Annotated in this window: 109 protein-coding genes and 2 tRNA genes (2 of these 111 only partly in view); 87 read left to right on the top strand and 24 right to left on the bottom strand. The window is 68.9% G+C overall.

Annotation, left to right across the window (positions count from 1 at the left end; genetic code table 11):
* From AC07VM_RS13745 to def, 3 genes are all read left to right on the top strand, one after another.
* Positions 1 to 314, top strand: partial view of a pyruvate carboxylase gene (locus AC07VM_RS13745; RefSeq protein ID WP_494911776.1) — the 3' portion only. The gene continues 3094 nt to the left of window position 1, outside the view; 314 of the gene's 3408 nt are visible here — the last part of the coding sequence; its start codon lies off the left edge, out of view; its stop codon occupies positions 312 to 314.
* Positions 315 to 380: 66 nt separating this feature from the next.
* The gene (locus AC07VM_RS13750; protein WP_494911778.1) at positions 381 to 2135 is read left to right on the top strand and encodes a MinD/ParA family ATP-binding protein; all 1755 of its coding nucleotides are present in this window, start codon (positions 381 to 383) and stop codon (positions 2133 to 2135) included.
* Positions 2135 to 2626: a peptide deformylase gene (def, locus tag AC07VM_RS13755; protein ID WP_494911779.1), complete on the top strand. Its 492-nt coding sequence runs from the start codon at positions 2135 to 2137 to the stop codon at positions 2624 to 2626. The genes AC07VM_RS13750 and def overlap by 1 nt, the downstream gene beginning before the upstream one ends.
* A 70-nt stretch (positions 2627 to 2696) precedes the next feature.
* Here the strand turns inward: def and AC07VM_RS13760 are convergent, their stop codons facing one another.
* The gene (locus AC07VM_RS13760) at positions 2697 to 4529 is read right to left on the bottom strand and encodes an AMP-dependent synthetase/ligase (protein WP_494911780.1); all 1833 of its coding nucleotides are present in this window, start codon (positions 4527 to 4529) and stop codon (positions 2697 to 2699) included.
* Between the two features lie 151 nt (positions 4530 to 4680).
* Here AC07VM_RS13760 and AC07VM_RS13765 point away from each other — a divergent pair, with 151 nt between their 5' ends.
* Positions 4681 to 5370, top strand: coding sequence for a lysophospholipid acyltransferase family protein (locus AC07VM_RS13765; RefSeq protein ID WP_267418561.1), 690 nt, complete (start codon positions 4681 to 4683; stop codon positions 5368 to 5370).
* Positions 5371 to 5418: 48 nt separating this feature from the next.
* On the top strand, positions 5419 to 6759 hold the full coding sequence (locus AC07VM_RS13770; RefSeq protein ID WP_267415090.1) for a class II 3-deoxy-7-phosphoheptulonate synthase: 1341 nt from the start codon (positions 5419 to 5421) through the stop codon (positions 6757 to 6759).
* Positions 6760 to 6849: 90 nt separating this feature from the next.
* Here the strand turns inward: AC07VM_RS13770 and pknB are convergent, their stop codons facing one another.
* Together pknB and AC07VM_RS13780 are read right to left on the bottom strand one after the other, a co-directional pair.
* A complete protein-coding gene (gene pknB, locus AC07VM_RS13775) occupies positions 6850 to 8805 on the bottom strand; it encodes a Stk1 family PASTA domain-containing Ser/Thr kinase (RefSeq protein ID WP_267415089.1) in 1956 nt (651 codons plus the stop codon).
* Between the two features lie 78 nt (positions 8806 to 8883).
* Positions 8884 to 10065 carry a LysM peptidoglycan-binding domain-containing protein gene (locus AC07VM_RS13780; protein WP_494911782.1) on the bottom strand — a complete coding sequence of 394 codons (1182 nt, stop codon included), beginning with the start codon at positions 10063 to 10065 and terminating at the stop codon, positions 8884 to 8886.
* 122 nt (positions 10066 to 10187) lie between these two features.
* Between AC07VM_RS13780 and AC07VM_RS13785 the strand changes: the two genes are divergently transcribed.
* Complete coding sequence (locus AC07VM_RS13785) at positions 10188 to 10556, top strand: Rv2175c family DNA-binding protein (RefSeq protein ID WP_324170109.1); 369 nt, start codon at positions 10188 to 10190, stop codon at positions 10554 to 10556.
* A gap of 13 nt (positions 10557 to 10569) precedes the next feature.
* On the opposite strand, the gene AC07VM_RS13790 is transcribed toward AC07VM_RS13785, so the two are convergent.
* Positions 10570 to 11658, bottom strand: coding sequence for a polyprenyl synthetase family protein (locus AC07VM_RS13790; protein WP_494911784.1), 1089 nt, complete (start codon positions 11656 to 11658; stop codon positions 10570 to 10572).
* A 97-nt stretch (positions 11659 to 11755) separates the two neighbouring features.
* Between AC07VM_RS13790 and AC07VM_RS13795 the strand changes: the two genes are divergently transcribed.
* From AC07VM_RS13795 to AC07VM_RS13925, 27 genes are all read left to right on the top strand, one after another.
* Positions 11756 to 12130, top strand: coding sequence for an SCO2097 family morphological protein (locus AC07VM_RS13795; protein WP_267415086.1), 375 nt, complete (start codon positions 11756 to 11758; stop codon positions 12128 to 12130).
* A gap of 243 nt (positions 12131 to 12373) precedes the next feature.
* Positions 12374 to 12805 (top strand): division/cell wall cluster transcriptional repressor MraZ, encoded by a 432-nt coding sequence (mraZ, locus tag AC07VM_RS13800; RefSeq protein WP_017830220.1) that lies wholly within the window; start codon positions 12374 to 12376, stop codon positions 12803 to 12805.
* 102 nt (positions 12806 to 12907) lie between these two features.
* Positions 12908 to 13846, top strand: a complete 939-nt coding sequence (rsmH, locus tag AC07VM_RS13805) for a 16S rRNA (cytosine(1402)-N(4))-methyltransferase RsmH (protein WP_267415085.1) — start codon at positions 12908 to 12910, stop codon at positions 13844 to 13846.
* Positions 13843 to 14403: a cell division protein FtsL gene (ftsL, locus tag AC07VM_RS13810; protein WP_267415084.1), complete on the top strand. Its 561-nt coding sequence runs from the start codon at positions 13843 to 13845 to the stop codon at positions 14401 to 14403. Before rsmH ends, ftsL begins: the two co-directional genes overlap by 4 nt.
* Positions 14404 to 14429: 26 nt before the next feature.
* The gene (locus AC07VM_RS13815; protein WP_267415083.1) at positions 14430 to 16208 is read left to right on the top strand and encodes a peptidoglycan D,D-transpeptidase FtsI family protein; all 1779 of its coding nucleotides are present in this window, start codon (positions 14430 to 14432) and stop codon (positions 16206 to 16208) included.
* Between the two features lie 27 nt (positions 16209 to 16235).
* A complete protein-coding gene (locus AC07VM_RS13820; RefSeq protein WP_494911787.1) occupies positions 16236 to 17648 on the top strand; it encodes a UDP-N-acetylmuramoyl-tripeptide--D-alanyl-D-alanine ligase in 1413 nt (470 codons plus the stop codon).
* Positions 17645 to 18751: a phospho-N-acetylmuramoyl-pentapeptide-transferase gene (gene mraY / locus AC07VM_RS13825; RefSeq protein ID WP_267415081.1), complete on the top strand. Its 1107-nt coding sequence runs from the start codon at positions 17645 to 17647 to the stop codon at positions 18749 to 18751. The genes AC07VM_RS13820 and mraY overlap by 4 nt, the downstream gene beginning before the upstream one ends.
* Complete coding sequence (gene murD, locus AC07VM_RS13830; protein WP_494911789.1) at positions 18741 to 20276, top strand: UDP-N-acetylmuramoyl-L-alanine--D-glutamate ligase; 1536 nt, start codon at positions 18741 to 18743, stop codon at positions 20274 to 20276. Before mraY ends, murD begins: the two co-directional genes overlap by 11 nt.
* A complete protein-coding gene (ftsW, locus tag AC07VM_RS13835) occupies positions 20245 to 21450 on the top strand; it encodes a putative lipid II flippase FtsW (protein ID WP_494911791.1) in 1206 nt (401 codons plus the stop codon). The genes murD and ftsW overlap by 32 nt, the downstream gene beginning before the upstream one ends.
* Positions 21447 to 22523: a UDP-N-acetylglucosamine--N-acetylmuramyl-(pentapeptide) pyrophosphoryl-undecaprenol N-acetylglucosamine transferase gene (locus tag AC07VM_RS13840; RefSeq protein ID WP_267415078.1), complete on the top strand. Its 1077-nt coding sequence runs from the start codon at positions 21447 to 21449 to the stop codon at positions 22521 to 22523. The genes ftsW and AC07VM_RS13840 overlap by 4 nt, the downstream gene beginning before the upstream one ends.
* A gap of 40 nt (positions 22524 to 22563) precedes the next feature.
* Positions 22564 to 23964 carry a UDP-N-acetylmuramate--L-alanine ligase gene (murC, locus tag AC07VM_RS13845; protein ID WP_267415077.1) on the top strand — a complete coding sequence of 467 codons (1401 nt, stop codon included), beginning with the start codon at positions 22564 to 22566 and terminating at the stop codon, positions 23962 to 23964.
* 3 nt (positions 23965 to 23967) lie between these two features.
* On the top strand, positions 23968 to 24912 hold the full coding sequence (locus tag AC07VM_RS13850) for a cell division protein FtsQ/DivIB (RefSeq protein ID WP_494911792.1): 945 nt from the start codon (positions 23968 to 23970) through the stop codon (positions 24910 to 24912).
* Positions 24913 to 25078: 166 nt separating this feature from the next.
* Positions 25079 to 26221 carry a cell division protein FtsZ gene (gene ftsZ, locus AC07VM_RS13855; RefSeq protein ID WP_494911793.1) on the top strand — a complete coding sequence of 381 codons (1143 nt, stop codon included), beginning with the start codon at positions 25079 to 25081 and terminating at the stop codon, positions 26219 to 26221.
* A complete protein-coding gene (locus AC07VM_RS13860) occupies positions 26218 to 26925 on the top strand; it encodes a YggS family pyridoxal phosphate-dependent enzyme (protein WP_267415074.1) in 708 nt (235 codons plus the stop codon). Before ftsZ ends, AC07VM_RS13860 begins: the two co-directional genes overlap by 4 nt.
* Before the next feature lie 43 nt (positions 26926 to 26968).
* Positions 26969 to 27442 carry a cell division protein SepF gene (locus AC07VM_RS13865; RefSeq protein WP_267415073.1) on the top strand — a complete coding sequence of 158 codons (474 nt, stop codon included), beginning with the start codon at positions 26969 to 26971 and terminating at the stop codon, positions 27440 to 27442.
* Between the two features lie 3 nt (positions 27443 to 27445).
* Positions 27446 to 27745: a YggT family protein gene (locus AC07VM_RS13870; RefSeq protein ID WP_267415072.1), complete on the top strand. Its 300-nt coding sequence runs from the start codon at positions 27446 to 27448 to the stop codon at positions 27743 to 27745.
* A 181-nt stretch (positions 27746 to 27926) separates the two neighbouring features.
* Entirely contained in the window at positions 27927 to 28523 is a 597-nt protein-coding gene (locus AC07VM_RS13875) for a DivIVA domain-containing protein (RefSeq protein ID WP_267415071.1), read from the top strand.
* A gap of 9 nt (positions 28524 to 28532) precedes the next feature.
* The gene (gene lspA, locus AC07VM_RS13880) at positions 28533 to 29216 is read left to right on the top strand and encodes a signal peptidase II (protein WP_494911795.1); all 684 of its coding nucleotides are present in this window, start codon (positions 28533 to 28535) and stop codon (positions 29214 to 29216) included.
* A gap of 2 nt (positions 29217 to 29218) precedes the next feature.
* Entirely contained in the window at positions 29219 to 30139 is a 921-nt protein-coding gene (locus AC07VM_RS13885; protein WP_267415069.1) for an RluA family pseudouridine synthase, read from the top strand.
* A 48-nt stretch (positions 30140 to 30187) separates the two neighbouring features.
* Entirely contained in the window at positions 30188 to 30787 is a 600-nt protein-coding gene (locus tag AC07VM_RS13890) for a GNAT family N-acetyltransferase (protein WP_494911796.1), read from the top strand.
* Between the two features lie 31 nt (positions 30788 to 30818).
* On the top strand, positions 30819 to 31424 hold the full coding sequence (locus tag AC07VM_RS13895) for an RNA polymerase sigma factor (protein WP_494911798.1): 606 nt from the start codon (positions 30819 to 30821) through the stop codon (positions 31422 to 31424).
* A 22-nt stretch (positions 31425 to 31446) separates the two neighbouring features.
* Positions 31447 to 32475, top strand: a complete 1029-nt coding sequence (locus tag AC07VM_RS13900) for a hypothetical protein (RefSeq protein ID WP_494911800.1) — start codon at positions 31447 to 31449, stop codon at positions 32473 to 32475.
* Positions 32476 to 32539: 64 nt separating this feature from the next.
* Positions 32540 to 36058, top strand: coding sequence for a DNA polymerase III subunit alpha (dnaE, locus tag AC07VM_RS13905; protein WP_494911801.1), 3519 nt, complete (start codon positions 32540 to 32542; stop codon positions 36056 to 36058).
* Positions 36059 to 36129: 71 nt separating this feature from the next.
* A complete protein-coding gene (locus AC07VM_RS13910) occupies positions 36130 to 37323 on the top strand; it encodes a hypothetical protein (RefSeq protein ID WP_494911802.1) in 1194 nt (397 codons plus the stop codon).
* Position 37324: 1 nt separating this feature from the next.
* On the top strand, positions 37325 to 38629 hold the full coding sequence (hisD, locus tag AC07VM_RS13915) for a histidinol dehydrogenase (RefSeq protein ID WP_494911804.1): 1305 nt from the start codon (positions 37325 to 37327) through the stop codon (positions 38627 to 38629).
* A gap of 10 nt (positions 38630 to 38639) precedes the next feature.
* Complete coding sequence (gene nrdR / locus AC07VM_RS13920; protein ID WP_267415062.1) at positions 38640 to 39110, top strand: transcriptional regulator NrdR; 471 nt, start codon at positions 38640 to 38642, stop codon at positions 39108 to 39110.
* Between the two features lie 10 nt (positions 39111 to 39120).
* Positions 39121 to 40158, top strand: coding sequence for a quinone-dependent dihydroorotate dehydrogenase (locus tag AC07VM_RS13925; RefSeq protein ID WP_494911806.1), 1038 nt, complete (start codon positions 39121 to 39123; stop codon positions 40156 to 40158).
* Here the strand turns inward: AC07VM_RS13925 and AC07VM_RS13930 are convergent.
* Positions 40133 to 40705, bottom strand: a complete 573-nt coding sequence (locus tag AC07VM_RS13930; protein WP_494911807.1) for a DUF3043 domain-containing protein — start codon at positions 40703 to 40705, stop codon at positions 40133 to 40135. The two genes, AC07VM_RS13925 and AC07VM_RS13930, sit on opposite strands and share 26 nt — an antisense overlap.
* A gap of 46 nt (positions 40706 to 40751) precedes the next feature.
* Here AC07VM_RS13930 and AC07VM_RS13935 point away from each other — a divergent pair, with 46 nt between their 5' ends.
* The 5 genes from AC07VM_RS13935 to ctaF all read left to right on the top strand — a co-directional run bounded on the left by AC07VM_RS13935 (position 40752) and on the right by ctaF (position 45805).
* Complete coding sequence (locus AC07VM_RS13935) at positions 40752 to 42155, top strand: dipeptidase (RefSeq protein WP_494911808.1); 1404 nt, start codon at positions 40752 to 40754, stop codon at positions 42153 to 42155.
* Between the two features lie 70 nt (positions 42156 to 42225).
* Positions 42226 to 42588, top strand: a complete 363-nt coding sequence (gene erpA / locus AC07VM_RS13940; protein WP_017830247.1) for an iron-sulfur cluster insertion protein ErpA — start codon at positions 42226 to 42228, stop codon at positions 42586 to 42588.
* Positions 42589 to 42727: 139 nt separating this feature from the next.
* Positions 42728 to 43630 (top strand): aa3-type cytochrome oxidase subunit II, encoded by a 903-nt coding sequence (ctaC, locus tag AC07VM_RS13945; protein WP_267415058.1) that lies wholly within the window; start codon positions 42728 to 42730, stop codon positions 43628 to 43630.
* Between the two features lie 84 nt (positions 43631 to 43714).
* Positions 43715 to 45367 (top strand): aa3-type cytochrome oxidase subunit I, encoded by a 1653-nt coding sequence (gene ctaD / locus AC07VM_RS13950; RefSeq protein ID WP_267415057.1) that lies wholly within the window; start codon positions 43715 to 43717, stop codon positions 45365 to 45367.
* A gap of 3 nt (positions 45368 to 45370) precedes the next feature.
* Positions 45371 to 45805: an aa3-type cytochrome oxidase subunit IV gene (ctaF, locus tag AC07VM_RS13955; RefSeq protein WP_494911810.1), complete on the top strand. Its 435-nt coding sequence runs from the start codon at positions 45371 to 45373 to the stop codon at positions 45803 to 45805.
* Positions 45806 to 45881: 76 nt separating this feature from the next.
* Here ctaF and AC07VM_RS13960 read toward each other — a convergent pair whose 3' ends face one another.
* From AC07VM_RS13960 to ctaE, 7 genes are all read right to left on the bottom strand, one after another.
* On the bottom strand, positions 45882 to 46301 hold the full coding sequence (locus tag AC07VM_RS13960) for a rhodanese-like domain-containing protein (protein ID WP_494911811.1): 420 nt from the start codon (positions 46299 to 46301) through the stop codon (positions 45882 to 45884).
* 83 nt (positions 46302 to 46384) lie between these two features.
* Positions 46385 to 46963, bottom strand: a complete 579-nt coding sequence (locus AC07VM_RS13965; RefSeq protein WP_494911812.1) for a GNAT family N-acetyltransferase — start codon at positions 46961 to 46963, stop codon at positions 46385 to 46387.
* Entirely contained in the window at positions 46960 to 47370 is a 411-nt protein-coding gene (locus AC07VM_RS13970; RefSeq protein ID WP_494911813.1) for a RidA family protein, read from the bottom strand. Before AC07VM_RS13970 ends, AC07VM_RS13965 begins: the two co-directional genes overlap by 4 nt.
* A gap of 80 nt (positions 47371 to 47450) precedes the next feature.
* On the bottom strand, positions 47451 to 49265 hold the full coding sequence (gene qcrB / locus AC07VM_RS13975; RefSeq protein WP_494911814.1) for a cytochrome bc1 complex cytochrome b subunit: 1815 nt from the start codon (positions 49263 to 49265) through the stop codon (positions 47451 to 47453).
* Positions 49262 to 50338 (bottom strand): cytochrome bc1 complex Rieske iron-sulfur subunit, encoded by a 1077-nt coding sequence (gene qcrA / locus AC07VM_RS13980; protein ID WP_267415051.1) that lies wholly within the window; start codon positions 50336 to 50338, stop codon positions 49262 to 49264. The genes qcrB and qcrA overlap by 4 nt, the downstream gene beginning before the upstream one ends.
* Positions 50339 to 50374: 36 nt before the next feature.
* Positions 50375 to 51175: a cytochrome bc1 complex diheme cytochrome c subunit gene (qcrC, locus tag AC07VM_RS13985; RefSeq protein WP_267415050.1), complete on the bottom strand. Its 801-nt coding sequence runs from the start codon at positions 51173 to 51175 to the stop codon at positions 50375 to 50377.
* Between the two features lie 20 nt (positions 51176 to 51195).
* On the bottom strand, positions 51196 to 51849 hold the full coding sequence (gene ctaE, locus AC07VM_RS13990) for an aa3-type cytochrome oxidase subunit III (RefSeq protein WP_494911816.1): 654 nt from the start codon (positions 51847 to 51849) through the stop codon (positions 51196 to 51198).
* Between the two features lie 192 nt (positions 51850 to 52041).
* Here ctaE and trpD point away from each other — a divergent pair, with 192 nt between their 5' ends.
* Entirely contained in the window at positions 52042 to 53112 is a 1071-nt protein-coding gene (trpD, locus tag AC07VM_RS13995) for an anthranilate phosphoribosyltransferase (protein WP_267415049.1), read from the top strand.
* Positions 53113 to 53114: 2 nt separating this feature from the next.
* Positions 53115 to 54101, top strand: coding sequence for a PHP domain-containing protein (locus tag AC07VM_RS14000; protein ID WP_494911817.1), 987 nt, complete (start codon positions 53115 to 53117; stop codon positions 54099 to 54101).
* Positions 54102 to 54118: 17 nt separating this feature from the next.
* Here the strand turns inward: AC07VM_RS14000 and AC07VM_RS14005 are convergent, their stop codons facing one another.
* The 3 genes from AC07VM_RS14005 to AC07VM_RS14015 form a co-directional block, all read right to left on the bottom strand.
* A complete protein-coding gene (locus AC07VM_RS14005) occupies positions 54119 to 55063 on the bottom strand; it encodes a 5'-3' exonuclease (protein ID WP_494911818.1) in 945 nt (314 codons plus the stop codon).
* Between the two features lie 32 nt (positions 55064 to 55095).
* A complete protein-coding gene (locus AC07VM_RS14010) occupies positions 55096 to 55596 on the bottom strand; it encodes a PKD domain-containing protein (protein WP_494911820.1) in 501 nt (166 codons plus the stop codon).
* Between the two features lie 251 nt (positions 55597 to 55847).
* Entirely contained in the window at positions 55848 to 56351 is a 504-nt protein-coding gene (locus AC07VM_RS14015; protein ID WP_494911822.1) for a hypothetical protein, read from the bottom strand.
* Positions 56352 to 56637: 286 nt separating this feature from the next.
* Between AC07VM_RS14015 and rpsA the strand changes: the two genes are divergently transcribed.
* From rpsA to AC07VM_RS14075, 12 genes are all read left to right on the top strand, one after another.
* Entirely contained in the window at positions 56638 to 58092 is a 1455-nt protein-coding gene (gene rpsA, locus AC07VM_RS14020; protein ID WP_267415044.1) for a 30S ribosomal protein S1, read from the top strand.
* Between the two features lie 143 nt (positions 58093 to 58235).
* The gene (locus tag AC07VM_RS14025) at positions 58236 to 59078 is read left to right on the top strand and encodes an ABC transporter ATP-binding protein (protein WP_494911823.1); all 843 of its coding nucleotides are present in this window, start codon (positions 58236 to 58238) and stop codon (positions 59076 to 59078) included.
* Complete coding sequence (locus AC07VM_RS14030; protein ID WP_494911824.1) at positions 59075 to 60115, top strand: aliphatic sulfonate ABC transporter substrate-binding protein; 1041 nt, start codon at positions 59075 to 59077, stop codon at positions 60113 to 60115. The genes AC07VM_RS14025 and AC07VM_RS14030 overlap by 4 nt, the downstream gene beginning before the upstream one ends.
* An 83-nt stretch (positions 60116 to 60198) precedes the next feature.
* Positions 60199 to 60969: an ABC transporter permease gene (locus AC07VM_RS14035; protein ID WP_494912396.1), complete on the top strand. Its 771-nt coding sequence runs from the start codon at positions 60199 to 60201 to the stop codon at positions 60967 to 60969.
* Between the two features lie 2 nt (positions 60970 to 60971).
* Positions 60972 to 62957 (top strand): acetate--CoA ligase, encoded by a 1986-nt coding sequence (gene acs, locus AC07VM_RS14040; protein WP_494911826.1) that lies wholly within the window; start codon positions 60972 to 60974, stop codon positions 62955 to 62957.
* 7 nt (positions 62958 to 62964) lie between these two features.
* Positions 62965 to 64269: an O-acetylhomoserine aminocarboxypropyltransferase/cysteine synthase family protein gene (locus AC07VM_RS14045; RefSeq protein WP_494911828.1), complete on the top strand. Its 1305-nt coding sequence runs from the start codon at positions 62965 to 62967 to the stop codon at positions 64267 to 64269.
* The gene (locus AC07VM_RS14050; RefSeq protein WP_494911830.1) at positions 64266 to 64847 is read left to right on the top strand and encodes a CoA-binding protein; all 582 of its coding nucleotides are present in this window, start codon (positions 64266 to 64268) and stop codon (positions 64845 to 64847) included. Before AC07VM_RS14045 ends, AC07VM_RS14050 begins: the two co-directional genes overlap by 4 nt.
* A 33-nt stretch (positions 64848 to 64880) precedes the next feature.
* Positions 64881 to 65480 (top strand): dephospho-CoA kinase, encoded by a 600-nt coding sequence (coaE, locus tag AC07VM_RS14055; RefSeq protein ID WP_494911832.1) that lies wholly within the window; start codon positions 64881 to 64883, stop codon positions 65478 to 65480.
* Positions 65477 to 66688 carry an MFS transporter gene (locus AC07VM_RS14060; RefSeq protein WP_494911833.1) on the top strand — a complete coding sequence of 404 codons (1212 nt, stop codon included), beginning with the start codon at positions 65477 to 65479 and terminating at the stop codon, positions 66686 to 66688. The genes coaE and AC07VM_RS14060 overlap by 4 nt, the downstream gene beginning before the upstream one ends.
* Positions 66689 to 66828: 140 nt before the next feature.
* Positions 66829 to 67368 carry a hypothetical protein gene (locus AC07VM_RS14065; protein WP_267415035.1) on the top strand — a complete coding sequence of 180 codons (540 nt, stop codon included), beginning with the start codon at positions 66829 to 66831 and terminating at the stop codon, positions 67366 to 67368.
* Positions 67369 to 67405: 37 nt separating this feature from the next.
* The gene (gene uvrB, locus AC07VM_RS14070) at positions 67406 to 69478 is read left to right on the top strand and encodes an excinuclease ABC subunit UvrB (protein WP_267415034.1); all 2073 of its coding nucleotides are present in this window, start codon (positions 67406 to 67408) and stop codon (positions 69476 to 69478) included.
* 11 nt (positions 69479 to 69489) lie between these two features.
* Positions 69490 to 69846: a TfoX/Sxy family protein gene (locus AC07VM_RS14075; protein WP_494911834.1), complete on the top strand. Its 357-nt coding sequence runs from the start codon at positions 69490 to 69492 to the stop codon at positions 69844 to 69846.
* 9 nt (positions 69847 to 69855) lie between these two features.
* Here the strand turns inward: AC07VM_RS14075 and AC07VM_RS14080 are convergent, their stop codons facing one another.
* Entirely contained in the window at positions 69856 to 70098 is a 243-nt protein-coding gene (locus AC07VM_RS14080) for a hypothetical protein (protein ID WP_267415032.1), read from the bottom strand.
* A gap of 45 nt (positions 70099 to 70143) precedes the next feature.
* Here AC07VM_RS14080 and AC07VM_RS14085 point away from each other — a divergent pair, with 45 nt between their 5' ends.
* From AC07VM_RS14085 to AC07VM_RS14165, 17 genes are all read left to right on the top strand, one after another.
* The gene (locus AC07VM_RS14085; protein WP_494911836.1) at positions 70144 to 70587 is read left to right on the top strand and encodes a MarR family winged helix-turn-helix transcriptional regulator; all 444 of its coding nucleotides are present in this window, start codon (positions 70144 to 70146) and stop codon (positions 70585 to 70587) included.
* Between the two features lie 71 nt (positions 70588 to 70658).
* Positions 70659 to 71411 (top strand): DUF4129 domain-containing protein, encoded by a 753-nt coding sequence (locus AC07VM_RS14090; protein WP_494911838.1) that lies wholly within the window; start codon positions 70659 to 70661, stop codon positions 71409 to 71411.
* On the top strand, positions 71408 to 71881 hold the full coding sequence (locus tag AC07VM_RS14095) for a hypothetical protein (protein ID WP_494911839.1): 474 nt from the start codon (positions 71408 to 71410) through the stop codon (positions 71879 to 71881). The genes AC07VM_RS14090 and AC07VM_RS14095 overlap by 4 nt, the downstream gene beginning before the upstream one ends.
* Positions 71878 to 72846, top strand: coding sequence for an AAA family ATPase (locus AC07VM_RS14100; RefSeq protein ID WP_267415028.1), 969 nt, complete (start codon positions 71878 to 71880; stop codon positions 72844 to 72846). Before AC07VM_RS14095 ends, AC07VM_RS14100 begins: the two co-directional genes overlap by 4 nt.
* Complete coding sequence (locus tag AC07VM_RS14105) at positions 72843 to 74156, top strand: DUF58 domain-containing protein (RefSeq protein WP_494911840.1); 1314 nt, start codon at positions 72843 to 72845, stop codon at positions 74154 to 74156. The genes AC07VM_RS14100 and AC07VM_RS14105 overlap by 4 nt, the downstream gene beginning before the upstream one ends.
* The gene (locus AC07VM_RS14110) at positions 74153 to 74749 is read left to right on the top strand and encodes a hypothetical protein (RefSeq protein WP_494911841.1); all 597 of its coding nucleotides are present in this window, start codon (positions 74153 to 74155) and stop codon (positions 74747 to 74749) included. The genes AC07VM_RS14105 and AC07VM_RS14110 overlap by 4 nt, the downstream gene beginning before the upstream one ends.
* 9 nt (positions 74750 to 74758) lie before the next feature.
* On the top strand, positions 74759 to 77647 hold the full coding sequence (uvrA, locus tag AC07VM_RS14115) for an excinuclease ABC subunit UvrA (RefSeq protein ID WP_494911842.1): 2889 nt from the start codon (positions 74759 to 74761) through the stop codon (positions 77645 to 77647).
* Positions 77647 to 79551 carry an excinuclease ABC subunit UvrC gene (gene uvrC / locus AC07VM_RS14120; protein WP_494911843.1) on the top strand — a complete coding sequence of 635 codons (1905 nt, stop codon included), beginning with the start codon at positions 77647 to 77649 and terminating at the stop codon, positions 79549 to 79551. The genes uvrA and uvrC overlap by 1 nt, the downstream gene beginning before the upstream one ends.
* A 34-nt stretch (positions 79552 to 79585) precedes the next feature.
* Complete coding sequence (gene rapZ / locus AC07VM_RS14125) at positions 79586 to 80458, top strand: RNase adapter RapZ (RefSeq protein ID WP_494911844.1); 873 nt, start codon at positions 79586 to 79588, stop codon at positions 80456 to 80458.
* Positions 80459 to 80525: 67 nt separating this feature from the next.
* Positions 80526 to 81503: a DNA-binding protein WhiA gene (gene whiA / locus AC07VM_RS14130; RefSeq protein WP_267415022.1), complete on the top strand. Its 978-nt coding sequence runs from the start codon at positions 80526 to 80528 to the stop codon at positions 81501 to 81503.
* A gap of 11 nt (positions 81504 to 81514) precedes the next feature.
* Positions 81515 to 82285 carry a hypothetical protein gene (locus AC07VM_RS14135; RefSeq protein ID WP_494911846.1) on the top strand — a complete coding sequence of 257 codons (771 nt, stop codon included), beginning with the start codon at positions 81515 to 81517 and terminating at the stop codon, positions 82283 to 82285.
* A gap of 156 nt (positions 82286 to 82441) precedes the next feature.
* On the top strand, positions 82442 to 83068 hold the full coding sequence (locus AC07VM_RS14140) for a superoxide dismutase (protein WP_017202787.1): 627 nt from the start codon (positions 82442 to 82444) through the stop codon (positions 83066 to 83068).
* 115 nt (positions 83069 to 83183) lie between these two features.
* Positions 83184 to 84194: a type I glyceraldehyde-3-phosphate dehydrogenase gene (gene gap, locus AC07VM_RS14145; RefSeq protein WP_494911847.1), complete on the top strand. Its 1011-nt coding sequence runs from the start codon at positions 83184 to 83186 to the stop codon at positions 84192 to 84194.
* A gap of 10 nt (positions 84195 to 84204) precedes the next feature.
* Positions 84205 to 85419, top strand: a complete 1215-nt coding sequence (locus AC07VM_RS14150; protein WP_494911848.1) for a phosphoglycerate kinase — start codon at positions 84205 to 84207, stop codon at positions 85417 to 85419.
* Complete coding sequence (gene tpiA / locus AC07VM_RS14155; RefSeq protein ID WP_267415018.1) at positions 85410 to 86201, top strand: triose-phosphate isomerase; 792 nt, start codon at positions 85410 to 85412, stop codon at positions 86199 to 86201. The genes AC07VM_RS14150 and tpiA overlap by 10 nt, the downstream gene beginning before the upstream one ends.
* Before the next feature lie 81 nt (positions 86202 to 86282).
* The gene (gene secG / locus AC07VM_RS14160; protein WP_047524024.1) at positions 86283 to 86531 is read left to right on the top strand and encodes a preprotein translocase subunit SecG; all 249 of its coding nucleotides are present in this window, start codon (positions 86283 to 86285) and stop codon (positions 86529 to 86531) included.
* Entirely contained in the window at positions 86531 to 86884 is a 354-nt protein-coding gene (locus tag AC07VM_RS14165) for an RNA polymerase-binding protein RbpA (RefSeq protein WP_017830291.1), read from the top strand. The genes secG and AC07VM_RS14165 overlap by 1 nt, the downstream gene beginning before the upstream one ends.
* A gap of 68 nt (positions 86885 to 86952) precedes the next feature.
* On the opposite strand, the gene AC07VM_RS14170 is transcribed toward AC07VM_RS14165, so the two are convergent.
* A complete protein-coding gene (locus AC07VM_RS14170; protein WP_494911850.1) occupies positions 86953 to 88020 on the bottom strand; it encodes a hypothetical protein in 1068 nt (355 codons plus the stop codon).
* Between the two features lie 285 nt (positions 88021 to 88305).
* Positions 88306 to 88376 (bottom strand) — tRNA-Gly (locus tag AC07VM_RS14175).
* Positions 88377 to 88498: 122 nt separating this feature from the next.
* Between AC07VM_RS14175 and AC07VM_RS14180 the strand changes: the two genes are divergently transcribed.
* The 11 genes from AC07VM_RS14180 (at position 88499) to clpX (ending at position 98458) form a co-directional block, all read left to right on the top strand.
* Positions 88499 to 88572 (top strand) — tRNA-Pro (locus AC07VM_RS14180).
* A gap of 63 nt (positions 88573 to 88635) precedes the next feature.
* Complete coding sequence (gene tig, locus AC07VM_RS14185) at positions 88636 to 90117, top strand: trigger factor (RefSeq protein ID WP_494911851.1); 1482 nt, start codon at positions 88636 to 88638, stop codon at positions 90115 to 90117.
* 72 nt (positions 90118 to 90189) lie between these two features.
* Positions 90190 to 90684, top strand: coding sequence for a tetratricopeptide repeat protein (locus AC07VM_RS14190; RefSeq protein WP_267415014.1), 495 nt, complete (start codon positions 90190 to 90192; stop codon positions 90682 to 90684).
* Between the two features lie 81 nt (positions 90685 to 90765).
* Complete coding sequence (locus tag AC07VM_RS14195) at positions 90766 to 91362, top strand: ATP-dependent Clp protease proteolytic subunit (RefSeq protein ID WP_017830295.1); 597 nt, start codon at positions 90766 to 90768, stop codon at positions 91360 to 91362.
* Positions 91363 to 91382: 20 nt separating this feature from the next.
* Positions 91383 to 92024, top strand: coding sequence for an ATP-dependent Clp protease proteolytic subunit (locus AC07VM_RS14200; protein WP_029261627.1), 642 nt, complete (start codon positions 91383 to 91385; stop codon positions 92022 to 92024).
* A 154-nt stretch (positions 92025 to 92178) separates the two neighbouring features.
* Positions 92179 to 93114, top strand: a complete 936-nt coding sequence (locus AC07VM_RS14205; RefSeq protein WP_267415013.1) for a sugar-binding transcriptional regulator — start codon at positions 92179 to 92181, stop codon at positions 93112 to 93114.
* Positions 93111 to 94112: a deoxyribose-phosphate aldolase gene (deoC, locus tag AC07VM_RS14210; RefSeq protein WP_494911853.1), complete on the top strand. Its 1002-nt coding sequence runs from the start codon at positions 93111 to 93113 to the stop codon at positions 94110 to 94112. Before AC07VM_RS14205 ends, deoC begins: the two co-directional genes overlap by 4 nt.
* A gap of 13 nt (positions 94113 to 94125) precedes the next feature.
* Positions 94126 to 95568, top strand: coding sequence for an aldehyde dehydrogenase family protein (locus AC07VM_RS14215; RefSeq protein ID WP_494911855.1), 1443 nt, complete (start codon positions 94126 to 94128; stop codon positions 95566 to 95568).
* Positions 95565 to 96416: an aldehyde dehydrogenase family protein gene (locus AC07VM_RS14220; protein WP_494911857.1), complete on the top strand. Its 852-nt coding sequence runs from the start codon at positions 95565 to 95567 to the stop codon at positions 96414 to 96416. Before AC07VM_RS14215 ends, AC07VM_RS14220 begins: the two co-directional genes overlap by 4 nt.
* A 98-nt stretch (positions 96417 to 96514) precedes the next feature.
* Positions 96515 to 97060 (top strand): hypothetical protein, encoded by a 546-nt coding sequence (locus tag AC07VM_RS14225; protein ID WP_494911858.1) that lies wholly within the window; start codon positions 96515 to 96517, stop codon positions 97058 to 97060.
* Between the two features lie 129 nt (positions 97061 to 97189).
* A complete protein-coding gene (clpX, locus tag AC07VM_RS14230) occupies positions 97190 to 98458 on the top strand; it encodes an ATP-dependent Clp protease ATP-binding subunit ClpX (protein WP_494911860.1) in 1269 nt (422 codons plus the stop codon).
* A gap of 30 nt (positions 98459 to 98488) precedes the next feature.
* Here clpX and AC07VM_RS14235 read toward each other — a convergent pair whose 3' ends face one another.
* The 3 genes from AC07VM_RS14235 to AC07VM_RS14245 form a co-directional block, all read right to left on the bottom strand.
* Positions 98489 to 98986: a GyrI-like domain-containing protein gene (locus AC07VM_RS14235; protein WP_267415007.1), complete on the bottom strand. Its 498-nt coding sequence runs from the start codon at positions 98984 to 98986 to the stop codon at positions 98489 to 98491.
* 72 nt (positions 98987 to 99058) lie between these two features.
* A complete protein-coding gene (locus AC07VM_RS14240; protein ID WP_494911861.1) occupies positions 99059 to 99679 on the bottom strand; it encodes a class I SAM-dependent methyltransferase in 621 nt (206 codons plus the stop codon).
* A gap of 8 nt (positions 99680 to 99687) precedes the next feature.
* Positions 99688 to 101739: a M3 family metallopeptidase gene (locus tag AC07VM_RS14245; RefSeq protein ID WP_494911862.1), complete on the bottom strand. Its 2052-nt coding sequence runs from the start codon at positions 101737 to 101739 to the stop codon at positions 99688 to 99690.
* 141 nt (positions 101740 to 101880) lie between these two features.
* On the opposite strand from AC07VM_RS14245, the gene AC07VM_RS14250 reads away from it, so the two are divergent.
* Together AC07VM_RS14250 and AC07VM_RS14255 are read left to right on the top strand one after the other, a co-directional pair.
* Positions 101881 to 102501, top strand: a complete 621-nt coding sequence (locus tag AC07VM_RS14250) for an ArsR/SmtB family transcription factor (RefSeq protein WP_494911863.1) — start codon at positions 101881 to 101883, stop codon at positions 102499 to 102501.
* 20 nt (positions 102502 to 102521) lie between these two features.
* The gene (locus AC07VM_RS14255; RefSeq protein ID WP_494911865.1) at positions 102522 to 102719 is read left to right on the top strand and encodes a hypothetical protein; all 198 of its coding nucleotides are present in this window, start codon (positions 102522 to 102524) and stop codon (positions 102717 to 102719) included.
* Positions 102720 to 102740: 21 nt separating this feature from the next.
* Here the strand turns inward: AC07VM_RS14255 and AC07VM_RS14260 are convergent, their stop codons facing one another.
* Positions 102741 to 102956, bottom strand: a complete 216-nt coding sequence (locus AC07VM_RS14260; protein ID WP_494911867.1) for a hypothetical protein — start codon at positions 102954 to 102956, stop codon at positions 102741 to 102743.
* Positions 102956 to 105559, bottom strand: coding sequence for a valine--tRNA ligase (gene valS / locus AC07VM_RS14265; protein ID WP_494911868.1), 2604 nt, complete (start codon positions 105557 to 105559; stop codon positions 102956 to 102958). Before valS ends, AC07VM_RS14260 begins: the two co-directional genes overlap by 1 nt.
* A gap of 170 nt (positions 105560 to 105729) precedes the next feature.
* Here valS and AC07VM_RS14270 point away from each other — a divergent pair, with 170 nt between their 5' ends.
* Genes AC07VM_RS14270 through AC07VM_RS14285 form a run of 4 tightly spaced genes read left to right on the top strand, consistent with a single transcriptional unit; the run spans position 105730 to position 110630 of the window.
* Positions 105730 to 107343, top strand: coding sequence for an ABC transporter substrate-binding protein (locus AC07VM_RS14270; protein WP_494911870.1), 1614 nt, complete (start codon positions 105730 to 105732; stop codon positions 107341 to 107343).
* A 28-nt stretch (positions 107344 to 107371) separates the two neighbouring features.
* A complete protein-coding gene (locus tag AC07VM_RS14275; protein WP_494911871.1) occupies positions 107372 to 108316 on the top strand; it encodes an ABC transporter permease in 945 nt (314 codons plus the stop codon).
* A complete protein-coding gene (locus tag AC07VM_RS14280; protein WP_494911872.1) occupies positions 108313 to 109125 on the top strand; it encodes an ABC transporter permease in 813 nt (270 codons plus the stop codon). The genes AC07VM_RS14275 and AC07VM_RS14280 overlap by 4 nt, the downstream gene beginning before the upstream one ends.
* Positions 109122 to 110630 carry an ATP-binding cassette domain-containing protein gene (locus AC07VM_RS14285; RefSeq protein ID WP_494911873.1) on the top strand — a complete coding sequence of 503 codons (1509 nt, stop codon included), beginning with the start codon at positions 109122 to 109124 and terminating at the stop codon, positions 110628 to 110630. The genes AC07VM_RS14280 and AC07VM_RS14285 overlap by 4 nt, the downstream gene beginning before the upstream one ends.
* 7 nt (positions 110631 to 110637) lie before the next feature.
* Here AC07VM_RS14285 and AC07VM_RS14290 read toward each other — a convergent pair whose 3' ends face one another.
* Entirely contained in the window at positions 110638 to 111288 is a 651-nt protein-coding gene (locus AC07VM_RS14290) for a pentapeptide repeat-containing protein (protein WP_494911874.1), read from the bottom strand.
* A 303-nt stretch (positions 111289 to 111591) separates the two neighbouring features.
* Between AC07VM_RS14290 and ileS the strand changes: the two genes are divergently transcribed.
* On the top strand, positions 111592 to 114241 hold the 5' portion of the coding sequence (gene ileS, locus AC07VM_RS14295) for an isoleucine--tRNA ligase (protein ID WP_494911876.1). 746 nt of this gene lie beyond the right edge of the window; only the first 2650 of its 3396 coding nucleotides appear in the window; the start codon lies at positions 111592 to 111594; its stop codon lies off the right edge, out of view.

Raw genomic sequence — 114241 nt, forward strand, 5'->3', positions numbered from 1 at the left:
TGACGACCCTCAACGGGCAGCTCCGACCGGTGTTCGTGCGCGACCGCTCGATCGCCGTCGACGTGCATGAGGTCGAGAAGGCCGATACCTCGGTACCCGGTCAGGTCGCCGCTCCGTTCTCGGGCGTCGTCACCCTGAAGGCCGAGGTCGGGGCCGCCGTCCGGGCCGGAGAGCCGGTCGCATCGATCGAGGCCATGAAGATGGAAGCGGCCATCACCGCATCCGTCGACGGCGTCGTCGAACGTCACGCGATCGCCGAGACCCAGCAGGTGGACGCGGGAGATCTTTTGGTCGTGATCCGTCCGGCGCACTAATCTTGTGCGGGCGAGGGCCGCGCACCGTGTGCGCACCCGAGGCCCGCGCAGGCTTGGAGCGACATCGTGACACCGAAGAACACCACTGACCCCGAGGAGAACCCGCTGGGGGTGCTCGACGAAGCCGCGTCTCTCGACACGGCCGGCATCGGCATCCTCGGCGGAACCGCCCAGGTCAGCGTGACCCTGCCCAAGGACGAGGACGACGACCTCGCCGACGACGGGGTGGTGGAGGGTGAGGTCATCGGCGATCTCGTCGTCGACCCACCCGTCGTCGTCGAGAAGGCGAAGTCCGCATCGAAGGCGAAGCCGCTGCCGACCGGTGCGCCGATCGGTGCTCCGATCGGCGAGGCATCGGCGACGGACCCGGCGGCTGCGAAGACGCCGGTCGACACCGCGAAGCCGAAGCCGACCGCGGTCGAAGCACCCGCGATCGACGAGCCGGTCGAGCAGCCGGTCGAGCAGAAGCCTGTCATCGACGAGCCGGTCGACGAGGAGCCGGTGATCGACGCGACGGTGATCGACGACGAGCTCACGCTCGTCGTGCCGCCGCTCGTCCGACCGCGCGCAGAGAAGGTCGTCGACGCGGTGGTCGTCGACGAGCCGGTCGCGGTCGCCGACACCCGTCCGGACACGGAGCCGCAGCAGCAGGATGAGGAGGCTGCCGTCGCGGCGCGTTTCCTCGCCCGCGCGACGGCCGACGTCGAGAAGGCGCCGGCCGCGTCCGCCGCCGCGGTGCGCAGACCCGTCGAGAAGGAGAGCAGATCCGTGTCCATTCCCGAGGAGACGCCCGTCGTTCCCCAGCCGGCCCGCGCCACGGCGCGGACGGACGTGACGCTGACCTCGAAGCGGCTGGATGATCTGGGCGAATCTTCGCGAGAGTCCGCCGATCTCCTCACCGCCGACCGACTGCTCGACCCGCACCGGGTCGCGAAGCCGGAGCCCGAGGGTGCGTGGAGTCACTTCCTCTACGCCGTCTCCGGGCGGCGCATCAACATCGGCGACGGTCGGCGTGCGCGCGAGCGCAAGGCCCTGTCGGCGAGGATCGCGGCTCCGCTCGCGGGGGGAGCGCGGTTCGTACCCGTCCTCTCGCGCAAGGGCGGCGTGGGGAAGACGACGATCACGGCTCTGCTCGGCATGGCTCTCGCGGACGCCCGCGAGGATCGGGTGATCGCTGTGGACGCCAACCCCGATCGGGGCACGCTCGCCGAGCGCATCGTGCGCCCGCACCACAACAAGTCGGTGCGCGACCTGGTCCGCATACACGACGACGTCAAGGGCTACCACGACATCTCCGCCATCGTCGCGCGGGACGCGACCCGGCTCGACGTCCTCGCCTCCGACGCGGATCCGCGCATCGCCGAGGCCTTCAGCGACAGCGACTACCGGGACGTGGCCGGTGTGGCCGCGCATTACTACTCTCTCGTCCTGACCGACACCGGGACCGGGATCGTCCACTCGGTGATGTCGGCGACCCTCGATCTGGCCGACCAAATCGTCATCGTCTCGGGCCTCAGCGTCGACGAGGCCCGGCTGGCGTCCGAGACGCTCACGTGGCTCGAGACGAACGGCTATGCAGACCAGGCGCGAGAGGCGATCGTCGTGCTCAACCAGTCCACGCCCGGTACACCGCTGGTGCGTCTGAACGAACTGCAGGCGCATTTCGCGACGCGCGCGCGGAGCGTGGTCCGCGTCCCGTACGACCCGCAGATCGCGGGCGGCGGGACGATCGTCTTCGCGAATCTGCTCCCGGAGACCCGGATCGCCGCGCGTGAGCTGGCGGCGCTCCTGGTCGAGGGCCTGCGGGCCAGGGCCGCCTGATGGCAGTGCGTGAGATCCGCATCTTCGGCGACCCCGTCCTGCGCACCGTGTGCGCACCGATCGAGGAGATCGACGACGGGGTGCGCGCGCTGGTCGCCGACCTCGTGGACACGGTCGAGCTGCCCGGTCGTGCGGGCGTCGCCGCACCGCAGATCGGTGTGGCCCTGCGCGCGTTCAGCTACAACATCGACGGCGACATCGGCTACGTGCTCAATCCCGTGCTCACCGAGGTGCGCGGCGAGCCGGTGCCGACGGGGGAGGGCTGCCTCTCGGTGCCCGGCCTGTGGCACGACGCGCAGCGGTATCCGTGGGCCCGGGTCGAGGGCATCGACCTCGACGGCGCACCCGTGGTCCTCGAGGGCGAAGGCCTGCTCGCCCAGGCGCTGCAGCACGAGACCGATCACCTCGACGGCAAGCTCTTCCTGACCCGGTTGGACCCGGAGACGCGCAAGATCGCGATGCGCGAGGTGCGCGAGAGCTCCTGGTTCTGACCGCAGGAGGATCCGGAGAACAAGAAGAAGGGCCCCGCGCAGGCGGGGCCCTTCTTCGTCTCCGACGGGGTCAGCCGCCGATCGGGACGTTCGTCGTGGCGACCGGCTCGTCGTAGATCGCGGAGATCTCGTCGGCGAAGTCGTTCATGATGACGTTGCGCTTGATGGAGAGCTTCGGCGTCAGGTGACCGGACGCCTCCGTCCACTCGGAGTCGAGGATCGTGAACTTGCGGATCGACTCGGCGCGAGACACGCGGGCGTTCGCGCCGTCCACCGCTCGCTGCACCTCGGCGCGGACGGCCTCGTTCGTCGAGGCCTCCGCGAGCGTCATCTTGGCGTCGAGGCCGTTGTTCGCGAGCCAGGTCGGGAGCATCTCGGGGTCGAGCGTCACGAGGGCGGAGATGAACGGACGCTGGTCGCCCACCACGACGACCTGACCGATGATCGGGTTCGCGCGGATCGGGTCCTCGAGCGCGGCGGGAGCGACGTTCTTGCCGCCGGCCGTCACGATGATCTCCTTCTTGCGGCCGGTGATCGTCAGGAAGCCCTCGGAGTCGAAGCTGCCGATGTCGCCGGTGTGGAACCAGCCGCCTTCGCTGAAGGCCTCGGCCGTCGCCTCGGGGTTGTTCCAGTACTCCTTGAACACGTTGATGCCGCGGACTTCGATCTCGCCGTCATCCGCCAGACGGACGCCGACGCCGGGGAGTGCCGGACCGACCGTGCCGATCTTCGACTTGTCTGCGAGGTTCACCGTGGCGGGAGCGGTCGTCTCGGTGAGGCCGTAGCCCTCGAGGATGACCACGCCGAGGCTGTGGAAGAAGTGACCCAGTCGAGAGCCCAGCGGTGCGGAGCCGGAGACGGCGTAGACGACGTTGCCGCCCATGGCCTCGCGGAGCTTGCCGTAGACGAGCTTGTTGAACAGCGCGAACTTGAGCTTCATGCCGAACGGGATCTTCGTGCCCTGCTCGACCAGCTTCGAGTGCTCGATGGCGACATCGGCCGCGGCGCGGAAGATCTTGCCCTTGCCGCCGGCTTCGGCCTTCTGCTCGGCGGAGTTGTAGACCTTCTCGAACACGCGGGGGACCGCGAGGAGGAAGGTCGGCTTGAAGGAGCCGAGAGCCGGGAGGAGCTGACGCGTGTCGGGCTGGTGACCGGTGCGGACGCCGGCATGCACGTCGAGGATCGAGATGAAGCGGGCGAACACGTGCGCCGTGGTGATGAAGAGCAGCGTGGAGGCGCCGGGCGTCTGCACGACCTCGTCGAGGGCCTTGGCGGAGTTGCGGGAGAGCTCGACGAAGTTGCTGTGGGTGAGCACGCACCCCTTCGGGCGGCCCGTGGAGCCGGACGTGTAGATGAGCGTCGCGATGTCGGAGCCGACGGCGAGGTTGCGGCGGCGCTCGATCTCGGCGTCCTCGACGGATGCGCCCTGCGCGGTGAGGGTGTCGATGGCACCGAGGTGCAGCTGCCATACCTCGCGGATCAGGGGCAGATCGCCGCGGACCTCGTCGACGCGGGCGAAGTGCTCGGGGGACTCCACGATCAGGGCGATCGCGCCGGAGTCCTCGAGGATCCACTGGATCTGCGAGGGCGAGCTGGTCTCGTAGATGGGCACCATCACGATGCCGGCGTAGAAGAGGGCGAAGTCGACGAGCGTCCACTCGTACGTGGTGCGCGCGAGGAAGCCGACCTTCTCGCCGGGCTGGATGCCCGCGGCGGCGAAGCCCTTCGCGAGCGCGACCACGGCGGTCTGGAAGTCGGCGGCGGAGATGTCGCGCCATCCGTCTCCCTCCGGCACGGAGAAGAGCGCACGGTCGGGGGTGGCTTCGACCCGCTTCACCAGGAGGTCGGCGACGTTCGCGTCGGGGTCGGCTGGGACGATCGCGGGGACTTCAAACTGGACCACGGCAGCTCCTTCGGTACCGGTCGGGCACGGACTTGGTTCCGAGTCTAGGGCATGGGACCGGGTCGCGCCCGAGGTGAGACTCGGTCGCGAACCTGGTCGTGATGACGAGAAGGCCCGGCGGATGCCGATGGCGGCGCTAGACTTCAGCACGATGTTCTACTGGCTGATGAAGTACGTGGTGATCGGCCCCGTGGTCAAGGCGGTGTTCCGTCCGTGGATCGTGGGCCGGAAGAACGTGCCCGCGAGCGGCGCCGCGATCCTCGCGAGCAACCACCTCTCGTTCGCCGACTCCATCTTCCTTCCCCTGGTGATCGATCGCCCGATGTCCTTCCTGGCGAAGAGCGACTACTTCACCGGTCGCGGTCTGAAGGGCTGGGCCACGAAGTTCTTCATGAAGGCCACGGGCCAGATCCCGATCGACCGGTCGGGCGGCAAGGCCTCGGAGGCGTCGCTGAACACGGGGCTGCAGGTGCTCGGCGGCGGAGACCTGCTCGGCATCTACCCCGAGGGCACGCGGAGCCCCGACGGCACGCTGTACCGCGGGCGCACCGGCATCGCCCGGATGGCCCTGGAGGCGAAGGTCCCGGTGGTTCCCGTGATCATGGTCGACACCGACACGGCGATGCCGATCGGCCGGCGACTGCCGCGGATCGTGCGGGTCGGGATCGTGATCGGAGAGCCCCTCGACTTCTCCCGCTACGCCGGCATGGAGAACGACCGCTACATCCTGCGCTCGGTCACCGACGAGATCATGGTGGCCCTGCAGCGACTGGGGGAGCAGCGGTACGAGGACGTCTACGCGTCGACGGTCAAGGACCGGCTCCCCACCCGCGTCACATAGCCTCGCGCGCGCGTCTGCGGGGCTCCCGCGACCACTAGGCTGGAACGCATGCTCCCGCACCACATCGAAGCCCTTGATGCATGGCGTTCGCTTCCCATCAAGCAGCAGCCGCAGTGGCCCGACGCGGACCGCGTCGCCGACGTCTCCCGTCAGATCGCGACCCTTCCGCCCCTCGTCTTCGCCGGTGAGGTCGACAACCTCCGTGACCGTCTCGCCCGTGCGGCCTCGGGGCAGGCTTTCCTGCTCCAGGGCGGCGACTGCGCCGAGACCTTCGCCGGGGCGACCGCCGAGCAGATCCGCAACCGCATCAAGACGGTGCTGCAGATGGCCGTCGTGCTGACCTATGGCGCCTCGATGCCCATCGTGAAGATGGGCCGCATGGCCGGTCAGTTCGCGAAGCCGCGCTCGAGCGACAGCGAGACCCGCGGCGACGTCACGCTGCCGGCGTACCGCGGCGACATCGTCAACGGCTACGACTTCACCGAGGGCTCGCGCACCGCCGACCCCGGTCGTCTGCTCCAGGGCTACCACACGGCGGCATCGACGCTGAATCTCATCCGCGCGTTCACGCAGGGTGGATTCGCCGACCTCCGCGAGGTGCACTCGTGGAACAAGGGCTTCGCGCAGAACCCGGCCAACCAGCGCTACGAGCGCATGGCCGCGGAGATCGACCGCGCGATCAAGTTCATGGAGGCCGCCGGCGCCGACTTCGACGAGCTCAAGCGCGTCGAGTTCTTCACGGGCCACGAGGGTCTGCTGATGGACTACGAGCGCCCGATGACGCGCATCGACTCGCGCACGGACACGCCGTACAACACCTCGGCGCACTTCCTGTGGATCGGGGAGCGCACGCGCGAGCTCGACGGCGCGCACGTCGACTACTTCTCCAAGATCCGCAACCCCATCGGGGTGAAGCTCGGACCCACGACGTCGCCCGAGACCGCGCTGCAGCTGATCGACAAGCTCGACCCCGAGCGCGAGCCCGGCCGTCTGACCTTCATCACGCGCATGGGTGCGGGCAAGATCCGCGACGCTCTGCCGCCGCTGCTCGAGGCCGTCCGTGACTCGGGTGCGCAGCCGCTGTGGGTCACCGACCCGATGCACGGCAACGGCATCACGACGCCGACCGGCTACAAGACGCGTCGCTTCGACGACGTGGTCGACGAGGTGCGCGGCTTCTTCGAGGCACACCGTGCGGTCGGCACCTTCCCCGGCGGCATCCACGTCGAGCTCACCGGCGACGACGTGACCGAGTGCCTCGGCGGGTCCGAGCAGATCGACGAGGCCGCACTGGCCACGCGGTACGAGAGCCTGTGTGACCCGCGTCTGAACCACATGCAGTCGCTCGAGCTGGCGTTCCTCGTGGCGGAGGAGCTCGAGAAGCGCTGACGCTGAGAGACACGAAGAGAGGGCCGGAATCCGATTCCGGCCCTCTCTTCGTATCTATGCGGCCTCTGGTCGTGGCCCGCCGCTCGGGGCTCAGCCGGAGAAGCTCATCGTGAGGGTGATGGTCGTTCCCTTGCGCTGACGATCCGAGGGCGTGTAGGACTCGACCTTCGTGTTCTCGTTCGCGAGGAGGTCCCACACCGAGTCGGGGAGGCCCGTGCTGCTGGTGTAGGCCCACTTGAAGCCGGCGTCGTTCAGAGCGCCGGTCGCCTCGTCGCGCGTCATGCCCGAGACATCGGGAACGTCGAACAGCGGCGGGCCCTGCGAGATGATGAGCTGGACGGTGTCCCCCGGACGCCAGGAGCCGCGCTCGGACCGGTCGGCGATGCCGATGACGCGGTCCTTCCCGATGCTGTCGCTGGTCTGGTACTGGCTCTCGCCGTTGACCTTGAGGCCCTTGCTCGTGAGCGCGTCCGTCGCCTGCGCGACGGTCAGGTCGCTGACATCGGGCACGGGGCCGCGGGACACCTGGATGGTCGCTGTGTCGGTCTCGAAGACCTTGCAGCCCTCGTCGCAGCCGAAAGCGTCCTCTCCGGAGCGCGGCGTGATGCGGACGTTGATGACCTTGCCGGCCTCCAGGTCGCCGAAGTACTCCTCGTCATCGGTGATCTCGAGGTTTGCGGCCTCGAGGGCGGCGCGCACTTCTTCGACGTCGACGCCCGCGACGGGGGCGAGGTCGTGCGAGGCGGGCCCGGCCGAGACGATGACCGCGACGGAGGTGCCCTTGTCGAGTCGCGTGCCCTCGACGGGGTCGGTCTCGATGACCTTCCCCTTCTCGACGTCGATCGAGAACTCGTCCCTCTGCGTCGGCACGAAGCCGGCATCCGTCAACGTGGCCGATGCTTCGTCGTAGGTCCCGCCGGCGACAGCGGGCACGGCGATGAGCGAGCCGGGGCCCGAGCCGAACCACCAGCCGACACCGCCGGCGAGCACCGCCAGCAGCAGCACGAGAGTGAGCAGGAACGCACCGCGCGCCCGACGCTTCGAGGCGCGACGGCGAAGGAGGGTCGCATTGTCGACGGCGGCGGGGGCCGGGGCAGCGGGATCCGCGATGACCATGGTCCCCGGCATCACCTTGGTGAGGTCGCCGGAGTCCGCCTGGCTGTGCTGCGGAGCGGTCGCCCGGGCGGCGGTCGGAGCGATGCCGAGGTCGCGCTCGATCTCGCGGAGGCGCTCGAGCATCTGCTGCGCGTCGTCGGGACGCTCGTCCGGCGACTTCTCGGTGGCCCACAGCACGAGCTCGTCGAGCTGCTCCGGGACCGCGGGGTTGCGCACGCTCGGGCGCGGCACCGACTCGGTGGCGTGCTGGAACGCGATCTGCATGGGCTGCTCGCCCTTGTAGGGCTGCTCGCCGACGAGCATCTCGTAGAGCATGATGCCGAGTGCGTAGATGTCGCTGCGGGCATCGGCCGTGCCGCGGGTGACGAGTTCCGGGGCGAGGTAGGCGATGGTGCCGAGCAGCTGCTGACCGGTCGCGGTGTTCGCTGTCGTCGCCCGGGCCAGGCCGAAGTCGCCGATCTTGATGCGTCCGTCCTCGGCGAGGAGCACGTTCTCCGGCTTGACGTCGCGGTGCACGATCCCGGCGCGGTGCGCGGCCGAGAGGCCGGCGAGGATCGCGTCCATGATCGTGATCGTCTGCGGGATCGTGAGGCGCTTCTGCTCGCGCAGCAGCTCGCGCAGAGTGATGCCGGGCAGGTACTCCATCACGAGGTAGGCGAGCTCGCCGTCCTGCCCCTGGTCGAAGACGTTGACGACGTGCGGGTCGGCGAGGCGGGCGGCCGCGCGAGCCTCCTGGATGAACCGGCTCTGGAAGGCGGAGTCATCGCTGAGGTGCGCGTGCATCACCTTGAGCGCGATGCGCCGCTCGAGGCGGAGATCGGTGGCCACATAGACCGTGGCCATCCCGCCGCGGGCGATCCGAGCGCGCACGCGATAGCGGCCGTCGACAAGCCGCCCGATGAGGGGGTCGGCCTGCTGATTGGTCGTCACGTCAGAATTCTATTGAGAACTGCCTGAAAGACAGGGGAGCGGCTCACCCCTGGAGGGGTGCGGGTTTCGAGGAAGTGCTCAGCCGTAGAGCGCGAGCCAGTCATACGCCTGGGTCTCCCACTGGCCGTAACGGTCCGGATACGCGGAGATCTGCACGGCCTGGGCGGCCGCGGTGAACGGCATGCGCTCCCAGCCGGGGATGTCCAGCAGGCCGCGGGTGGTGTGTCCGTTGGGGTCGCTCGATCCGCCGAAGAACGCGCGGGTACTCCGCTCCGCATCCAGGATCTGCGCGGGCGTTCCCCACCCGGTGCTGGGGCGCTGCTGGAAGAGGCCGAGCGAATCGCGGTCTCCCCAGTCGAGGTTGCGCAGGCCCGACTCCACCATCCCGGTGGCGAGGGCGAGGGCCAGCGCGCGATCCGAGACGCCGAGCTCGCGACCGATGCGGATGATGAGGGCGGCGTTCGACGCCTGCTCGGAGGTGAGCGCCGCCGTCCGCTGACCGCCGGTGTTCGTGGCCGCCTTCGGCGGGGCGGGGGCCGCGTGAACAGCGAGCTTCTGTCCCGGATAGATGATCGACGACGGGCCCAAGCCGTTCAGGGCGAACAGGTTCTGCGTCGTGGTGCCGTACTTCCGTGCGATGCCGAAGAGCGTGTCCCCGGCGACGACGGTGTGCTTCGCGGCGGCGGAAGCGGGGGCCGGCGTGGCAGCGGGGGCCGGGGCGGCCGCCTGCGGAGCGGCGCCCTCTGAGACGCGCAGGCTCTGCCCGGGATAGATGACCGATGCGCGGGTGAGACCGTTCGCGGACAACACGGCGTCGACCGTCGTGCCGTACTTCTTCGCGATCGCGAAGACGGTGTCACCGGCGACGACCTTGTGCGACGTCGATGACGGCGCCGGCGTGGCGGCAGGGGCGGCCGCGGGCGCGGCGGCGGTCGATCGGAGGGTCAGCTTCTGCCCGGGATAGATCACCGAGCGCCAGGAGAGGTTGTTCCAGGTGAGCACGTCCACGGTGCGCAGGCCGAAGCGTGCGGCGATCGCGGAGACGGTGTCGCCGGCTCGGACGACGTAGCTCGACGGAGCGGTCTGCAGGGGTGCGATGCGCACCGGGGCGCTGCGCTGCCTCTCCATCGGCGTGACATCGGGGGTCGAAGCGGCACCGGCCGGAGCAGCGGTGAGCGTGGCGGCGAGAGCGCCCAGCACAGCGGCGGGCACTCCGAGCTGCAGGTTTCGTGTTCGTCGTGTGGCGGTCTTGAGTCTCACGGCTTGCCCCCTTTTTCGAGCACTTCACGCTGACACGGATGTAAACAGAAGTCAACAGAAGTGACGCAAGTGAAGGATGTGACTGGAGGGTCGACATGCGACACCCGAGCGGAGGTGAGATAGTGGGCAACGTGTCTGAGAACGTTGCTGGAACCCCTGCCGCCGCTGCCATCGAGTGGCTGACGATGCCCGACCTCGTCGAGGTGCTCGACGAGCCCCTCGGCCGCGTGCGCCGCCTGATCGACGAGCACTACCTGGTCGGGTCCCGCCGCAGCGGCGTCTTCGGGGTGCCCGCGGTGTTCATCGTCGACGGGCAGCCGCTGAGCTCGCTGCGCGGAACCGTCATCGTGCTGCAGGACGCGGGTTTCTCGGACGACGAGCTGATCGACTGGCTGCTCACCGAGGAGGAGTCGCTCGGCCGCTCGCCGATCGACGCCCTGCTCGCGGGACACAAGAGCGCGGTCCGCCGCGTCGCCCGCACCCTCGCCTGAGCCGCTCTCCGCGTCAGGCGGAGCGGACCGTGGCCGCGCGGGCGAGTTCCCGCAGCTCGCCGACCGCGGCGTTGTCGAGGCGCGCGCCGGAGAGCGCCCGATCCGCCTCGTGTGCGTAGTCGGAGATCATCTGCTCGACGCGATCGAGTGCGCCGGAGCCGGAGATGGTGGCCTGCAGGAACGACACCTGCTCGGACGTCAGCTCCGGATCGCCGAGCATCTCGTCCAGGAGCCTTCTGGCCGAGGGATCCAGCGACTGCCTGGTGAGCGCCACGAGCACCGTGCGCTTGCCCTCCCGCAGGTCATCTCCTGCCGGCTTGCCCGTGAGCGATGCGTCGCCGAACACGCCGAGCACGTCGTCGCGCAGCTGGAAGGCCATGCCGATCGGATGTCCGAACCGGCGCAGCGCCGAGAGCTGATCCACGTCGGCACCGCTGAGAGCGGCCCCGAGGATCAGCGGCTGCTCGATGCTGTACCTGGCGGACTTGAGCGAGGCCACTCGTAGAGCGCGGTCGGCGTGCAGGTCGCCGGCATTGACGCTCCACGCGGATTCCTCGGCGATGTCGAGGAACTGGCCGGTGGTCACGTCGCGGCGCATCCTGGCGTACTCGGAGCGCACGGCCCGGGCATGCGGATGACCGTCGAGTGCGGCCTCCAGGAGGTCGTCGCTCCACGCGACGAGGAGATCGCCGAGGAGGATCGCGGATGCGCGGCCGAAGGACTCCGCGTCTCCCGACCATCCCGCGGTGCGGTGGGATGCCTCGAGCGCGCGGTGAGCTGCGGGGCGACCGCGGCGCGTGTCCGAGTTGTCGATCAGATCGTCGTGGACGAGTGCGGCCGACTGGAAGATCTCCAGCGCGGTGCAGACATCCCAGAGGGCATCGGTCTCGCTCGCCTCACGGTCGGCGAAGCGGGCGACGGCACGCCAGCCGGCGTGGCAGAACCGGGCACGGAGTCGCTTCCCGCCCTCGAGCGTGCCGGCGGCGGCATCGAGGAAGGCCGCCGCATCGGGGCCGTACTCCGTGGATTCCGCGCGCATCCGGGTGAGGAAGCGGTCGAGGTGGGCGGCGACGGCGCCGGGGACGGGGGAGGAAGACGGCACGACTCCCAGCATACGTAAAGCAAGGGGGCATCGAACTGCTAGCCCCGGACGCCTCGGCGCGCGTAGAATGGAAGGCACGATACCCGAGGGGGACGAAATGCCACTCTCCGAACAGGAGCAGCGTCTGCTCGACGAGATGGAACGCCATCTCCTTCACAACGATGCCGACGTCGTGACCGCGCCGTCCGGCGATCGCGCTTTGAGCTACCGCAATCTGGTCTACGGCGCGCTTCTCCTGCTCGCCGGTGTCGGCGGTCTGGTGGTCGGGGTCATCCTCGGCGACGTGTGGGGCATCGTGGTCGGAGTCATCGGATTCGTCGCGATGCTGGCCGGCGTCATGGTCGCCGTCACTCCGGTTCGTCGAGCGACTCCCGCCGAGCCGCGCGAGCGCTCCGCTCCCAAGCGTCAGGATTCCGCCTCGTTCATGGATCGCATGAACGACCGCTGGGACCGCCGCCAGGACGGTCACTGACCTTTACGACTTCACGACGGAAGCCCGGATGCTGAGCATCCGGGCTTCCGTCGTTAACCGGTGAGGCTCCCCACCGTCCTCCACTGAGCCTCCACCTTCCTCCACCGCGGAATTCCGCGGAACTTCGGCGCGCCCATCGGCCGTCGCCAGGGATTCCCGCGGATTGGTCGTAGGTATGTGGAGGAAAGTGGAGTAAAGTGGGGCGCACCTCGAGTTGGCCGGACGCAGAGGGGGTGATGGCCGATGTTGCTGGGTACGCACTCACCGAAGCTGGACGACAAAGGACGGGTCATCCTTCCTGCGAAGTTCCGCGAGGACCTCGGCGGCGGCATCGTCGTCACCCGAGGCCAGGAGCGCTGCCTCTACGTGTTCAGCACGGCCGAGTTCGAGGCGATGCACGAGCGGATCCGTCAGGCGCCGCTCGCCAACAAGCAGGCGCGTGACTTCATGCGTCTGTTCCTCTCCGGCGCGAGTGCGGAGATGCCCGACAGCCAGAACCGCATCACCATCCCCGCGCACCTGCGTCAGTACGCGGGACTGCAGAAGGAGCTCATCGTCACCGGAGTCGGCGCCCACGCCGAGATCTGGGATGCCGAGAGCTGGAACGCCTACCTCGCCGCCGGCGAGGAGACCTACTCCGACCTCGAGCAGGAGGTGATTCCGGGACTCTTCTGACCACGGCTGTGATGCCCCGCCGCTCCCGCCCCGACACACTTCCCCGGTGCCGGGTCGAGAAGCGGAGGGGGATCAGAGCCGATGGTCACCCCGAGAAAGATCATGAACCTCCGAGACATACACACCCCGGTACTGCTCGACCGCTGCGTCGAGCTGCTCGCTCCCGCCCTCCAGGCGGACGGAGCGGTGCTCGTCGATGCCACGCTCGGCATGGGCGGCCACTCGGAGGCCCTGCTCGAGCGTTTCCCGAACATCCGACTGATCGGACTCGACCGCGACACCGACGCGCTGCGCATCGCGGGGGAGCGGCTCGCCCGCTTCAAGGACCGCGTCACCCTCGTGCACACGGTGTACGACGAGATCGGCCTGCACGCACAGGGCGCCGCCGGGATCCTGTTCGACCTCGGAGTGTCCTCGCTGCAGCTGGACGAGGCGGAGCGCGGCTTCGCGTACTCGAAGGATGCCCCGCTGGACATGCGTATGGACCAGACCAAGGGCGTCACGGCTGCCGACGTCATCGCCACGTACAGCGAAGGGAATCTTCGCCGCATCTTCGAGCGCTACGGCGAGGAGAAGCTCGCGGGTCGGTATGCCCGTTTCATCATCGAGGCCCGGCAGAAGCAGCCGATCACCCGCTCCGGCGAACTGGTCGAGATCCTGATCGCGGCCACGCCCGCGGCGGCTCAGCGTGCCGGGCACCCGGCGAAGCGCGTGTTCCAGGCGCTGCGCATCGAGGTCAACACCGAACTGAACGTGCTCGCCGACGCGATCCCCTCCGCGATGGAGGCCTTGAACGTGGGCGGGCGCATCGTGGTGATGTCGTACCAGTCGCTCGAGGATCGGCTCGTCAAGCAGGCCTTCGCGGCGGCAGCGGCGTCGACCGCTCCGGCCGGACTCCCCGTCGAGCTCCCCGAGCACGCGCCGCGGTTCCGCATCCTCACCAAGGGCGCGGAGCTCGCCGACGAAGCAGAACGTGCGCGCAATCCGCGTGCCATCCCGGTGCGACTCCGCGCCGCCGAGAAGCTGCGGGAGAGCGCATGAGCATCAACGCCGTCGTCCGCAAACCGATCCAGCCGGTCGCCCCGGTCCGCGAGCCGCAACGACGTCTGCAGCCCGTCAGCCGGCCGGCCGTCCGCCGCAAGCCCAAGCTCGCCTATGCGCTCGTCGCCCTCGGCGGAGCACTCGCGATCGGCGCGGCGCAGGTGGCTTTCTCCCTCGCGATCACGCAGGACTCGTTCACACTGGCGGGGCTCTCGTCCCAGCAGCGTGAGCTGGACCTGCGCACCCACGCACTGCAAGAGGAACTCACCGGCGTCAGCTCGCCGCAGGTCCTCGCGAGCAGTGCCGCCGACCTGGGGATGGTGGTGGCCGGCTCGCCGTCGTACCTCCGTCTCAGCGACGGCGCCGTGTTCGGCACCGGCTCCGGCGCCGACTGGACGTCGACGGTCAATCCGGAGGGATCCGCCGCCGTGAGCAACTCCCTCATCGTCGAACCCACGCCGCCCGCGACCACCACGGACGACGGCGCCACGGAATCGACGACGCAGGATCTTCCGCCGGCGATCACCGACGGACTCCCCAGCCCCACCACCCGCTGACCGCACGCCACCGACGGAGAGATCTCATGACGACACGAGCCACGCGCGGACCGCGGCGACGCACCGTCGTCGCCCTCGCGGTCATCCTCTCCCTGCTGGGCGCGTTCGTCGTGCGACTGATCGACATCCAGGTGGTGAGCGCGGACGAGCACGTCTCGCAGTCGCTCACGAAGATCGGCGCCGGCGAGAAGATCGCCGGGCAGCGCGGATCGATCGTCGATGCCGGGGGGACGGTCCTCGCCACCAGCGTCCTGGTCTACGACGCCCAGCTCAGCCCCAAGGTCATCACGCAGCTCGAGGACAAGGACCCCAAACTGCCCTGGGCGCAGGCGGCGGACGAGATCGCGGCCGTCACCGGTCAGACCGGGGACGAGGTCCGCGCGCTGGTGTCCGAAGCGCTCGCGAAGGACGCGCAGAGCCAGTACGCGCCGCTCAAGCGATCCCTGACCACGGAGCAGTACATCGAGCTGCGCGACCTGAAGCGCGAGAACAACCTCGCCTACCTCCACTTCGAGCCCCGGGAGACGCGGGTCTACCCGAACGGCGCCGTCGCCGGCAACCTGCTCGGCTTCCTCGACGGATCGGGCACGGCCCAGGCCGGTATCGAGCAGACCGGAGAGAAGTGCCTCGCACCGACGGACGGCGAGGAGTCATACCGCACCGGTGCGAACGGTGTGGTGATCCCGGGCAGCGAACGCACCGTCCCCGCCATCGACGGAGGCTCCGTCGAGCTGACCATCAACAGCGACCTGCAGTGGTACCTCCAGCAGATGATCGGCGAGGAGGCGCAGAAGCAGGGCGCCAAGGCCGGAAGCGTCACGGTCGTCGAGGCGAAGACCGGGAAGATCCGGGCCGCGGCGGAATGGCCGTCTCTGGATCCGAACAACCTGGACGCGTCGACGCCCGACACCCGGGCCAGCCAGATCTTCCACCACGACTTCGAGCCCGGGTCCACCTTCAAGGCCATCACCGCGGCCGCCGCGATCGAGGGCGCGGGGATCACGCCGTTGAGCACCGTCAGCGCCGCGTCCCGGGAGACGTTCCCGAACGGCGCCGTGATCAACGACGCGTTCAGCCACCCGGCATACAACTACACCCTGGCCGGCGGCCTCATCGACTCCTCGAACGTCGCGCTGTCGAAGTTCGGCACCATGGTGAGTCCCGAGGTCCGCTACGACTATCTGCAGCGTTTCGGTGTCGGGCAGAAGACGCTCGACTTCCCCTCCGAGGTGGGCGGTCTGCTCCACCCGGTGAAGGAGTGGGACAACCAGTCGCTGTACACGACGACGTTCGGCCAGTACTACTCGGTCACCGCGGCACAGCTCGCCGGCGCGTACCAGGCGATCGCGAACGGCGGCGAGAAGATCGACCTCTCGCTTGTCGAGTCGTGCACGTCCGCCGACGGCACGGTCGTGAAGGCGGACGCGCCGAAGCACGAGCAGATCATCAAGGAGCAGACCGCGGCCGAGCTGACGCGGATGCTGGAGAACGTCGCGGTGCAGGGCGGCAACGCCGAACGCATCAAGGTCCCGGGCTACCGCGTGACCAGCAAGACCGGAACCGCGCAGGTCTCGGACGGCAAGGGCGGCTACAAGGCCGGGGTGTACTTCACCAGCATGGTGGGCTTCGCGCCGGTGGATGATCCCCAGTACGTCGTCGTGGTCACCCTGGACGAGCCGACTAAGGTTGTATCGTCCGCGGCCACCGCATCCGCCTTCCAGAAGGCGATGACGCAGGTGATGAAGACCTATCGCGTGATGCCGTCCACTGTCCCGATGGACGCGCTCCTTCCCAAGTTCGGATAGTCGGCGAGAGCCGCGCATGGAGATGACATGATCGCCCTGACGCTCGCTGAGATCGCCGCCGCTGTCGGTGGTGATCTGCGTGTGGCCGGAGAGGATTCGGCAGAGACCGTCGTCGACGGGATCGTCGACACCGATTCCCGCACGATGGTGCCCGGATCCGTCTTCGTGGCGAAGCCCGGAGCCGAGACCGACGGCCACCGATTCGTGGGGGCGGCAGTCGAGGCCGGAGCGGCAGTCGCGATCGTCGAGCACGTCGTCGACGTCGCGGTCAGCCAGATCGTCGTCCCGGATGCGGTCAAGGCGCTCGGCGAGCTCGCTCGCGAGGTGGTCGCCCGCGTCCGCGCCGGCGGCGGACTCCGGATCGTCGGCATCACGGGGTCGAACGGCAAGACCACCACCAAGAACTTCCTCGCCCGCATCCTGGAGGACGAGGGCGAGACCGTCGCCCCTGTGAAGTCCTTCAACAACGAAGTCGGCGCGCCCGTCACCATGCTCCGGGTCGCCGAGAGCACGCGCTTCCTCGTGAGCGAGTTCGGTGCGGCCGCCCCGGGGAGCATCGCGCACCTCGCCGGCCTGGTCGAGCCCGACATCGCGGTCGTCCTGATGGTCGGCATGGCTCACGCCGGAGGATTCGGCGGCATCGAGGAGACCGCGAAGGCGAAGGCCGAGCTCGTCTCGGCGGCCCGGGTCCCCGGCACCGCGGTCCTCAACCTCGACGACCCCCGGGTCGCCGGGATGCAGGAGCTCGCGACCTCCCGCGGCCTCCGCGTGGTCGGCTTCGGCCAGAGCGCGAGCGCCGACGTGCGGGCACGCGACATCGAGGTCTCGGCATCCGGCACCTCCTGCATCATCGAGATCGCGGGCGAGCAGCTGCCCCTGCGCCTCCGCGTCCTCGGCGCGCATCACGTGTCCAACGCCCTCGCAGCGATCGCCGCCGCACTCGCCCTCGGCGTCGCGCCCGCGGACGCAGTCGCCCGTCTGGAGACCGTGGAGATCGCGGAGCGCTGGCGGATGGAGCCGCTGGGCAGCGACCGCGTGCGCATCATCAACGACGCCTACAACGCCAGCCCGGACTCGATGGCGGCCGCGCTGCGCACTCTCGCGCAGATCACCGGCCCCGACGAGCGGACCGTGGCGGTGCTGGGCGCCATGACCGAACTCGGCGAGAGCGCGGGGGAGGAGCACGATCGCATCGGGCTGCTCGCGGTGCGCCTCAACATCCAGCGCATCGTCGTGGTCGGACCGGAGGCGCGACGGCTCTACCTCTCCGCGGTGGGCGAGGGCTCCTGGGACAGTGAGGCCGTGCATCTGCCCGACCAGGACGCGGCATTCGAATACCTGCGCACCGAGCTCCGCGACGGCGACCGCGTGCTCGTGAAGTCATCCAATTCCGTGGGCCTCCGGCATCTCGGCGATCGTCTGGGAGAATTGTTCTCGTGAGGTCTCTCATCATGTCGGCGGCGATCTCGCTCGCCTTCACCCTGTTCCTGACTCCCGTCTTCCTCCGACTCTTCCGGAAGTGGGGCTGGGGGCAGGTCATCCGCACCCCCGAGTCCGTCCACAACCCGAGCCACGAGGCGAAGCGCGGGACGCCCACGATGGGCGGCGTCATCTTCATCGTCGGCTCCATCGTCGGATACTTCACCGGCGTCCTCGTCAGCGGAGAGGTCCCCGCGCTCTCGGCGATCCTCGTGATCTGGCTGATGGTCGGCTTCGGCGCCGTGGGCTTCATCGACGACTACATGAAGGTCCGCAGCCAGCGCAGCCTCGGACTCTCCGGATGGCGGAAGGTGATCGGCCAGCTGCTGGTCATCATCCCGTTCGGCATCGTCGCCCTCAACTTCCCGAACAAGTGGGGTCAGTTCCCGGCGAGCCCGGCGATCTCGCTGTTCCGCGACATCACCTGGCTCAACCTGTTCGCATTCGGCACGATCCTCGGCTGGATCCTGTACCTGGTGTGGATCTCGATCATCGGCGTCGCGACCTCCAACAGCGTCAACCTGACGGACGGGCTCGACGGACTCGCCGCCGGCGCCGGAGTCATCGTCGTCGGCGCGTACAGCGTGATCGCGTTCTGGCAGTTCAAGCAGCCCTGCATCGGCGGTGATCCCGACGCCCTGGGCGGATGCTACGAGGTGCGAGATCCGTTCAACCTGGCGATCATCGCGGCCTCGTTCGCCGCGAGCCTCATCGGCTTCCTGTGGTGGAACGCCCCGAAGGCGAAGGTCTTCATGGGCGACGTCGGCTCCATGGCGATCGGCGGCGTCATCACCGCGATGGCGATCCTCACCCGCACCGAGCTCCTGCTCCTCGTGATCGCCGGTGTGTTCGTGCTCTCGTCCGGCTCGGTCATCCTGCAGCGCGGGTACTTCAAGATCACCCGCGGCAAGCGTCTGTTCCTGATGAGCCCGTTCCACCATCACCTCGAGATGCGCGGGTGGTCCGAGGTCACGATCGTGGTGCGCATGTGGATCATCGCCGGACTGCTCGCCGTCTCGGCCGTCGGACTCTTCTACGTCGAGTGGCTCACCCGTGTCGACTGACCGCCTCACCGGGCTGACCAGCTGGAACGCCGACTGGCGCGGCCTGCGGGTCGCGGTGCTCGGACTCTCCATGACCGGCTTCTCGGTGGCGGACACGCTCACCGAGCTCGGAGCCGACGTGCTCGTGCTCAGCGAGTCCGCCGAAGAGGAGTACGAGCGGCTGCTCCCGGTGATCGGTGCCCGCCTCGAGCTGGGGAGTCTCTCCGAGGCCCCCGCCGCGCTGGTCGACTTCGACCCCGAGGTCGTCATCGCCTCCCCGGGCTTCTCTCCGTCGCACCCGCTCATCCGGTGGGCGCAGGAGAACGGGGTCGCGATCTGGGGAGACATCGAGCTCGCCTGGCGCGTCCGCGACAAGGTGCTGCGGTCAGACGGCACGCCGGCGGACTGGGTGCTCATCACCGGGACCAACGGGAAGACGACCACCACCCAGCTCACGGCCTCGCTGCTCGTGGCGGGTGGGCTGCGGGCGGCTCCGTGCGGCAACATCGGCGTGCCCGTGCTCGACGCGGTGCGCGATCCCGCAGGGTTCGACGTCCTGGTGGTGGAGCTCTCCAGCCATCAGCTCTGGTACCTGGGCCAGTCCCGCCCGGAGGGCGAGCTGTTCCCCTACGCGTCCGTGTGCCTCAACCTCGCCGACGATCACCTCGTCTGGCACGGCAGCGCGCAGGCGTACCGCGACGCGAAGGCCCTAGTCTACCGGAACACGCGTGTCGCCTGCGTCTACAACAAGGCCGACGAGGCCACGCGGCAGATGGTCGAGGAAGCGGAGGTCGTCGAGGGCGCCCGCGCCATCGGCTTCGACCTCGGCATCCCCGGGCCCAGCGACCTCGGCATCGTGGAGGGGCTGCTCGTCGACCGCGCCTTCCTCGACGATCGTGCCCGCAGCGCCCTCGAACTGACCACGGTCGCCGATCTGGACGCCGCCGGGCTCGCCGCCCCGCACATCGTGCAGAACATCCTCGCCGCGAGCGCCCTCGCTCGCTCGCTCGGCGTCGAGCCGGAGGCCATCCACTCCGCGCTGCAGTCCTTCCAGCTGGACGCGCACCGCATCCAGGTGATCGCCCGGCACGCCGGCATCACCTGGGTCGACGACTCGAAGGCCACGAACCCGCACGCCGCCGCCTCCTCGCTGCGCGCCTACCCGGGCGCCGTCTGGGTCGTCGGTGGAGATCTCAAGGGCGTCGACATCGCCGATCTCGTCGCCGACGTGGGCGCGACGGCCACGGCCGCCGTCGTGATCGGGATCGATCGCACGGCCGTCGTCGCGGCATTCCGGCGACACGCGCCGGCAGTACCGGTGTTCGAGGTGGATGCTGGCGAGACTGGACAGGTCATGAACCGTGTCGTGGAGATCGCGTCGGGGATCGTCGACGGCGAGGGCACAGTCCTGCTGGCCCCCGCGGCGGCTTCCTTCGACCAGTTCTCGAGTTATGCGGATCGAGGACACCGCTTCGCCGAGGCGGTGCGGGACTGGATCGACCGGGGGAGCGCCGATGACGCAGGTATCCCGCCCTCCGCGCTCTGAGTCGGGCGGTCTCGCGGCCCGGGTCTCCCTCGGGCGCCGGTTCACACCGGTGTCGACGGAGTTCCTCCTCATCGCCTCGACCGCTCTGCTGCTGACCCTCTTCGGTCTGGTCATGGTGCTGTCCGCCACGAGCGCGACCGCCGTCGCGAGCGGACAGGACCCGATGGGCGGAGTGCTCCGCCAGGGGATGTTCGCGCTGGTCGGCATCCCGTTGATGTTCCTGATCAGCCGCATGCCGGTCGCGTTCCTGAAGAAGATGGCGTGGCCGGCTCTCTTCGGCGCCGTCGCCCTCCAGCTGCTCGTGTTCACACCCCTGGGAATCGCCGACGGCGGCAACCGGAACTGGATCCTGATCGCCGGATTCACCCTGCAGCCCTCCGAGTTCCTCAAGCTCGCGCTCGCCCTGTGGATCGCCGCCGTGCTGCTGCGCAAGCAGGCCATGCTCGGCACCTGGCACCACGTGTTCATCCCCGTGATCCCGGTCGGCGCGCTGGCGATAGGCACGGTGCTCGCCGGGCATGACCTCGGCACGGCGATGGTGCTGGTCCTGATCCTGCTGGGCTGCCTGTTCTTCTCCGGGGTCAAGCTCCGGCTGTTCATCCTCCCGCTCGTGATCGGCATCGTCGCCGTGCTCGCCTACGCGCTGTCGAGTCAGGACCGGATGCGGCGCATCACGGCGACCTGCGACAACATGGCGCTCTACGACACGGACTGCTACCAGTCGATCCACGGCATCTGGGGCATGGCATCCGGCGGGATCTTCGGCCTCGGCCTCGGCAACTCGCAGGAGAAGTACGGCTGGCTGCCCGCGGCGGGCAACGACTTCATCTTCGCGATCGTGGGTGAGGAACTGGGGCTGATCGGCTGCATCGTCGTGCTCGCCCTGTTCACGTTCTTCACGATCGGCGCCTTCCACATCATCCGCAAGACGCCGGATCCCTTCATCCGCGTCGCCGCCGGCGGCATCACGGTGTGGATCGTCGGCCAGGCCGTGATGAACATCGGCGTGGTGATCGGCATCTTCCCGGTGATGGGCGTCCCCCTCCCGTTCATGTCGCAGGGTGGCACAGCGCTGTTGGCCGTGCTCATCGCGTGCGGTGTCCTCCTCGCCTTCGCCCGCACGATTCCGGTCGTCGAGAAGCAGTCAGCCGAGCGGGGTAGGGTCGCCAGGTGACCTCGTATCTCCTCGCCGGCGGTGGCACCGCCGGTCATGTGAACCCCCTGCTCGCCGTCGCGGATGCCCTCCGCGAACGCGATGCCGACGCCTCCGTCCTCGTGCTCGGCACGGCCGAGGGACTGGAGTCGCGTCTCGTCCCCGCCCGGGGGTACGAGTTGCTCGTCGTCGACAAGGTCCCGTTCCCGCGGCGGCCGAACCGGCAGGCCGCCGCGTTCCCGATGAAGTTCCGTCGGGCCATCGCCCAGGTGCGCGAGCACATCCGCCGGAACGGGGTCGACGTGGTCGTCGGCTTCGGGGGATACGCCTCGGCACCCGCCTACGTGGCAGCCCGTCGCGAGGGCGTCCCGTTCGTGGTGCACGAGGCCAACGCCAAGCCGGGGCTCGCCAACGTGCTCGGCGCCCGTCGAGCCGCCGCCGTGGGCGTGGCCTTCGAGGGCACGCCGCTGCGTGGCAGCGAGGTCGTCGGCATGCCCCTTCGCCAGGAGGTCATCGCGCTCGATCGCGTCGCGACGCGGGCGGAAGCGGCGGAGTACTTCGGACTGGATGCCGAGCGGCCCGTGCTGCTCGTCTTCGGCGGATCGCTCGGTGCGCAGCGTCTCAACGAGGCTCTCGCCGATTCCTGGCGCGACATCCTCGACGCCGGATGGCAGCTCCTGCACGTGACGGGGGAGCGCAGCGACCTCGCGGACCCGGGTGTCGAGGGCTACTCCCTGCACCGCTACATCGATCGCATGGATCTCGCCTTCGCCCTGGCCGACCTGATCGTCTCCCGTTCCGGCTCGGCGACGGTGAGCGAGATCAGCGCGCTCGGCATCCCGGCCCTCTACGTGCCGTACTCGGTCGGCAACGGCGAACAGCGGCTGAACGCGGCGTCGGCCGTGAGGGCGGGCGCGGCGGAACTCCTCGACGACGCGACCTTCGACGGCGACGCGGTGCGCCGCATCGTCGTTCCGCTGCTGGGAGATCGCGAGCGGATCGCGCGGATGGCCGCCGCCGCCGAGACGGCCGGCACCCGCACCGGAACCGAGAACGTGATCACACTGATCGACCGCGCCCTGCGCGCGGCGTGACACGGTCGATCCGACGAACGAAAAGTAGACTGAAGCGGACATGATCAGACCCGACCTCTCCCTCCCCATCCCCGAGACGATCACCTCCGCGCACTTCATCGGCATCGGCGGCTCCGGCATGAGCGGACTCGCGAAGATGTTCCTCGACGCCGGCATCCGCGTCTCCGGCAGCGACCGCGCCGACAGCGACAACCTGCGCGCGCTGGCCGCGGCCGGGGCGACGGTGCACGTCGGCCACGACGCCGCCTACCTCGGTGATGCCGACACCGTCGTGCACACCGGAGCGATCTGGCCGGAGAACCCCGAGTTCGTCACGGCGAAGGCGCGTGGGCTCCACGTGATCCATCGCTCGCAGGCGCTGCACTGGCTCATCGGTTCCCGTCGTCTGGTGTCGGTCGCCGGCGCCCATGGCAAGACCACCTCGACGGGCATGATCGTCACCGCGCTGCGCGAGCTCGGAGCCGACCCCCACTTCGTCAACGGCGGCGTGATCGAGCAGCTCGGCACGTCCAGCGCCACGGGCTCCGGCGATCTGTTCGTGGTCGAGGCGGACGAGTCCGACGGCACGTTCCTCCTCTACGACACGGCGGTCGCGCTGATCACCAACGTCGACCCGGATCACCTTGACCACTACGGCTCGGACGAGGCCTTCCACGACGCGTTCGTGCGTTTCGCCGACGCCGCGACCGAGGCGGTCGTCATCTCGAGCGACGACGCGGGCGCCCTCCGCGTCGGTGCCGGTCTCTCGCACCCGCACGTGCTCACCTTCGGTCAGGCCGACGATGCCGACGTGCGGGTCACCGACATCGTCGCGGCCGGCCCGGTCGCCGCGACGGTCACCCACGGCGACGAGAGCGCGCGGATGCAGCTCGCCGTCCCCGGTGTGCACAACGCCATCAACGCGGCGGGCGTCGTCACGGTGCTGCGTGCGCTGGGCTACTCGCTCGTCGACGCGGTGCGCGCGGTCGAGGGCTTCGCCGGGACCGTCCGCCGCCTGGAGCAGCACGGGGTCGAGCGCGGTGTCACGGTGTACGACGACTACTCCCACCACCCGACCGAGGTGCGGGCGGCGCTCGAGGCCATGCGCAGCATCGCCGGATCGGGGCGTCTCATCGCGATCCAGCAGCCGCACACCTACTCCCGCACGCAGCACATGTATCAGGAGTTCGCCGACGTGCTCGAGGAGTTCGCGGATCACACCGTGATGCTCGACGTCTACGGCGCGCGTGAGGACCCGGTCCCCGGTGTCACGGGCGAGCTGGTGAGCGGCGCGTTCCGCGATCCCTCGCACGTGCACTACGTCGCGGACTGGCAGCAGGCGGCCGACTACACGGCCTCGGTCGCCCGCGACGGCGACTTCGTCGTCACCCTCGGCTGCGGCAACGTGTACCAGATCATCCCGCAGGTCCTGGAGTCGCTGCGCCGGACCGACGAGGCGTAGCCGATGCGCCGGCCCGCACCGCTTCCGACCACCCCGGACAGGCCGGGGGAGAAGGACGCCGCGCCGGAGCCTCCCGCACGTCCGCGGCGACGGGACGTCCGTTCCGAGGAGACCCTCCCGGCGCCGGATGACCCGACACCGGGTGGCGCCGCACCCGATGGATCGGTGGCGGACGCCGGGGAGGAACCGCAGTCGACGTCCACGATGGACGTGTGGCGCGCCGCGCGCGCCCGGCGCAAGGCTCTTCGCGCCGAGATCCGTCGCTTCACGCAGCGCTCCCGGCGTCGCCGGATCGTCTGGCTCAGCGCCATCGGGGCCGTGGTCCTGCTGATCGGCGGAAGCGTGGTCGCGGCGTACAGTCCGCTGTTCGCCGTCCAGAAGATCACCGTGGTCGGCGCGACGAGCCTCGACGCCTCCGCGATCGAGGCCGCGCTGGACGCGCAGATGGGCACCCCTCTCGCCCTCGTCGACACCAGCGAGGTGAAGGCCGCGCTGCTCAAGTTCCCGCTCATCGAGACGTACTCGCTGGAAGCGCGCCCGCCGCACGATCTCACGGTGCGGATCGTCGAGCGCACCCCGGTCGGTGTGATCCGGTCGGATGCCGGCTACACGCTCGTGGACGCCGCCGGCGTCGCGCTCTCGACCACCGCGGAACCGCCCGCGGGCCAGCCGGTGATCGAGGTCACCGGCGGCGTCGATTCGGCCGCGTTCCGAGGAGCCGGTCTCGTGGTCCGCTCGTTGCCGGCCGAGGTCCGCACGGTGCTGACGGGTGTGCGCGCGACCACGCCGGATGACGTGACCCTGACCCTCAGCAGCGGCATGACCGTGGTGTGGGGGAGCGCGGAGCAGTCGGCGCAAAAGGCGATCGTCCTGTCCGCGGCGATGGTGAAGAATCCGAACGCGGCATCGATCGACGTCACGTCTCCGCACGTCGCCGTCGTCGGCTGACCGCTTTCGCGGGGGAATGGCGCGACACGCCCGCGTCCTGGCGCGCGCCAGGCCAGGCGGCGCTTACCGTCGATCACAGAGAACGCAATACCGGGAAATACTTTACACCTCTAGTTGAGGTTTAAGGTTCATCCTTTTTCCAGGCTCGAATAATCGGAGGCCGGCCATGAGCCAGAACCAGAACTACCTCGCCGTGATCAAGGTCGTCGGCGTCGGCGGTGGCGGCGTCAACGCCGTCAACCGCATGATCGATCTCGGTCTCCGCGGAGTCGAGTTCATCGCCGTCAACACCGACGCGCAGGCGCTGCTGATGAGCGACGCCGACGTCAAGCTCGACGTGGGCCGTGAGCTCACGCGCGGCCTCGGTGCCGGTGCCGACCCCGAGGTGGGTCGCCGCGCCGCGGAGGACCACGCCGAGGAGATCGAGCAGGCCCTGACCGGTGCCGACATGGTCTTCGTGACGGCCGGCGAGGGCGGTGGAACCGGTACCGGTGGTGCTCCCGTCGTCGCCCGCATCGCCAAGTCCATCGGCGCCCTCACGATCGGTGTCGTCACCAAGCCGTTCTCCTTCGAGGGTCGTCGCCGCCAGAGCCAGGCCGAGGCGGGCGTCGCCAAGCTGAAGGAAGAGGTCGACACCCTCATCGTGGTGCCGAACGACCGTCTCCTCGAGATCAGCGACCGCGGCATCTCGATGATTGAGGCCTTCGCGACCGCCGACCAGGTCCTCCTCGCCGGTGTCCAGGGCATCACGGACCTCATCACGACCCCGGGTCTCATCAACCTCGACTTCGCCGACGTGAAGTCGGTCATGCAGGGCGCGGGTTCCGCGCTCATGGGCATCGGCTCCGCCCGAGGTGCCGACCGAGCCATCAAGGCCGCGGAGCTGGCCGTCGAGTCGCCGCTCCTCGAAGCATCCATCGAGGGTGCGCACGGTGTGCTGCTCTCGATCCAGGGTGGATCGAACCTCGGCATCTTCGAGATCCACGACGCGGCCGACCTCGTCAAGGAGGCGGCGCACCCCGAGGCCAACATCATCTTCGGTACGGTCATCGACGACACCCTCGGCGACGAGGTGCGCGTGACCGTGATCGCGGCGGGCTTCGATGGCGGGGAGCCCTCGCTGCGACTGGACCCCATGGTCGTGTCGCGGCCGTCGGCGGCGACGCTTCCCGAGGTCGCGCTGCCCGACGAGGCGGAGACGAAGACCGAGTCGGTGCAGGCCGAGCCCGTGCAGCAGCGCGTTCCCACCACGAGCATCGAGCCGGCCTTCGCGGACGACGACATCGACATCCCCGAATTCCTGAAGTGACCTCGACGGTCGACGGCCAGGCGCCATCCGGCCTGGCCGAGCGGTTGACCGCGATCGATGAGCGCATCGCGGCCGCCGCTCGTGCCGTGGCGAGGGACCCGGGGGAGATCACCCGGATCGTGGTGACGAAGTTCCACCCGGCGTCCCTCGTGCGCGATCTGCATGCGCTCGGTGTGCAGGACGTCGGCGAGAACCGACAGCAGGAGCTGTCGGCGAAGGAGTCGGAACTCTCGGCCCTGGACCTCCGCTGGCACTTCATCGGGCAGGGGCAGACGAACAAGGCCGCCGCGATCCGTCGCAGCGCCGACGTCGTGCACTCGGTCGACCGCTCCCGTTTCGCGGATGCGCTGCACCGCGCAGCCGACGGTGACGACGTCCTCGACGTGCTCGTGCAGATCAACCTCACCGACGACCCCGGCCGCGGGGGAGTCGCTCCCGTCGAGGCCGCCGCACTGGCGGAGCACGTGCTCACGCTGCCGTCGCTCCGGTTGCGCGGCGTGATGGCGGTGGCTCCACTCGATGAGGAGCCCGCCGCGGCGTTCGCGCGTCTGAGGACCGTGGCCGACGCCGTCCGCGCCGTCGAGCCGTCGGCCTCGTGGATCTCCGCCGGGATGACCGGCGACTTCGTCGAGGCGATCGCCGCCGGCGCGACACACCTGCGGATCGGCTCCGCAATCACCGGACCCCGGCCCGACCGGGGTTAACCTGTGAAAAGACCAGCCCCAAACGTTCGAACCGGAGGACACGATGGGTAACCCGCTGAAGAAGACCATGGTGTATCTCGGCCTCGCCGACGAGGAAGAGGTCTACGAGGAGGAGACGCAGGCTCCGGTCCGCGCCCACCGCGAGCGCGACCGTGAGCGCGAGGAGCCGGCTCCGGCTCCCGTCACGCCTCTCCGCCGCCCCGTCGCCGTCCGCCAGCCGTCTGCAGGAGCCGTGAACGAGATCCTCACCGTCCACCCGAAGCAGTACCGCGACGCGCAGCTGATCGCGGAGAGCTTCCGCGAGGGCATCCCGGTCATCATCAACCTCTCCCAGATGAGCGACGCCGACGCGCGCCGTCTCATCGACTTCGCGAGCGGGCTCTCCCTCGGCCTCTACGGCCGTATCGAGCGGGTGACCTCCAAGGTGTTCCTGCTCTCTCCGGAGAACATCGCCGTCTCGGGGCACGGGGGCATCGCACACGCAGACGCCGAGTCTGCGGGCTTCGACCAGTCGTAACCCGTGCAGCTGGTCTCGGTCATCGCCAGCATCGTTCACCTGGTGCTGCTGCTCTACATCTTCGTGCTGTTCGCGCGCCTCATCCTGGACTACATCCCGATGTTCAATCGGGAGTGGCGTCCGAAGGGCTTCGGTCTGGTCGCCGCTGAGGCGGTCTACGTCGTCACCGATCCGCCGATCCGGTTCTTCCGGCGGCTCATCCCGCCGCTGCGGATCGGTTCACTGTCCCTCGACTTCGGGTTCACGCTGACTCTGCTGGTCGTCCTGATCCTGATGAACATCGTGCGACTCTTCGTCCGCTGAACTCCGCGGGAATCGGCGGTGACGGCAGCACCGACTTCGCTGACTCTGGGTGTCGTGACATCGCGGCGCCAATGCGCGGGGGCTATGCTGGCACCCAGGTGCGCGCCCCGGGTTCGCGCCACATCACGACCACGCCATACATCGATACTGGCATTCGAACTCATCGAAAGAGGAGCCACTCATGGCACTTACCCCGGATGACGTCGTCACCAAGCAGTTCCAGCACGTCCGCTTCAAGGACGGCTTCGACCCGGACGAGGTGGACGACTTCCTCGACGAGATCGTCATCGAGTGGCGCAAGGCTCTCGAGGAGAACGTCGAGCTGAAGGCCAAGCTGGCCGCGTACGAGTCCGGTGCGACTCCCGCCGCCGCCGAGCCTGTCGCCGCTCCCGCGCCGGAGGCTCCCGCGCCCGTCGCCGAGGTTCCCGCCGAGCCCGCGCCCACCGGCTCCGCCACCGCGACCGCCGGCATCATCGAGCTCGCGCAGCGTCTGCACGACGAGCACGTCGCCGAGGGTGAGGCGAAGCGCAACGCGCTCATCGCCGAGGCCGAGACCGAGGTCGCCCGCATCCGCACCGAGGCCGAGGCCAAGCAGCGCGAGGAATCGGCCCGTCTGGAGCGCGAGCGCAACACGCTCGAGGCCCGTATCACCGAACTCCGCAACTTCGAGCGCGACTACCGCACGCAGCTGCGCGGCTACATCGAGGGCCAGCTCCGCGAGCTCGACGAGAAGTCGGCGTCCACGGACTCCACGCCCGTCTCCGCGATCGGTCTGTAAGGCGCCCTCTTGTCAGGACGCCGTGCCCTTCGTCGGTCGGCGGCCGGTGCGATCGTTGCGATTCTCGCAGCGATCGTGCTGGCCGCCGATCAGTTTGTGAAGTACCTCACGATCGAGAATCTGCCGTTGCAGAAGCCGGTCCCGGTCCTCGGCGAGTTCCTTCAGCTGTACTACGTCCGCAATCCCGGAGCGGCGTTCTCGCTCGGCTCCGAGGTGACGTGGATCTTCACGATCGCCCTCGGTGTGGTCGCCTGCGTGATCGTCTGGAAGGCGTTCGGCCTCAACTCGCGCCTCTGGGCCGTGGTGCTCGGTCTGCTGCTCGGCGGTGTGCTGGGCAACCTCAGCGATCGCCTCTTCCGTGAGCCCGGATTCCCGGTCGGTCACGTGGTCGACATGATCTCCATGCCGTGGATGATGCCGGCGATCTTCAACGTCGCGGACATCTTCATCGTGACCGGCATGATCTCGGTCGCGCTGCTCGTGGTCTTCGGACTGCGCTTCGACGGCACCCGCGAGCGTGACCACGCCGTCGTCGAGACCGACGAAGAAGCCGAGGCTGCCGCGGAGGCGGCCGTAGCCGCGACGGAGACGGATGCGGATGAGGTGGACGCGGAAGTCGTGTCTTCCGCTGACGCCGCCCACGATGATGACGCGCCTTCGGAGGATGCGGCCCCCGCATCGGAGGGTCGCTGACCGTGGAGTCGCGTTCCCTCCCCGTCCCTGACGGCTTGGACGGCACCCGCGTCGACGCAGCGCTGGCGAAGCTCATGGGCTTCTCCCGCACGTTCGCGGCCGATGTCGCCGCGGCCGGCGGGGTGCGACTGGACGGTGTGACGCTCGACAAGTCCGACCGCCTGCGCGGCGGTGGATGGCTCGACGTGGAATGGCAGCCGAAGGAGGCGCCGAAGATCGTCCCGATCGCGGTGCCGGAGCTCGGCATCGTGTACGACGACGACGACATCGTGGTGGTCGACAAGCCGACCGGCGTTGCCGCACATCCCTCGGTCGGCTGGGAGGGCCCCACGGTCGTCGGCGCCCTCGCCGCAGCGGGTTTCCGCGTCGCCACCAGCGGTGCCCCGGAGCGTCAGGGCGTCGTGCATCGGCTCGACGTCGGCACCAGTGGGCTGATGGTGGTCGCGAAGTCCGAACACGCCTACACGGTGTTGAAGCAGGCTTTCAAGGACCGTACGGTCGAGAAGATCTACCACGCGGTCGTGCAGGGGCACCCCGACCCCCTGGCGGGGACGATCGACGCGCCGATCGGGCGCCACCCGAACCACTCCTGGAAGTTCGCCGTCGTCCCGGACGGAAAGCCGTCGGTCACGCACTACGAGACGCTCGAGGCATTCCCGGGGGCGTCGCTGCTCGAGATTCATCTCGAGACCGGCCGCACGCACCAGATCCGTGTGCACATGGCGGCGCACCGACATCCCTGCGTCGGCGACCCGCTCTACGGAGCCGATCCGACCATGTCGGCCCGGCTCGGCCTCACCCGGCAGTGGCTGCACGCGCACCAGCTGGCGTTCGCCCACCCGACCACGGGGGACTGGGTGCAGTTCGAGTCCCCGTATCCCGAGGACTTCCGTCACGCCCTCGACGTGCTGCGCGGCGAGTAGCTCGCGCTTCTCCCGCACGATGTCGGACATGTGCGCGACACTGGGCGCATGACCATCGAGGTTCGTCCTGCGACCGTGTTCGACGACGTCGCGACGCTCGTCGGGCCGAAGAAGCCGACGTCGAACGTGTGCTTCTGCCTGAGCTATCGCATCGGCAGCAAGGAGAACGTGGCGCTGAAGGGGCAGGAGCGTGCCGACCGTGTGCGTGAGCTGTGCCATCAGGATCCTCCGCCCGGCGTCATCGCGTATCTCGACGACGAACCGGTCGGCTGGGCGGCTCTGCACCCGCGGAGCGACACGAGTTTCGCGCGCAATCGGCTGATCCCCGCCGTCGACGATCTCGACGTGTGGTCGCTGTGGTGCTTCCGGGTGCGTCCCGGACACCGCAAGCAGGGCATCTCCCACGCGCTGATCGAGGGAGCGGTGGCCTACGCGCGGGAGCGAGGTGCCCCGGCGATCGAGGGCTACCCGGTCGACAACGGCGGGGAGAGGGTGAACCTGACCATGGCCTACGTCGGCACGCGGTCGCTGTTCGAGAGCGCCGGTTTCGTGAAGGCGGCCGACATCGGGTCGGTGCTCGACGGCTTCCCGCGCGTGCTGATGCGGCTCGATCTGAGCCCGTCGCGGACGGCGCCGAAGAAAGCGTGAACCGTTTTCACGATTCGACTCAATACTCAGTGTGAGCACGGACAGCGAGATCATCCAGCGGTCGCTCGACGAGCCCGGAGTCTTCTCCGAGATCTTCGAGCGGCACGTCCGACCCGTCGGCGGCTACATCCGGCGACGTGTCGGCGCGGACGCCGTCGACGACGTCCTGAGCGAGACGTTCCTCGTCGCCTTCCGCCGGCGCGCGTCCTTCGACCTCGAGACGGAGTCGGCGCGGCCCTGGCTGCTCGGCATCGCGACCAGGGTGGTGAGGAGCCATCGAGCCGCGGAAGCGCGACAGTGGCGGGCGTTCGAGGCTTCGGCATCGGCGGAGGAGGTCGCGGGCGAGACTCCTCAGGTCGCTTCCGATTCGCGACTCGACGCCGACGCCGCCCTGCGGGCTCTGGCTCCGCGGATCGCCGCCCTCGCGGCGAGAGATCGGGACACGCTGCTGCTGCATGCATGGGGTGATCTCACGTATGAGCAGATCGCGACCGCGCTGGGTGTGCCGGTCGGAACCGTTCGATCCCGGCTGAATCGCGTTCGTCGCAAGCTCGCACCGCCCGGCTCCAACGGAGCGGCCCGACTGACATGGATGGCGAAGGAGGAGAGCGATGCAGCTTATGGAACAAGTTCGTGAGATCGGGATCGACGAGTCTCGAGTGGACGATGACACCGTGCTCGCGGTGCGACAGGCGCTGACGAGGGAGATGGCGCGGAGTGCGCGCCCGGAGCGAGCGCGTCTTTCGCGACGACGGACCTGGGCCGGGATCGGCATCGGTGGTCTCGTCGCCGGGGCGGCGGTGACCGCGATCGTGGCCGGTTCGGTGCTCGCGCCGCCCGCCGCGCCCGATGCCGCGGCGGCGGAGGTGCTGGAGCGGGCGTCCGCGGTGACGTTCGACGCGCAGGACACGACACTCCTCCCCGGGCAGTACCTGCGGATCGAGACCGTCGGCGAGCACCTCCATTTCTGGAAGGCCGATTGGGCCGATGACGATGACGAGAACACGTTCGCGTTCAACGCCTCGCGCGACGGCGGCGACGCCGCCGTGCTGGAGCGCGACACGCGCGTGCTCTACGTCCCGGCCGACCGAGCCGGCGACTGGTTCTACGACTGGGGCTTCTCCGAGGTCGTGGACTCCTTCGGGTCCCGTGGCGCGGAGGCGGCACGGGAATGGTCGTCCTCGCCCGACTCCGCGATTCGTGAACGTGGCACGATCGAGACACTCCCGGCGGGCGAGTACCTCGCCGTGGGAGGTGACGAACCGCCGACGCCGTACCTGGCGGATCGATACCGTCCGTACTACTCCGAGATGCCGCGGGAGCCGCGGGACCTGCTCGACTGGCTCCGCGCGCAGTCGGGGATGACGGGGGAGGAGGGGGACCGGTGGCTCGTGGCGAGTCTCAGCGACCCGTCGGCGATCAACCTGATGCCGGCCGACCTGCGCTCGGCATTCTTCCTCGCGATCGCGCTGATCCCCGGATTCGAGGTGCTCGCGGATGACGGTTCCAGCGCGACGCTGCAGTACGTGGTGCCGGGTCACCGCACGACGACGATCGTGATCGATACCGAGGAGGGCCTGGTCTCCTCAATCTCGGAGAAGTACGGAACCGGGGGACCGGCAGGCGACATGGCCGACTCCACGACCACGGTGCACACGTCGGTCGTGGAGTCCGCGCCCCAGGGGTAGCGAGTCGTCGACGGAGCCCCGGCACCGACCTCCGGTGTCGGGGCTCCGCCGTAGACTCGAAGGCATGGCATCCGACTCCTTCGTCCACCTGCATGTGCACAGCGAGTACTCCATGCTGGACGGTGCGGCGAAGATCAATGCGATGACCCAGGCGGCCGCCGAATACGGCATGCCGGCCATCGCGGTGACCGACCACGGCAACACGTTCGCGGCGTTCGAGTTCTACAACGCGGCGCGGAACGCGGGCATCAAACCCATCATCGGGCTCGAGGCGTACATGACCCCGGGCACGCACCGCAGCGACAAGACGCGCGTGCAGTGGGGCTCGCCCGACCAGAAGAGCGACGACGTCTCCGGCTCGGGCGCCTACACCCACATGACCATGTGGAGCCAGAGCACCCAGGGCATGCACAACCTCTTCCGGATCAGTTCCCGGTCGAGCATGGAGGGCTACTACTTCAAGCCCCGCATGGACCGCGAGCTGCTCCAGACCTACGGCAAGGGCATCATCGCGACGACGGGGTGCCCGTCGGGTGAGGTGCAGACGCGGCTGCGGCTGGGGCAGTACGACGCGGCACGCGCGGCGGCCGCGGAGTTCCAGGACATCTTCGGCAAGGAGAACTACTTCGCCGAGATCATGGACCACGGTCTCTCCATCGAGCGACGGGTGATGACCGACCTGCTCCGGCTCGCGAAAGACCTCAACATCCCGCTCGTCGCGACCAACGACTCGCACTACACGCACCAGCATGAGGCCGACGCTCACGAGGCTCTGCTGTGCGTGCAGTCGGGCTCCACCATGGACGACCCGAACCGGTTCAAGTTCGACGGCGACGGCTACTACATCAAGACCGCCGCCGAGATGCGGCAGCTGTTTCGCGATCACCCCGAGGCATGCGACAACACGCTGCTGATCGCCGAGCGCTGCGAGGTCGAGTTCGACACCTCGGCGAACTACATGCCGCGGTTCCCGGTGCCGGACGGCGAGACCGAGGACAGCTGGCTCATCAAAGAGGTCGAGACGGGCCTGCACTACCGGTACCCGGGAGGCATCCCCGACAAGGTGCGCAAGCAGGCCGAGTACGAGACCGGCATCATCCTGCAGATGGGCTTCCCCGGCTACTTCCTGGTCGTCGCCGACTTCATCAACTGGGCCAAGGACAACGGCATCCGCGTCGGTCCCGGCCGTGGCTCCGGTGCCGGTTCCATGGTCGCGTACGCGATGAAGATCACCGACCTGGATCCCCTCGAGCACGGTCTGATCTTCGAGCGGTTCCTGAACCCGGACCGCGTGTCGATGCCCGACTTCGACGTCGACTTCGATGATCGGCGTCGTGGCGAGGTCATCGACTACGTCACGGAGAAGTACGGCTCGGAGCGCGTCGCCCAGATCGTCACCTACGGCACCATCAAGTCCAAGCAGGCGCTGAAGGACGCGGGCCGCGTGCTCGGCTTCCCGTTCAGCATGGGAGAGCGGCTGACCAAGGCGATGCCGCCGCCCGTGATGGGCAAGGACATGCCGCTGGACGGCATGTTCGACTCGGCGCACCCGCGGTACAAGGAGGCGAGCGAGTTCCGCGCGCTGATCGAGACCGACCCCGAGGCGAAGACGGTCTTCGACCGCGCGCTCGGGCTCGAGGGTCTGAAGCGGCAGTGGGGCGTGCACGCCGCCGGTGTGATCATGTCGTCGGACCCGCTGCTCGACATCATCCCGATCATGAAGCGCGAGCAGGACGGCCAGATCGTCACGCAGTTCGACTACCCGTCGTGCGAGTCGCTCGGGCTGATCAAGATGGACTTCCTGGGGCTCCGCAACCTCACGATCATCTCGGATGCGCTCGACAACATCCGGACGAACCGTGGCGAGGAGCTCGACCTCGAGCACCTCGGCCTGGATGACCCCGGGGTGTATCACCTGCTCGCGCGCGGCGACACCCTCGGCGTGTTCCAGCTCGACAGCCCGCCGCTGCGCTCCCTGATGCGCCTGATGAAGCCGGACAACTTCGGTGACATCTCGGCACTCATCGCGCTGTACCGACCGGGCCCGATGGGCGCGAACTCGCACACCAACTACGCGCTGCGGAAGAACGGCATCCAGGAGATCACGCCGATCCACCCGGAGCTGGAGGCACCGCTCGCCGAGATCCTGGAGGAGTCCTACGGGCTCATCATCTACCAGGAGCAGGTCATGGCGATCGCCCAGGCTGTCGCCGGGTTCAGCCTCGGACAGGCCGACATCCTGCGTCGAGCGATGGGAAAGAAGAAGAAGTCCGAGCTCGACAAGCAGTACGAGGGCTTCGCGGGCGGCATGAAGGAGCGCGGCTTCGGCGAGGCCGCGATCAAGGCGCTGTGGGACATCCTGCTGCCCTTCTCGGACTATGCCTTCAACAAAGCCCACTCCGCGGCTTACGGACTCGTGTCGTACTGGACGGCCTACCTCAAGGCGCACTATCCCGCCGAGTACATGGCGGCGCTGCTCACCAGCGTCGGCGACTCCAAGGACAAGATGGCGCTGTACCTGAACGAGTGCCGTCGCATGGGCATCAAGGTGCTCCCGCCCGATGTGTCCGACTCGATCAACTTCTTCGCGGCCGTCGGCGACGACATCCGCTTCGGCCTCGGCGCCGTGCGCAACGTCGGCAGCAACGTCGTCGAGGGCATCGTGCAGGCCCGCAAGGATGAGCGATTCACCTCGTTCCACCACTTCCTCGACAAGGTGCCGCTGCACGTCTCGAACAAGCGCACCGTCGAGTCGCTGATCAAGGCCGGCGCCTTCGACTCGATGGGGGACACCCGCCGGGCGCTCATGGAGGTGCATGAGGACGCGGTCGAGGCCGCCGTCGATCGAAAGCGCAACGAGGCCCAGGGAGCCATCGGGTTCGACTTCGACAGTCTCTACGACGGCACGGAGGAGGTCGCCCCGGCCAAGGTGCCCGCACGTCCGGAGTGGATCAAGAAGGACAAGCTGGCGTTCGAGCGCGAGATGCTCGGTCTGTACGTGTCCGACCACCCGCTCGCCGGTCTGGAGGTCCCGCTCGCGAAGCACGCGTCGATCTCCATCCACGACCTCAACAACTCCGAGGATCTGCAGGACGGCGACCAGGTCACGGTGGCGGGACTCGTCACCAGCGTCCAGCACCGTGTCGCCAAAGCCAGCGGAAACCCGTACGGCATGATCACGGTCGAGGACTTCAACGGTGAGGTCACCGTGATGTTCATGGGCAAGACCTACGCCGAGTTCCAGCACACCCTGCAGCAGGACGCGATCCTCGCCGTGCGCGGTCGCGTGTCCCGCCGCGACGACGGACTCAACCTCCATGCGCAGTCGGCGTTCGCCCCCGACGTGGGGTCCTTCGACGCCGCCGGTCCGCTCGCGCTGGTCCTCGCCGAGCAGCGTGCCACGGAGCGGGTGATGATGGAGCTCGCCGAGGTGCTGCGCCGACACAACGGCGACACCGAGGTGCTGCTCCGAGTGCACCGCGGCGGCACGGCGAAGGTCTTCGAGGTCCCGATGCCCGTGAAGGTCTCGGCCGACCTGTTCGGTGACCTCAAGTCACTGCTCGGCCCCTCCTGTCTGGGGTGAGCAGGTAGGATCGTGAGCCGTCGGCAGCACGACGAACGCCCCCGTCGAGCATTGTGACGAAAGGACCACCCATGAGCACGGATCTTCCCGAACCGGACCCTGAGGACACGGTCTTCAGCGACGACGACGGTGTCCTCTACGACGAAGAGGTGACGCCGGAGTTCGGAATCCTCGGATTCACCCTGCGTGAGCTTCTCATCGTCGGCGTGTGGCTGGTGTCGTTCGTCCTGTCCTTCTTCCCGCTCGGTGGCGGGCTCTCGCTGTGGGGCGTCGGCATCCAGTGGATCCTGCCCGTCGCGATCCCGACGGTCGCCGTCTTCCTGATCGTGCTGCGCCGGTTCTCTCCGGACGGCATCCGCCGGGTCGGCTCGCTGGGCATCGACCAGTTCGCCTCCGTGGCGTTCTCCGTCTCCGCGGCCATCTGGGTGGGCAACCTCTGGCTCGCGATCTCCGCCCTGATCTCCAGTGGCCACTGGGGTCTCCCGTGGAACGGCGTCGCGATGGTCATCACCTCGCTCGCGCTGGTCGTGCTCACGGTGTTCGCCCCGATCGTGCCCGGGCTGAAGGAGGACTTCCACGGTCGTCTGGTCACGCTCGCTCACCGCAACGCGAATCCGGTGCGTCCCGTCATCGCGCGTCCGCGCCCGGAACCGGTGCCGGTCGCCGGGGCCCCCGACACGTCTTCGGCCTCGGACGCCGATCTGACCGACGTCATCGTGGACGACTCGGCCCTTCCGCTCGTCGTCGGCGACATCGAGACCGACGGCCGGCAGGCCACCGATGAGATCGCCCGCTTCGACCTGGCCGACCAGGTGCCGCTCACGGCGCACGCGTCGGGTGGGGACATCGGCACCGAGCAGGCGACCGCCGACGAGGAGTACGTGCCCACCTACTCGCGCCGCTCCCGGGGGCAGGAGCCGGAGATCGTCTCGGACACGGGAAGCATCGAATCTCTGCTGGAGACCGCGGCCACCTACGAGACGGACGTCATCCCGGAAGAGTCGGCCCCGCTGGTGCTGGAGGGCGTCACGGACGCCGATCTCGACGCCACGAACCCGCGCGAGGCTGCTCCTGCTGCCCAGCCGTTCTGGATCCTCGCGCCGTCCGAGCGCGACGTCCACGACGAGCGCGGCGAACCGCTCTTCCGTATCGGCCCGAACGCCTGGGCTCTCGTGATCGAGGACCGTGGGGGTGCGTACGTCGTCCGACATGACGACGGACGGATCGGCTATCTCCACGACATCTCCGACATCACGAAGGGCTGAAATGCGCACGATCGATCTGCGGGGGCGCGAGCTCTCGCCCGCCGACATGCTCGCCGCCGTCCCCCGAGCCGCACAGGCGCGGGCCGAGGCGCTGGACACCGCTGCACGCATCGTCGAGGACGTGCGTGTGCGGGGCGAGGCCGCTCTCCGCGAGCAGGCCGAGAGGTTCGACGCGGTGACCGCGCACGAGGTGCGCGTTCCCGAGGCGCACATCACCGAGGCGCTGGCGGAGCTGGCTCCCGAGGTGCGCGATGCCCTCGAGGAGGCGATCCGGCGGGTCCGTCTCGCCTCGGCCGCACAGGTGCCCGAGAGCCGGGTCACCCGGATCGGCGAGGGTGCGGTGATCACCCAGCGCTGGCAGCCCGTGCACCGCGTGGGCGTGTACATCCCCGGCGGCAAGGCCGTCTACCCCTCCAGCGTGATCATGAACGTCGTCCCGGCGCAGGTCGCCGGTGTCACGCAGATCGCGTTGGCGTCGCCGCCGCAGGCGGATCAGGGAGGACGCATCCACCCGACCATCCTCGCGGCCGCCGCGCTGCTGGGTGTGACCGAGGTGTACGCGATGGGCGGCGCCGGAGCCATCGGAGCGTTCGCGCACGGTGTGCCCTCGCTCGGCCTCGACCCGGTCGACGTCGTCTCGGGGCCCGGGAACAACTACGTCGCGTCCGCGAAGCGCGCGGTCGCCGGCGTGGTCGGGACGGACTCGGAGGCGGGCGCGACCGAGATCCTCGTCGTGGCCGACGACGCCGCCGATCCGCGTCTGATCGCGGCCGACCTGGTCAGCCAGGCCGAGCACGACGAGCAGGCCTCCGCGGTCCTGGTCACCGATGCGGAGGAGCTCGCCGGGCAGGTCGCCGTCGAGGTGGAGCGGATCGCCGCCGCCACGCGCCACAGCGAGCGTGTCGGAGCGGCGCTGGCCGGTCCGCAGTCCGCGATCGTCCTGGTCGATGACCGGGCCATGGCCACCGCGTTCAGCAACGCCTATGCGCCCGAGCACCTCGAGCTGCACCTCGTCGATGCCGAGGAGGCCGCCGCCGCGTTCACCAGCGCGGGAGCCGTCTTCGTCGGGGATCAGACGCCGGTGAGCCTCGGCGACTACATGGCCGGGAGCAACCACGTCCTCCCCACCGGCGGTCAGGCGCGCTACGCTCCCGGTCTCGGTGCCTACACGTTCCTGCGTCCTCAGCAGGTGATCTCCTACGACCGAGCCGCGTTGTCCGCGGTTCGCGCGGGCGTCGTCGCTCTCGCCGACTCCGAGGTGCTCCCGGCGCACGGCGAGGCGATCGAGGCGCGGTTCACGGCGTAGGATCGGTCAGATGCACTGCCCCTTCTGCCGTCATCCCGACTCTCGTGTCATCGATTCGCGTACCAGCGACGACGGGCTCTCGATCAGACGGCGCCGCCAGTGCCCCGAGTGCGGCGGACGCTTCACCACCACCGAGACCGCGAGCCTCAACGTCATCAAGCGCTCCGGAGTGATGGAGCCGTTCAGTCGTGAGAAGGTCATCTCCGGCGTGCGGAAGGCCTGCCAGGGACGCCCCGTGACCGAGGCCGATCTCGCCATCCTCGCGCAGCGCGTCGAGGAGGCGGTCCGTCAGACCGGCGTCTCGCAGCTCGACACGAACGAGATCGGTCTGGCGATCCTCGGGCCCCTCCGTGAACTCGATGAGGTCGCGTTCCTGCGATTCGCCAGCGTCTACCAGGCGTTCGACTCCTTGGAGGACTTCGAGGCCGCGATCACCGATCTGCGCGCGGACCACACGAAGCAGGAGTCCGCGGACCGGTAATCTGGCAGGGATGTATCCGCTGCTCTTCCGCGCTGTCCTCTCGCGCTTCGATCCCGAGTTCGCCCACCACGCCGGCATGGCGGTGATCCGCGTGCTCGGTGCGCCGCCCTTCTCCTGGGCGACCCGTACCCTGACCCGCCCCGATCCGTCGCTGCGTGTCGAGGCACTCGGGCTCACGTTCCCCTCACCGTTCGGCGTCGCCGCGGGCTTCGACAAGAACGCGGTCGGCGTGCGCGGGCTCGCCGCCCTGGGCTTCGGCCACGTGGAGGTCGGCACCGTCACGGCGATCCCGCAGGACGGGAACCCCAGGCCCCGGCTGTTCCGCCTGATCGCCGATCGCGCCGTCATCAACCGGATGGGCTTCAACAACGCGGGAGCGGACGCGGCCGCGCGTCGTCTCGCCCGCCTGCGCCGCGGTGCGCCCGACACGGTGATCGGCGTCAACATCGGAAAGAGCCGCGTGGTGGAGGTCGAGAACGCCACCGCGGACTACGTGGCCTCCGCGACCAGGCTCGCCCCGCTGGCCGACTACCTGGCCGTGAACGTGTCGTCGCCGAACACCCCGGGACTGCGCGGGCTCCAGGCCGTCGAGACACTCGCGCCACTGCTGCGCGCGGTCCGCGAGGCCTCCGGCGCCACTCCGCTGCTCGTCAAGATCGCACCCGACCTGCCCGATGAGGAGATCGCCGCCATCGCGCGGATGGCGGTCGAGGAAGGGCTCGCCGGGATCATCGCGCACAACACGACCATCAGTCGCGACGGTCTGCTCACCGATGACGCGACGGTCGAGGCCGCGGGAGCGGGTGGTCTGTCCGGCGCACCGCTGAAGAAGCGGTCGCTCGAGGTCCTCCGCGTCGTTCGCGAGGCCGTGCCCGCCGACTTCTGCGTGATCGCGGTCGGCGGTGTCGAGACTCCCGCAGACGTTCAGGAGCGTCTGGATGCGGGCGCCACGCTGGTGCAGGGGTACACGGCGTTCCTGTACCGCGGACCGTTCTGGGGCCGCGAGATCAACAGGGGACTGGTCAGTCGGGGTACTGGCCGCGCTTGACCTGCGGCTTCGGCAGGCGCATGAACCGCATCTGCAGGGCGCGCATCGCGGCGTACCAGCCGAGGCCGCGCTCGAGGCGCTCCTTGCCGAACTTCGCCGCGGCCTTGCGCTTGATCCGCATGCTGAGCAGGACCAGACCACCGATCGCGATCACCAGGTACGCCATCATCACGATGTAGGCGTAGAACGAGATAATCGGGCTGGCGGGTACGAGCGAGGCGAGGATGACCAGGACCATCATCCCCATCACGAACTCGGCGGGGTGCCAGCCGGCATCCACGTAGTCGCGCACCCAACGGCGCTGCGGACCCTTGTCCCGGACGGGGAGGTACTTCTCCTCACCGGCGGCCATGCCGGCCTGCGCGCGGGCGCGGCGCTCGTTGAGGTCGGCCTTGGCAGCCGCCTTCGCCTCCTTGGTGTTGGCGACCAGGGGGCGGCGACGCGCCGCCTCCTGCTCCGCGCGGGTCGGCGTCGCGCGCCCCTTGCCGACGGCAGGCGTCTCGGGGGCGTCGTCGTTCGTCGAAGGGGAGGCAGGGGTAATGGCCACGGAGTTCCTCGGTTTGCTGACGGGGGTTCGCCTTAAGATTACTCGCATGACCTCTCCTGCGCTTCCCAGCGAGTCCGACGCCGCCGTCCTCGACGCCGCGGCGACCGGCATCCCCTCCGCGCTGTCCGACCTCGGCCACCTCGTGCGCATCCCCGGCATGGCCTGGCCGGCGTTCGATCAGACCCAGCTGGAGCGCAGCGCCGAGGCCGTCGCGTCCTTGGCTTCGGCCACCGGCGTCTTCGACGAGGTCCGTGTGCTCCGGGCGGCGATCCCGGGAACCGACGAGCACGGGCAGCCCGCCGTCCTGGCGACGCGCGCGGCCCGCAACGGCAAGCCGACCATCCTCCTCTACGCCCACCACGACGTGCAGCCTCCGGGGGACGACGCGCTGTGGGAGACGCCGCCCTTCGAGCCGACCGTCCGCGACGGGCGTCTGTACGGACGCGGTGCTGCAGACGACAAGGCCGGCATCATGGCGCACATCGCGTCCATCCGCGCCGTGAGCGAGGTGCTCGGTGACGACCTCGACCTCGGCATCGCGATGTTCATCGAGGGGGAGGAGGAGTACGGTTCGCGCTCCTTCGCGCAGTTCCTCTCCGACAACAAGGAAGCGCTGAGGGCCGATGCGATCGTCGTCGCCGATTCCGGGAACTGGGACTCCGTCACGCCCGGGCTGACGGTCTCGCTTCGCGGCAACGCGCGCTTCACGATGCGCGTGCGCACGCTGGACCACGCATCCCATTCCGGTATGTACGGCGGCGCCGTGCCCGACGCGATGATGGCCACGGTCACCCTGCTCTCCACGCTCTGGAACGCCGACGGCTCGGTGGCGGTCGAGGGCATGACAGCTCGTGATGCCGCGACACCGGACTACACCGAGGCGACTCTCCGCGACGAGGCGGGTCTCCTGCCCGGCACCACCCCGATCGGTGACGGCACGATCCTCAGCCGGATCTGGAACAAGCCCGCCGTGACCGTCATCGGTATCGACGCCACGAGCGTGGCCGCTGCGTCCAACACGCTCCTGCCGGAGGTCACCGTGGTCATCAGCGCCCGCGTCGCACCCGGCCAGAGCGGGCAGGACGCCTACGAGGCTCTGGAGAGCCACCTCCGCGCGCACGCACCGTTCGGCGCGGAGCTCACCTTCACGGATGTCGATCTCGGCGACGGCTTCCTCGTGGACGCCAGCGGCTGGGCGGTGTCCCTGACGCGCGACGCGATGCGCGACGGCTACGGCGTTCCGCCCGTCGACCTCGGCGTCGGCGGCTCGATCCCGTTCATCGCCGACCTCGTGCGGGAGTTCCCCGACGCGCAGATCCTGGTCACCGGCGTCGAGGACCCGCACTCGCGTGCCCACAGCCCGAACGAGTCGCTGCACCTCGACACCTTCCGCCATGCGGTCGCGACCGAGGCGCTGCTGCTCGCGCGCATGAATGCCGCGGAACTCTGAGCCTCTCAGGATCTGCGGCGGTAGAATCGACCGAGAAGCCGTGCACCTGCGGCCCGTCACAAGGAGCGACATGAGCGACACCACACTCTCCCCAGAGACCACCCGCGCACACGGCGTCACCCTGACCGACGCTGCGGCCACGAAGGTCAAGAACCTCCTCGAGCAGGAAGGCCGCGACGATCTCCGTCTGCGCGTCGCCGTGCAGCCCGGCGGATGCTCGGGCCTGATCTACCAGCTGTACTTCGACGAGCGCTACCTCGAGGGCGACGAGACCGTCGACTTCGACGGCGTCGAGGTCATCATCGACAACATGAGCGTCCCGTACCTCGACGGTGCGGCGATCGACTTCAAGGACACGATCTCCGAGCAGGGGTTCACGATCGACAACCCCAATGCGGCGGGCAGCTGCGCCTGCGGAGACAGCTTCCACTGATCCTCGCTCCGCTGAACGGCCGTCGTCACCATGGGTGACGGCGGCCGTTCCGCTTCCCCAACCTGCGTGGTTGGCATGAATCAGGTGTGAGGTTGCTCTAGACTTGGGTGTGCTCTGTTCGCGATCTGAAAGGTGCATCGTGCCCTCGAAACGCAGCCTTCGTTGGGCCGCCCTCCCTGTGGGAGTTGCGGCAGCCTTGGCCCTGGCGGGATGTACTCCCACCGAGCTCAACGGCTTTCTTCCGGGCTTCGTGGAGGGTGGCCCCGCGGCCACCAATCAGACCGAGCGCGTCTCGTCGCTCTGGGTGAACTCCTGGATCGTGCTCCTCGCCGTCGGCATCATCACCTGGGGCCTCATGGCCTGGGCGGCGATCGCGTACCGTCGCCGCAAGGGCCAGACCGGCCTGCCGGTGCAGATGCGCTACAACATGCCGATCGAGATCTTCTACACGATCGTGCCGCTCATCCTCGTGCTGGGCATGTTCTTCTTCACGGCCCGTGACCAGACGGAGATCGAGGCCAAGTGGGACCAGCCCGACGTGGAGATCACCGCAATCGCCAAGCAGTGGGCGTGGGACTTCCAGTACGACGGCGACAAGGAGGACAACTCCGACGCCGTGTGGACGATGGGCATCCAGGCTCAGCCCGACAAGGACGGCAACATCGACCAGGCGCAGCTGCCGACGCTGGTGCTGCCCGTCGACCAGAAGGTCACGATCCACCTGCAGTCGCGTGACGTCATCCACTCGTTCTGGATCATCGACTTCCTCTACAAGAAGGACATGTTCATCGGGAAGGACAACTCCTGGTCGTTCATCCCGACCCGTGAGGGTGAGTATGCCGGCAAGTGCGCCGAGCTCTGCGGTGAGTACCACTCGATGATGCTCTTCAACGTGAAGGTCGTCTCTCAGGACGACTACGACTCGTACCTCGAGTCCCTGGAGGAGAAGGGCAACACGGGCGACATCACCGACGCCTACGACCGCCTCTCGAACTTCCCGGGGACGACCCCGAAGACCGACACCGAGGAAGGAGGGGAGTAAGTCATGTCGACCACCGAAGCTCCCCGTACAGACGAGACTCCCAAGTCGCGTCCCACCACTCTTCCGGCCCGCCAGGCTGCTCTCATGAGCTCCTCGCGTGTCGAGCAGAAGGGCAACATCGTCGTCAAGTGGATCACCTCCACGGACCACAAGACCATCGGGTACATGTATCTGATCGCGTCGGTGATGTTCTTCCTCCTCGGCGGTGTGATGGCGCTCGTCATCCGTGCCGAGCTGTTCGCGCCGGGAATGCAGATCATCCCGACGAAGGAGCAGTACAACCAGCTGTTCACGATGCACGGCACGATCATGCTGCTGATGTTCGCGACGCCGCTTTTCGCCGGTTTCGCCAACGCCATCCTGCCGCTGCAGATCGGTGCCCCTGACGTCGCGTTCCCGCGTCTGAACGCCTTCGCCTTCTGGCTCTTCCTGTTCGGTTCGACCATCGCGGTCGCCGGCTTCCTCACCCCGCAGGGTGCGGCCTCGTTCGGGTGGTTCGCCTATCAGCCGCTGGCAGGGGCATCGTTCTCGCCCGGTGCGGGTGGAAACCTCTGGATGGTGGGTCTGGGTATCTCCGGATTCGGAACCATCCTCGGTGCCGTGAACTTCATCACCACGATCATCACGATGCGTGCGCCGGGTATGACGATGTGGCGCATGCCGATCTTCTCCTGGAACACGCTCATCACGAGCCTGCTGATCCTGATGGCGTTCCCGGTTCTCGCGGCGGCGATCTTCGCCGCTGCTGCCGACCGCATCCTCGGTGCGCACATCTACGACCCGGCCAACGGTGGCGTCCTGCTCTGGCAGCACCTGTTCTGGTTCTTCGGACACCCCGAGGTGTACATCATCGCGCTGCCGTTCTTCGGCATCGTCTCGGAGATCTTCCCGGTCTTCAGCCGCAAGCCGATCTTCGGGTACAAGACCCTCGTCTACGCGACGATCGCCATCGCCGCACTTTCCGTCGCGGTGTGGGCTCACCACATGTACGTGACCGGCTCGGTGCTGCTGCCGTTCTTCGCCCTGATGACCATGCTCATCGCGGTGCCGACGGGTGTGAAGATCTTCAACTGGATCGGCACGCTCTGGCGAGGGTCCGTGACGTTCGAGACGCCGATGGTCTTCGCCCTCGGCTTCCTGGTCTCCTTCGTGTTCGGAGGTCTGACCGGTGTCATCCTCGCGGCCCCGCCGCTGGACTTCGCCCTGTCCGACTCGTACTTCGTCGTCGCTCACTTCCACTACGTGGTGTTCGGAACCGTCGTGTTCGCGATGTTCGCCGGGTTCTACTTCTGGTGGCCGAAGTGGACGGGTCGCATGCTGAACGAGCGTCTCGGCTACGTGCACTTCTGGATGCTGTTCATCGGCTTCCACATGACGTTCCTCATCCAGCACTGGCTGGGTGTCGACGGCATGGTCCGTCGTTACGCGGACTACTCGGCGGCCGACGGGTGGACCTGGCAGAACCAGGTCTCCACGATCGGTGCGATGATCCTCGGCGCGTCGATGCTGCCGTTCTTCCTGAACGTCTGGATCACGGCTCGCAAGGCTCCCAAGGTCACGGTCAACGACCCGTGGGGCTACGGCGCCTCGCTGGAGTGGGCGACGTCCTGCCCGCCGCCGCGACACAACTTCACGTCGATCCCGCGTATCCGCAGCGAGCGTCCCGCGTTCGACCTGAACCACCCGGAGGCTGCCGAGTTCGCGACCACGGCTCCCGGCGAGCGAGAGGCCCACTAAGTCATGCGCGACAATGTCATTCTCTGGTGGATTCTGACGGCGTTCTTCGCCCTCGTCGGTGTGATCTACACCGGTTGGCACATCCTGGCCACGCCGAGCCCCGAGTTCGCGATGCGGGTCGAGTGGGTCGGAACCGTGGCGCTGTTCTTCGCGGCCTTCATGGCGGCCATGATCGCGTTCTACCTCGATCGCACGCACAAGGCCCAGCACGGCGAGCTTCCGGAAGACATCCTGACGTCGGACATCGATGACGGTGACCCGGAGCTCGGCGAGTTCAGTCCGTGGTCCTGGTGGCCCATCGTCCTCGCCGCCTCGGCCGGAATCTTCGTCGTCGGTCTCGCCGTCGGACACTTCCTGCTCCCGATCGGTCTCGCGATCTTCGTCGTCGCGATCGTCGGCTGGGTGTACGAGTACTACCGCGGCAACTTCGCCCGCTGACTCCACGCATAGAAGAAGGCCCCCGGATCCGTCCGGGGGCCTTCTTCGTGTGCGCAGGCTCAGGAAATGAGGACGCTCAGGCCCGCCTCCGGACGCGAGCGATACCGGTGAGGGGATCCACGGGACGATGGTGGATGCCATCCGCGTCCTCCACGGGGTAGCCCTCACGCACCCAGTACTCGAAACCGCCGATCATCTCCCGGACGCGATAACCGAGTCGCGCGAACTCGAGCGAGCCCTTCGCGCCGGCGTTGCATCCGGGGCTCCAGCAGTACACGACGACGTCGGCATCCGTGGGGACCTCGGCCGCCGCGCGTGCGGCGATCTCGCTGTAGTGCATGTGCACGGCACCGGCGACGCGGCCCTGCGCCCAGGCCTCGTCGGAGCGGACATCGACGACGACGAGGTTCTCGCCGGCCTTCCGCGCGGCATACACGTCGCTCGCGTCCGTCTCGTAGGCGAGCTTGGCCTGGTAGTAGTCGATGCGGTCGATCATCCACTCAGCCTAGAGTCACGCCGCGAGGGCGACGCAGCGGATTCCCGTCGACGTGCGTTCGAATGCGGTCACAGGATGCGGACTCAGAGGGCGGCGGTCATCTGCACGCGCGGACCGTAGGCGAAGAGGCCGAGCGCCGCCTCGGTGCGAACGAGTTCCTGGTGCAGCGGGGTGTCCGGCTCCGTCACGACGAACCCGCAGGAGGCGTAGAACGGCGCGTTCCACGGAACCTCGGCATAGGTGCGGAGCGTGATCTCCGTGTGTCCGCGTTCCCGGGCTTCGTCGAGTGCGGCGTCGACGAGTCGCCGGCCGATTCCCCGTCGACCGAACGCCGGGAGGACGGAGAGCTGCTCGAGGTGGGCGTGCCCGTCGAGGTCCAGAACGTGCACGAATCCGACGACCAGGTGAGGAGCGGCTCCGTCGTCTCGCGCCTCCGTGCCATCTGTGCCCGCGTCTCGCGTCTCCGTGTCCCGCGTCTCCGTGTCCTGCGTCTCTGCGACGAGGACGAATCCGGGCGCGATCGTGCGCTCGTGCGGGGGAGTGGGCGGAGGCCAGTCCTCGGCTCCGAAGCGTTCCACGAGCAGGGCATCCGCTTCGATCTCGATCTGCTCGGTCGCAGCCTCATCGGCCGGGCCCGCCGGGCGGATCTCGATGTCCGTCATGACTCCGCGGCGACGGCGGCGATCGCTTCGATCTCGACGAGTTGGTCGTCGTATCCGAGGACGGTGACGCCCAGGAGGGTGCTCGGCACATCGTGCTCGCCGAACGCGGCATGGATGACGTCCCACGCCGTCACGAGGTCTGCCTGCGCGGAGGAGGCCACGAGGACGCGCGTGCTGATCACGTCCGTGAGAGTCGCTCCGGAGACCTCCAGGGCGCCCTTCAGCGTCTCGACGCAGCGTGCGGCCTGGGCCGCATAGTCACCGGGTGCGGCCGTGGTGCCATCGTCGTTGAGCGGGCAGGCGCCTGCGAGGAAGATCAGTCGGGATCCGGCGGGCGCCGTCGCAGCATAGGCATAGGGGGTCTCGGCGAGGCTTTCGGAACGGATCAGCTGGACGACGGAAGACATGGTTCGATCCTTTCATTGAGGGGTGACGAAGAAGGCCCCGTCCGCAGGGACGAGGCCTTCTTCAAGAGGGGGAGTGGCGACTACTCGCCATCCTCCGACTTCTTGTTACGAGGCTTCTTCACCGGCTCCGTGGCGATCACGGTGCTCGGGGTGTTCGGGGTCTCGTCCACGTGGGTCTCATCGACCGTGAGCGGGGCGTCCGGGAAGCCGGCGCGCTCGTGAGCACCCTGGATCTCGGCGACCTCGGTCTCGTCGTTGTGAGCCGTGACGTGGTGCTGGTGTGCATCGGCGGCCTCGACCTCGGCCTGCGTGAGCGGCGCGAGACGGTCTTCGAAGAACCAGCGGGAGATCGAGGAACGGATGTTCTCCGTCCACGGGATACGACCCTTGGCGTTCGGACGCACCACGAGGGGCTCGTAGCCGTCGACGTCGATGAGCTTCCACCGGTCGTACTTGTCGACCGGCTGGTGCACCTCGATGAACTCGCCGCCGGGGAGGCGGACGATGCGGCCGGACTCGAAGCCGTGCAGCACGATCTCGCGGTCCTTCTTCTGCAGCGCGATGCAGATGCGCTTCGTGACGAAGTAGCCGAGGATCGGGCCCAGGAAGAGCAGAGCCTGGAGCGTGTGGATGACGCCCTCCATCGTGAGCATGAAGTGCGTCGCGATGAGGTCGGAGGAGGCCGCGGCCCACAGGACTGCGTAGAAGATGACACCGGCGACACCGATCGCGGTACGCGTCGCCGCGTTGCGCGGACGCTGGGCGATGTGGTGCTCGCGCTTGTCGCCCGTGACCCACGCCTCGATGAAGGGGTAGATCGCGACGGCGACGATGAACAGACCGAGGACCAGGACCGGGGCGATGATTCCGAACGACCAGGTGTGGTTCAGGAACACGATGTCCCAGTTCGACGGAGCCAGTCGCAGCGCACCGTCGGCGAATCCGATGTACCAGTCGGGCTGGGTACCGGCGGAAACAGGGGAGGGGTCGTACGGGCCGTAGTTCCAGATCGGGTTGATCTGGAAGAACGTCGCGATCAGCACGATGGTGCCGAAGACGATGAACAGGTACCCGCCCATCTTGGACATGTACACCGGCATCATCGGGTAGCCCACGACGTTGTCGTTCGTGCGGCCGGGGCCGGCGAACTGCGTGTGCTTGTTGATGATCATCAGCATCAGGTGCACGACGATCAGCGCGATGACGAGCATCGGCAGGAGCAGGATGTGCAGCGTGTACAGGCGTCCGACGATGTCGGTACCGGGGAACTCGCCGCCGAAGAGGAGGAACGAGGTCCAGGTGCCGATCAGCGGGAGACCCTTGATCATGCCGTCGATGATGCGGAGGCCGTTACCCGAGAGCAGGTCGTCGGGAAGCGAGTAGCCGGTGAAGCCCTCGGCCATCGCGAGGATGAACAGGATGAAGCCGATCACCCAGTTCAGTTCGCGCGGCTTGCGGAAGGCACCCGTGAAGAACACGCGGAGCATGTGCACGCCGATGCCGGCGATGAACACGAGCGCGGCCCAGTGGTGGATCTGGCGGACCAGGAGACCACCGCGCAGGTCGAACGAGATGTGCAGCGACGACTCCAGCGCGGCGGACATCTCGATGCCGCGCATCGGAGCGTAGGCGCCGGTGTAGTGCGTCTCGACCATGGACGCCTGGAAGAAGAACGTCAGGAAGGTTCCGGAGAGGAACACGACGACGAAGCTCCACAGCGCGATCTCGCCGAGCATGAACGACCAGTGGTCGGGGAAGATCTTGCGTCCGAGCTCCTTGACGAAGCCGGAGAGGCTGGTGCGCTCATCGATGTAGTTCGACGCGGCACCCACGAAGCGTCCGCCGAGCGGCGCCTTGGTGTCCTTGTCCTCTTTGGACAGCGTTGCGGTGCTCAATGGCGCTCCCAGAAGCTCGGGCCGACGGGTTCCTTGAAGTCGCTGCGTGCGACCAGGTAGCCCTCGTCATCGACGGTGATGGGCAGCTGCGGCAGCGGACGAGCCGCCGGGCCGAAGATGACCTTTGCGTGGTCCGTGACGTCGAACTGCGACTGGTGGCACGGGCACAGCAGGTGGTGCGTCTGCTGCTCGTACAGTGCCACGGGGCAACCGACGTGCGTGCAGACCTTGGAGTACGCGACGATGCCGTCGTAGGACCAGTCCTTGCGGTCCTCGGCCTCGATCAGCTGCTCGGGGCGCAGGCGCATCATCAGCACGATGGCCTTGGCCTTCTCCTCAAGGTAGCCGTCGTGGTGGCTGAGGGTCGCGAGCTCTTCGGGGATCACGTGGAACGCGGAGCCGATCGTGACGTCCGCGGCACGGATGGGCGTGCCGTCGGGGTCGCGCACCAGGCGGGCGCCCTTCTCCCACATCGTGTGCTTGAGCAGCACGACCGGGTCACCCGCGGTGGGGTCCTCCGGCGTGGAGTGAGGGGCGAGACCGCGGAACAGCGCGACGCCCGGGATGATCGAGGCGACGATGGCGGCGAACAGCGAGTTGCGGATGACCGTGCGACGGCCGAAACCGGACTCCTCGTTCGCGTCGGCGAAGGCCTGGATGGCCGCCTCGCGGGTCGCGTCCTTGCCACGGGTGGGGTGGCGGTGCTCGATGAACTCCTTGTCGGACATGAGCGCCTTGGACCAGTGGATCGCACCGATGCCGAGGGCCAGCAGCGCGAGAGCGATGCCGAGACCGATGAAGAGGTTGTTCTGCCGGATGTCGATGAGCGCGCCGCTCTCGATCGGGAACAGCATGTAGGCGGCGACCGCCCAGATGCTTCCCGCGAGCGAGAGGTAGAACAGCGTGTAGACGGTGCGGACAGCGGCCTTCTCAGCGCGCGGGTCCTTGTCGGTCATCCGCTCGCGGTGCGGCGGAAGGCCAGGGTTCTGCACGGGATCGCTGACTGCGACACCCAGCCCCGGAGAGGGCTGGTAGGCCCTGTCAAGAGCCTGCGAGTCGTCGTCGTGTGCCATGGTGCTCCTCGTACGTTCCTCTTCGATGAATAAGCGTCAGTTGGACTTCGCCGTGATCCACACGGTGACGGCGACGAGTGCGCCGATTCCGAAGATCCAGACGAACAGGCCCTCGGAGACCGGTCCGAGCGAACCGAGCGAGAATCCGCCGATCTGCACGGACTGCTGCTGGAAGAGCAGAGCCGAGATGATGTCGCGCTTGTCCTCGTCGGACAGGTTCATGTCGCCGAAGACCGGCATGTTCTGCGGGCCGGTGACCATGGCCGCGTAGATGTGCAGCGCGCTGGTCTCGGTCAGGGCCGGGGCGTACTTGCCCTCGGTGAGCGCACCGCCGGCCGCGGCCACGTTGTGGCACATGGCGCAGTTCACGCGGAAGAGCTCGGCGCCGTGTGCGACGTCGCCCTCTCCGTCGAGGATGCGGTCAGCGGGGAAGGTCGGGCCGGGGGCCTCCGACTGCACGAAGGACGAGATCGCGAGGATCTGGTCCTCGGTGAACTGCGGTGCCTTCTGGGGTGCCTGCGGTCCCTGCATCTGCAGGGGCATGCGTCCGGTCGACAGCTGGAACTCGGTCGCCAGCTCGCCGACGCCGTAGAGGCTCGGTCCGTTGGCGGTTCCCTGCAGGTCGAGGCCGTGGCAGGTGGCGCAGTTCGCCTGGAACAGCTTCTTGCCGTCTTCGACGGTCAGCTGGGTCGATGCGGTCTGCGTGTCGGTCGCAGCGAACGCCGCGGACGCACCGGCGTACACAGCGCCGGTGATCATGAGGCCTGCTCCGATGAGCGCGGCCGCCGCCAAAGGGCTGCGACGACCGCTGGAACGGCGCTTCTTCTCTCGTGCCATCTCGGGGATCAGCTCCGCTCTTATTTCAGGAAGTAGATAACGAGGAACAGCACGATCCAGACGACGTCGACGAAGTGCCAGTAGTAGGACACCACGATCGAGGAGGTCGCCTCTTTGTGCCGGAAGTTCTTGACGGCGTACGCACGGCCGATGACGAGCAGGAACGCGACCAGGCCACCGGTGACGTGTAGGGCGTGGAAGCCGGTCGTCAGGTAGAACGCGGAGGCGTACGAATCGGCGTTGATCGGCATGCCTTCAGTGACGAGCTGGGCGTACTCCCAGACCTGGCCGGAGACGAAGATCGCGCCGAGGGCGAAGGTGAGGAAGAACCACTCCACCATGCCCCAGCCGAAGAGGCGACGGCGTCCGGCGCCGTTCTTCTGGCCCTTGCCGATCTTGTACGGCTGCAGGTCTTCCGCCGCGAACACGCCCATCTGGCACGTGAACGAGGAGAGCACCAGGATGGCTGTGTTGACTGCGGCGAACGGGACGTTCAGCAGCTCGGTCCGGTCGGCCCACAGCTCCGGGGAGGTGCTGCGGAGGGTGAAGTAGATCGCGAAGAGTCCCGCGAAGAACATCACCTCACTGCCGAGCCACACAATGGTGCCGACAGCTACCGGGTTGGGCCGCTTAATCGTTCTCGCCGCCGGGGCATACGTCGCTGAGGTCGTCACCCCTCCATTATGGCCGATCCTTGGGCGTGATTCTTGCACCGACGGCCTTCGATTCGCCCGTCGATGACTTAGGGGACCCTAAGAAAACACTGCGAATACCCGGTGAATCCGCGGGAAACAAGGGATGGGCGCGGAGTGCACATGCGCCCGGAAGCATCTGCATGTTTTCTCCGCGCCGATAGGATCGCACACATGGCTGATTCCCTGACCTGGTCCGACCTGCTCACCTCGTTGCTGGAGCGTCGTGACCTCAGCGTCTGGGAGTCCACGTGGGCGATGCGTCAGATCATGCAGGGGAGTGTGAGCGAGGCTCAGCTCGCGGGTTTCCTCGTCGCGCTCCGTGCCAAGGGCGAGACGATCGATGAGATCGTCGGCTTCCGTGATGCGATCCTCGAGGCCGCCGTGCCGCTGCCCGTCTCGCCCGACGTGCTCGACATCGTCGGGACCGGCGGCGATCGCGTCGGAACCGTGAACGTCTCCACCACCGCGGCGATCATCATCGGCGCCACCGGCGTCCCGGTCGTCAAGCACGGCAACCGCGCGGCCAGCTCCGCCTCCGGTTCGTCCGATGTGCTCGGCGCGCTCGGGCTCGAACTGTCCCTAGACCCCGCGGCCGTCGCATCCATCCTCGATCGCACCGGCATCACGTTCGCCTGGGCCGGCGCGTTCCATCCCGGTTTCAAGCACGCGGGGTCCGTTCGCGCGGAGCTCGGTGTTCCCACGGTCTTCAACATGCTCGGCCCGCTGTGCAATCCTGCGCGCGCAGAGGCCAACGCGGTCGGTGTGGCGCAGATCGAGCGCGTCCCGCTGATCACCGGCGTCTTCCGGACCCGCGGCGCGACGGCTCTCGTCTTCCGCGGCGATGACGGACTCGATGAGCTGACCACGACCGGGCACAGCCGGATCTGGGAGGTCACGCGCGGAGACATCCACGAGCACGACCTCGACCCGCGCGACCTCGGCATCCCGGTCGCGGACCTCGCGGACCTCATCGGCGGTTCGCCGCAGCACAACGCGGACGTGCTCCGGCGGACGCTGGCGGGCGAGACGGGCGCCGTTCGGGACATCGTGCTGCTCAACGCGGCAGCGGGCATCGTCGCGTTCGAGCTGTCGCAGGACGCCGGTCAGGTGCAGCGGCCGATCCTCGAGCGCCTGCGCGATGGATACGACAAGGCCGCCGCAGCCGTCGACGACGGCCGTGCGCTGGCGAAGCTCGATCAGTGGATCGGCGTGAGTCGCGAGCTGTCGACGCCGCAGGAGTGACCATGGACCCCGTCGACGCCCTGCTGGAGATCGCCTCCCTCCTGGAGCGGGAGCGGGCGTCGCGGTATCGGGCGAAGGCGTTCCGCCAGGCCGCAGCGACGCTGCAGGATCTTCCGGACGACGTGCGGGACGATGCCACACGGCTGCGCGCGGCGAAGGGGATCGGCGAATCCACGTTCGCGGTGATCCGTCAGGCGCAGGCCGGGGAGGTCCCCGACTACCTGGTGGAGTTGCGCGGCGACGTCGAACCCGAGCGGGTGTCGGCGCTCCGAGCCAAGCTGCGCGGCGATCTGCATGCCCACACCGACTGGTCGGACGGCACGACGCCGATCGCGGTCATGGCCGCCGCTGCGCGGGCACAGGGCCATGAGTACCAGGCGATCACGGACCACTCTCCTCGTCTCCGCGTCGCGCGGGGGCTGTCCGCCGAGCGGCTCCGCGAGCAGATCCCGTTGGTGCGCGCCGAGTCCGGTGACGGTTTCACGCTCCTCGCGGGGATCGAGGTCGACATCCTGGAGGACGGCCGACTCGACCAGGAGGACGACCTCCTCGGTGAACTCGACATCGTCGTGGCGTCCGTGCATTCCCAGCTGCGCATGGATGCCCGGCCGATGACGGCCCGCATGATCGCCGCCGTGTCGCATCCGCGGGTGAACGTCCTCGGACACTGCACGGGGCGTCTCGTGCAGGGGGATCGCGGCACCCGGCCGCCGTCGGAGTTCGACGCCGCCGCGGTGTTCGCGGCGTGTGCCGAGAACGGCGTCGCGGTCGAGATCAACTCGCGGCCGGAACGGCAGGACCCACCGGACGAGCTGATCGCCATCGCCCTCGAGGCCGGATGCCTGTTCTCGATCGACTCGGACGCCCATGCGCCGGGACAGCTCTCGCTGCTGGATCACGGCGCCGAGCGCGCGGAACGGGCCGGGATCCCCGCAGCGCGCATCGTGACGACCTGGGGTCTCTCGCGTCTCCTGGCCTGGGCGGAGTGATCCGCCGCTGAACGCGGTCAGCTCGCGGGCAGGGCGGCGTTCGAGACGGCCGCGACCGCGCGGGCCATCGAACCGCCGAGGTTCCACTTCTCGGCGAGGGCGGTCGCCGCATCCGCCTCGGCGGGATCGAGCACGTGCAGGGGCACATCGGGCGCGCTGATCGGAAGCGAGGTGGCGACCGCGACGACGGTCGGTGCGACGTCGAGATAGGCGGTCGCCGCCAGCAGCTTCGCGCGGACCCCAGCGCTCATCCCTTCGCCGGCTTCGGCCGCAGCGCGGATACCGTCCAGGTCGCTGTGCGTCTGCAGGAGAGTGGCCGCCGTCTTCTCGCCGACTCCGGCGACGCCGGGCAGCCCGTCGGATGCATCGCCGCGCATGGTGGCGAAGTCCGCATACTGCGAGGGGAGGACGCCGTACTTCGCGACGACGGTGGCGTCGGTCACGATCTCCAGGTTGCTCATGCCCTTCGCCGTGTAGATGACCCTGACGTCGCGCGCGTCGTCGACGAGCTGGAAGAGGTCCCGGTCGCCGGTAACGATGTCGACCGGCATCGTGGCGTTCGTGGCGAGGGTTCCGATGACGTCGTCCGCCTCGTGCTCGGCCACCCCGATGATGGGGATGCCGATCGCGGCGAGCGTCTCGCGGATCAGGGGGATCTGTGCCTCGAGCGGGTCGGGGATCTCCTCGACATCCGGTCCGCTCGCCACGACCTCCACCACGCGGTGGGTCTTGTAGCTCGGGATGAGATCGACGCGCCACTGCGGACGCCAGTCGTCGTCCCAGCAGGCGATCACGTGCGTGGGCTCGTAGAGGGTGACGAGCTTCGCGATGATGTCGAGCAGACCGCGCGCGGCGTTGATCGGCGAACCGTCCGGCGCCGTCACCTTGTCGGGGACGCCGTAGAAGGCGCGGAAGTAGAGGCTGGCGGTGTCGAGCAGCATGAGGCGATCGGCGCGGGTCATGGACTCAGCGTAGAGCGCGCTCGCCCTTGCGGTCAGCACCCGGGGGCCCGGGGCTGCTCGGCACAGGTGCGCGCGACGAGAGCGGTGCGCGCCTCGAAGATGCGGATCTGCTGCGTCGTGCCGTTCACCGTGAGCTCACCCGCCACCGAGAACCATCCTCCGCCGATGTCGACCTCGGCCGAATACCGGACGGAGGCGCGCGCGTCGTAGGTTCCGCGGTCGCGATACGTATGGCTCGTGGAGGTGGGCGTGAACGGAGCCTGGTCGAGGGCCGCCCAGGTCAGCCCGCCGTTCGTGGACGTGCTCGTCGCGCCGTCGCCGTAGTCGAAGTCGACGCCGACAGGGGTGAAGCGCACCGTGACCGGCTTGCCGAAGAGCTCGCCGGTGCGCGTCTGCGCGGATGCCGAGGCGACGATGTTGGTGGGCAAGCCGGCGATGCCGACGTCTTCCGGCTCGGCGATCGTCCGCACCGGATCCGGCGCGAACTGCGCGACGTCGGTGATCGTGATCGGCCGGCCCTCGTCGGTGGTCACTTTGACCGCGTCGATCCCGCAGCCCATGATGCGGACGGCGTCGGGATCGCAGAGGGATACCTCCTCTTCAGCCTGGGCGGGAGGCGCGGAAGGTGGACCGCCGTCAGACGTCTGAGTTTTTTCCCCAGTGACCGAGAGTTGGCTCCCGCTGTTTGTGACGCACCCCGTAGTCACAGAAACTGCAGCGTTGCAGGCGCTGGGTGAGAGCGGAGGGGCGGGTAGTAGGAAGGCGAGGAACACCCCCACCAAGATCAGCCCGCGCACTCGTACTCACCCGTGCCTTCGAGATCGGAGATCGTGAGCGGCGTGGCGACGGAGTTCTTGGAGAACGTGATGGTCATCGGCTGATGAGGCGGCCGGTCGGCAGACACGATTGATGCGCCGGACGCATCGAGAACATCCACGTCGCTTACGTCCACGCAAACGTTGGCATGTACCAGCCCGGCAATCCAGTCGACAGTGGCGCCTGAAAATGAGTAATAGTGCGTCTGGCCAACCACTCGCGTCTTCTCGGCGTGCAAGCGGCTAAAGGCCTCTCGCGTCGAACTCGCTGCGGTGCCGGAGAGAAGCGCGAAGACGGCTTCGAACGTCGTCGTTTCTGAGAAGTCCACTTGGTTCAGCGCGTCGTTGTACGCGCGATACGTCGCCTCGGCGGCGGCGAAGGCTTCGTCTTCGGAGGCGAACACCGGAGTCGGTGTGGGCGTGGGGGTCGGCGTCGGGGAGCAGGCGGTGAGCGTCGCCGCGACGACGAGCATGCCGGCGCAGACGACCCGTGTGGACGAGAGTCGGGGAGGAGCGGGAGTCACCCGGGTCACGGTAGGCGGAATGCCCGAACCCTCGCGGGAGTTATCCACAGGTGAGGGACGGACGCGCTCTTCCTGCGGCATCCCAACTTCTGATAGCCTGAATTGTCACTCGTGGCGTGCTTCGCGTGCCCTCGTGACAAGAAAACCAAAATCCAACTGCTGTGAAGCATGCAGTCGGCCGTGCGCGGTCTTTGCCTCCCAGCCTGAGTCTCCATTCACAAGGACAACCCACTACATGACTACCGCAACGACCGCCCCGGCCACCAAGCAGGTCGCCATCAACGACATCGGATCTGCTGAGGACTTCCTGGCCGCGGTCGAGAAGACCCTGAAGTTCTTCAACGACGGCGACATCATCGAGGGCACGATCGTCAAGATCGACCGCGATGAGGTCCTCCTCGATGTCGGCTACAAGACCGAGGGTGTCATCCCCTCGCGCGAGCTCTCGATCAAGCACGACGTCGACCCCAACGAGGTCGTCGCTGTCGGCGACCAGGTCGAGGCCCTCGTTCTCCAGAAGGAGGACAAGGAAGGCCGTCTGATCCTCTCCAAGAAGCGTGCTCAGTACGAGCGTGCCTGGGGAGACGTCGAGAAGATCAAGGAGAACGACGGCGTCGTCACCGGTACGGTCATCGAGGTCGTCAAGGGTGGACTCATCGTCGACATCGGACTCCGCGGCTTCCTCCCGGCTTCGCTCATCGAGCTGCGTCGCGTCCGCGACCTCACGCCGTACCTGGGCCAGGAGATCGAGGCCAAGATCCTCGAGCTCGACAAGAACCGCAACAACGTCGTCCTCAGCCGCCGCGCGCTGCTCGAGCAGACGCAGTCGGAGTCGCGCACCACGTTCCTGAACAACCTGCACAAGGGTCAGGTCCGCAAGGGTGTCGTGTCGTCGATCGTCAACTTCGGTGCGTTCGTCGACCTGGGCGGCGTGGACGGCCTCGTGCACGTCTCCGAGCTGTCCTGGAAGCACATCGAGCACGCCTCCGAGGTCGTCGAGGTGGGCCAGGAGGTCACCGTCGAGATCCTCGAGGTCGACCTCGACCGCGAGCGCGTCTCCCTGTCGCTGAAGGCGACGCAGGAGGACCCGTGGCAGGTCTTCGCCCGTACCCACGCGATCGGTCAGGTCACGCCGGGTAAGGTCACCAAGCTCGTTCCGTTCGGTGCGTTCGTTCGCGTCGCAGACGGCATCGAGGGCCTCGTCCACATCTCCGAGCTCTCCAGCAAGCACGTCGAGCTGGCTGAGCAGGTCGTGTCGGTCGGCGAAGAGGTCTTCGTCAAGGTCATCGACATCGACCTCGAGCGTCGTCGCATCTCGCTGTCGCTGAAGCAGGCCAACGAGTCGGTCGACCCCAACGGCACCGAGTTCGACCCGGCCCTGTACGGCATGCTCGCCGAGTACGACGAGAACGGCGAGTACAAGTACCCGGAGGGCTTCGACGCCGAGACCGGTGCGTGGAAGGAAGGCTTCGACGCCCAGCGCGAGGCATGGGAGCAGGAGTACGCTGCAGCCCAGGCTCGCTGGGAGGCGCACAAGGCTCAGGTCGTCAAGGCGGCCGAGGCCGAGGCTGCGGCCGGCGAAGACTTCGGCGGCCAGTCCTTCACCAGCGAGGCTGCCGGCGCCGGCACCCTCGCGGACGACGAGGCACTCGCGGCTCTGCGCGAGAAGCTCTCGGGCGGCAACGCTTAAGCAGCACTCTGAAACGGGTCGTCACCCCGCCTTCGGGCGGGTGTGGCGGCCCGTTTCGCATGTCCGGAACTGCGGATTCCGTTGCGTGACGGAACATTACGACCGCATTCGTAACATTCGATGCCCTCCGACAGCATGAGGGAATGACCGCCCTGCTGCCCGCGTCGCGCAACGCCGACGTCTCGACGACGGCGGGGACCGCGCAGGCCGTGCGTCTCGACGGGATCGACCGCTCCTTCCCGCTGCCGCATGGAAGGCGCGATGTCCTCCGAGGGATCGACCTCGACATCGCGGCCGGCGAGATCGTCGCAGTCGTCGGGCCCTCCGGATGCGGGAAGTCGACGCTGCTGCGCCTCATCGGCGGGCTCGACGTGCCTACGCGCGGCGGCATCCGCCTCGACGGCATCGGCGTCGCCGACGTGGACGAGCGCACCGCGATCGCGTTCCAGGAACCGCGACTGCTGCCGTGGCGCACGATCGCCCAGAACGTGGAGCTCGGCCTGCGGCGCGGCACTCCTCGCCGTGCGGGCCGGGAGCGCGTGCGCGAGCTGCTGCACCTCGTCGGGCTGGATCACGCCGCCGACCAGCGTCCGCGCGAGGTGTCCGGCGGCATGGCGCAGCGCGCGTCCCTCGCCCGGGCGCTCGCCCGCAACCCCGGCGTGCTGCTCCTCGACGAACCCTTCGGCGCCCTCGACGCGCTCACACGCCTGCGCATGCACGACCTGCTCCTGAAGATCCATGCGGCCGAGCCGACCACGGTCCTGCTCGTCACGCACGACGTCGAAGAGGCCCTGTACCTCGCCGACCGGGTCCTGCTGCTGCGCACCCTCGCCGAGGGCGCGGAGACCTCGATCGCCCGCACGATCTCCGTGCCGGGCATCCGCCCCCGAGATCGCGCCGACCGCGGTCTCGCCGACCTGCGCGCCGACCTTCTCGAAGGTCTCGGCGTCGACACCCACCACAGCATCACCGAGGAGACCCGATGAGCACCATCACCCGCCGAATCATCCCCGCGATCGCGATCGCCGGGACGATGATGCTCGTCGCGACCGGATGCGTCGCGGGGGAGAATGCCGGCGCGACCGACACGAAGCCCACCTCCGGCGCGACCGAGTGGTCGTCGGACACGCTCTCGATCGACTTCGCGACGTACAACCCCCTGAGCCTCGTGATCCGCGACCAGGGCATCCTCGAGGACATCCTCGGTGACGACGTCACGGTCGAGTGGGTGCAGTCCGCCGGCTCCAACAAGGCCAACGAGCTCCTCCGCTCCGGTTCGGTCGACGTCGGATCGACCGCGGGATCCGCCGCGCTGCTCGCCCGCGCGAACGGCTCGCCCATCCAGGTGATCGACATCTTCTCGCAGCCCGAGTGGGCGGCCATCGTCGTCGGCCCGGACAGCGACATCACGTCGGTCGAAGACCTCAAGGGTGCGTCGATCGCGGCGACCAAGGGCACGGACCCCTACTTCTTCCTGCTCCAGGCGCTGGAAGAGGGTGGCCTGTCCCTCTCTGACGTGGAGGTGCAGAACCTGCAGCACGCCGACGGCCGCGCCGCGCTCGACGGCGGCTCGGTCGACGCCTGGGCCGGCCTCGACCCGATCATGGCCGCAGCCGAGGTCGAGTCGGGCGACAAGCTCATCTACCGCAACGTGGACTTCAACACGTACGGGTTCCTCAACGCCACCGAGGACTTCGTCACGAACCACCCCGACCTCGCTCAGGCCGTCGTCGACGCCTACGAGCAGGCGCGGGAGTGGGCACTCGCGAACCCCGACGAGACCGCGGCCCTGCTCGCCGAGGTCGCCGGCATCGACCCCGCGGTCGCCACCACGGTGATCCAGGAGCGCTCGAACCTCGACGTCAGCGGCATCCCCGGCGCGGACCAGGTCGCCGTGCTCGAGAAGATCGCCCCGGTGCTCGTCGAATCCGGCGATGTGCTGGGCGGGAAGGACTCGGTCGACAAGGCGCTGTCCTCCATCGTCAACGACACGTTCGCGAAGAAGGCGGTCGGCGGCGAGTGACGATTCCCGACCGGCTGATCGTCCCCGCGGACTCGCGGGACGCGCTCGACTTCGCCCAGGGGAAGTCTCGGAGCACCGGGGCGGTGACCGGTCACGTGTGGGATCGTCCTGCGGTGCGGATCCTCGGCGGACTCCTGCTGCCGGCCGTCATCCTCCTCGTCTGGCAGCTCGTGACGACGTCGGGCCTCGTCGAGCCGTATCGCCTCCCCACACCTGCGTCCGTCTATCAGGCCGGCGTCGAACTGGCCGAGAGCGGGCAGCTCTGGACCCACATCGCGATCTCCGTCCAGCGCGTGCTGCTCGGCTTCGCGATCGGCTCCGTCATCGGGCTCGCGGCAGCGGGGGTCGTGGGGCTGTCCCGCTGGGGCGATGTGCTTCTCAGCCCGACGCTCGCGGCGGTCCGGGCCGTCCCGTCGCTCGCCTGGGTGCCGCTCCTCATCCTCTGGATGCAGATCGGCGAGGAGTCGAAGGTGACGCTCATCGCGATCGGCGCGTTCTTCCCCGTCTACACGACGGTGGCGTCGGCCCTCCGGCACGTCGACCCGCACCTCGTCGAGGCCGGCCGATCGTTCAGCCTGCGCGGCTGGTCCCTGTTCCGCACGGTACAGCTTCCCGCCGTCGTGCCCTCGGTCGTGGCCGGACTCCGCCTCGCGCTCGCGCAGGCCTGGCTGTTCCTCGTCGCGGCGGAGCTCATCGCGTCCTCCATGGGCCTCGGCTTCCTGCTGACCGACTCGCAGAGCACCGGCCGCATCGACCGCATCCTCCTCTCCATCGTGCTGCTCGCACTCCTCGGTACGATCACCAGCGGCATCCTCGCGCTGCTCGAGAAGTACCTGCTGCGCCGGTGGGTGTGAGCATGACCGAGGCACGGCTTCAGGAGTCGCGTGTGTATGCGCCCGCCGCCGGGTTCAGCGACGCGAACGTCACTGCGGAAGCGTATGCACGCGCCGCGGCGGACCCGGTCGCGTTCTGGGAGGAGGCCGCGCGCCGACTGGTGTGGTCGGAGCCGTGGCACACCGCCCACGAATGGGATCCGCCGCTGGGAGATGCGGTCCCCGCGGCGCGCTGGTTCCTCGGCGGGAAGCTCAACGTCGCCGTGAACTGCGTGGATCGCCACGTCGCGGAAGGTCGCGGAGACAAGGTCGCGCTGCACTTCGAAGGTGAGCCGGGCGATCGGCTCTCGGTGACGTACACAGACTTGCAGGAGCGGGTCTCCCGCGCCGCCAACGCACTCGTCGCTCTGGGCATCCGACCGGGGGACAGCGTCGTGATCTACCTCCCGGTCCTCGTCGAGACCGTCGTGATCACGCTCGCCTGCGCGCGGATCGGTGCCGTGCACTCCCTCGTCTTCGGTGGCTTCTCGGCCGAGGCCGTGCGGTTCCGCCTGGAGGACACGGGCGCGAAGCTGCTCGTGACGAGTGACGGCCAATATCGCCGGGGGACCGCCACCGAGGTGAAATCTACGGCCGACGTCGCCGCGGCAGACCTTCCCGACCTCGAGCACGTGCTCGTGCTGCGGCGCACCGGGCAGGATGTGCCGTGGACCGACGGCCGTGACGTCTGGTGGCATGACGTCGTCGACACCGCCTCGCCCGTGCACGAGGCCGAGCCCTTCGACGCCGAGCATCCGCTCTTCGTCATCTACACCTCCGGCACGACCGGGAAGCCGAAGGGCCTCGTCCATACGTCCGGCGGCTACCTGGCGCAGGCGAGCTGGGCGCACTGGGCGCACTTCGACGCGAAACCCGACGACGTGCACTGGTGCACCGCCGATCTCGCCTGGGTCACCGCGCACACCTACGAGATCTACGGACCGCTGTCGAACGGACTGACCCAGGTCATCTACGAGGGCACACCCGACGCCCCGCACCGCGAGAGACACCTCGAGATCATCGAGCGCTATGGAGTGACCGTGTACTACACGGCGCCCACGTTGATCCGCACCTTCATGACCTGGTTCGGTGCCGAGCTGCCATCCGGCCACGACCTCTCCACCCTGCGACTGCTGGGCACCGTCGGCGAGGCGATCAACCCCGAGGCCTGGGTGTGGTTCCGGCGGAACTTCGGTCGCGACGAGCTGCCCGTGATCGACACCTGGTGGCAGTCGGAGACCGGAGCGGCGATGATCGCGCCCCTTCCCGGCGTGACGAGCCTCAAGCCGGGTTCGGCGTCGGTCCCGCTGCCGGGCATCGATGTCGCGGTGGTCGACGAGCACGGCGATGAGGTCGCACCGGGACGATCGGGAACGCTGGTGGTGCGTCGTCCCTGGCCGGGGATGGCGCGCACGGTCTGGGGCGACCCGACGCGTTACCGCGACGCGTACTGGTCCGCCCACGCGGGTCGAGGCGATCACGGCGGCTACTACGTCGCCGGCGACGGAGCCACCCGCGACGCCGACGGGTACATCTGGATCCTGGGACGCCTCGACGACGTCGTGAACGTGTCGGGGCACCGCCTGTCGACGATCGAGATCGAGTCGGCCCTGGTCGCCCACGAGACCGTGGGGGAGGCCGGCTCGGCCGGTGTCTCCGATCCGGTCACCGGGCAGGCGGTCGTGGCCTTCGTCACACCGTCCGGTCGCGCCGAGGTGACCCCTTCCGCGCTGCGGGCGCAGGTGGCGCAGGCGATCGGGCCCGTCGCCAAGCCGAAGCACATCGTGATCGTCCCCGACCTGCCGAAGACGCGGTCCGGCAAGATCATGCGCCGACTCCTGGCACAGTTGTGGGAGGCCGAGCAGGATCGCCGAGCCGGCCGCGAGCCGCAGGCACTCGGCGACACCACATCGCTGCAGAACCCCTGGCCGTCGACGACATCGCCGACGTGCTCGCCGACGCCGAACTGAGGACAGCATGACGGAAGAACACCGCTTCGGATTCCGCACCAGAGCTCTGCACGCCGGAGGAACTCCCGACGCGTCGACCGGCGCGAGGGCGGTGCCGATCTACCAGACCACGTCCTTCGTGTTCGACGATGCCGCGGACGCGGGCAACCTCTTCGCGCTCCAGAAGTACGGCAACATCTACTCCCGGATCGGCAACCCGACGGTCGCCGCCCTGGAGGAGCGACTGGCCTCCTTGGAGGGCGGCATCGGCGCCGTCGCGACCGCCTCGGGCATGAGCGCGGAGTTCATCACGTTCGCCGCGCTCGTCGGCGCCGGAGATCACGTCGTCGCCGCCGCGCAGCTGTACGGCGGCACGGTCACGCAGCTCGACGTCACCCTGCGCCGCTTCGGGGTCGAGACGACGTTCGTCGCATCGACGGACCCGGCCGACTTCGCGGCCGCGATCCGTCCGGAGACGAAGGTGGTCTACGTGGAGATGATCGGCAATCCCTCGGGGGAGATCGCCGACATCGAGGGCCTTGCGGCCGTCGCGCACGATGCGGGAGTCCCGCTCGTCGTGGACGCGACCCTCGCGACCCCGTACCTCGCACGCCCGCTGGAGCACGGCGCGGACATCGTGATCCACTCCGTGACCAAGTTCCTCGGCGGACACGGCACGACCCTCGGCGGCGTGGTGATCGAGAAGGGGACCTTCGACTGGGGCAACGGCAAGTTCCCGCAGATGACCGAGCCCGTCGAGTCCTACGGCGGCATCAAGTGGTGGGACAACTTCGGCGAGTACGGCTTCCTCACCAAGCTCCGCTCCGAGCAGCTGCGCGACATCGGCCCGGCGCTCAGCCCGCAGTCGGCGTTCAACCTGCTCCAGGGCATCGAGACGCTCCCACAGCGCATCGACGCGCACCTCGCGAACGCGCGCGTCGTCGCGGACTGGTTGGAGTCGGATCCGCGTGTCGCCTACGTCACCTGGGCCGGACTCGAGGGGCACCCGCACCACGAGCGCGCGGCGAAGTACCTGCCGCTCGGACCCGGCTCGGTCTTCGCGTTCGGCGTCGCCGCGGAGGACGGCCGGGCCGCGGGGGAGACGCTCATCGAGAACCTGCAGCTCGCCTCGCACCTCGCGAACATCGGCGACGCCCGCACGCTCGTCATCCACCCCGCCTCGACCACCCACCGACAGCTCACCGCGGAACAGCTGGTCGCGGCCGGTGTGCGTGCCGACCTGATCCGCATCTCGGTAGGGCTCGAGGACGCCGAGGACATCATCTGGGACCTCGACCAGGCACTGACGACCGCGACGGGAGCGACCCGATGACTGCGATGACGAACACCGGTGACGCCTGCGCCCTGCCCACGCCGACGGATGCCGCGGCCTGCGCGCTGCCGGGGAGTGCCCCCGTCGTGCCCGGCCGGACCTGGGTGGGACCGACCCAGCAGGAGCGGTTCGCGCTGCTCCGGCGCGCGAAGTCGATCGCGATCGTCGGGGCCTCGAACAACCCCGCGCGCGCGTCGTTCTTCGTCGCCACGTACCTGCTGTCCAGCACGGCCTACGACGTGTACCTGGTGAACCCGCGCGAGACCGAGATCCTCGGACAGCCCGTGTACGCGTCCCTGCAGGACCTGCCGGTCGTGCCCGACATCGTCGACGTGTTCCGTCGTCACGACGATCTTCCCGGCGTGGCGCAGGAGGCCATCGATGTCGGCGCGCAGACGCTGTGGCTGCAGCTCGGGTCGTGGAACGAGGAGGCGGCGGCGACCGCCGAGGCCGCCGGAGTGTCGGTCGTGATGGACCGGTGTATCAAGATCGAGCATGCGCGATTCCACGGTGGACTGCATCTGGCGGGCTTCGACACGGGTGTGATCAGCTCGCGGCGTCAGCTGCTCGCGCGCTGAGCGTCGTCGCCGGGCGGACCATAGACTGGCCACATGCCTCTCATCGCGCTCACCGGCGGCATCGCCTCCGGGAAGTCGACCATCGCCAGGCGTCTCGCGGAACACGGTGCCGTCATCGTGGATGCCGATCAGATCGTGCGCGACGTGCAGGCTCCCGGATCGCCGGTGCTGGAGCGGATCGCGGAGACTTTCGGTCCGTCCGTCATCGCCGCCGACGGAGCGCTCGACCGTCCGGCACTGGGTGCTGAGGTCTTCGGATACCCCGAGCGCCTCGCACAGCTGAACGCGATCGTCCACCCCGCCGTGCGGGAGGAGTCGCAACGACGGTTCGATGCCGCGGCCGCTGCCGACCCGGCCGCCGTGGTGGTCTACGACGTGCCCCTCCTGGTCGAGGCGCGCGTCGACGACCCCTGGGACCTGATCGTGGTCGCTCACGCCCCGGCCGCGGAACGGCTTCGTCGTCTGGTCGAGCTGCGCGGCATGGAAGCCCCCGCCGCGCAGGGCCGGATCGACGCGCAGGTCTCCGACGAACGCCGGCTCGCGATCGCCGACGTCGTGATCGACACCGCGGGCACGCTGGAGCGCACGCTCGAGCAGACGGATGCGCTGTGGGAGCGGATCCGCCGCCCGTGACCTTCTCCGGCCACGCGCCGGGATCGCGCGAGTACCGTCGCCTCATCGTCGGTCTGTTCTTCGCCGGGATCGCCACGTTCGCACAGCTCTATTCCGCACAGGCCGTGCTGCCGCAGATCGCGAGCGACCTCGCCGTCGGACCCGCGACGGCGGCCCTGAGCGTCTCGGCCGCAACGCTCGGGCTGGCGCTCGCGGTGATCCCGTGGTCGATCGTCGCGGACCGCATCGGCCGGGTGCCCGCGATGGCGACGGGGGTGCTCCTCGCGACGCTGTTCGGACTCGCGGCGCCGCTGAGCGGGGAGATCGCGGTGCTGCTCCTGCTCCGTTTCGCGGAGGGCGTGGCGCTGGGAGCCGTACCGGCGGTGGCTCTCGCCTACCTCAGCGAGGAGGTGGCGGCACGGTACGCGGCCACGGCGGCGGGAAGCTACATCGCCGGCACCACCGTCGGCGGCCTGCTCGGGCGCATCGTCTCCGGCATCGTCGGGGAGGTCGGCGGCTGGCGCGTCGGCGTCCTGTCCGTCGCGGTCGTCTGCCTCGCGGCCGCGATCCTCTTCCTGTCGCTCACGCCCCGGGCACGCGGATTCGTCCCCGGACGTCTGCGGGTCGACCGCGGCCCCGGCATCCTCGAGCGGCTCCGCGGACCTCTGCGCTCCCGGGTGCAGTGGGCTCTGTATGCGCAAGGCTTCCTGCTGATGGGCGCGTTCGTCGCGGTCTACAACTACCTGGGGTTCCATCTCTCGGCACCTCCGTTCGCGCTGCCGGCGTGGGTGGTGACGCTGCTCTTCCTGGCGTACCTGGCCGGCACGGTCTCCTCACCATGGGCAGGGACGCTCGCCTCCAGAGTCGGCCGCTTCCCGGTGCTCCTCGCCTCGATCGGCGTGATGGCGATCGGTGCGGTCCTGCTGCTGGTGCCCCTCGCCGCCATCGTGCTGCTGGGGCTCGTTCTCTTCACCGCCGGCTTCTTCGGGGCCCATGCGGTGGCGTCGGGATGGACTCCGGTCGCCGCCGGTGCGGCCAGCAGGGCGCAGGCGTCATCGCTGTACTACTTCGCCTACTATGCGGGCTCGAGCCTGTTCGGGTGGGCGCTCGGACTCGTGTTCGGGGCGGCGAGCTGGAGCTGGTTCGTCGCCGTGATCCTGGCGATGTGCGCAGCGGCCACCCTCGCCGCCGTGTCGGCGCTCCGAGGAGCGCGGAGCGGACTGGTCTGAGCCGTCTCGTCGGGGACGGCGGCTCTCAGCCGGCCCCAGGGTCGGCGGAGAGCACCGTTGATAGGCTGGTCGTGGGCGTGGGGACGCACCAGGGGATGGTCTGCTGGGGGATTGCTTTTCCGCGCGCTGGGGAGTGGAAAATGCAACAGGAGAATCAGGGGATCTCTCGTCGGAGTCTCGTCGCGAGTGCTGCGTGGTCGGTGCCCGTGATCGCAGCGGCGGTGGCCCTGCCGATGGCAGCGGCCAGCGGGAACAACCTCACGAACCGTGAGGCGAACTACTACTGGGCTGCCGAGGCGCAGGGTGGGTTCACGGCGCTGGCGGCTGCGGCCGGCGGGCTGAAAGCCACGTTCAGCACGCAGATCGGCTACCGTTCCACGCCGTGGGTGAGTCCGCCCGCCGGAGCGTCGCTCGTGGTCGTCGTGCAGTTCAGCACGCCGGTCACACTCGATCCCGGCACGCGCCTGGACGCATGGGTGCCGTCGCCCCCGAGCGGGTCGTCGGCGACGACGTTCACGTTCACCCGGACGCCGGCGAGCTTCGGCGACGCGCTGACCTTCAATGTGATCGGATCCGCGCCCGGGGAACTCGAGTCGAGGGCCAGCATGGCCGTGCTCAACGGCGGCTCGACGACCTGGGCCTCGGAGCCCTCGTCCAAGACGGCTGTGCTCGTCGCCTGACGGCCTCGATGTCGGAGGGGCGGCATACGCTGGAGGTATGCAACCCACGCGCAGTGTCCGCCCCTTCGAGGTCATCAGCGAGTACGCGCCGGCCGGCGACCAGCCGAAGGCCATCGCCGAGCTGGCGGCGCGGATCAACGCGGGAGAGACCGACGTCGTGCTGCTCGGTGCGACCGGTACCGGCAAGTCGGCGACCACGGCGTGGCTCGTCGAGCAGGTGCAGCGCCCGACGCTGGTGCTCGCGCACAACAAGACCCTGGCCGCCCAGCTGGCGAACGAGTTCCGCGAGCTGATGCCGAACAACGCCGTCGAGTACTTCGTCTCGTACTACGACTACTACCAGCCCGAGGCCTACGTCCCTCAGACGGACACCTTCATCGAGAAGGACTCCTCGATCAACTCCGAGGTCGAGCGGCTGCGGCACTCCACCACCAACTCGCTGCTGAGCCGTCGTGACGTGGTGGTGGTCTCCACCGTGTCGTGCATCTACGGACTCGGCGCACCGGAGGAGTACCTCCGTGCGATGGTCGCGCTGCAGGTGGGGGAGCGGTACGACCGCGACGCCCTCATCCGCCAGTTCATCGCCATGCAGTACAACCGCAACGATGTCGACTTCTCCCGCGGGAACTTCCGCGTGCGCGGCGACACCATCGAGATCATCCCGGTCTACGAGGAGCACGCCATCCGCATCGAGCTCTTCGGCGACGAGATCGAGGCGCTGTACTCGCTCCACCCGCTCACGGGCGAGGTCATCGAGAAGCTCGACTCGGTGCCGATCTTCCCGGCATCCCACTACGTGGCCGGCACCGACGTCATCCAGCGCTCCATCGGCACGATCGAGGCCGAGCTCGAAGAGCGTCTCGCCGAGTTCGAGCGGCAGGGCAAGCTCCTGGAGGCTCAGCGTCTGCGCATGCGCACGACGTTCGACCTCGAGATGCTGCAGCAGCTGGGCTTCTGCTCCGGCATCGAGAACTACTCGCGCCACATGGACGGACGTGAGCCGGGCGAGCCGCCGCACACCCTGCTCGACTTCTTCCCCGACGACTTCCTGCTCGTGATCGACGAATCGCACGTCACGGTGCCGCAGATCGGCGCGATGTACGAGGGCGACGCGTCGCGCAAGCGGACGCTCGTCGATCACGGGTTCCGCCTGCCGAGCGCGATGGACAACCGTCCGTTGCGCTGGGACGAGTTCAAGAACCGGATCGGGCAGACCGTGTACCTCTCGGCGACCCCCGGCAAGTACGAGATGGGGATCGCCGACGGCATCGTCGAGCAGATCATCCGTCCGACCGGCCTGGTCGACCCGCACATCGTGGTCAAGCCGTCGAAGGGACAGATCGACGACCTGCTCGAGGAGATCCGCCTGCGCGTCGAGCGTGACGAGCGCGTCCTCGTGACCACCCTGACGAAGAAGATGTCGGAGGAGCTCACCGACTTCCTCGGCGAGCACGGGGTCCGCGTGCGCTACCTGCACTCCGACGTCGACACGCTGCGCCGGGTCGAGCTCCTCAGCGAGCTGCGCGCCGGTGTCTACGACGTTCTCGTCGGCATCAACCTGCTCCGAGAGGGCCTCGACCTTCCGGAGGTCTCGCTGGTCGCCATCCTCGACGCGGACAAGGAAGGGTTCCTGCGTTCGGGGACGTCGCTCATCCAGACGATCGGTCGCGCAGCCCGAAACGTGTCCGGTGAAGTGCACATGTACGCCGACAACATGACCGACTCCATGAAGAAGGCGATCGACGAGACGGACCGTCGCCGGGAGAAGCAGGTCGCGTACAACAAGGAGCACGGGATCGACCCGCAGCCGCTGCGCAAGCGCATCGCGGACATCACCGAGGTGCTGGCACGAGAGGGCGCCGACACCGCGGACCTGATGTCGAGTCGTGGTCGCGCATCGGGGAAGGGCAAGTCGCCGACCCCGAACCTGCGTCGCACCGGTATCGCCGCGGAGGGCGCGCAGCAGCTCGAGGCGACGATCCAGGATCTGACGGATCAGATGCTCGCCGCCGCGAGCGAGCTGAAGTTCGAGCTCGCCGGGCGCCTGCGTGACGAGGTGCAGGACCTCAAGAAGGAGCTCCGCGCGATGGAACGCGCAGGGCACGCGTAAGCGAGGCGCCGATGGATGCCGCAGGGAACGAGCTCGCGGATCGGATCCGGGCGCTCCTGAGCGCCGACGACGAGATCGAAGAGCGACGCATGTTCGGCACGCGCGCGTTCCTCGACGACGGGCGCATCCTCCTCGGAGCCCGCTCCGGTGGCGTCCTCCTGGTGCGCGTGGACGACGAGAGCGGCGCGGCGCTGCTGACCCGCCCGGGGGTGGCGCGCGCCGTGATGGGGTCCCGCACGATGAGCTCGGGGTGGCTGGATGTCGTGCCCGCGGTCATCGAAGACGACATCGAGCTCATGTTCTGGCTCGACGTCGCGCGGGAGTCGACCGGGGCGGCTGTCGAGACCCCGGGACAGGACGACCGCTAGCGGCCGGGGTCAGGGGCAGTGCACCAGGGTCTTCGGCCCGGAACGATCGATCTCGTGCTGCGTCATGGGGGCGCCGCACAGCGGGCAGGCGCGCTCGGCACGTTCGGAGGCGCTGGGCGGCGGGGTCTTCTCGTAGGGACCCACCGAGGCCGGACCGGCGAAGCGGATCAGGTTCGTGTTCACCCAGGCGTAGAGGCCTCCTGCCTCGCGGATGCGGGTGCGGAGGGGTGGGCGGTCGGAGTCCTGTGCCATGTTCATTAGTGTACTAACTATTAGCGCAGATGTATAGTCTCCCGTGTGACGGCAACCGATGACCTGCTCAAGCTGGAGAACCAGCTCTGCTTCGCCCTGGTGACCGCGGCACGCAACGTCGTCGCGCTCTATCGCCCGATCCTCGAGCCGCTCGGCCTCACCCACCCGCAGTACCTCGTAATGCTGGCCCTCTGGGAGCGCGCGCCCCGCACGCTGAACGACCTCGCCGTCGATCTCGCCCTGGAGCCGGCCACGGCATCACCCCTCGTGAAGCGACTGGAAGTCGAAGGGCTCGTGGCTCGACAGCGGAGCAGTGAGGACGAGCGGCGCCTGGAGATCACGCTGACCGAGGCAGGGGCAGCACTCCGCGAGCGTGCCGTCGACGTCCCGCACCAGGTCATGTCGGCGGTCGGCATGGGCATCGACGAGATCGCCGCCCTCCGCGACGGTCTCGGTCCGTTCGCCGGAAGACGCCCCGACCTCGGCTGAACCGTCGCTGCGTCGTCCTCCCGCCGCGTCGCTCACGCGGTCGCGTGGAAGACAGCCCCTATGGTGGAGGCATGTCGCGCTCCGAGACCTCGGCCCCGGAGGGGGAGCGTGCGGCGAGAACGCGGCCCCGGCGGCTGCTGCTGCCGCTGATCGCGATCACGGGGCTGTTCGCGACGATCATGCTCGCCGCTGCCGCGCAGGGACTCCCGCAGTTCGGCGACTGGGCGTTCGAGCTCCCGGCCGTACCGATCGACGAGCTGCCGACGCAGACTCCCGGAGAGACCGCGCCGCCGCTCGAACCCCCCGACGATTCCCCGCTGCTCGCGATCATCGGCATCATCCTCATCGCCATCGTCGCGGCGTCCGTGCTCACGCTGGTGTACTTCGGTCTGCGGATGCTGATCAGGTACCTCCTGGAGCGCTGGCGCGATCGTCCGCTCGCCCGGCGGGACGCGGCGCAGATCGACGCCGTGGCCGTCGCCGGCGCGCCCGTCGAGGTCGAGCCGGACGAGGCGACGATCCGACGCGGCATCGCCGCGGCGCTGCAGACGATCGACGAGAGGCCCGTTCCGGGTGACAGCATCGTCGCGGCATGGGTGGGACTGGAGGAGTCCGCCGCGGATGCCGGGGCCGGGCGTGGCGTCAACGAGACCCCGAGCGAGTTCACCGTGCGGATCATCGGGCGGCGTGCCGGGATCGCCGCGGAGGTCGTCGCGCTGCTGGCCCTCTACGAGCGGGTCCGGTTCGGCGGTCATGTCGCCGATGAGGACGACCGGGCGACTGCCTCCGACTGCCTCCGAGGTATCGAGGCGGGGTGGCGATGAAGGCGCGGATCCTGATCGTGGGGCTCGGTGCTGCTGTCGCCGCCGTGCTCGTCGTCCTGCTCGGGCAGCTCGGGTTCCCGGCACCGTTCGTGGTCGCCTGGATCATCGTCGTCCTCGCGATCATCCTCGCGTTCCGCCAGGACTTCACGGAGATCGGCGCGGACTGGCCGCCCGAGAAACCGAGCGACGACGCACGGAGCTCCGACGTGTCGCGGATGGCCTGGGCGATCAACGCCCGCACGGGGGTCGCCGGTCACGTGGTCGTGCGCCGCGTGCAGGGGCTGCTCCGGCGGAGACTGGCCCACAGCGGTCTCGACCTCGACGATCCCGCGCAGCACACGCGCATCGACGCGCTTCTCGGGGAGGGCGTACGTGACTCCCTGCACCGCCGCGAGGTGCACCGCACCGACATCGAGCGCGTGCTCGATGCGATCGACCGAATCCCGAACGACCCGGAGGACAACGGATGAGCACGCAGGAGACCACACAGATCGCCGACATCGGGCACCGGGTGCTCGAGAGCGTCCGCAGCGCGGTCGTCGGGATGGATGAGCCTCTCACGATCGCCCTCGCGGCGATCCTCGCCGGCGGTCATGTGCTCTTCGAGGACGTGCCCGGGCTGGGCAAGACGCTTGCGGCGCGGAGTCTCGCATCGGCCCTCGGGCTCGATTTCCGGCGGCTGCAGTGCACGCCCGACATGCTCCCCGGCGACGTCACCGGCTCGTACGTGTACGCACCGGCGGATGGCGACTTCGTGTTCCGCCCCGGACCGATCTTCACCGGGCTGCTGCTCGCCGACGAGGTGAACCGGACGACGCCCAAGACGCAGTCCGCGATGCTCGAGGCGATGGCCGAGGGGCAGGTGACCGTCGAGGGCAACAGATTCCCGCTGCCGCGCCCGTTCCACGTCGTGGCGACGTCCAACCCGATCGAGTACGAGGGGACGTACGCGCTCCCGGAGGCGCAGCTCGACCGGTTCATGGTGCGGCTCGCGGTCGGCTACCCCGTGTCGGAGGACGAGACGCAGATCATCCTCGACCGCGTGGCGCGGCAGAGCCCCGACGTCTCGGTCGCCCCCGTCGTCGATGGCGAGGGACTCCTCGAGATCCAGGCGGCCGTCGAACGGATCCACGTCGACCCCGATGTCGCGCGATACTGCGTCGAACTCGCACGGGCCACACGCGTCGCGCCGCACGTCGCCGTCGGCGCCTCCCCGCGAGGGTCGCAGGCGCTGGTGCTGCTGGGGCGCGCCCTCGCGGCGCTCGAGGGCAGGGACTACGTGCGTCCGGACGACATCAAGCGGATCGCGGAACCGGTGCTCGCACACCGTCTCACCCTCACCCCGCAGGCCTGGGCGCAGGGAGTGGATCCGCGCTCCGTGGTCGCCTCCGTGGTGGCGAGCACTCCGGTGCCGCCGACGGTGGCCGCGCGGTGACCGACCCGGTCCGCGTCATCGCCCGCGCTCCGGTGCGGTGGAGTCGAACGCCCGTGATCGCGATCGGGTTCGCCGGTGCGGCCGTCATCGCGGCGGTGGGACTCGCGCTCTCGCGGCCCGATGTGATCGGCATCGGCCTGCCCCTCGCGCTGGCGACGGCGTGGATGCTGATGCGGCGCCCCGACGACAGCGACCTGGCGATCGAGTTGCGTGCGCGTCCCGGTGGGGCGGACGGTGCGGACGAGGTCGTCGCGGCGGCGGATGTGGCCCTCGACGCGGATTGGGTGCAGGTCGCGGTCGATCTGGAGGAACGGCGTGCCGGACTCGCCGATGTCCGACCGGGACCATCCGTCTTCACCTCGCGCACCCGCCTCCAGCATTCCGGTCCGGTGGAACTTCTCGGCGTGACCGTCCGCGGGGTGGCCCTGGACGGGGCATGGGTGTCGGAGCCGGGTCCGCGCGTCGCACTGGGATGGAACACCCCGCCTCGCGCGCCCCGGATCGCGCAGCTGCCGGTCGCCCCGCGCCTCACGGGCCTGCACGGCGCACACGAGGGCGCACGTCCCGGTCAGGGCGGCGACTTCCGCGACATCCATCCGTTCGCCCCCGGAGACGAGCTGCGCCGGGTCGACTGGCGGGCGACGGCCCGTGCGGCCCGTCGCCCCGGTGAGCTGCTGGTTCGTCGCACCAACGCGCTCAGCGACTCCTCGGTGGTGATCGCGATCGACACGGTGGAGGACGTCGGCACCGTGGTCGCGGCCTGGGGGACGGGCGATCCCGACCGCTCCGGGACGACCTCGCTCGATCTGGCCCGCGAGGCGGCGCTCTCCATCGCCACCACGGCGATCGGCGTCGGGGACCGCGTGGCGTATCACGCGCTGTCGCCGGGAGGCCGCAGCATCCCCGCCGGCGGAGGCCCCCGCCATCTCGCCCGCGTGCGCGACGTCATCGCCGCGACGGGGCAGAGTGCGGACGACTCCCGGTATCGGCGCTCTCCCGTCGTGTCGTCGGGATCCATCGTCTTCGTGCTCTCCACCTTCGTCGACGGCGTCGCGGCGCGCCTCGCGACCCAGTGGCGGGCCGCAGGTCACGCGGTGGTCGCCGTCGACGTGCTGCCCGTCCCGGACACGACCCGGCTGGGCCGGGAGCAGCACATCGCGCTGCGCACGCTGCTCGCGGAGCGCTCCGTCGTCCTGTCGGAGCTCCGGCATGCGGGCGTGGAGGTCGTGGCGTGGGCCGATCCCGACGTCGACGTCGCGATGCGCCTCGTCGCACTGCGACAGCAGCGGATGCGGGCGGTGCGCCGATGACCCGCGGCATCCGTTCGTTCCGTGTGCCGGGCGTCATCCCCGGCATCGTCCCGCGACTTCTGATCGTCGCCGTCGTCTGGGCCGGTGCCCTCGCGCTGGTCCCGTTCGCCCTGTGGCAGTGGGCCGCCGTGATCGCCGCCCTCGTGTCCGTCGCGGTCCCGCGGTCTCTCACGGCCTGGTTGGCGGCCGCGTGCCTGGTGTTCGGCGTGATCCTGAGCGAGCCGGCTCCCGAGCGGACGGCGCTCGCGGTGCTGCTCATCCCCGCCATCCATCTGCTCGCGTCCCTGTGCCTCGTCGTCCCGATCTCCTCTCGGTTCGCCCTCGCCGTGCTGCTGCCGACGCTCGCGCGCTTCGCGGTGGTGCAGCTGCTGGCGCAGCCGGTGGTCTTCGGGATGTGGCTGCTCCTGCCCGGCGCGGTGGATCGCGGTCTCGCGTGGATCGCTCCGTTGGCGGCGGCCGTGCTCCTGGCGGGGGTGCTGCTCGCGCTGAGGGCTGTGAAGACGGCGGACGAGCCGCGGGGCGGGCGCGTGCCGTCGGCCCGTTCGTCGGATGCAGGTGCTCGCCGCGGAGCCGATGTCCGTGGCCCCTCGTAGACTTGTTCGGTGCCCATCGTCCCCGTTGCTTCCCCAGGAAAACTCAGTGTCCGCGGTGCCCGCGTCCACAATCTCAAGAACGTCGACATCGACATCCCCCGCGACTCTCTCGTCGTGTTCACCGGTCTGTCCGGATCGGGGAAGTCCAGCCTCGCGTTCGACACGATCTTCGCCGAGGGGCAGCGTCGTTACGTCGAATCGCTGAGCGCGTACGCGCGCCAGTTCCTCGGTCAGGTCGACCGACCCGACGTCGACTTCATCGAGGGGCTGAGCCCCGCGGTCTCGATCGACCAGAAGTCCACGAACCGCAACCCGCGATCGACCGTCGGCACGATCACCGAGATCTACGACTACATGCGCCTGCTGTGGGCGCGCATCGGCATCCCGCACTGCCCGGAGTGCGGTGAGCGCATCCAGCGCCAGACCGTGCAGCAGATCGCCGATCAGCTGATGGAGCTCCCCGAGCGCACGCGCTACCAGGTGGTGGCGCCGATCGTGTCGCAGAAGAAGGGCGAGTTCGTCGACCTGTTCCGCGAGCTCGGTGCGAAGGGCTACTCGCGTGCGATCGTCGACGGCGAGCTGATCCAGCTCGCCGAGCCGCCCACGCTGAAGAAGAGCTACAAGCACGACATCGCCGTGGTGGTCGATCGACTCGTGGCCTCGGATGACATCCTCGGGCGGGTCACCGATTCCGTGGAGACCGCTCTGGGCCTGGCCGGTGGCGTGGTGCAGATCAACTACGTCGACGGCGAGGGCGACGACGCGTGGCAGACGTTCTCCGAGAAGCTGGCCTGCCCGAACGGACATGCGCTCACGCTCACCGAGATCGAGCCACGCACCTTCTCGTTCAACGCGCCGTTCGGTGCATGCCCCGCCTGCTCCGGCCTCGGCACGCGCATGTCCGTCGACGTCGATCTGATGCTCGGCGACGAAGACCTCTCCATCCGCGAGGGCGTCATCATCCCGTGGACCACCCAGGGCAAGGGGCTGTTCCAGTACTACGAGCGCCTCCTCGAGGGGCTCTCCCGCGACCTGGACTTCTCGCTGGACACGCCGTGGCGCAAGCTGCACTCCGACGTGCAGGACGCGGTGCTGCGCGGCGAGAACTACAAGGTCACCGTCAAGTGGAAGAACCGCTACGGGCGCGAGATGCGCTACGCCTCCGGTTTCGAGGGCGTGGTCCCGTACATCGAGCGGCAGTACCTGCAGGCCGAGTCGGACAACCAGCGCAGCCGCTGGGGCGAGTACCTCCGCGAGGTGCCGTGCCCCGTTTGCGACGGCAACCGCCTCAAGCCGGAGGTGCTCGCGGTGCAGGTGCACGGCCACTCGATCGCCGAGGTGTCGCACCTCAGCCTGGCCGACGCCCGGGCCTTCATGGAGACCCTCACGCTCACCGACCGCGAGGCGAAGATCGCCGCTCAGGTGCTGCGCGAGATCCGCCTGCGCCTCGACTTCCTGCTGCAGGTCGGCCTCTCGTACCTGAACCTCAGCCGCTCGGCGGGATCCCTGTCCGGTGGTGAGGCTCAGCGCATCCGCCTGGCCACGCAGATCGGCTCGGGTCTCACCGGTGTCCTCTATGTGCTCGACGAACCGTCGATCGGTCTGCACCAGCGCGACAACCGCCGCCTGATCGAGACGCTGCTCACGCTGCGCGACCTCGGCAACACGCTCATCGTGGTGGAGCACGACGAGGAGACGATCGAGGCGGCCGACTGGGTCGTCGACATCGGACCCGGTGCCGGCGTCAACGGCGGCGAGGTCGTGCACTCGGGGCCGTACTCGGCTCTGCTCGACGACAGCGCCTCGATGACGGGGGAGTACCTGTCCGGCCGCCGCGAGATCCCGATGCCGAAGAAGCGCCGGAAGATCGACAAGAAGCGCATGCTGAGCGTCGTCGGCGCACGGGCGAACAACCTGCGAAACGTCACAGCCGACTTCCCGCTGGGAGTGCTCACCGCGGTCACCGGCGTCAGCGGGTCCGGGAAGTCGTCGCTCGTGAACGACATCCTGTACCAGGTGCTGGCGTCGCGACTGAACGGAGCGCGCACGGTCCCGGGCAAGCACACGCGAGTGACGGGACTCGACAACCTCGACAAGGTCGTGCACGTGGACCAGGCGCCGATCGGCCGCACGCCGCGGTCGAACCCGGCGACGTACACGGGCGTCTTCGACCGCATCCGCACGCTGTTCAGCGAGACGCCCGAGGCGAAGGTCCGCGGCTATCAGCCCGGCCGGTTCAGCTTCAACGTCAAGGGCGGCCGCTGCGAGGCGTGCTCCGGTGACGGCACGATCAAGATCGAGATGAACTTCCTCCCCGACGTGTACGTCGACTGCGAGGTGTGCCACGGCAAGCGGTACAACCGCGACACGCTTGCGGTGCACTACAAGGGCAAGAACATCGCCGAGGTGCTCGAGATGCCGATCGAGGAGGCCGCCGACTTCTTCGAGCCCATCCAGGCGATCCACCGCTACATGAAGACGCTCGTCGACGTGGGACTCGGCTACGTGCGGCTCGGTCAGTCGGCGACGACGCTCTCCGGCGGTGAGGCGCAGCGCGTCAAGCTCGCCACCGAGCTCCAGCGCCGCAGCAACGGACGCAGCATCTACGTGCTCGACGAGCCGACGACCGGTCTGCACTTCGAAGACGTCCGCAAGCTCCTCGAGGTCTTGAACGGTCTGGTCGACAAGGGCAACACGGTCATCGTCATCGAGCACAACCTCGACGTGATCAAGTCGGCCGACTGGGTGATCGACCTCGGTCCCGAGGGCGGCTCCGGTGGTGGCCAGATCATCGCCACGGGCACCCCGGAGCACATCGCACGGGTCGAGGAGAGTCACACCGGGCTGTTCCTCTCCGAGATCCTGGGTGAGGGGCGCTCCGCGCGGAAGGCCAGCTGATGGCCGACGTGCTGCCGTACAAGCCGCGGGCGGGGGAGATCCCCACCGACCCCGGCGTGTACCGGTTCCGTGACGCCGCGGGCCGGGTGCTCTACGTGGGCAAGGCGAAGAACCTCCGGCAGCGACTGTCGAACTACTTCGCCCCCCTCCGGACCCTGCACGAGCGCACGCGGCGCATGGTGACGACGGCGGCCTCCGTCGAGTGGACGGTGGTGCCGACCGACGTCGACTCGCTGCAGCTCGAGTACATGTGGATCAAGGAGTTCGATCCGCCCTTCAACGTCCGCTACAAGGACGACAAGTCGTACCCGTTCATGGCGGTGACGCTCGCGGACGAGGCCCCGCGCGTGATCGTCACCCGCAACCGCAAGATCGCCGGTGCGCGGTACTTCGGCCCGTTCCCGAAGGTGTGGGCGGTGCACGAGACGATCGACCTGATGATCAAGGCGTTCCCGATCCGCACCTGCAGCGACGCCAGCTACCGCCGCGCCATGCAGACCGGCCGTCCGTGCTTCCCCGGACAGATCGGCAAGTGCGGGGGCCCGTGCTCGATGACGGTGAGCATCGAGGAGCACCGCGCCATGGTCGACGACTTCGTCGCGTTCATGGCCGGCGGCGACGAGCGGTTCACACGCGAGCTCACCAAGCGGATGCTGGCCGCCTCCGCGGCGATGGACTACGAGGCGGCGGCGAAGTACCGCGACAAGCTGTCCGCGATCGAGGCCGTGCTCGGCAAGAGCGCGCTCGTGCTCGCGGCGGACGAGGACGCCGACCTCTTCGGCATCGCGGAGGACGAGCTGGCAGCCGCCGTCCAGCACTTCGTGATCCGCGGGGGCAGGGTGCGGGGTGTGCGCGCCCTGACCATCGAGAAGGAGATCGACATCTCCAGCGGCGAGCTCGTCGAGCAGGTGCTGCAGCAGGCGTACGGAGAGGCGCAGGACGTCCCGCGCCGCATCCTGGTCCCGACCCTGCCGGACGATGCCGCGGAGCTCGAGGTGTGGCTGCGGGAGCGTCGGGGCAAGAAGGTCGAGATCGCCGTCGCGCAGCGCGGCCAGCGCGCCGACCTGATGCGCACGGCGACGTTGAACGCGCAGCAGGCGCTGATCCGGCACAAGACCCGCCGCACGACCGACTACGTCGCGCGGACGCAGGCCCTCACCGACCTGCAGGAGGCCCTCGGGATGGACGAGGCACCCCTGCGCATCGAGTGCTTCGACATCTCCCACCTCGGCGGCACGAACGTCGTCGCCTCGATGGTGGTGTTCGAGGACGGACTCCCGCGCAAGGACCAGTACCGCTCGTTCAACATCGCCGAGACGACGGACGACACGGATTCGATGTACCAGGTGCTGCGGCGTCGACTCGCGTACCTCGACCGTCCCGAGGAGCCGGAGGTCATCGATCCGACGACCGAGGAGATCGTCGCGGAAGACCTCGGCGAGGCGACCGTGCGACGCAAGCCCCGCTTCGCGTATCCGCCGCAGCTGCTCCTCGTCGACGGCGGCAAGCCCCAGGTGGAGGCCGCGGCCCGCGCCCTGCGCGATGCCGGTCACCCCGAGATCGCCGTCTGCGGCATCGCCAAGAGACTGGAGGAGATCTGGCTCCCCGGAGACGACTTCCCGGTGATCCTCCCGCGGACGAGTGAGGCCCTCTATCTGCTGCAGCGACTGCGCGACGAGGCGCACCGTTTCGCCATCACCCATCAGCGCAAGCGGCGCCGCAACGACATCACGTCCGTGCTCGCCGAGGTCCCCGGTCTCGGGGCCTCGCGGATCAAGGTGCTGCTCAAGCACTTCGGCTCGGTCACCGCGCTCCGGGCGGCCGAGCCCGGCCAGATCGAAGAAGTCCAGGGAATCGGTCCCGTCCTGGCCCAGAACATCCACAGCCACCTGTCCACTCGCTAGGCTGGAAGCCGAGGGGGAGAGGGAGCACTGAGCAATGGCTGACGAGGAAAAGGGCGAATTCCTCATCGTCACGGGCATGTCCGGCGCGGGCCGGACCACTGTGGCGAACGCACTGGAGGATCTCGGCTGGTACGTCGTCGACAACCTGCCGCCCCAGATCCTCCGACCGCTGCTGGAACTGACCGACATGGGCGGCAAGGCGCTGCCCAAGGTCGCCGCCGTGGTCGATGTCCGTGGTCGCAATCTGTTCGACGACTTCCCGGGGGTGGCGCGTGCGCTGCGCTCGCGCGGTTCGGTCCGTGTGCTGTTCCTCGATGCCTCGGATGACGTCCTGGTGCGTCGTTTCGAATCCGTGCGCCGCCCGCACCCGCTGCAGGGCGACGGCACGCTCCTCGACGGCATCAGGATCGAGCGGACCAGACTCGCCCCGATCCGCGAGGCCGCCGACCTCGTGATCGACACCTCGACGCTCAACATCCACCAGCTCGCGACGCAGGTGTCGGACATCTTCTCCGAGGAGGGGGAGGCCCGGCACCGGGTCACGTTGCTCAGCTTCGGGTTCAAGTACGGCCTGCCGACCGACGTCGACATCGTCGCCGACATGCGGTTCCTGCCGAACCCGTTCTGGAACGAGGAGCTGCGTGGTCTGACCGGTCAGGACGAGACGGTCCGGGAGTACGTGCTCTCCCGCGAGGGGGCGATGGAGTTCCTCGACGCGTACTCCGCGGCGCTCGTGCCCGTGCTCGAGGGGTATCAGCGCGAGAACAAGAGTCACTCGACGATCGCGATCGGCTGCACGGGCGGAAAGCACCGCTCGGTGGCGATGTCGGAGGAGCTGGCGCGCCGGCTCGCCGCCGTCCCCGGTGTCGCCGTGAACGTCCGTCACCGGGACCTCGGCCGAGAATAGCGAGCCGCCCGGCCGAGTAAGCTGGACGTTTGCGTCGCGATCCGGCGCGTGAACGTGAAGGAGTGTCGTGGCACTAACCACCGACGTCAAGGCCGAGCTGGTCAGCATCCGCAATGCACCCCCGACGGTGCGAGTCGCGGAAGTGACCGCGATCCTCCGGTTCGCCGGCGGTCTGCATTCGATCGCCGGTCGCGTGGCCGTGGAGGCCGAGGTGGACGCCGAGACTCTCGCGCGCCGCGTCGCGCGGGACCTCGCCGAGATCTACGGCGTGCGACCCGAGATCGCACAGGTCCAGTCGAGCACCGCGAACGACGGCGCCCGCTGGGCCGTCCGGGTGATCGCCCAGGGGGAGACCCTGGCGCGTCAGACCGGACTGCTGGACCAGCGCCGCCGACCTGTGCGCGGGCTGCCGAACCGCCTCACCACGGGTTCCCGTGCGGAGGTCGCCGGACTCTGGCGCGGCGCGTTCCTCGCCGCGGGCACCCTGAGCGAGCCCGGCCGTTCCGCCATGCTCGAGGTCGTCTGCCCGTCGTCGGAGGCCGCGATGGCTCTCGTCGGTGCCGCACACCGGCTCGGCGTCGCAGCCAAGGCACGCGAGGTGCGCGGGATGCCGCGCGTCGTCGTCCGCGAGGGCGAGGCGATCCGCACGATCCTCAACGAGATGGGCGCGCAGAAGACCGCCATCGCGTGGGAGGAGCTCCGTCAGCGCCGAGAGGTCCGCGCCGGCGTCAACCGCCTGGTGAACTTCGATGACGCGAACCTCCGCCGCTCCGCGCAGGCCGCCGTCGCCGCCTGCGCGCGTGTCGAGCGTGCGCTCGAGATCCTGGCCGACGAGGTGCCCGACCACCTGAAGGTCGCCGGTGAGCTCCGCCTCGCCCACCGCGACGCCAGCCTCGACGAGCTCGGCCACCACGCCGACCCGCCGCTGACGAAGGATGCGGTCGCCGGACGGATCCGCCGCCTCCTGGCGATGGCAGACAAGCGCGCGCAGCAGGATGGCATCCCGGGCACCGAGGCCGCCGTTCCCGTCGGGCTCGACGTCTGAGAGATTCCTGCATGAGTGTCTTCGGCTGGCGCGATGCGGAATTCGGTGAGGCGACGGTCGAGACGCCGTTCGCGGAGACGATCCGCGATGCGATCACGGTGCTCGGCGTCGCTCCCACGATCCTCGAGGGGCCCTTCGTCCGCTGGTACGACGGTGCGCGGCAGGTCTCCGTCCGCCCCTCGATCAGCGGCGGCGCGCAGATCCTCGTCGCGCACACAGATGCAGCCGTCGACGAGGAGTATCGCGACTTCGAGTCGCTGCCCGACTCGGCTCTTCCCTACCGGTGGCGCGCGGATGACATCGCCCTGCTCCCCGACGGCAGCTATCTGCCGGGGGAGCGGTTCGTCGACGATTTCGAGGCTCTGGCTCCCGTCCTGACCCGCACGCTCGTCACGCTGTGCGAGGCGACGGCCGCGCTGGGAGACGGTCGTTCCGAGGCGCAGCTGCACGTCTGGTACGCCGATCCGGCCCATGAAGCCCTCGTCAGGGCCGAACGCTGGGCGGCGCGTCGCAAGACCTCGCTGACCATCGCGTTCAAGGCGGGAGCGGGAAACATCCATGTGATGCCGGTGGGCGGAAAGGCGCTCGCAGAGCGGATCTCGTTCCCCGCCACCGCCCCGAACGCGTCGACCGCGGCGGATGCCTTCCTGGAGCAGATCGTGGCCACGGGGGCACCGAATCCGACGGCACTCCGACAGGACTCCCTGATGTACATCGAACGTCGCAGGCTCGCGCTCAGTCCGTTCGCTCTCGGAATCCCGCACATGGGGCTGAACGCCTGATCCGAACCGGATGCCCCGATGCGTCATACGGCGGAAGGTTCCGGGCCGTACCCGCGTTGTCGTCAGTAGGATGAAGAACGTCCGCTCTACGCCGCACATCGGCGGCGCGGAGGATCGGCAAGCGCCGCGGCGCGGCGCGGATTGGATGAAAGCGATATGGCGACCTACACGCTCCCCGACCTTCCCTACGACTTCGCAGCCCTCGAGCCGCACATCAGCGGCAAGATCATGGAGCTGCACCACGACAAGCACCACGCGACCTACGTCGCGGGCGCGAACACGGCGCTCGAGCAGCTCGCCGAGGCCCGCGAGAGCGGAAACCTCGCGAACGTCAACAAGCTCGAGAAGGACCTCGCCTTCAACCTGGGCGGCCACGTCAACCACTCGATCTTCTGGACGAACCTGTCGCCGAACGGCGGAGGCCAGCCGGAGGGCGAGCTGAAGGCCGCGATCGACGAGTACTTCGGCTCGTTCGAGAAGTTCCAGGCGCACTTCACCGCCGCGGCGACCGGCATCCAGGGCTCCGGCTGGGCCGTCCTCAGCTGGGACTCGATCGGCTCGCGCCTGATCATCCAGCAGCTGTTCGACCAGCAGTCGAACACCGCACAGGGCACGATCCCGCTCTTCCAGCTGGACATGTGGGAGCACGCGTTCTACCTCGACTACCTCAACGTCAAGGCCGACTACGTCAAGGCCGCGTGGAACATCGCGAACTGGGAGAACGTCGCCCAGCGCCTCGAGGTCGCCCGCAAGCAGACGAACGGCCTGCTGGTACTGTCGTAATCGGGTCGCGTCCCGACGGGCCACGGCTCGTCGGGACGCCCTCTCAGCCAAAAAACCCCGCGCTTCACTCATGCTGGAAAGCTGCGTGCGGCGCACGAGAAACAGGGAGACCTGAGTGTCTGTCAAGATCGGTATCAACGGCTTCGGCCGCATCGGACGCAACTACTTCCGCGCGGCTCTCGCGCAGGGAGCGGACCTTGAGATCGTCGCGGTCAACGACCTCACCGACAACAAGACCCTGGCGCACCTGCTGAAGTACGACTCGGTCGGCGGCGTCCTCGACGCCGAGATCAGCTACGACGACGACAGCATCACCGTCAACGGCAAGGCGATCAAGGCTTTCGCGGAGCGCGACCCCGCCAACCTCCCGTGGGGTGAGCTGGGTGTCGACATCGTCATCGAGTCGACCGGCTTCTTCACCAAGGCCGAGCTCGCCAAGAAGCACATCGAGGCCGGCGCGAAGAAGGTCCTCATCTCGGCACCGGGCACCGGCGTCGACGGCACGTTCGTCATGGGCGTGAACGAGGACACGTACAACCCGGAGACGGACCACATCATCTCCAACGCCTCGTGCACCACCAACTGCCTCGCGCCGCTGGCACAGGTCTTCAACGACGCGTTCGGCATCGACCGCGGCTTCATGATGACCGCTCACGCCTACACCGCGGACCAGAACCTGCAGGACGGCCCGCACAGCGACCTCCGTCGTGCGCGTGCCGCGGCGATCAACATCACCCCGGCCTCGACCGGTGCCGCCAAGGCCATCGGCGAGGTGCTCCCGGAGCTCCAGGGCAAGCTCAGCGGCTCGTCCTACCGCGTCCCGGTCCCCACCGGCTCGATCGTCGACCTGACCCTCATCACCGACCGCGAGAACCTGACGGTCGACGAGGTCAACGAGGCGTACAAGAAGGCTGCAGCCGACGGCCGTCTGGCGGGATACCTCCAGTACAACGAGGACCCGATCGTCTCCAGCGACATCGTGCACAACCCGCACTCCTCGATCTTCGACTCGACGCTGACCAACGTCAGCGGCAACCTGATCAAGGTCTCCAGCTGGTACGACAACGAGTGGGGCTACTCCAACCGTCTCGTCGACCTGACCGAGTACGTGGCCGAGCGCCTCTAAGCTCAGGAACATGACTCTGCGCACCCTGGACACTCTGGGGTCGCTCGAGGGCAAGCGCGTCATCGTCCGTTGTGATCTCAATGTCCCCCTCCGGGACGGGATCATCACGGACGATGGCCGTGTCCGCGCCTCGTTGCCGACCCTCAACGCACTGATCAACGCGGGCGCCCGCGTCGTGGTGTGCTCTCACCTCGGGCGGCCGGAAGGCGCGCCCGACCCGCAGTACAGCCTGGAGCCGGTGGCTCAGCGCCTGTCCGAGCTGCTTGGTGCCCCTGTCGCGTTCGCGCGCGACACGGTCGGCGAGTCGGCGCAGGACGCTGTGGCGTCGCTCGAGGACGGCGGGGTCGTCGTCATCGAGAACCTGCGCTTCAACCCGGGCGAGACCTCGAAGGACCCGGGGGAGCGTGCGGCGTTCGCCGCCGAGCTCGCGAACCTCGGCGATGTGCTCGTCTCCGACGGCTTCGGCGTCGTGCACCGCAAGCAGGCGAGCGTCTACGAGCTCGCGGAGCTGCTCCCGTCGGCCGCGGGTCTGCTGATCGCGGCCGAGCTCGACGTGCTCGACCGTCTGACCGAGAACCCCGAGCGCCCGTACGCGGTCGTCCTCGGAGGCTCGAAGGTCAGCGACAAGCTCGGCGTGATCTCGCACCTGCTGCCGCGGGTCGACAAGATCCTCGTCGGCGGCGGCATGCTCTTCACCTTCCTCAAGGCGCAGGGCCACGCCGTGGCCTCGAGCCTGCTGGAGGAGGACCAGCTCGAGACCGTCCGCGGCTACATCGCGGAGGCGGCAGAGCGCGGCGTGGAGCTCGTGCTCCCCACCGACGTGGTCGTCGCCGCATCGTTCTCGGCGGATGCCGCCCATGAGGTGGCCGCTGCCGATGCGATCGAGGCCACCGCGTTCGGAGCCTCCGGCATCGGTCTCGACATCGGGCCGGAGACGGCGGCGACCTTCGCCGAGGTCATCCGCGACTCGAAGACCGTGTTCTGGAACGGCCCCATGGGCGTGTTCGAGTTCCCGGCGTTCGCGGCGGGGACCAAGACCGTGGCGCAGTCGCTCACCGAGGTCGACGGACTCAGCGTCGTGGGTGGTGGCGACTCCGCCGCCGCCGTGCGTCAGCTGGGCTTCTCCGACGACCAGTTCGGTCACATCTCGACCGGCGGCGGCGCGAGCCTCGAATTCCTCGAGGGCAAGAAACTACCTGGGCTGGAGGTCCTCGGATGGGCGTGAACTCCCGTACCCCGCTGATCGCGGGAAACTGGAAGATGAATCTCGACCACCTGCAGGCGGTCGCGTTCGTGCAGAAGCTGCACTGGACGTTGAAGGACGCGAAGCACGAGGACGGCTCGGTCGAGGTGGCGGTCTTCCCGCCGTTCACCGACATCCGCAGCGTGCAGACGCTCATCGACGCGGACAAGATCCCGTTCGCGCTCGGTGCGCAGGATGTCTCGGCGCACGATTCGGGCGCGTACACGGGTGAGGTCTCGGGAGCGTTCCTCGCGAAGCTCGACGCGAAGTACGTCATCATCGGCCACTCGGAGCGTCGTGAGTACCACGCCGAGGGCGACGACGTCGTGGCGGCGAAGGTCAAGGCCTCGCTGAAGCACGGGCTCGTCCCGGTGATCTGCGTCGGCGAGACCGCGGAGGACCTGGAGAAGTTCGGCGCCAGCGCCGTTCCCTCCGGTCAGCTCGAGGCGGCGCTCCAGGGCGTCTCGCCGAAGGCCGACATCGTCGTGGCGTACGAGCCCGTGTGGGCCATCGGCTCCGGCCAGGCGGCGACGCCGCAGCAGGCGCAGGACGTCTGCGCGGCGCTGCGGGCGGTCATCGCGAAGGTCCTCGGCGACGAGGCGGCCGCGCGCACGCGCATCCTCTACGGCGGCTCGGTGAAGTCCGGCAACATCGCCAGCTTCATGCGCGAGCCCGATGTCGACGGCGCTCTGGTCGGCGGGGCGAGCCTCGTCGTGGACGAGTTCGCCGCGATCATCCGCTTCGAGAAGCACGTCGGCGTGTGAGTGCAGCGGGGCTCCGGCCCCGCTGCACCGTATACTTGACCGTTACGGGGGCGCTCCGGCCCCAGCGAAAGGCTCTTTCTCGTGGCAATTCTCGAGTTCGTCCTGCAGGTCGTGCTGGGCATCACCAGCGTTCTGCTGACCCTCCTCATCCTCCTGCACAAAGGTCGCGGTGGCGGTCTGTCCGACATGTTCGGCGGCGGCATGACCTCCGCGGTCGGCTCTTCCGGGCTCGCGGAGCGGAACCTGAACCGCTTCACCGTCGTCCTGGCTCTGACGTGGTTCATCTCCATCGTCGCGCTGGGCCTCATCACGAAATTCGAGGTCATCTGATGGCTACCGGTGGAAACGCGATCCGCGGCACCCGCGTGGGCTCCGGCCCCATGGGCGAGCAGGACCACGGCTATCACGCCGACCGCATCGCGGTGTCGTACTGGGACGGCCTCGGCAACGAGACCGTCCGATACTTCGCCGCCGGTCTTCCCGAAGAGGAGATCCCGGAGACGATCGACCACCCGCAGTCGGGTCTTCCGGCCGGTCGCGACAAGGAGAACCCTCCTGCGCTCGCGAAGGCGGAGCCGTACAAGACGCACCTCGCCTACGTGAAGGAGCGTCGTACCGACGAGGAAGCCGTGCAGCTTCTGGACGACGCGCTCACGCAGCTGCGCGAGCGCCGGGGGCAGTGACCTCGGTCTGACATCGAAGAAGCCGCCGCGAGTGATCGCGGCGGCTTCTTCCGTCTCCGGGCGGGGGCTCAGCGACAGCCGGCGGCCGCGTCGATGTAGTTCTGCGGGGGATAGCCGTAGGCCCAGACGCCGTTGGCGTCATCGGTGTATCCCATGCTGATGGCCCACGCCGTCGCCCACTTCTCGATGCTGTCCTGCGTCGAGGAGTCGTACATGTCCTGGCACTTGACGCTGATGGCATGGCCCACCTCGTGAGCGACGAGGGCCTTGCTCCGCTCGGCCGGCCACTGCTCCGCGACGGAGTTCGAGAGCTCGATGGTCGCCCTGCCCGGATCGTCCCACCACCAGGTGGTGTATCCGCCCATGCTGCCGTCGTAGCCGGCGCCGTTCACCACCGGGGCCCAGTCGAAGTCGAGGAGCACCCCCGGCGCGAGGGAGCGGGCGAAGGCCTCGATCTCGAGTCGGGCACTCCGCAGCGGCCCGGCCTTCTCCGCCATCTCCTCGGACTCGGTCGCGACCACCTGCGCGGCGGCCTCCTGCAGGGCGACGTACACCGCGGCGGAGCCGTCGTCCACGGTCGTCGCCGCGATCGCCTCCGCTGCGGCCGCGCGCAACGCCACCACGGCTTCGTTGCGCGCGGAGAGATGCGCCGCCTCGAAGGCGGGGGCCGCGTCGCCCGCGGCAGTGATGACCCGCGCGCCGCTCTCGGTGATCGCCTCTCGTGCGGAGGTGACGTCTGCGGATGTGGCCGACAGCTGTTCCGCGAGGTCGTCCACGTCGTCGCGGCGCTGATCGAGTTCCGCGGTGGCACCGAACAGTTCCCAGAACCACCCGGGCTTCGTTCCGACGGCGGGGATGCCGACTGCGAGGATCTCGTCCGCCTCCGTGATCGCGGCGGTGCCCTCCTCTGTGGCGGCGGCGAGAGCGGCCTCGACGTCGGCCGCGACCGCGATCGGCCGGTTCTCTCCCGTGAGGATCCGGGTGCCGGCGTCGGTGGTGGTCTGCAGGTACGCCGTGGCTGCGCGGGCCGCCGAGTGCGCTTCATCCGCCGCGTGTGCGGATGCCGTGTAGTGCGATGCCGCGCTGTCGTATCCGAGGTTCGCGAAGAGTTGCGTGACGCAGAGTGCTGCGACCACCGCGGCGCCGCCTCCCAGCCCGATAAGGAGCCCCCGGGGCATCCGTCGCCGCTGTCTCGCAGGGGCGAGGGGGCCGTTCGAGAAACGCGCCGGCAGCTCGTGTCCGCTGGCCGGAAGTGTGGGGGGATGCACGTCGGTGCCCGGCGGGGGAGGGGCGGTCACGTCGTACTCATTCGAAGGGGCCTTCCGGTCGGAGAGCTGCGTCCGTGCTGTCAGCGTAGGGGAGAAGCGCTCCGTGGGCACGCAGAAGGCCCCCACCGTTTCGGTGAGGGCCTTCGTGATCGGAGGGGCTGACGGGAATCGAACCCGCATCATTAGTTTGGAAGACTAAGGCTTTACCACTAAGCTACAGCCCCGGATTCCGAGGAGACCTCGGTTCCGGTCGGAGTGGGAACTCCGGCGTGATCGATCATACCGGACAGTCGGGCGTGCTCTCGTCCGTTAGACTCGGTGGGGCTGAATCTGCGTGCGGATTCCCCGGGGCGTAGCTCAGCTTGGTAGAGCGCCCGCTTTGGGAGCGGGAGGTCGCAGGTTCAACTCCTGTCGCCCCGACACGGCCCCCACGGACCTTACAGCCGCGATACCGCGCGGAAATCACGAGGAGAACACACCAGCATGGCGAACAGCACCGTCGAGAAGCTGACCCCGACCCGGGTCAAGCTCAGCATCACGGTCACCCCGGAAGACCTCAAGCCCAGCATCGCTCACGCGTACGAGCACATCGCTCAGGACGTGCAGATCCCCGGCTTCCGCAAGGGCAAGGTCCCGGCTCCCATCATCGATCAGCGCATCGGCCGCGGAGCGGTCATCGAGCACGCGGTCAACGAGGGCCTGGACAAGTTCTTCCGCGACGCGACCGTCGAGCACAAGCTGCGCGTCGTCGGCCGTCCGGCCGCCGACATCACCCAGTGGCCGAACGAGAAGGACTTCTCGGGCGACCTGCTCGTCGACATCGAGGTGGACGTCCGCCCCGACATCGAGCTGCCCTCCTACGACGGCATCACCGTGACCGTCGACGCCGTCGAGGCCGATGAGGCGGCGCTCGACGCCGAGCTCGACAACATGCGCGCCCGCTTCGGCACGCTGGTCCCGGTCGACCGTCCGGCCGCCAAGGGCGACTTCGTCGAGCTCGACCTCGTCGCCACGATCGACGGTGCCGAGATCGACCGCGCGGAGGGCGTCTCCTACGAGATCGGCTCCGGCGAGCTGCTCGAGGGCATCGACGACGCGATCGAGTCGCTCACCGCGGGTGAGGACACCACGTTCCGCTCCGCACTCGTCGGCGGCGACCACGCCGGTTCCGAGGCCGAGGTCTCCGTGACCGTCAAGGCCGTCAAGGAGCGCGAGCTGCCCGAGGCCGACGACGACTTCGCGCAGATCGCGAGCGAGTTCGACACGATCGCCGAGCTCCGCGAGAGCCTGGCCGAGCGCGTCGCGCAGCAGGGCGTCTTCACGCAGGGCTCCGCCGCGCGCGACAAGCTCGTCGAGACGCTGCTCGAGCAGATCGAGATCCCCGTCCCGCCGCAGCTCATCGAGGACGAGGTGCACAACCACCTCGAGGGCGAGGGCCGTCTCGAGGACGACGTGCACCGCGCCGAGGTCACCGAGGCGAGCGAGAAGCAGTTCCGCACGCAGGTGCTGCTCGACACGATCGCCGAGCAGGCCGACGTGCAGGTCTCGCAGGAGGAGCTCAGCCAGTACCTCATCCAGTCCGCTGCTCAGTACGGCATGGCTCCGCAGGAGTTCGTCGAGGCGCTGCAGTCCTCGAACCAGCTCCCCGCGCTCGTCGGCGAGGTCGCCCGCAACAAGGCCCTCGCGATCGCGCTCGGCAAGGTGAAGGTCGTCGACAGCAACGGCAAGGCCGTCGACCTGTCCGACTTCATCGTCACCGACGACGAGGCCGAGTCCGCCGAGGCCGAGGCCGAGGAGAAGCCGGCCAAGAAGGCTCCCGCCAAGAAGCCTGCTGCCAAGAAGGCTCCTGCCAAGAAGGCCGACGAGGCTGACGACGCCGAGAAGCCGGCCGCCGAGAAGCCGGCTGCCAAGAAGCCCGCCGCCAAGAAGGCTCCGGCCAAGAAGGCGGCCGACAAGGCCGAGTGATCGGACACGATCCAGTGAAGAGGGCGGATGCGGAAGCATCCGCCCTCTTTTCCATCCAGGGGAGGGGTGACGATGAAGACGTGGGATGAGCGCATCGACGAGGTGTGGGACGACGCGACCGGCGAAGAGGTCGGAGACGACACGATCGCGCGTATCGACGCCCTCGCCGCAGAGCGCGGACCGGACGACGCCCGCGCGGAATTCGAGCGTGCGGGTGCCCGCGACTCCGCCGGCCGTCCGGCGGAGGCCGTGGAGCTCTATCGACGGGCACTGGCGCTGGGACTCGATGAGGAGCATCGCCCGCAGTGCGTGATCCAGATGGCGAGCTCGCTGCGGAACCTCGGGGAGTACGACGAGGCCCTCGCCGTGATCCGCGCCGAGGAGGAGCTCTCGGCAGACGGTCCGTATCGGGACGCGGTCGCCACGGTCCACGCGCTCATCCTCGCGAGCGCGGGGCGGCCCGCGCAGGGTCTCTCCGTGGCGCTGCTGGCGCTCGTGCCGCACCTCCCGCGCTACCACCGGTCGATGACGGCGTACGCACTCGAGATCGCGGACGCCGACACCTGATATGCCGACGGCGAACACGGCCTGGGCGCTGCGTTGTCGCCGGTAGATTCGAATCACTGAAACACGGAATCAGGAGCTGACATGGCTGCAGAACCCCTCCTCGCAACGAGCGTCTTCGACAGGTTGCTGAAGGACCGCATCATCTGGCTTGGTTCGGAGGTGCGCGACGAGAACGCGAACGAGATCTGCGCGAAGATCCTTCTTCTCGCCGCAGAGGACTCCGAGCGAGACATCTACCTCTACGTGAATTCGCCCGGTGGCTCCATCACCGCCGGCATGGCGATCTACGACACGATGCAGTTCGTGCCGAACGACATCGTCACGGTCGGCATCGGCATGGCCGCCTCGATGGGACAGCTGCTGCTGACCGCCGGCACCAAGGGCAAGCGCTACATCACGCCCAACGCCCGCGTGCTGCTGCACCAGCCGCACGGTGGCTTCGGCGGAACGTCGAGCGACATCCAGACCCAGGCGCAGCTCATCATGTCGATGAAGAACCGCCTCGCCGAGATCACCGCGGCACAGACCGGCAAGTCGGTCGAGCAGATCAACGCCGACGGTGACCGCGACCGCTGGTTCACCGCCGAGGAAGCCCTCGAGTACGGCTTCGTCGACCACATCCGCGAATCGGCCTCCGACGTCATCGGCGGCGGCGGAACCGACCAGGACACCGAGTAACGGAAAGCGAAAGGACGCTCATGTACACACCCACCTTCCGCGCTGCCGGTGACCTGCCCTCCAGCCGTTACGTGCTCCCGCAGTTCGAGGAGCGCACGGCCTACGGCTTCAAGCGTCAGGACCCGTACAACAAGCTGTTCGAAGACCGCGTGATCTTCCTCGGTGTGCAGGTCGACGACGCGTCGGCCGACGACGTGATGGCGCAGCTCCTCGTCCTGGAGAGCCAGGACTCCGAGCGCGACATCACGATGTACATCAACTCGCCCGGTGGCTCGTTCACCGCGATGACGGCGATCTACGACACGATGCAGTACGTCGCGCCGCAGATCCAGACCGTGGTGCTCGGTCAGGCGGCCTCCGCCGCAGCCGTGCTGCTCGCGGCCGGTGCGCCGGGCAAGCGCCTCGCGCTCCCGAACGCCCGAGTGCTCATCCACCAGCCCGCCATGGGCGAGGCGGGGCACGGTCAGGCATCCGACATCGAGATCCAGGCGGCGGAGATCCTCCGCATGCGCACCTGGCTCGAGGAGACCCTGGCCGGTCACACCAAGCGCACCCCGGAGCAGGTGAACCGCGACATCGATCGCGACAACATCCTCTCCGCGGCGCAGGCGCTGGAGTACGGCATCGTCGACCAGGTGCTCACCACGCGCAAGCGCGTCTGACCCGATCGATCCCGGAAGGACGTCCGTCATCACGACGGGCGTCCTTTCGTCGTCTCCGGCGGATGTGCAGCGCCCCGATCGGCGTATGCTCATATGAGCAATCTGACGCGCGAACGCTGTATTCGTCCTACCATGGACGAGGAAGGAGGCTGCCGTGGAAGAAGATCTGCTCATGGTCCGTGTCGCCGAGCTGTACTACGACGAGGACAAGACCCAGGACGAGATCGGCGGACTCCTCAAGATCTCCCGCTGGAAGGTCGGGCGCCTGCTCACCCAGGCCCGCGAACGCGGCATCGTGCGCATCGAGATCGTGCACCCGCGTGCGCGCCGGCTCGGCCTCGAGCGGCTGCTCGTCGATCGGTTCGGACTGACCGATGCCGTCGTGGTGCCGGCTCCCGAAGGCGATGACGGCACCCTCGAACGCGTGGCGCAGGCCGCCGCCGACTTCCTGACCGCGATGCGCCCGGTCCCTCGGACACTCGGCGTCAGCTGGGGGCGCACGCTGCGCGCGGTCGCCGAGGCGCTCCCGGACGGATGGGCGAACGGCGTGACGGTCGTGCAGCTCAACGGGGGAGTCAGCCTGAACCGTCGCTCCGGCGGCGCTGCGGGACTCGCCGTGACGATCGCTCAGCGCGCCTCCGGTCAGGTCTCGCTGCTGCCGAGCCCCGCGATCCTCGAACGCGTCGAGACCAAGCAGGCCATCGAGTCGGACCGCACCGTGGCGGCCGTCCTGGAAGAGGCCGCGGAGGCGCAGGCGTTCCTGTTCACCGCCGGGCCCTGCGACGCGTCTTCCGCGCATGTCGAGAACGGCTACCTCACGGCGGAGGAGGTCGAGGAGCTGGCGCGGCGGGGTGCCGTCGGCGACGTGCTCGGCCGCTACGTCGACGCCGAGGGCAACATCGTCGATTCGCAGCTCGACGCCCGCACGGTCGGCGTCTCGCTCGACCGGCTGCGCGGAGCCACCCGCGCGATCTTCGTCACGGCGGGACCCGCCAAGCACGACATCGCGCGCACTGTCGTGACCAGCGGCCTGTGCGGCGTTCTGGTGACCGATGAGACCACAGCACGAGCATTGTTGGAGGAACAGTGACGACCAAAGAACTGAGCCGCAGGACGGCGGTGGATGTCCTCGGCGGAGAGCCGGACGACGCCACGCTCCGTCGCTTCCTGCACGGACTCCCCGGCGTGGACGCGGTCGGCCTGGAGCAGCGCGCTGCCGGGCTCGGAACCCGTTCGATCAAGACCACGTCGAAGGCATGGGCACTCGACACGATCATCAAGCTGATCGACCTCACGACGCTCGAGGGTGCGGACACCCCCGGCAAGGTGCGCTCGCTCGTCGCCAAGGCGAAGAACCCCGACGCCGCCGATCCCTCGACCCCTCGGGTCGCCGCGGTCTGCGTCTACGGCGACATGGTCGGCGACGCCGTCACGGCCCTCGGCGGCCTGCACGGCGACCCTGACGACGGGCTGATCTCCGTCGCCGCCGTGGCCACGGCGTTCCCCAGCGGACGCGCGTCGCTCGCGATCAAGCTCGCCGACACCGCCGAGGCGGTCGCCGCCGGTGCGGACGAGATCGACATGGTCATCGACCGCGGGGCGTTCCTCTCCGGCCGCTACGGCCTCGTCTACGACCAGATCGCCCAGGTCAAGGAGGCCTGCCGTCGTGAGGACGGCTCGTACGCCTCGCTCAAGGTGATCCTGGAGACGGGAGAGCTGAACACTTACGACAACATCAAGCGCGCCTCGTGGCTCGGCATCCTGGCCGGAGGGGACTTCATCAAGACCTCGACCGGAAAGGTGCAGCCCGCCGCGACGCTTCCGACGACGCTGCTCATGCTGGAGACCGTGCGCGACTGGCACCGCGGCACCGGCGAGCGCATCGGCGTGAAGCCGGCCGGTGGCATCCGCTCCTCGAAGGACGCGGTGAAGTACCTGGTCACGGTCGCCGAGACCGTGGGCGAGGAATGGCTGCAGCCGCACCTCTTCCGCTTCGGCGCCTCCAGCCTTCTCAACGACGTGCTCCTGCAGCGTCAGAAGCTCAGCTCCGGCCACTACTCGGGCCCCGACTACGTCACGATCGACTGACGGGAAGACGAACATGTCATTTCTGGAATACGCTCCCGCACCGGAGTCCACCGCGATCCTGAACCTCAAGGACAGCTACGGCCTGTTCATCGACGGCGAGTTCGTCGACGGCTCCGGCACCCCGTTCACCACGATCTCGCCGGCCACCGAGAAGCACATCGCCGAGATCGCCTCGGCCAGCGATGAGGATATCGACCGTGCGGTCGCCGCCGCGCGTCGCGCCTACGAGAAGACCTGGTCGAGGATGAGCGGCCGCGACCGCGGGAAGTACCTCTTCCGCATCGCCCGTCTCGTGCAGGAGCGGGCTCGTGAGCTCGCCGTCGCCGAGAGCCTCGACAACGGCAAGCCGATCAAGGAGAGCCGCGACGTCGACGTGCCACTCGTCGCCTCCTGGTTCTTCTACTACGCCGGCTGGGCCGACAAGCTCGATCACGCCGGGCTCGGCGCCAACCCCCGCGCGCTCGGCGTCGCGGGACAGATCATCCCGTGGAACTTCCCGCTGCTGATGCTCGCGTGGAAGATCGCGCCCGCTCTCGCCGCCGGCAACACCGTCGTGCTCAAGCCCGCCGAGACCACCCCGCTGACGGCGCTCATCTTCGCGGAGATCCTGCAGCAGGCCGACCTTCCGGCCGGTGTCGTGAACATCGTGACCGGAGCCGGTGCGACCGGGTCGACGCTCGTCCGTCACCCGGACGTCGACAAGGTGGCCTTCACCGGTTCGACCGGGGTGGGCCGCGACATCGCCCGCGCCGTCGCCGGCACGAAGAAGAAGCTGACGCTGGAGCTGGGCGGCAAGGCCGCGAACATCGTGTTCGACGACGCCCCCATCGACCAGGCGGTCGAAGGCATCGTGAACGGGATCTTCTTCAACCAGGGTCACGTCTGCTGTGCCGGAAGCCGTCTGCTGGTGCAGGAGTCGATCCACGACGAGGTCGTCGACCGGCTCAAGACGCGTCTGTCGACCCTGCGTCTCGGTGACCCGCTCGACAAGAACACCGACATCGGTGCGATCAACTCCGCCGCACAGCTCGCCCGCATCCGCGAGCTCAGCGACATCGGCGAGGCCGAGGGCGCCGAGCGCTGGACCGCCGACTGCGCGATCCCGGAGCAGGGCTTCTGGTTCGCTCCGACGATCTTCACCGGCGTCGAGGCGTCGCACCGCATCGCGCGGGACGAGGTCTTCGGCCCGGTGCTCTCGGTGCTCACCTTCCGCACGCCCGCCGAGGCGATCGCGAAGGCGAACAACACGCCCTACGGTCTGTCGGCCGGCATCTGGTCGGACAAGGGATCGCGCATCCTCGCCGTGGCCGATCGCCTGCGCGCCGGAGTGATCTGGGCCAACACCTTCAACCGCTTCGACCCGTCGAGCCCGTTCGGCGGCTACAAGGAGTCCGGATTCGGCCGCGAGGGCGGCCGCCAGGGGCTCACCGCCTACCTCCAGGGAGCCGCATCATGAGCAAGCGACTGACCGTCCCCAAGACGTACAAGCTGGCGATCGGCGGGGCTTTCCCGCGGAGCGAGTCCGGCCGGACGTACGAGGTGCTCACCGCCAAGGGCGCCTTCCTCGCGAACGCCGCGAAGGGCTCCCGCAAGGACGCCCGTGACGCCGTGGTGGCCGCGCGCGCCGCCGTCAAGGGCTGGTCCGGTGCGACCGCCTACAACCGCGGTCAGGTGCTCTACCGTGTCGCCGAGGTGCTCGAGGGTCGCCGTGCCCAGTTCATCGACGAGATCTCGGCCCAGGAGGGCGTGTCGTCCTCCGCGGCGGCCGCGCAGGTGGACGAGGCCATCGACCTCTGGGTCTGGTACGCCGGATGGTGCGACAAGTACGCGCAGGTCGCGGGCAACGCGAACCCGGTGTCGGGCCCGTACTTCAACATCTCCGTGCCCGAGCCGACCGGTGTCGTGGCGATCGTCGCGCCGCAGGACTCGGCGCTGCTCGGCCTGGTCTCGGTCGTCGCTCCCGCCCTGGTCGCGGGGAACACGGTGGTCGTCGTCGCGAGCGAGCGGCACCCGCTGTCGGCGATCAGCCTCGCCGAGGTCCTGGCCACGAGCGATGTCCCCGGCGGCGTCGTCAACGTGCTCACCGGTTCCCCGGCGGAGATCGCCCCATGGCTCGCCTCGCATCAGGACGTCAACGCGCTCGACCTGGCCGGCGCAGGCGACCTCGAGTGGGTCGACATGCAGATCGCCGCCGCGGAGACGCTCACGCGCGTGCTCACGCCGGGCGAGGTCGTCGCCTCGCCGGAGCGGATCGGCGCCTTCACCGAGGTGAAGACCGTCTGGCACACCAAGAGCATGGTCTGACGACCGTCGGAACGAGAGAGGCCCTGCCGCGCATCGCGCTGCGGGGCCTTTACTCTCGAACTGCCGTTGCGCGAGCGACGCTGTGGTTTCATGGCGGCATGACGATGACGCCGCGTCGGAATCCCTCCGCGCTCCTTCCGCTCGTGCTCGCCGGGGCGTTCGTGCTCGCCGGGGCGTTCATGCTCGGGGGATGTGCCGTGGTGCCGACCGACACCGGCGGTGCAGGGTCTCCGGCCACCTCCGTGCCCACCCCGACCATGGCGTGTCCCGAGAACGACGAGGCCGTGCTTCCCCCGGAATGCGCGCCGTACGACCCCGATCACGCCATGGCGCAGAACGACCGATATCGGGAGCGCATGGAGCTCTCGGACGACGCCGCGGCCGCCGCCGCACAGCCGGTTTCCGACCTGCGTGGGCACCTGGAGACGCTGCGGACGGAGGGGGAGATCTCGATCCGTGCGGTCGAGGCGGCGCTGGGGGAGGTCGGCCTCCTGGACGCCGTGGTCCGCGGCGATGAGCGGGCCGTGGAGTTCGCCGCCACTGCGCCGGAGGGCGGCTGCGTGTTCGGGGAGGTGCGTCCCGACTCGGTCAGCGTCGAGGCGGGCGGCTACATCATGGACGGGGGCTGTCTGCCGGCGCAGTGAGTCCGGATCCGACCGCCGGGGGCGCGAGCTCGCCGCTGTGCCGAACGCAGTCCGCGCCAATGCGGCCCTGTGTCCCATGCACCGGTTAGGCTCGAAGAACGATCTCTGATCCCCCATAGGAGGACGCGCATGGCCCGCATCGGTGAAAGCGCTGACCTGTTCAAATGCTCTTTCTGCGGAAAGAGTCAGAAGCAGGTCCAGCAGCTCATCGCCGGACCCGGCGTGTACATCTGCGACGAGTGCGTCGAGCTGTGCAACGAGATCATCGAGGAGCGGATGGCGGAGTCCTCCGCCGACGGTGTCGCCGAGTTCGAGCTGCCCAAGCCGCGGGAGATCTTCTCGTTCCTCGAGGAGTACGTGGTCGGCCAGGAGCCCGCCAAGCGGGCGCTCTCGGTCGCCGTCTACAACCACTACAAGCGCGTGCGCGCGCACGGAACGCTCCAGACCGCGGAGCAGCGGGCCGAAGAGGTCGAGATCGCGAAGAGCAACATCCTGCTCATCGGTCCGACCGGCTGTGGCAAGACCTATCTCGCGCAGACGCTCGCCAAGCGTCTGAACGTGCCGTTCGCCGTCGCCGATGCCACCGCGCTCACCGAGGCGGGCTACGTCGGAGAAGACGTCGAGAACATCCTCCTCAAGCTCATCCAGGCCGCGGACTACGACGTCAAGCGCGCCGAGCAGGGCATCATCTACATCGACGAGGTCGACAAGATCGCCCGCAAGGCCGAGAACCCGTCGATCACGCGCGACGTGTCGGGCGAGGGCGTGCAGCAGGCGCTGCTGAAGATCATCGAGGGCACGGTCGCCTCGGTGCCGCCGCAGGGCGGACGCAAGCACCCGCACCAGGAGTTCCTGCAGATCGACACCTCGAACGTGCTGTTCATCGTGGCCGGGGCCTTCGCCGGCCTGGAGGACATCGTGTCGGCACGCGTCGGCAAGCACGGCATCGGCTTCGGCGCCCCGCTGCACGACAAGGGCAAGGACCTCGATCTCTTCAGCGAGGTGCTGCCGGAGGACCTGCACAAGTTCGGCCTGATCCCCGAGTTCATCGGGCGTCTGCCCGTCGTGACCTCGGTCTCGCCGCTCGACCAGGCCGCACTCATCGACATCCTCACCGGACCGCGCAACGCGCTGGTGAAGCAGTATCAGCGCATGTTCGAGATCGACGGCGTGCAGCTGGAGTTCGAAGAGGACGCGCTGCGATCGGTCGCCGACCTCGCCGTCGAGCGCAAGACGGGCGCCCGTGGCCTCCGGGCCATCCTGGAAGACGTCCTCGGGCCGATCATGTTCGAGATCCCGTCCGCCGAAGACGTCGCCAAGGTGATCGTCACACGTGCGGCCGTCGACGAGGGCGCACCGCCCACCATCGTGATGGAGCGCAAGCGCAAGAGCGCGTGAGCGTCGCGCCGATCGCCGCCGGTCCCGTCCTCACGCCAGGGGCATGAGGAGGTCGGTGCGCAGTTCGGCGGGAGTCGTGCTCGGGTCGGAGACGTACACCTCGATCCAGACGCCGCCGGGACGCAGTCCCTCCGCGCCGGCGCGCTCGACGAGTCCGCCCCAGCCGGAGCCGAGCTCCTCGTAGGAGCCGAACAGCGTCGTCGCGACAGCCGGTCCCGCCGGCAGAGCCGACGCGACGATCACGGTGCCGGTCGCCGTGGGGATCGGGTTCTCCGGCGGGGACTGCACCGGGAAGCCGAGCTCGAGGTCGAAGACGTCCATCGGGTCGCCGTGGTACACCGCGAGCGCGGGGCCGGTCGGGACCAGCGCGCCGCCCGCGAAGTGCAGAGCGATCGCCGCATAGCCCGCGTCGAAGGCGTCCTGGATGTCGGCGAGGCGGATGCCCTGGTGACGGATGACCGCGAGGGGCACGGCCTCGAGGTCGAGGCGGTCGACGGGGCCGAACGGAGCGTCGGGGAATGCGTTCATGCGCTCAGGTTCTCACGCGGAGCGGGTCTCGTCCATCGGCGGTTCGCTCGGCGTTTCGCTCGGCGGTCGAGGTCAGGCCGCAGGAGCCAGTTCCGCGATGAGCAGGGTGTCGTGTCCGTCGCTCCACTCCTCGTGCCGCCGCACGACGAAGCCGAGCGCCGCGAAGGTCGCGGTCAGCACCGCGGCGCCCGCGTAGGGTTCGTGGTCTCGGGGATACGGGCGCTCAGGCGACGGGGGGTGCGCGGCGTGAGCGGTCGAGGTGGTCGACACGAAGCTGGCGGTCACGAGGCGGCTACCCGCGCGCAGGAGTCGGTGCCACTCGGCGGCGGCACGCTCCACGTCGGGGATGATGTGGAGCGCCGTCACACAGGTGATCAGATCGACGGATCCGTCGGGAAGCGGGACCCTGCTCGCGTCGGCCACGAGCCACTCCGCGGTGGGGAGCTCCGCCTGCGCGACCGCCAGCATCCCCGGCGAGATGTCCGCGCCGATCAGGTGCAGGTCCGGCGCGCGCTCGGCGAGCGCCCGCAGCACGAGCCCGGTCCCGGTGGCGACGTCGAGCACGTCGTCGAGGCCCTCCGTCTCGATGAAGGCCGCCACCGCCGCAGCGAGGTCCCGATGCATCGTGCTCTCGTCGTAGGTGGCGGCCCGCTCATCGAACGCCTCGCTGATGGCCGTCAGCGCATCGTCCATGGGGAGCGTCAGGATTCGAGTCCGCGCCGCTTGAGCAGCGGCTCGATCTCGGCGTCGCGTCCGCGGAAGTCGCGGTAGGCCTCCAGGGGATCCTTCGACCCGCCCACGCCGAGGAGACGATCGCGGAACCGATCGCCGTTCTCGCGCGTGAGTCCGCCGTTCTCGCGGAACCAGTCGACCGTGTCCGCGTCGAGCACCTCGCTCCAGATGTAGGAGTAGTAGCCGGCGCTGTAGCCGCCCGAGAAGACGTGCGCGAAGTACGTCGAGGAGTAGCGCGTGGGGACGGCCGGGTCGTCCAGCCCGATGTCGGCGAGCGCGGCCGCCTCGAACGCGGCGACGTCGTCGACCGTCGCATCCGTGGAGAGTCGGTGCCAGGCCTGGTCGAGCCACGCGGCGGCCAGGTATTCGCTGGTCGCATGGCCCTGGTCGAAGGTCTCCGTGGCGCGCAGGCGCTCGACGACGGCCGGATCGAGCGGCTCGCCGGTCTCGTGGTGGCGGGCGTAGTCGTCGAGGACCTCGGGCCACAGGATCCACATCTCGTTCACCTGGCTCGGGAACTCCACGAAGTCCCGGAAGACGTTGGTCCCGGCGAAGTGCGGGTACGTCACGGTGGCGAACAGCCCGTGCAGCGCGTGCCCGAACTCGTGGAACAGGGTCGTGACCTCGTCGAGCGTCAGCAGCGTCGGCTCTCCGTCGCCGGGGAGCGGCACGTTCAGGTTGTTGACGACGACGGGTGCCGTGCCGCGCAGGCGCGACTGGCTCACGATGGGGTTCATCCACGCACCACCGCGCTTGGAGTCGCGGGTGTACAGATCCAGGATGTAGAGCCCGACCGGGGATCCGTCGGCGTTGCGCACCTCGAACACGCGAGCGCCCGGGTGGTACGCCACGAGGTCTTCCCGCTCGGAGAAGGTGACGCCGTACAGGCGCGTCGCCGCGGAGAACACGCCGTCCTGCAGGACCCGTTCCGCCTCGAACCAGGGCCGCAGCGCGCTGGAGTCGATGTCGTATCGGGCGGTGCGGACGCGCTCGGTGTAGTACGCCCAGTCGTGGGCCTCGACCGCGAACGGCTCCGCCTCGGTCTCGTCGACGATCTTCTGGAGCGCGGCCCGCTCGGCGCGGGCGTTGCGGGCGGCGGGGGCCGCGAGCCGGCGCAGCATCTGCTCCACGGCGTCGGGGTTCCCTGCGGTCTCGTCGGCGGTCACGTAGGCGGCGTGCGAGTCGTAGCCGAGGAGGGCGGCGCGCTCCGCGCGCAGACGCACGATCTCGAGCAGGACGGACCGGTTGTCGTTCGCGTTGCCCCGAGAGGCCCGCGCCAGCGAGGCGGCCATGATGCGTCGTCGCGACTCCCGCACGCGCAGCTGCGCGAGCGCAGGGTGTCCGGTGAACAGCGGCAGCGTCACGAGGAGCTTGCCGTCGAGCCCGCGCTCGGTCGCCGCGCGCGCCGCTGCCGACAGCTCGCCCGGGTTCAGGCCCTCCAACTCGGCGGGGGAGTCGAACACGACCGCGAGGTCGTTCGTGTCGTTCAGGAGGTTGCGCTCGAACGTGTTGGTCAGCGTCGAAAGTCGCTGGTTCAGGGCGGTGAGCTGTGCCTTGGCGTCGTCGTCGAGACCGGCTCCGGCGTGCGTCATCTCGCGGTGGTGCCGCTCCACCAGGTAGCGCTGCTCCGGTTCGAGCTCGAGTGTGTCGAGCTGCTCGTGCACCTGCTTCACCCGCCAGTACAGCTGGCCGTCGAGCGTGATCGCGTCCTGGTGCGCCGCCATCAGCGGAGCGAGCTGCTCGTCGATCTCCTGGATCTCGGGCGTCGCGTCTGCGGAGCTGACCGTGTAGAAGGCGTGCGCCACACGGTCGAGCAGCTCTCCCGAGCGCTCCAGCGCCTCGAAGGTGTTCTCGAAGGTCGGCATCGACCGCACCATCGTGATGCGCGCGATCTCGCCGAGGTGCTCCTCGAACGCCGCCTGGAACGCCGGGAGGTAGTGCTCGGTCCGGATCGCACGGTAGTCGGGGAGTCCGTAGGGGAGAGTCGACGGCTGCAGCAGCGGATTCGTGGCATCGGTCATCCTCCGAGCCTAACCACCGACGCGCTCCCCGTTCCGAACCGTCGGCGCTCGGGCGCGTCATCGGCCGCCGCACGGCCGCCGCTCGACGCGAATGCAAAGAAATGCTTGCAAAGAAGTCTTTGCAGCGGTATCTTTGCATGCATGACGGATCAGACGCAGGTACGGACCCTCGATGCGGGGGCGCTCAAGGCTCTCGCGCACCCGCTGCGTGTGCGGATCTTCGATCTGCTGGCGTCCCGCGGCCCCCAGACCGCCAGCTCGCTCGCGGCCCTGCTGGGGGAGACCTCGGGGTCGACCAGCTATCACCTGCGTGCACTCGCCGCTCACGACCTCATCCAGGAGGTCGACGGTCGGGGAACCGGTCGCGAGCGGTGGTGGGAGCGTCCCCGCGGGCGCATCGACGTGCCGGGGCCGGATGACATGACCTCGCCGGCGAACCGCGCGGCTGCGCAGATCGTGAACGCGGAGTTCTTCCGCCTCCGTCACGAGACGCTGATGTCGTACATGAACCGCCCGCAGTCCGAGGTGCCGGAGGCATGGCGCGACAGCGGCATCATCATCACGACCCACCTCGACATCACCCCGGAGCAGGCGAAGTCGCTTCGGGAGGAGCTCGAGACGATCGTGGAGAGCGCCATGGAGCGCTACCGCGGACAGACCGGCCCCGATGTGCGTCGCGTCTCCCTCCGCACCGAGCTGTTCGACCTTCCGACGCCTCCGGCCGCGACGCCCGGGGCGGGAGATGCCCTGGAGGAATCATGACCAGCGCAACGCTTCACCTGGTGTCCCCGACGCAGACCGAGCGGAGTCTGCTCCAGCTAGCCGAACACCTCACGGCCATGGTCGAGCGGCGCATCGCCCGACGTGCGGAGCGGCGTGTTCTCGCACTCGACCTGCTGCGCGAACAGCAGGCGCGCAGGGAGGACCCGCGGGACTTCTCCCGTGCCCTGGCCCAGCTCGACCTGCCCCGGTGGCGGTGACGGCGCCCGCCGTGACCCGCGTCAGTCCTCGAACGGACGGGCGATGATTTCGCCGGAGACGGTCTGGAAGACCTCCCAGCCGGCGTCGAGCTCCGCGATCGCGCGGCCCTCGAGCCAGGTCAGGGTCCAGTGCCCGGTGAGGCCCTTGGCCTCGACCTCGGCGATGGCCGGGCGCAGGGACGCCGGGACCGAGGCCGGAGCCTCGGATCCCGCCGCCCATCGCGTGCCCAGCTGCATCAGGACGCCTCGATCGGAGCGAGCTCGATCGCGGTGACTGCGAACTCGTCCGCCTCGCTGAACTCGAGCTCGGCGATGCGGCCGACGGCCCGGAGGTCGTCCGCGGCGGCGCGCAGCGCGTCGAGCTTCGTGGCCGGAGCCGAGATCGCGGCGCGGGAGACCGGGGTCTTCTGCGAGGCCTTCGCCTCCGTCTTCGCCCGACGGATGCCGATCAGCGCCTCGCTGGCGGCCGCGAGCACGGCGGGGTCGCCGTCGATGCCGAGCGGCGTGGGCCATGCGGCCGTGTGCACGGAGCCCTCCTCGAACCAGGACCACGACTCCTCGGCGGCGAACGAGAGCACCGGCGCCAGCAGGCGGAGCAGCGTCGACAGGGCGAGGCGGAGCGAGAGCGCGGCGGATGCCTGCCCCACGTCGGCCTGGTTGTAGGCTCGCTCCTTCACGAGCTCGAGGTAGTCGTCGCAGAACGTCCAGAAGAACGCCTCGGTGAGCTCCAGCGCCCGCGCGGCGTCGTAGCGGTCGAACGCCTTCGTCGCCTCGGTGACCACGCCGTCCAGGGCGGTGAGCATCGACGCGTCCAGGGCGTGCGTGACCTGGGCGCCCTCGGGGACCGGGAACGACAGCACGAACTTCGCGGCGTTGAGCACCTTGATCGCCAGACGGCGGCCGATCTTCACCTGCGTCGGGTTCTGCGGGTCGAACGCGGCGTCCATGCCCAGACGGCTCGACGCGGCCCAGTAGCGGACGGCATCCGAGCCGTGCGCCACGAGGACGTCGGCCGGGGTGACCACATTGCCCTTCGACTTCGACATCTTCTTGCGGTCGGGGTCGACGATGAAGCCGGAGATCGCGGCGTTGCGCCACGGCGTCCGGTCGTCCTCGAGCGTCGAACGCAGCATCGTCGAGAAGAGCCACGTGCGGATGATGTCCTGGCCCTGCGGACGCAGGTCGAACGGCGCCGTCAGCTGCCACAGCTCCTCGTCGCGCTGCCATCCGCCGGCCAGCTGCGGGGTGAGGGACGACGTCGCCCAGGTGTCGAGGATGTCGGCCTCGGCCTCGAATCCGCCGGCCACGCCGCGCTGGTCCTCCGTGTATCCGGCGGGGACATCGGTCGTCGGGTCGATCGGGAGGGTCGCCGCATCGGGCGTGAGCACGCGGTCGTAGTCGCGCTCGCCGTTCTCGTCGAGGCCGTACCAGAGGGGGATCGGCACGCCGAAGAAGCGCTGGCGGGACACGAGCCAGTCGCCGGTCAGGCCGCCGACCCAGTTCTCGTAGCGGACCCGCATGAACTCCGGGTGCCAGGCGAGCTCCTGACCGTGGGCGAGCAGCTTGTCGCGCAGCTCGCCGTCGCGGGCGCCGTTGCGGATGTACCACTGACGGGTCGACACGATCTCGAGCGGACGGTCGCCCTTCTCGAAGAACTTGACGGCGTGCTGGAACGGCTTGCCGACCGCGGTCATGTCGCCGGTCTCCTGCAGCTTCTCCACGATGGCCTTGCGCGCGCTGAAGACGGTCTTGCCCGCGAGCTCGGCGGTGTACCAGGCGATCGCGTCCGGGTTCTCGACCGATGCGGGGGCCTCGGGCAGGAAGCGACCGTCCAGGCCGATCGTGGTCATGTTCGGCAGCGGCTCGTTCTCGGTGGTGCGCAGCTCGCGCCACCACACGATGTCGGTCACGTCGCCGAAGGTGCAGACCATCGCCGCTCCCGTGCCCTTGTCGGGCTGCGCGAGGTGGTGGCCGTGGATCTCGATCTCCGCGCCGAAGAACGGCGTCTTCACCTTGGTGCCGATGAGGTGCTTGTGCGGCCCCTCGGGGTGCGTCACGAGGGCGATGCACGCGGGCAGCAGCTCCGGACGGGTGGTGTCGATCGCGAGGGATCCCGATCCGTCCGCGAAGGGGAACTCGATCGTGTGATAGGCCGCCTGCTGGTCGCGGTCCTCGAGCTCGGCCTGCGCGATGGCGGAGCGGAAGTCGATGTCCCAGAGCGTCGGAGCCAGTGCCTGGTACGCCTCGCCCCGCTCGATGTTGCGCAGGAACGCGAGCTGGCTCTGACGGATGGTGTCGTCCGAGATCGTGCGGTAGGTCTGGGTCCAGTCCACGCTCAGCCCGAGCTGACGGAACAGCGCCTCGAACTGCTTCTCGTCCTCGATCGTGAGGCGCTCGCAGAGTTCGATGAAGTTGCGGCGGCTGATCGGCTGCTGGTCGGCCGCGCGACTCGACTTGTTGTCGCCGCCCTCGAACGGGGGAGTGAAGTCGGGGTCGTAGGGGAGCGACGGGTCGCAGCGCACGCCGTAGTAGTTCTGCACGCGGCGCTCGGTCGGCAGGCCGTTGTCGTCCCAGCCCATCGGGTAGAACACGGTCTTGCCGCGCATGCGCTCGTAACGGGCCTTCACATCGGTGTGCGTGTAGGAGAACACGTGTCCGATGTGCAGGCTGCCGGAGGCCGTCGGCGGCGGGGTGTCGATCGAGTACACGCCCTCGCGCCCGGCCTGTGCGGCGCGCAGGCGGTCGAACAGGTACGTGCCCTGCTCCGCCCAGGCGGCGTCCCACTTCGCTTCGAGACCTTCGAGTGCGGGCTTGTCGGGAATCTGGTTCTGCGCAGGCATGGAGGTCTCCTCGAGCGATGTATGCGGCACTGTGTGAGCGTGCCTGAGTGTGGGTTGTGCCGACCAGTCTACCGAGCGTCGTCAGGGAGGGCCGCCGCCACAGATCGACCCAGTCCAACAATCCGCCGTAGGATGGATTCATCCCGACCCGTTCGTCCTGAGGAATCGTCATGCCCGCAAAACCCGTGCGTCGTCTCCTGCCCTTCGCCGCGATCGCCGCCGCCACCGCCCTGGTGCTCAGCGCCTGCGCGGCTCCCGCCTCCGAGGGTGACAGCGACGGGGAGGTCGTGTGGTCGATCGAGGGCGCGAACCTGTCCGCCTCGCACATGGACCCGCAGACCAGCCAGCTCGATGTCTCGGGCATGGTGCAGCGCGCCGTTCTCGACTCCCTCGTCTTCCAGGAGGCGGACGGCACGTTCGTCCCCTGGCTCGCGAAGGACTGGGAGATCTCGGACGACGGCACCGAGTACACGTTCCTGCTCCGCGACGACGTCACCTTCACCGACGGCGAGCCGTTCGACGCCGCCGCCGTCAAGGCGAACTTCGACCGCATCGTCGACCCGGACACCGCCTCCAAGCAGGCGGCGGGCATGCTCGGCGCCGACTTCTACAAGGGCACCGAGGTCATCGACGACCACACGGTCAAGGTCGTCTTCACCCAGCCGTACGCCCCGTTCCTCCAGGCCGCCAGCACGCCGCAGCTCGGCTTCTACTCGCCGGCCGTGCTCGAGAAGTCGGCCGACAAGCTCAAGGCGGGCGGTCCGGACATCAACGTCGGCACCGGTCCGTTCGTGCTCACCGAGTACACGCCCGACCAGGAGATCGTCTACACCCGCAACGACGACTACGCCTGGGGCCCGCACGGCGAGAAGGCTCCGAAGTTCGAGACGCTCCGGGTGGAGATCCAGCCGGAGGCCTCGGTCCGCACCGGTGTCGTGACGAGCGGCGAATCCGACCTCGCCAGCAACATCCCGCCGAACCTCGCGAAGGATCTCGGGGACGGCATCACGGTCGACTCCATCGAGTACCCGGGGCTGCCGTACTCGCTGTACCTGAACGAGAAGTACGGCGTGTTCGCCGACGAGAAGGTGCGCCAGGCGTTCGCGCGCGGCATCGACATCGACGCCGCGGTCGAGGAGATCTACTTCGGTCAGTTCCCGCGGGCCTGGAGCATCCTGGGGTCGACCACCCCCGGTTACGACGCCGCGCTCGAGGGCAGCTGGCCCTTCGACCAGGACGCGGCGAACGCCCTGCTCGACGAGGCGGGGTGGACCGAGCGCGACACCGACGGCATCCGCATGAAGGACGGCAAGCGCCTCTCCGTGCGATGGATCGCCTGGACCCCGGTGCCCGACGACCGCGCTGCGCTCGGCAACGCGATCCAGTCCGACCTCAAGGGCATCGGCTTCGAGGTCGTGCGCGAGGTTCTCGAGCCGGGCGCGTACAACGCCCAGTACGAGCCCAAGACGTTCGACCTGACCGACTGGGGCTTCTCCGGTGTCGACCCCGACCTGCTGCGCGCCCACCTGCACACCGACGGCTTCCAGAACGCGTCCCAGGTGAGCGACCCCGAGATGGACGCGCTCCTGGAGAAGGCCTTCGCGAGCAGCGACCAGGAGGAGCGTGACGCGCTGTACACGCAGGTGCAGCAGTGGAACGCCGAGCACACGGCGATCGTGCCGCTGTACAGCCCTTCCGCGATCACCGCGGTCGGCGAGCGCGTCGACGGCCTCCAGTACGACCTGTACGGTCGACCGCTGTTCTACGATGTGACCGTCGGCTGACCCGCCGGCTGAGCGGAGGGCACGAGGGGTGAAGACTGCTCTCGTCCGTGTCGCCGGCCTCGCCGCATCCGTCGTCCTCGTCCTCTGGGGAGCGGCGACCGTCGCCTTCCTCGCGTTCCGGGTGATCCCGGGCGACCCGGTGTCGGTGATGCTGGGGCCGCTCGCGCAGGTGAGCGAGGCCGTCAAGGACGGGATCCGCGCCGACCTGGGACTGGACCGCCCGCCGTTCGAGCAGTACGTCACGTTCATCGGGCAGCTCGCGCGCGGCGACCTCGGCGAGTCGTATCAGCTCCGGATGCCGGTCACCGAGGTGATCGGCCGGCAGCTCGGCGCCACGCTGCAGCTCTCGCTCCTCGCCTTGCTGATCGCCGTGGTGCTGGCGCTCGCCGTGTCGGTGTTCGTCCGCGGCCGGGTCGGCCGGGCGGTGGCCGCGGGCGTGGAGCTCGTGGTGCTGTCGTCCCCGGTGTTCTGGATCGGGCTCGTCCTGCTCAGCGTGTTCGCCTTCGGCCTCGGCTGGTTTCCCGTCTCGGGGGCGAGGAACCCCGCCACGATCGTGCTCCCGGCGATCACCCTCGCGCTCCCGGTCGCCGCCCTGCTCAGCCAGGTGCTGCGGGACGGGCTGGTGCAGGCCGAGCGGATGCCGTTCGCCGAGACCGTGCGCGCCCGCGGTGCGAGCCCCTCGTGGTTCACCACCCGGCACGGTCTGCGGCACGGAGCGGCCTCCGCCGTGACGCTCGCGGCGTACCTCACCGGATCGGTGCTCGGGGGTGCGGTGCTCGTCGAGACCGTCTTCGCGCGCCCGGGTCTCGGCCGGGTCACCCTCGCCGCGATCAGTGACCGCGACCTCCCCGTCATCACGGGGATCATCCTCCTGAGCGCGCTGGTGTTCGTCGTGATCAACCTCATCGTCGAGCTCGTGCACCCGCTGATCGATCCGCGGGTCAGAGATACCCGCCCGGGGAGCATCCGATGAGGCGCGCGCAGCGGACGCTGCTGTGGATCGCCGTCGCCGTGCTCGCGGTGATCGCCTTCGCCGCGCTCTGGCCGGGCGTGCTCGCCACGCATGATCCGCTCCAGACCGATGTGCGCTCCGCCCTGCTGCCGCCGAGCGCCGAGCATCTGTTCGGTACCGACCAGAGCGGGCGTGACGTGTACTCCCGCGTCGTCTACGGGGCGGGGCGCTCGCTCGGCATCGGCCTGCTCGCGACCGGGATCGCGCTCGCCGTCGGCCTCGTGATCGGCGCGCTCGCCGGGGTGGCCCCGCGAGGCGTGGACACGACGGTGATGCGGATGAACGACGTCCTGATGGCGTTCCCCGAGTTCCTCGTCGCGCTCGTCGTCGTCGCGATGCTCGGACCCGGCCCCGTGAACATCGCGATCGCGGTGACTCTGGCCGCGACCCCGGTGTACGTCCGCCTCGCCCGGGTGCAGACACGGACGCTCCGGGTCGCCGAGCACGTCGAGGCGGCGCGCATCCTGGGCGTGCCGCGCGTGCGGGCGTTCACGCGGCACGTCGTCCCGGGGGTGCTCGGTGCGCTGAGCGTGCTGGCGACGATCGGCATCGGATCGAGCATCCTCGCGGCCGCCGGACTCAGCTTCCTCGGACTGGGACCGTCGGAGCCGACACCCGAGTGGGGGCTGATCCTCGCGGGCGGACGCAACGTCCTCGGTCAGGCCTGGTGGATCTCGGTGTTCCCCGGCATCGCGATCACGATCACCGTGGTGTCGGCCACCGTGATCGGGCGGATCCTGCGGGCACGGGCGGACGGACGGACGACATGAGCGCGGCGCTCGAGGTACAGGGACTGCGGATCTCGTTCGGGGCGACCGCGGTGGTCGACGGCGTCGATCTCCACGTGGCCCCGGGGGAGTGCGTCGCCATCGTCGGCGAGTCCGGCGCGGGCAAGTCCCTCACGGCCCGAGCTCTCCTGGGGCTCACGCCCGCAGGTGCAGAGGTCGCCCTCGACCGGCTGGTGATCGACGGCACCGAGGCGACGACGCTGTCCGAGCACGCCTGGCGGGCACTCCGCGGTGCCCGCATCGCCCTCGTCTCGCAGGACGCGCTCGTCTCCCTCGACCCGTTGCGGAGGATCGGCGCCGAGGTCGCGGAGCCGTTGCGACTGCACGGGATCGCCCACGGGCGGGCAGCCCTTCGGACCCGGGTCGGCGAGCTCCTGCGGCGCGTGTGGATGCCCGAGGCCGAGCGCCGTGCCACGCAGTATCCGCATGAGCTGTCGGGCGGACTGCGTCAGCGGGCACTGATCGCCTCCGCGATCGCCGCCGCACCCGCCGTGCTGGTGGCGGACGAGCCGACGACCGCGCTCGACGCCACCGTGCAGGCACGGATCCTCGGGCTGCTCCGGGAGATCGCGGATGCCGGGACGGCGGTGGTGTTCATCAGCCATGACTTCGCGGCGGTCCGCCGACTCGCGGATCGGGTGCTGGTGATGAGGCGCGGTGCCGTGATCGAGGAGGGACCCGTGGCCGAGGTGCTGGAGGATCCCCGGCACGAGTACACCCGGCAGCTGATCGCCGCGACGATCCACGAACCGCGGGCAGCACCGCAGGAGACGGCATCACCCGTGCTCGTCGCGACGGAGCTGTCGAAGAGCTTCGCCGGCGTGCCCGCGGTCATCGACGCCTCCTTCGCCGTCTCCGAGGGGCGCACACTCGGCGTCGTGGGGGAGTCCGGCTCCGGGAAGACGACGCTCGCCCGCATGATCGTCGGCGTAGAGGCCCCCGACACGGGGGCGTTGCGCTGGAGCCGGGCGCAGCGGGTGCAGCTGGTACATCAGAACCCGCTCGGGGCGTTCGATCCGCGCTGGACCGTCGGGCGCTCGCTGCGGGAGGCCCTGGAAGCCGCCGGTGTGCCGCGCGCCCGGCGAGCCGCACGAGTCGCCGAGCTCCTGGCCGAGGTCGATCTCGCACCCGAACTGGCCGACCGGCGGCCGAGCGCGCTCTCCGGCGGGCAGCGACAGCGCGCCGCCATCGCCCGAGCGCTCGCCGCGGATCCGGAGGTGCTGGTCCTCGACGAGCCCGTCTCGGCCCTGGACCCCTCCGTGCGCGAGCGGGTGCTGCGGCTCCTGGCCCGCCTGCAGCAGGTGCGTCGGCTCACGATGATCCTCGTATCGCACGACCTCGACGTCGTCGGAGCGGTGGCCGACGACGTGCTCGTCATGCAGGACGGCCGGATCGTGGAGCAGGGCGCGACGGCCGACGTGTTCGCGGCGCCGCAGCATCCGTTCACGCAGGAGCTGCTGGATGCGAGCGGGCCCGTGCGGCCCTGACCCCGCGTCAGTCCTTGATCTGGATGCCGAGTCCCGCGGCGATCACCGGAGCGAGCTGCTGCACCTGGAACGAGGTGAGGGTGGCGCCGCGCAGACTGTTGGCGTCGAGGAAGGCCAGGGCATCGAGGCCGCGCAGATCGAGGTCCTTCGCCCGCATGCCCCGCGGGTCGACCTCGTCGCTCGATGTGGCCGTGAAGCGCACACGGGTGAGCTCGGCCTGCGGCATGTCGATCGTGCGGATGGTGCACCCCGAGACCTCGAGGTCGGTCACCTTCGCCGCGCCGAGGTTGAGGTAGTCGATCCGCACATCGCGCAGCTCGAGTTCGGAGACGCGGGCCTCGCTGAGATCGAGTGTCCCGATGCGACCGCCCCTGATGCGGAGGCGTCGTACTCCGGCGTCCCGCAAGCGCAGCGAGGCGACGCGCGCTCCCGACATCTCGACGTCGATCAGCGTCGCAGCCGTGAGGTCGACCGCGTCGGCATCCGCCTGCACGGTGCACTGCTCGAGCGTCGCGTAGGCGAGGTCGACCGTGCCGCTCAGATCGAGCCGTGCGGTGAGGAGATCGGCACTGCGCCGGGGCGAGGCGGGTTCGAGCACGGGAGGCAGATCGGGCGGGGAGACGCGGGGCGCGGCAGGGGACTCGGATGTGCGGGCCATGCTCCGAGGCTAGGCCCTGCCACCGACGCGGCTCGCTCCGGTCCGCCGTCGCGGCCGCGGCGAGCGCGCACCTGCGTACAATGGGGGAACGAGCATCGATCCGGCCATCACCGGGGAGCTCTCGGAAGAACGGCGCTTCCCTCGGGGGGCGCTCAGTAGAACCGAGCGGGGCAGGCCCGTCACAGCCGCAGTGAGAGTGGTGCGACCGCCCCGGGAGGGGAGGGAGCGCACGCGAGGTGGTACCGCGGTCCGCGAGGGTCGTCCTCGCAGGAGCATCCGCCACGACGACCACTGCGAGACACGATGACCTACCCCCGTTCCTCCTTCGGCCCCGCCGCCGACGCCGCCTCCGTCGCGCCCAGCCCCCGCTTCCCGCAGATCGAGGAGGAGGTGCTCGCCTTCTGGAAGTCGGATGACACCTTCCGCGCCTCGATCGAGCAGCGCGAGGGCTCGCCCGAGTGGGTGTTCTACGACGGCCCTCCGTTCGCGAACGGCCTGCCGCACTACGGTCACCTCCTCACCGGGTACGCCAAGGACGTGTTCCCGCGCTTCCAGACCATGACCGGCCACAAGGTCGACCGCGTCTTCGGCTGGGACACGCACGGACTCCCCGCCGAGCTGGAGGCGATGAAGCAGCTCGGGATCACCGAGAAGGCCGAGATCGAGGAGATGGGCATCGACGTCTTCAACGAGAAGGCGAAGAGCTCGGTGCTCGCGTACACGCACGAGTGGCAGGACTACGTCACCCGTCAGGCGCGCTGGGTCGACTTCGACCGCGGTTACAAGACGCTCGACCTCGGCTACATGGAGAGCGTCCTCTGGGCCTTCAAGACCCTGTACGACAAGGGCCTCGCCTATGAGGGCTACCGGGTCCTCCCGTACTGCTGGCGCGACGAGACGCCGCTGTCCGCGCACGAGCTGCGCATGGACGACGACGTCTACCAGATGCGTCAGGACCCGTCCGTGACGGTGACCTTCCCGCTCACCGGAGCGAAGGCCGAGGCTCTCGGGCTCACCGGGGTGCGCGCGCTCGCCTGGACGACCACGCCCTGGACCCTGCCCACCAACCTCGCGCTCGCCGTGGGACCCGAGATCGAGTACGTGGTGCTCCCCGCCGGCCCGAACGGTGCCGCGGACGTGCACCAGGCCGCCGGGACGACCGATGCCGCGGTCGAGGCCTCCGCGCACCGCTACCTCCTCGCCCGCGCCCTGCTCGGCGGGTACGCGAAGGACCTCGGCTACGAGAGCGCCGAGGACGCGCTCGCCGCGGTGGACGCGACCGTGCTCGGCGCCGAGCTGCAGGACGTGACCTACGACCGGCTGTTCGACTACTACGCCGACACCGAGACCTACGGCACCGAGAACGCCTGGCGCATCCTGGTCGACGACTACGTCACGGTCAGCGACGGCACCGGAATCGTCCACCAGGCCCCGGCCTACGGTGAGGACGACCAGCGCGTCGCGGGTGCCGCCGGGATCCCCACGATCCTGTCGCTCGACGACGGCGGCAAGTTCCTGCCGAACGTCACCGACGTCGCGGGGCAGCTGTGGATGGACGCGAACACCCCGCTCGTGCGTCTGATCCGCGACAACGGCCGTCTGATCCGCCTGCAGAGCTACGAGCACTCGTACCCGCACTGCTGGCGCTGCCGGAACCCCCTGATCTACAAGGCCGTGTCGAGCTGGTTCATCCGCGTGACGGACATCAAGGACGACATGCTCGCGAACAACGAGCAGATCACGTGGGTGCCGGAGAACGTCAAGCACGGTCAGTTCGGCAAGTGGCTCGAGGGCGCACGCGACTGGTCGATCAGCCGCAACCGCTACTGGGGCTCGCCCATCCCGATCTGGAAGAGCGACGACCCCGAGTACCCGCGCGTCGATGCCTACGGGTCGCTGGAGGATCTGGAGCGCGACTTCGGCACGCTCCCGCGCAACCCCGAGGGTGAGATCGACCTGCACCGGCCGTACATCGACGACCTCACGCGTCCGAACCCGGACGACCCCACGGGGCAGAGCACGATGCGCCGCATCGAGGACGTCTTCGACGTGTGGTTCGACTCCGGCTCGATGCCGTATGCCCAGGTGCACTATCCGTTCGAGAACCAGGAGTGGTTCGACTCGCACGCGCCGGCGGACTTCATCGTGGAGTACATCGGACAGACCCGTGGCTGGTTCTACGTCATGCACGTGCTCTCCACGGCGCTGTTCGACCGCCCCGCGTTCACGGGCGTCAGCTGCCACGGCATCGTGCTGGGCAGCGACGGCTACAAGATGTCGAAGTCGTTGCGCAACTACCCGGATGTCTCCGAGGTGCTCGACCGCGACGGGTCCGACGCGATGCGCTGGTTCCTGATGTCGAGCTCCGTGCTCCGCGGCGGCAACCTCGCCGTCACGGAGGAGGGCATCCGCTCGGGCGTCCGCGAGTTCCTGCTGCCGCTGTGGAACTCCTGGTACTTCTTCGCGACCTACGCCAACGCCTCGGGTGCCGAGGGCTACGAGGCGTCCTGGCGCACCGACTCCACGGACGTGCTCGACCGGTACATCCTGGCGCGTCTGGGCGACCTCGTCCGCGAGGTGCGTGCAGACCTGGAGGGACTCGACTCCACCACGGCGTCCGCGCGTCTGCGCGACTTCGCCGAGGTGCTGACGAACTGGTACATCCGCCGCTCGCGCGACCGCTTCTGGGTGGGTGTGACGGACGACCCGAAGAGCCGCGAGGCCTTCGACACGCTGTACACGGTGCTCGAGACGCTCACCCGCGTCGCGGCGCCGCTCGTGCCGCTGATCAGCGAGCGCGTGTGGCAGGGCCTGACCGGCGGTCGCAGCGTGCACCTGGCCGACTGGCCGGACGAGACGCCGTTCCCCGCGGCGGACGAGATCCGCGACGCGATGGACGCGGTCCGCGAGCTCTCCAGCGTCGGCAACGCGCTGCGCAAGAAGGAGAAGCTGC

This window comes from Microbacterium sp. GW821-FHT01D02 (genome assembly GCF_059422585.1).

Bases quoted from the DNA above. Each gene is read 5' to 3' on its own strand.
- def (WP_494911779.1), top strand. From the start codon at position 2,135: ATGGCAGTGCGTGAGATCCGCATCTTCGGCGACCCCGTCCTGCGCACC.
- AC07VM_RS13765 (WP_267418561.1), top strand. From the start codon at position 4,681: ATGTTCTACTGGCTGATGAAGTACGTGGTGATCGGCCCCGTGGTCAAG.
- AC07VM_RS13770 (WP_267415090.1), top strand. From the start codon at position 5,419: ATGCTCCCGCACCACATCGAAGCCCTTGATGCATGGCGTTCGCTTCCC.
- AC07VM_RS13795 (WP_267415086.1), top strand. From the start codon at position 11,756: ATGCCACTCTCCGAACAGGAGCAGCGTCTGCTCGACGAGATGGAACGC.
- mraZ (WP_017830220.1), top strand. From the start codon at position 12,374: ATGTTGCTGGGTACGCACTCACCGAAGCTGGACGACAAAGGACGGGTC.
- rsmH (WP_267415085.1), top strand. From the start codon at position 12,908: ATGAACCTCCGAGACATACACACCCCGGTACTGCTCGACCGCTGCGTC.
- ftsL (WP_267415084.1), top strand. From the start codon at position 13,843: ATGAGCATCAACGCCGTCGTCCGCAAACCGATCCAGCCGGTCGCCCCG.
- AC07VM_RS13815 (WP_267415083.1), top strand. From the start codon at position 14,430: ATGACGACACGAGCCACGCGCGGACCGCGGCGACGCACCGTCGTCGCC.
- AC07VM_RS13820 (WP_494911787.1), top strand. From the start codon at position 16,236: ATGATCGCCCTGACGCTCGCTGAGATCGCCGCCGCTGTCGGTGGTGAT.
- ftsW (WP_494911791.1), top strand. From the start codon at position 20,245: ATGACGCAGGTATCCCGCCCTCCGCGCTCTGAGTCGGGCGGTCTCGCG.
- murC (WP_267415077.1), top strand. From the start codon at position 22,564: ATGATCAGACCCGACCTCTCCCTCCCCATCCCCGAGACGATCACCTCC.
- AC07VM_RS13850 (WP_494911792.1), top strand. From the start codon at position 23,968: ATGCGCCGGCCCGCACCGCTTCCGACCACCCCGGACAGGCCGGGGGAG.
- ftsZ (WP_494911793.1), top strand. From the start codon at position 25,079: ATGAGCCAGAACCAGAACTACCTCGCCGTGATCAAGGTCGTCGGCGTC.
- AC07VM_RS13865 (WP_267415073.1), top strand. From the start codon at position 26,969: ATGGGTAACCCGCTGAAGAAGACCATGGTGTATCTCGGCCTCGCCGAC.
- AC07VM_RS13875 (WP_267415071.1), top strand. From the start codon at position 27,927: ATGGCACTTACCCCGGATGACGTCGTCACCAAGCAGTTCCAGCACGTC.
- AC07VM_RS13890 (WP_494911796.1), top strand. From the start codon at position 30,188: ATGACCATCGAGGTTCGTCCTGCGACCGTGTTCGACGACGTCGCGACG.
- dnaE (WP_494911801.1), top strand. From the start codon at position 32,540: ATGGCATCCGACTCCTTCGTCCACCTGCATGTGCACAGCGAGTACTCC.
- AC07VM_RS13910 (WP_494911802.1), top strand. From the start codon at position 36,130: ATGAGCACGGATCTTCCCGAACCGGACCCTGAGGACACGGTCTTCAGC.
- hisD (WP_494911804.1), top strand. From the start codon at position 37,325: ATGCGCACGATCGATCTGCGGGGGCGCGAGCTCTCGCCCGCCGACATG.
- nrdR (WP_267415062.1), top strand. From the start codon at position 38,640: ATGCACTGCCCCTTCTGCCGTCATCCCGACTCTCGTGTCATCGATTCG.
- AC07VM_RS13925 (WP_494911806.1), top strand. From the start codon at position 39,121: ATGTATCCGCTGCTCTTCCGCGCTGTCCTCTCGCGCTTCGATCCCGAG.
- AC07VM_RS13935 (WP_494911808.1), top strand. From the start codon at position 40,752: ATGACCTCTCCTGCGCTTCCCAGCGAGTCCGACGCCGCCGTCCTCGAC.
- erpA (WP_017830247.1), top strand. From the start codon at position 42,226: ATGAGCGACACCACACTCTCCCCAGAGACCACCCGCGCACACGGCGTC.
- ctaD (WP_267415057.1), top strand. From the start codon at position 43,715: ATGAGCTCCTCGCGTGTCGAGCAGAAGGGCAACATCGTCGTCAAGTGG.
- ctaF (WP_494911810.1), top strand. From the start codon at position 45,371: ATGCGCGACAATGTCATTCTCTGGTGGATTCTGACGGCGTTCTTCGCC.
- AC07VM_RS13960 (WP_494911811.1), bottom strand. From the start codon at position 46,301: ATGATCGACCGCATCGACTACTACCAGGCCAAGCTCGCCTACGAGACG.
- AC07VM_RS13965 (WP_494911812.1), bottom strand. From the start codon at position 46,963: ATGACGGACATCGAGATCCGCCCGGCGGGCCCGGCCGATGAGGCTGCG.
- AC07VM_RS13970 (WP_494911813.1), bottom strand. From the start codon at position 47,370: ATGTCTTCCGTCGTCCAGCTGATCCGTTCCGAAAGCCTCGCCGAGACC.
- qcrA (WP_267415051.1), bottom strand. From the start codon at position 50,338: ATGGCACACGACGACGACTCGCAGGCTCTTGACAGGGCCTACCAGCCC.
- qcrC (WP_267415050.1), bottom strand. From the start codon at position 51,175: ATGGCACGAGAGAAGAAGCGCCGTTCCAGCGGTCGTCGCAGCCCTTTG.
- trpD (WP_267415049.1), top strand. From the start codon at position 52,042: ATGGCTGATTCCCTGACCTGGTCCGACCTGCTCACCTCGTTGCTGGAG.
- AC07VM_RS14000 (WP_494911817.1), top strand. From the start codon at position 53,115: ATGGACCCCGTCGACGCCCTGCTGGAGATCGCCTCCCTCCTGGAGCGG.
- AC07VM_RS14005 (WP_494911818.1), bottom strand. From the start codon at position 55,063: ATGACCCGCGCCGATCGCCTCATGCTGCTCGACACCGCCAGCCTCTAC.
- AC07VM_RS14015 (WP_494911822.1), bottom strand. From the start codon at position 56,351: ATGCTCGTCGTCGCGGCGACGCTCACCGCCTGCTCCCCGACGCCGACC.
- rpsA (WP_267415044.1), top strand. From the start codon at position 56,638: ATGACTACCGCAACGACCGCCCCGGCCACCAAGCAGGTCGCCATCAAC.
- AC07VM_RS14025 (WP_494911823.1), top strand. From the start codon at position 58,236: ATGACCGCCCTGCTGCCCGCGTCGCGCAACGCCGACGTCTCGACGACG.
- AC07VM_RS14030 (WP_494911824.1), top strand. From the start codon at position 59,075: ATGAGCACCATCACCCGCCGAATCATCCCCGCGATCGCGATCGCCGGG.
- acs (WP_494911826.1), top strand. From the start codon at position 60,972: ATGACCGAGGCACGGCTTCAGGAGTCGCGTGTGTATGCGCCCGCCGCC.
- AC07VM_RS14045 (WP_494911828.1), top strand. From the start codon at position 62,965: ATGACGGAAGAACACCGCTTCGGATTCCGCACCAGAGCTCTGCACGCC.
- AC07VM_RS14050 (WP_494911830.1), top strand. From the start codon at position 64,266: ATGACTGCGATGACGAACACCGGTGACGCCTGCGCCCTGCCCACGCCG.
- coaE (WP_494911832.1), top strand. From the start codon at position 64,881: ATGCCTCTCATCGCGCTCACCGGCGGCATCGCCTCCGGGAAGTCGACC.
- AC07VM_RS14065 (WP_267415035.1), top strand. From the start codon at position 66,829: ATGCAACAGGAGAATCAGGGGATCTCTCGTCGGAGTCTCGTCGCGAGT.
- uvrB (WP_267415034.1), top strand. From the start codon at position 67,406: ATGCAACCCACGCGCAGTGTCCGCCCCTTCGAGGTCATCAGCGAGTAC.
- AC07VM_RS14075 (WP_494911834.1), top strand. From the start codon at position 69,490: ATGGATGCCGCAGGGAACGAGCTCGCGGATCGGATCCGGGCGCTCCTG.
- AC07VM_RS14080 (WP_267415032.1), bottom strand. From the start codon at position 70,098: ATGGCACAGGACTCCGACCGCCCACCCCTCCGCACCCGCATCCGCGAG.
- AC07VM_RS14090 (WP_494911838.1), top strand. From the start codon at position 70,659: ATGTCGCGCTCCGAGACCTCGGCCCCGGAGGGGGAGCGTGCGGCGAGA.
- AC07VM_RS14095 (WP_494911839.1), top strand. From the start codon at position 71,408: ATGAAGGCGCGGATCCTGATCGTGGGGCTCGGTGCTGCTGTCGCCGCC.
- AC07VM_RS14100 (WP_267415028.1), top strand. From the start codon at position 71,878: ATGAGCACGCAGGAGACCACACAGATCGCCGACATCGGGCACCGGGTG.
- AC07VM_RS14110 (WP_494911841.1), top strand. From the start codon at position 74,153: ATGACCCGCGGCATCCGTTCGTTCCGTGTGCCGGGCGTCATCCCCGGC.
- uvrC (WP_494911843.1), top strand. From the start codon at position 77,647: ATGGCCGACGTGCTGCCGTACAAGCCGCGGGCGGGGGAGATCCCCACC.
- rapZ (WP_494911844.1), top strand. From the start codon at position 79,586: ATGGCTGACGAGGAAAAGGGCGAATTCCTCATCGTCACGGGCATGTCC.
- AC07VM_RS14135 (WP_494911846.1), top strand. From the start codon at position 81,515: ATGAGTGTCTTCGGCTGGCGCGATGCGGAATTCGGTGAGGCGACGGTC.
- AC07VM_RS14140 (WP_017202787.1), top strand. From the start codon at position 82,442: ATGGCGACCTACACGCTCCCCGACCTTCCCTACGACTTCGCAGCCCTC.
- AC07VM_RS14150 (WP_494911848.1), top strand. From the start codon at position 84,205: ATGACTCTGCGCACCCTGGACACTCTGGGGTCGCTCGAGGGCAAGCGC.
- tpiA (WP_267415018.1), top strand. From the start codon at position 85,410: ATGGGCGTGAACTCCCGTACCCCGCTGATCGCGGGAAACTGGAAGATG.
- AC07VM_RS14165 (WP_017830291.1), top strand. From the start codon at position 86,531: ATGGCTACCGGTGGAAACGCGATCCGCGGCACCCGCGTGGGCTCCGGC.
- tig (WP_494911851.1), top strand. From the start codon at position 88,636: ATGGCGAACAGCACCGTCGAGAAGCTGACCCCGACCCGGGTCAAGCTC.
- AC07VM_RS14190 (WP_267415014.1), top strand. From the start codon at position 90,190: ATGAAGACGTGGGATGAGCGCATCGACGAGGTGTGGGACGACGCGACC.
- AC07VM_RS14195 (WP_017830295.1), top strand. From the start codon at position 90,766: ATGGCTGCAGAACCCCTCCTCGCAACGAGCGTCTTCGACAGGTTGCTG.
- AC07VM_RS14200 (WP_029261627.1), top strand. From the start codon at position 91,383: ATGTACACACCCACCTTCCGCGCTGCCGGTGACCTGCCCTCCAGCCGT.
- AC07VM_RS14215 (WP_494911855.1), top strand. From the start codon at position 94,126: ATGTCATTTCTGGAATACGCTCCCGCACCGGAGTCCACCGCGATCCTG.
- AC07VM_RS14220 (WP_494911857.1), top strand. From the start codon at position 95,565: ATGAGCAAGCGACTGACCGTCCCCAAGACGTACAAGCTGGCGATCGGC.
- AC07VM_RS14225 (WP_494911858.1), top strand. From the start codon at position 96,515: ATGACGATGACGCCGCGTCGGAATCCCTCCGCGCTCCTTCCGCTCGTG.
- clpX (WP_494911860.1), top strand. From the start codon at position 97,190: ATGGCCCGCATCGGTGAAAGCGCTGACCTGTTCAAATGCTCTTTCTGC.
- AC07VM_RS14235 (WP_267415007.1), bottom strand. From the start codon at position 98,986: ATGAACGCATTCCCCGACGCTCCGTTCGGCCCCGTCGACCGCCTCGAC.
- AC07VM_RS14240 (WP_494911861.1), bottom strand. From the start codon at position 99,679: ATGGACGATGCGCTGACGGCCATCAGCGAGGCGTTCGATGAGCGGGCC.
- AC07VM_RS14245 (WP_494911862.1), bottom strand. From the start codon at position 101,739: ATGACCGATGCCACGAATCCGCTGCTGCAGCCGTCGACTCTCCCCTAC.
- AC07VM_RS14250 (WP_494911863.1), top strand. From the start codon at position 101,881: ATGACGGATCAGACGCAGGTACGGACCCTCGATGCGGGGGCGCTCAAG.
- AC07VM_RS14260 (WP_494911867.1), bottom strand. From the start codon at position 102,956: ATGCAGCTGGGCACGCGATGGGCGGCGGGATCCGAGGCTCCGGCCTCG.
- valS (WP_494911868.1), bottom strand. From the start codon at position 105,559: ATGCCTGCGCAGAACCAGATTCCCGACAAGCCCGCACTCGAAGGTCTC.
- AC07VM_RS14270 (WP_494911870.1), top strand. From the start codon at position 105,730: ATGCCCGCAAAACCCGTGCGTCGTCTCCTGCCCTTCGCCGCGATCGCC.
- AC07VM_RS14280 (WP_494911872.1), top strand. From the start codon at position 108,313: ATGAGGCGCGCGCAGCGGACGCTGCTGTGGATCGCCGTCGCCGTGCTC.
- AC07VM_RS14285 (WP_494911873.1), top strand. From the start codon at position 109,122: ATGAGCGCGGCGCTCGAGGTACAGGGACTGCGGATCTCGTTCGGGGCG.
- AC07VM_RS14290 (WP_494911874.1), bottom strand. From the start codon at position 111,288: ATGGCCCGCACATCCGAGTCCCCTGCCGCGCCCCGCGTCTCCCCGCCC.